The sequence below is a fragment of the Vibrio tubiashii ATCC 19109 genome (assembly GCF_000772105.1).
Lineage (GTDB): Bacteria > Pseudomonadota > Gammaproteobacteria > Enterobacterales > Vibrionaceae > Vibrio > Vibrio tubiashii.
Genome location: NZ_CP009354.1, coordinates 115,343 through 230,685, shown reverse-complemented (window position 1 = coordinate 230,685; position 115,343 = coordinate 115,343). Strand labels below are relative to the sequence as shown.

102 protein-coding genes and 2 pseudogenes (2 of these 104 running past the window's edge) are annotated in these 115,343 nt (G+C 43.0%); 44 read left to right on the top strand and 60 right to left on the bottom strand.

All coding sequences use genetic code 11. The annotated features are described in order from the left end of the window. The 4 genes from astD to IX91_RS01035 all read right to left on the bottom strand — a co-directional run. Positions 1-428, bottom strand: partial view of a succinylglutamate-semialdehyde dehydrogenase gene (gene astD, locus IX91_RS01050; RefSeq protein ID WP_004745850.1) — the start only. It extends 1,030 nt beyond the left edge of the window; the window shows 428 of its 1,458 coding nt (coding positions 1-428); it begins with the start codon at positions 426-428; the stop codon falls past the left edge of the window. Positions 429-463: 35 nt separating this feature from the next. Then, positions 464-1,483 carry an arginine N-succinyltransferase gene (astA, locus tag IX91_RS01045; protein ID WP_004745849.1) on the bottom strand — a complete coding sequence of 340 codons (1,020 nt, stop codon included), beginning with the start codon at positions 1,481-1,483 and terminating at the stop codon, positions 464-466. A 198-nt stretch (positions 1,484-1,681) separates the two neighbouring features. Then, positions 1,682-2,896 (bottom strand): aspartate aminotransferase family protein, encoded by a 1,215-nt coding sequence (locus IX91_RS01040; RefSeq protein WP_004745848.1) that lies wholly within the window; start codon positions 2,894-2,896, stop codon positions 1,682-1,684. A 402-nt stretch (positions 2,897-3,298) separates the two neighbouring features. Then, on the bottom strand, positions 3,299-3,886 hold the full coding sequence (locus IX91_RS01035) for an aminodeoxychorismate/anthranilate synthase component II (protein ID WP_004745847.1): 588 nt from the start codon (positions 3,884-3,886) through the stop codon (positions 3,299-3,301). A gap of 226 nt (positions 3,887-4,112) precedes the next feature. Here IX91_RS01035 and IX91_RS01030 point away from each other — a divergent pair, with 226 nt between their 5' ends. Then, positions 4,113-4,481 (top strand): hypothetical protein, encoded by a 369-nt coding sequence (locus IX91_RS01030; protein WP_004745846.1) that lies wholly within the window; start codon positions 4,113-4,115, stop codon positions 4,479-4,481. Between the two features lie 53 nt (positions 4,482-4,534). On the opposite strand, the pseudogene IX91_RS26930 reads toward IX91_RS01030, so the two are convergent. From IX91_RS26930 to IX91_RS01000, 7 genes and pseudogenes are all read right to left on the bottom strand, one after another. Next, positions 4,535-4,651: pseudogene (locus tag IX91_RS26930) on the bottom strand (GlyGly-CTERM sorting domain-containing protein); the annotation flags it as partial. A gap of 32 nt (positions 4,652-4,683) precedes the next feature. Then, positions 4,684-5,613 (bottom strand): immunity 49 family protein, encoded by a 930-nt coding sequence (locus tag IX91_RS01025; RefSeq protein ID WP_004745845.1) that lies wholly within the window; start codon positions 5,611-5,613, stop codon positions 4,684-4,686. An 85-nt stretch (positions 5,614-5,698) separates the two neighbouring features. Further along, entirely contained in the window at positions 5,699-6,682 is a 984-nt protein-coding gene (locus IX91_RS01020; protein ID WP_004745844.1) for an Imm49 family immunity protein, read from the bottom strand. A 165-nt stretch (positions 6,683-6,847) separates the two neighbouring features. After that, a complete protein-coding gene (locus tag IX91_RS01015) occupies positions 6,848-7,705 on the bottom strand; it encodes an Imm49 family immunity protein (RefSeq protein WP_236642830.1) in 858 nt (285 codons plus the stop codon). A 391-nt stretch (positions 7,706-8,096) separates the two neighbouring features. Then, the gene (locus tag IX91_RS01010) at positions 8,097-10,694 is read right to left on the bottom strand and encodes an ExeM/NucH family extracellular endonuclease (RefSeq protein ID WP_004745842.1); all 2,598 of its coding nucleotides are present in this window, start codon (positions 10,692-10,694) and stop codon (positions 8,097-8,099) included. A gap of 358 nt (positions 10,695-11,052) precedes the next feature. Beyond that, a complete protein-coding gene (locus IX91_RS01005) occupies positions 11,053-14,028 on the bottom strand; it encodes an ExeM/NucH family extracellular endonuclease (protein WP_038197112.1) in 2,976 nt (991 codons plus the stop codon). Between the two features lie 317 nt (positions 14,029-14,345). Next, positions 14,346-14,861: an FxsA family protein gene (locus IX91_RS01000; RefSeq protein ID WP_004749081.1), complete on the bottom strand. Its 516-nt coding sequence runs from the start codon at positions 14,859-14,861 to the stop codon at positions 14,346-14,348. A gap of 317 nt (positions 14,862-15,178) precedes the next feature. Between IX91_RS01000 and aspA the strand changes: the two genes are divergently transcribed. From aspA to IX91_RS00925, 15 genes are all read left to right on the top strand, one after another. After that, positions 15,179-16,630: an aspartate ammonia-lyase gene (gene aspA, locus IX91_RS00995; RefSeq protein ID WP_004742783.1), complete on the top strand. Its 1,452-nt coding sequence runs from the start codon at positions 15,179-15,181 to the stop codon at positions 16,628-16,630. 154 nt (positions 16,631-16,784) lie between these two features. Continuing rightward, positions 16,785-18,092 (top strand): anaerobic C4-dicarboxylate transporter, encoded by a 1,308-nt coding sequence (locus tag IX91_RS00990; RefSeq protein WP_004742782.1) that lies wholly within the window; start codon positions 16,785-16,787, stop codon positions 18,090-18,092. 480 nt (positions 18,093-18,572) lie between these two features. Beyond that, positions 18,573-20,021, top strand: coding sequence for a YfcC family protein (locus tag IX91_RS00985; protein ID WP_004742781.1), 1,449 nt, complete (start codon positions 18,573-18,575; stop codon positions 20,019-20,021). A 930-nt stretch (positions 20,022-20,951) separates the two neighbouring features. After that, the gene (gene arcA, locus IX91_RS00980; protein WP_004742780.1) at positions 20,952-22,175 is read left to right on the top strand and encodes an arginine deiminase; all 1,224 of its coding nucleotides are present in this window, start codon (positions 20,952-20,954) and stop codon (positions 22,173-22,175) included. A 58-nt stretch (positions 22,176-22,233) separates the two neighbouring features. Continuing rightward, positions 22,234-23,145, top strand: a complete 912-nt coding sequence (gene arcC / locus IX91_RS00975; RefSeq protein WP_004742779.1) for a carbamate kinase — start codon at positions 22,234-22,236, stop codon at positions 23,143-23,145. 182 nt (positions 23,146-23,327) lie between these two features. Then, the gene (locus IX91_RS00970) at positions 23,328-24,338 is read left to right on the top strand and encodes an ornithine carbamoyltransferase (protein WP_004742778.1); all 1,011 of its coding nucleotides are present in this window, start codon (positions 23,328-23,330) and stop codon (positions 24,336-24,338) included. A gap of 462 nt (positions 24,339-24,800) precedes the next feature. After that, positions 24,801-25,730, top strand: coding sequence for an aspartate carbamoyltransferase (gene pyrB / locus IX91_RS00965; RefSeq protein ID WP_004749078.1), 930 nt, complete (start codon positions 24,801-24,803; stop codon positions 25,728-25,730). A gap of 17 nt (positions 25,731-25,747) precedes the next feature. Beyond that, positions 25,748-26,212 carry an aspartate carbamoyltransferase regulatory subunit gene (gene pyrI, locus IX91_RS00960; RefSeq protein WP_004742968.1) on the top strand — a complete coding sequence of 155 codons (465 nt, stop codon included), beginning with the start codon at positions 25,748-25,750 and terminating at the stop codon, positions 26,210-26,212. Between the two features lie 304 nt (positions 26,213-26,516). Beyond that, positions 26,517-27,005 carry an arginine repressor gene (locus tag IX91_RS00955; protein WP_004742967.1) on the top strand — a complete coding sequence of 163 codons (489 nt, stop codon included), beginning with the start codon at positions 26,517-26,519 and terminating at the stop codon, positions 27,003-27,005. A gap of 146 nt (positions 27,006-27,151) precedes the next feature. Continuing rightward, the gene (locus IX91_RS00950) at positions 27,152-28,945 is read left to right on the top strand and encodes a protein-disulfide reductase DsbD (RefSeq protein WP_004742966.1); all 1,794 of its coding nucleotides are present in this window, start codon (positions 27,152-27,154) and stop codon (positions 28,943-28,945) included. Between the two features lie 333 nt (positions 28,946-29,278). Further along, the gene (locus tag IX91_RS00945) at positions 29,279-29,914 is read left to right on the top strand and encodes a response regulator transcription factor (RefSeq protein WP_004742965.1); all 636 of its coding nucleotides are present in this window, start codon (positions 29,279-29,281) and stop codon (positions 29,912-29,914) included. A gap of 105 nt (positions 29,915-30,019) precedes the next feature. Next, entirely contained in the window at positions 30,020-30,646 is a 627-nt protein-coding gene (locus IX91_RS00940) for a MarC family protein (RefSeq protein ID WP_004742964.1), read from the top strand. Between the two features lie 216 nt (positions 30,647-30,862). Then, positions 30,863-31,126 carry a DUF4212 domain-containing protein gene (locus IX91_RS00935; RefSeq protein ID WP_004742963.1) on the top strand — a complete coding sequence of 88 codons (264 nt, stop codon included), beginning with the start codon at positions 30,863-30,865 and terminating at the stop codon, positions 31,124-31,126. A gap of 12 nt (positions 31,127-31,138) precedes the next feature. After that, positions 31,139-32,866, top strand: coding sequence for a sodium:solute symporter family protein (locus IX91_RS00930; protein WP_004742962.1), 1,728 nt, complete (start codon positions 31,139-31,141; stop codon positions 32,864-32,866). A 93-nt stretch (positions 32,867-32,959) separates the two neighbouring features. Then, positions 32,960-33,442: a hypothetical protein gene (locus IX91_RS00925; protein ID WP_004742961.1), complete on the top strand. Its 483-nt coding sequence runs from the start codon at positions 32,960-32,962 to the stop codon at positions 33,440-33,442. A 308-nt stretch (positions 33,443-33,750) separates the two neighbouring features. On the opposite strand, the gene IX91_RS00920 is transcribed toward IX91_RS00925, so the two are convergent. Then, positions 33,751-37,179, bottom strand: coding sequence for a hybrid sensor histidine kinase/response regulator (locus tag IX91_RS00920; RefSeq protein WP_004742960.1), 3,429 nt, complete (start codon positions 37,177-37,179; stop codon positions 33,751-33,753). 92 nt (positions 37,180-37,271) lie between these two features. Next, on the bottom strand, positions 37,272-38,456 hold the full coding sequence (locus IX91_RS00915) for a 3-phenylpropionate MFS transporter (protein WP_004742959.1): 1,185 nt from the start codon (positions 38,454-38,456) through the stop codon (positions 37,272-37,274). Between the two features lie 235 nt (positions 38,457-38,691). Between IX91_RS00915 and IX91_RS00910 the strand changes: the two genes are divergently transcribed. From IX91_RS00910 to IX91_RS00865, 10 genes are all read left to right on the top strand, one after another. Then, positions 38,692-40,518 (top strand): DUF294 nucleotidyltransferase-like domain-containing protein, encoded by a 1,827-nt coding sequence (locus IX91_RS00910; protein WP_004742958.1) that lies wholly within the window; start codon positions 38,692-38,694, stop codon positions 40,516-40,518. Between the two features lie 10 nt (positions 40,519-40,528). Further along, positions 40,529-41,161 (top strand): 3'-5' exonuclease, encoded by a 633-nt coding sequence (locus tag IX91_RS00905; protein ID WP_004742957.1) that lies wholly within the window; start codon positions 40,529-40,531, stop codon positions 41,159-41,161. A gap of 211 nt (positions 41,162-41,372) precedes the next feature. Then, positions 41,373-43,322: an acetate--CoA ligase gene (gene acs, locus IX91_RS00900; RefSeq protein WP_004742956.1), complete on the top strand. Its 1,950-nt coding sequence runs from the start codon at positions 41,373-41,375 to the stop codon at positions 43,320-43,322. A gap of 301 nt (positions 43,323-43,623) precedes the next feature. Then, on the top strand, positions 43,624-44,073 hold the full coding sequence (gene aroQ, locus IX91_RS00895; RefSeq protein ID WP_004742955.1) for a type II 3-dehydroquinate dehydratase: 450 nt from the start codon (positions 43,624-43,626) through the stop codon (positions 44,071-44,073). A gap of 100 nt (positions 44,074-44,173) precedes the next feature. Further along, a complete protein-coding gene (gene accB / locus IX91_RS00890) occupies positions 44,174-44,638 on the top strand; it encodes an acetyl-CoA carboxylase biotin carboxyl carrier protein (RefSeq protein WP_004742954.1) in 465 nt (154 codons plus the stop codon). A 15-nt stretch (positions 44,639-44,653) separates the two neighbouring features. Beyond that, positions 44,654-45,997: an acetyl-CoA carboxylase biotin carboxylase subunit gene (gene accC / locus IX91_RS00885; RefSeq protein WP_004742953.1), complete on the top strand. Its 1,344-nt coding sequence runs from the start codon at positions 44,654-44,656 to the stop codon at positions 45,995-45,997. 128 nt (positions 45,998-46,125) lie between these two features. After that, the gene (prmA, locus tag IX91_RS00880) at positions 46,126-47,013 is read left to right on the top strand and encodes a 50S ribosomal protein L11 methyltransferase (RefSeq protein ID WP_004742952.1); all 888 of its coding nucleotides are present in this window, start codon (positions 46,126-46,128) and stop codon (positions 47,011-47,013) included. A 139-nt stretch (positions 47,014-47,152) separates the two neighbouring features. Continuing rightward, positions 47,153-48,115, top strand: a complete 963-nt coding sequence (gene dusB, locus IX91_RS00875) for a tRNA dihydrouridine synthase DusB (RefSeq protein WP_004742951.1) — start codon at positions 47,153-47,155, stop codon at positions 48,113-48,115. 71 nt (positions 48,116-48,186) lie between these two features. Then, positions 48,187-48,483, top strand: coding sequence for a DNA-binding transcriptional regulator Fis (fis, locus tag IX91_RS00870; protein WP_000462885.1), 297 nt, complete (start codon positions 48,187-48,189; stop codon positions 48,481-48,483). A gap of 177 nt (positions 48,484-48,660) precedes the next feature. Beyond that, positions 48,661-49,641 carry a sensor domain-containing diguanylate cyclase gene (locus IX91_RS00865; protein ID WP_004742950.1) on the top strand — a complete coding sequence of 327 codons (981 nt, stop codon included), beginning with the start codon at positions 48,661-48,663 and terminating at the stop codon, positions 49,639-49,641. On the opposite strand, the gene zntR is transcribed toward IX91_RS00865, so the two are convergent. Beyond that, the gene (gene zntR / locus IX91_RS00860) at positions 49,638-50,081 is read right to left on the bottom strand and encodes a Zn(2+)-responsive transcriptional regulator (RefSeq protein ID WP_004742949.1); all 444 of its coding nucleotides are present in this window, start codon (positions 50,079-50,081) and stop codon (positions 49,638-49,640) included. The two genes, IX91_RS00865 and zntR, sit on opposite strands and share 4 nt — an antisense overlap. Before the next feature lie 286 nt (positions 50,082-50,367). Between zntR and purH the strand changes: the two genes are divergently transcribed. After that, positions 50,368-51,960 (top strand): bifunctional phosphoribosylaminoimidazolecarboxamide formyltransferase/IMP cyclohydrolase, encoded by a 1,593-nt coding sequence (gene purH, locus IX91_RS00855; protein WP_004742948.1) that lies wholly within the window; start codon positions 50,368-50,370, stop codon positions 51,958-51,960. 204 nt (positions 51,961-52,164) lie between these two features. After that, positions 52,165-53,454, top strand: coding sequence for a phosphoribosylamine--glycine ligase (gene purD, locus IX91_RS00850; protein WP_004742947.1), 1,290 nt, complete (start codon positions 52,165-52,167; stop codon positions 53,452-53,454). Positions 53,455-53,528: 74 nt separating this feature from the next. Here the strand turns inward: purD and IX91_RS00845 are convergent, their stop codons facing one another. Further along, positions 53,529-54,230: a DUF1481 domain-containing protein gene (locus tag IX91_RS00845; RefSeq protein ID WP_004742946.1), complete on the bottom strand. Its 702-nt coding sequence runs from the start codon at positions 54,228-54,230 to the stop codon at positions 53,529-53,531. A gap of 81 nt (positions 54,231-54,311) precedes the next feature. Beyond that, positions 54,312-54,584, bottom strand: a complete 273-nt coding sequence (gene hupA, locus IX91_RS00840; protein ID WP_004742945.1) for a nucleoid-associated protein HU-alpha — start codon at positions 54,582-54,584, stop codon at positions 54,312-54,314. Positions 54,585-54,914: 330 nt separating this feature from the next. Between hupA and IX91_RS00835 the strand changes: the two genes are divergently transcribed. Then, a complete protein-coding gene (locus IX91_RS00835; protein WP_004742944.1) occupies positions 54,915-56,030 on the top strand; it encodes a CNNM domain-containing protein in 1,116 nt (371 codons plus the stop codon). Positions 56,031-56,195: 165 nt separating this feature from the next. On the opposite strand, the gene IX91_RS00830 is transcribed toward IX91_RS00835, so the two are convergent. Then, positions 56,196-56,783, bottom strand: a complete 588-nt coding sequence (locus IX91_RS00830; RefSeq protein ID WP_004742943.1) for a YjaG family protein — start codon at positions 56,781-56,783, stop codon at positions 56,196-56,198. Between the two features lie 84 nt (positions 56,784-56,867). Here IX91_RS00830 and IX91_RS00825 point away from each other — a divergent pair, with 84 nt between their 5' ends. Continuing rightward, on the top strand, positions 56,868-57,794 hold the full coding sequence (locus IX91_RS00825) for a D-2-hydroxyacid dehydrogenase (protein ID WP_004742942.1): 927 nt from the start codon (positions 56,868-56,870) through the stop codon (positions 57,792-57,794). Next, positions 57,794-58,369, top strand: a complete 576-nt coding sequence (locus IX91_RS00820) for a uracil-DNA glycosylase family protein (RefSeq protein ID WP_004742941.1) — start codon at positions 57,794-57,796, stop codon at positions 58,367-58,369. Before IX91_RS00825 ends, IX91_RS00820 begins: the two co-directional genes overlap by 1 nt. A gap of 57 nt (positions 58,370-58,426) precedes the next feature. Here IX91_RS00820 and groL read toward each other — a convergent pair whose 3' ends face one another. From groL to IX91_RS00790, 6 genes are all read right to left on the bottom strand, one after another. Further along, positions 58,427-60,073 (bottom strand): chaperonin GroEL, encoded by a 1,647-nt coding sequence (gene groL, locus IX91_RS00815; protein ID WP_004742940.1) that lies wholly within the window; start codon positions 60,071-60,073, stop codon positions 58,427-58,429. 75 nt (positions 60,074-60,148) lie between these two features. Continuing rightward, positions 60,149-60,439, bottom strand: a complete 291-nt coding sequence (locus IX91_RS00810; RefSeq protein WP_004410737.1) for a co-chaperone GroES — start codon at positions 60,437-60,439, stop codon at positions 60,149-60,151. Between the two features lie 232 nt (positions 60,440-60,671). After that, positions 60,672-61,805, bottom strand: coding sequence for an LPS O-antigen chain length determinant protein WzzB (locus IX91_RS00805; RefSeq protein ID WP_004742939.1), 1,134 nt, complete (start codon positions 61,803-61,805; stop codon positions 60,672-60,674). 137 nt (positions 61,806-61,942) lie between these two features. Further along, a complete protein-coding gene (locus IX91_RS00800; protein ID WP_004742938.1) occupies positions 61,943-62,278 on the bottom strand; it encodes a DUF3135 domain-containing protein in 336 nt (111 codons plus the stop codon). 106 nt (positions 62,279-62,384) lie between these two features. Further along, entirely contained in the window at positions 62,385-63,008 is a 624-nt protein-coding gene (locus IX91_RS00795; RefSeq protein WP_004742937.1) for a helix-turn-helix transcriptional regulator, read from the bottom strand. 57 nt (positions 63,009-63,065) lie between these two features. Next, positions 63,066-63,488, bottom strand: coding sequence for a GNAT family N-acetyltransferase (locus IX91_RS00790; protein ID WP_004742936.1), 423 nt, complete (start codon positions 63,486-63,488; stop codon positions 63,066-63,068). Between the two features lie 68 nt (positions 63,489-63,556). On the opposite strand from IX91_RS00790, the gene murB reads away from it, so the two are divergent. The 3 genes from murB to pssA all read left to right on the top strand — a co-directional run bounded on the left by murB (position 63,557) and on the right by pssA (position 67,012). Beyond that, on the top strand, positions 63,557-64,603 hold the full coding sequence (murB, locus tag IX91_RS00785) for a UDP-N-acetylmuramate dehydrogenase (RefSeq protein WP_174329843.1): 1,047 nt from the start codon (positions 63,557-63,559) through the stop codon (positions 64,601-64,603). Then, positions 64,600-65,562 (top strand): bifunctional biotin--[acetyl-CoA-carboxylase] ligase/biotin operon repressor BirA, encoded by a 963-nt coding sequence (gene birA / locus IX91_RS00780; protein WP_004742934.1) that lies wholly within the window; start codon positions 64,600-64,602, stop codon positions 65,560-65,562. The genes murB and birA overlap by 4 nt, the downstream gene beginning before the upstream one ends. A 109-nt stretch (positions 65,563-65,671) precedes the next feature. Further along, positions 65,672-67,012 carry a CDP-diacylglycerol--serine O-phosphatidyltransferase gene (gene pssA / locus IX91_RS00775; protein WP_004742933.1) on the top strand — a complete coding sequence of 447 codons (1,341 nt, stop codon included), beginning with the start codon at positions 65,672-65,674 and terminating at the stop codon, positions 67,010-67,012. A gap of 568 nt (positions 67,013-67,580) precedes the next feature. Here the strand turns inward: pssA and IX91_RS00770 are convergent. The 7 genes from IX91_RS00770 to IX91_RS00740 all read right to left on the bottom strand — a co-directional run bounded on the left by IX91_RS00770 (position 67,581) and on the right by IX91_RS00740 (position 76,124). Further along, positions 67,581-67,952, bottom strand: coding sequence for a GtrA family protein (locus tag IX91_RS00770; protein ID WP_004749496.1), 372 nt, complete (start codon positions 67,950-67,952; stop codon positions 67,581-67,583). Positions 67,953-67,968: 16 nt separating this feature from the next. Beyond that, complete coding sequence (locus IX91_RS00765; RefSeq protein WP_004742931.1) at positions 67,969-68,901, bottom strand: aldo/keto reductase; 933 nt, start codon at positions 68,899-68,901, stop codon at positions 67,969-67,971. Then, positions 68,902-69,645, bottom strand: a complete 744-nt coding sequence (locus IX91_RS00760) for a glycosyltransferase (protein ID WP_004742930.1) — start codon at positions 69,643-69,645, stop codon at positions 68,902-68,904. Between the two features lie 20 nt (positions 69,646-69,665). After that, positions 69,666-70,796 (bottom strand): FAD-dependent oxidoreductase, encoded by a 1,131-nt coding sequence (locus IX91_RS00755; RefSeq protein WP_004742929.1) that lies wholly within the window; start codon positions 70,794-70,796, stop codon positions 69,666-69,668. 101 nt (positions 70,797-70,897) lie between these two features. Next, positions 70,898-71,818: a glycosyltransferase gene (locus IX91_RS00750; RefSeq protein WP_004742928.1), complete on the bottom strand. Its 921-nt coding sequence runs from the start codon at positions 71,816-71,818 to the stop codon at positions 70,898-70,900. A gap of 145 nt (positions 71,819-71,963) precedes the next feature. Further along, positions 71,964-73,784 carry a hypothetical protein gene (locus IX91_RS00745; protein ID WP_004749495.1) on the bottom strand — a complete coding sequence of 607 codons (1,821 nt, stop codon included), beginning with the start codon at positions 73,782-73,784 and terminating at the stop codon, positions 71,964-71,966. Between the two features lie 402 nt (positions 73,785-74,186). Next, positions 74,187-76,124: a nucleoside-diphosphate sugar epimerase/dehydratase gene (locus IX91_RS00740; protein WP_004742926.1), complete on the bottom strand. Its 1,938-nt coding sequence runs from the start codon at positions 76,122-76,124 to the stop codon at positions 74,187-74,189. Positions 76,125-77,502: 1,378 nt separating this feature from the next. On the opposite strand from IX91_RS00740, the pseudogene tnpA reads away from it, so the two are divergent. Continuing rightward, positions 77,503-77,754: pseudogene (tnpA, locus tag IX91_RS00735) on the top strand (IS200/IS605 family transposase); the annotation flags it as partial. Between the two features lie 22 nt (positions 77,755-77,776). Here the strand turns inward: tnpA and IX91_RS00730 are convergent. The 22 genes from IX91_RS00730 to rfbB form a co-directional block, all read right to left on the bottom strand. After that, entirely contained in the window at positions 77,777-78,325 is a 549-nt protein-coding gene (locus IX91_RS00730; protein WP_004742923.1) for a sugar transferase, read from the bottom strand. Then, positions 78,322-79,257 (bottom strand): NAD-dependent epimerase/dehydratase family protein, encoded by a 936-nt coding sequence (locus IX91_RS00725; RefSeq protein WP_004742922.1) that lies wholly within the window; start codon positions 79,255-79,257, stop codon positions 78,322-78,324. The genes IX91_RS00730 and IX91_RS00725 overlap by 4 nt, the downstream gene beginning before the upstream one ends. Positions 79,258-79,303: 46 nt before the next feature. Next, complete coding sequence (locus IX91_RS00720) at positions 79,304-80,317, bottom strand: hypothetical protein (protein ID WP_004742921.1); 1,014 nt, start codon at positions 80,315-80,317, stop codon at positions 79,304-79,306. 23 nt (positions 80,318-80,340) lie between these two features. Beyond that, positions 80,341-81,477 (bottom strand): NAD-dependent epimerase/dehydratase family protein, encoded by a 1,137-nt coding sequence (locus tag IX91_RS00715; RefSeq protein WP_004742920.1) that lies wholly within the window; start codon positions 81,475-81,477, stop codon positions 80,341-80,343. A gap of 7 nt (positions 81,478-81,484) precedes the next feature. Then, positions 81,485-82,060 carry an acyltransferase gene (locus tag IX91_RS00710; RefSeq protein WP_236642828.1) on the bottom strand — a complete coding sequence of 192 codons (576 nt, stop codon included), beginning with the start codon at positions 82,058-82,060 and terminating at the stop codon, positions 81,485-81,487. Beyond that, positions 82,048-82,710, bottom strand: a complete 663-nt coding sequence (locus IX91_RS00705) for a glycosyltransferase (protein WP_004742918.1) — start codon at positions 82,708-82,710, stop codon at positions 82,048-82,050. Before IX91_RS00705 ends, IX91_RS00710 begins: the two co-directional genes overlap by 13 nt. A gap of 84 nt (positions 82,711-82,794) precedes the next feature. Then, entirely contained in the window at positions 82,795-84,180 is a 1,386-nt protein-coding gene (locus IX91_RS00700) for a hypothetical protein (protein WP_004742917.1), read from the bottom strand. 4 nt (positions 84,181-84,184) lie between these two features. Further along, positions 84,185-85,441 (bottom strand): lipopolysaccharide biosynthesis protein, encoded by a 1,257-nt coding sequence (locus IX91_RS00695; protein WP_004742916.1) that lies wholly within the window; start codon positions 85,439-85,441, stop codon positions 84,185-84,187. Next, on the bottom strand, positions 85,442-86,512 hold the full coding sequence (locus tag IX91_RS00690) for a DegT/DnrJ/EryC1/StrS family aminotransferase (RefSeq protein WP_004742915.1): 1,071 nt from the start codon (positions 86,510-86,512) through the stop codon (positions 85,442-85,444). Between the two features lie 44 nt (positions 86,513-86,556). Beyond that, a complete protein-coding gene (locus tag IX91_RS00685) occupies positions 86,557-87,399 on the bottom strand; it encodes an LbetaH domain-containing protein (RefSeq protein WP_004742914.1) in 843 nt (280 codons plus the stop codon). 18 nt (positions 87,400-87,417) lie between these two features. After that, entirely contained in the window at positions 87,418-88,140 is a 723-nt protein-coding gene (locus IX91_RS00680; protein WP_004742913.1) for an SDR family NAD(P)-dependent oxidoreductase, read from the bottom strand. Further along, complete coding sequence (locus tag IX91_RS00675; protein WP_004742912.1) at positions 88,137-89,498, bottom strand: AMP-binding protein; 1,362 nt, start codon at positions 89,496-89,498, stop codon at positions 88,137-88,139. Before IX91_RS00675 ends, IX91_RS00680 begins: the two co-directional genes overlap by 4 nt. Further along, a complete protein-coding gene (locus IX91_RS00670) occupies positions 89,479-89,778 on the bottom strand; it encodes a hypothetical protein (RefSeq protein ID WP_004742911.1) in 300 nt (99 codons plus the stop codon). Before IX91_RS00670 ends, IX91_RS00675 begins: the two co-directional genes overlap by 20 nt. A gap of 94 nt (positions 89,779-89,872) precedes the next feature. Further along, positions 89,873-90,820, bottom strand: a complete 948-nt coding sequence (locus IX91_RS00665; RefSeq protein WP_004742910.1) for a Gfo/Idh/MocA family protein — start codon at positions 90,818-90,820, stop codon at positions 89,873-89,875. 11 nt (positions 90,821-90,831) lie between these two features. Beyond that, the gene (tviB, locus tag IX91_RS00660) at positions 90,832-92,106 is read right to left on the bottom strand and encodes a Vi polysaccharide biosynthesis UDP-N-acetylglucosamine C-6 dehydrogenase TviB (RefSeq protein WP_004742909.1); all 1,275 of its coding nucleotides are present in this window, start codon (positions 92,104-92,106) and stop codon (positions 90,832-90,834) included. Positions 92,107-92,210: 104 nt separating this feature from the next. Continuing rightward, entirely contained in the window at positions 92,211-92,543 is a 333-nt protein-coding gene (locus IX91_RS26780; protein WP_004742908.1) for a WbqC family protein, read from the bottom strand. An 81-nt stretch (positions 92,544-92,624) separates the two neighbouring features. Then, positions 92,625-93,719, bottom strand: coding sequence for a glycosyltransferase (locus IX91_RS00650; protein ID WP_004742907.1), 1,095 nt, complete (start codon positions 93,717-93,719; stop codon positions 92,625-92,627). Between the two features lie 16 nt (positions 93,720-93,735). After that, positions 93,736-95,559, bottom strand: coding sequence for a glucosamine 6-phosphate synthetase (locus tag IX91_RS00645; RefSeq protein WP_004742906.1), 1,824 nt, complete (start codon positions 95,557-95,559; stop codon positions 93,736-93,738). A gap of 51 nt (positions 95,560-95,610) precedes the next feature. Beyond that, the gene (gene rfbC, locus IX91_RS00640) at positions 95,611-96,162 is read right to left on the bottom strand and encodes a dTDP-4-dehydrorhamnose 3,5-epimerase (protein WP_004742905.1); all 552 of its coding nucleotides are present in this window, start codon (positions 96,160-96,162) and stop codon (positions 95,611-95,613) included. A gap of 4 nt (positions 96,163-96,166) precedes the next feature. Continuing rightward, positions 96,167-97,048 (bottom strand): dTDP-4-dehydrorhamnose reductase, encoded by an 882-nt coding sequence (rfbD, locus tag IX91_RS00635; protein WP_004742904.1) that lies wholly within the window; start codon positions 97,046-97,048, stop codon positions 96,167-96,169. Beyond that, a complete protein-coding gene (gene rfbA / locus IX91_RS00630; protein WP_004742903.1) occupies positions 97,048-97,935 on the bottom strand; it encodes a glucose-1-phosphate thymidylyltransferase RfbA in 888 nt (295 codons plus the stop codon). The genes rfbD and rfbA overlap by 1 nt, the downstream gene beginning before the upstream one ends. After that, positions 97,935-99,023 (bottom strand): dTDP-glucose 4,6-dehydratase, encoded by a 1,089-nt coding sequence (gene rfbB, locus IX91_RS00625; RefSeq protein ID WP_004742902.1) that lies wholly within the window; start codon positions 99,021-99,023, stop codon positions 97,935-97,937. Before rfbB ends, rfbA begins: the two co-directional genes overlap by 1 nt. A 243-nt stretch (positions 99,024-99,266) precedes the next feature. On the opposite strand from rfbB, the gene rfaD reads away from it, so the two are divergent. The 6 genes from rfaD to waaA all read left to right on the top strand — a co-directional run bounded on the left by rfaD (position 99,267) and on the right by waaA (position 106,587). Beyond that, positions 99,267-100,208, top strand: coding sequence for an ADP-glyceromanno-heptose 6-epimerase (gene rfaD, locus IX91_RS00620; protein ID WP_004742901.1), 942 nt, complete (start codon positions 99,267-99,269; stop codon positions 100,206-100,208). 93 nt (positions 100,209-100,301) lie between these two features. Then, positions 100,302-102,071 carry a polysaccharide deacetylase family protein gene (locus IX91_RS00615; protein ID WP_004742900.1) on the top strand — a complete coding sequence of 590 codons (1,770 nt, stop codon included), beginning with the start codon at positions 100,302-100,304 and terminating at the stop codon, positions 102,069-102,071. A 5-nt stretch (positions 102,072-102,076) separates the two neighbouring features. Further along, positions 102,077-103,312 (top strand): O-antigen ligase family protein, encoded by a 1,236-nt coding sequence (locus IX91_RS00610; protein WP_004742899.1) that lies wholly within the window; start codon positions 102,077-102,079, stop codon positions 103,310-103,312. A gap of 3 nt (positions 103,313-103,315) precedes the next feature. After that, a complete protein-coding gene (waaF, locus tag IX91_RS00605; RefSeq protein ID WP_004742898.1) occupies positions 103,316-104,344 on the top strand; it encodes a lipopolysaccharide heptosyltransferase II in 1,029 nt (342 codons plus the stop codon). Between the two features lie 173 nt (positions 104,345-104,517). Next, positions 104,518-105,300, top strand: coding sequence for a glycosyltransferase family 32 protein (locus IX91_RS00600; protein WP_004742897.1), 783 nt, complete (start codon positions 104,518-104,520; stop codon positions 105,298-105,300). Between the two features lie 21 nt (positions 105,301-105,321). Then, entirely contained in the window at positions 105,322-106,587 is a 1,266-nt protein-coding gene (gene waaA / locus IX91_RS00595; protein WP_038550190.1) for a lipid IV(A) 3-deoxy-D-manno-octulosonic acid transferase, read from the top strand. A 36-nt stretch (positions 106,588-106,623) separates the two neighbouring features. On the opposite strand, the gene IX91_RS00590 is transcribed toward waaA, so the two are convergent. Genes IX91_RS00590 through IX91_RS00580 form a run of 3 tightly spaced genes read right to left on the bottom strand, consistent with a single transcriptional unit; the run spans position 106,624 to position 109,372 of the window. Continuing rightward, on the bottom strand, positions 106,624-107,601 hold the full coding sequence (locus tag IX91_RS00590) for a hypothetical protein (RefSeq protein WP_004742894.1): 978 nt from the start codon (positions 107,599-107,601) through the stop codon (positions 106,624-106,626). After that, a complete protein-coding gene (locus IX91_RS00585) occupies positions 107,601-108,668 on the bottom strand; it encodes a glycosyltransferase family 9 protein (protein ID WP_004742893.1) in 1,068 nt (355 codons plus the stop codon). Before IX91_RS00585 ends, IX91_RS00590 begins: the two co-directional genes overlap by 1 nt. Further along, the gene (locus IX91_RS00580) at positions 108,668-109,372 is read right to left on the bottom strand and encodes a 3-deoxy-D-manno-octulosonic acid kinase (protein ID WP_004742892.1); all 705 of its coding nucleotides are present in this window, start codon (positions 109,370-109,372) and stop codon (positions 108,668-108,670) included. The genes IX91_RS00585 and IX91_RS00580 overlap by 1 nt, the downstream gene beginning before the upstream one ends. Positions 109,373-109,465: 93 nt before the next feature. Here IX91_RS00580 and IX91_RS00575 point away from each other — a divergent pair, with 93 nt between their 5' ends. Both IX91_RS00575 and IX91_RS00570 read left to right on the top strand, forming a co-directional pair. Further along, the gene (locus tag IX91_RS00575) at positions 109,466-110,542 is read left to right on the top strand and encodes a glycosyltransferase family 9 protein (RefSeq protein WP_004742891.1); all 1,077 of its coding nucleotides are present in this window, start codon (positions 109,466-109,468) and stop codon (positions 110,540-110,542) included. Beyond that, positions 110,542-111,327, top strand: a complete 786-nt coding sequence (locus IX91_RS00570) for a glycosyltransferase family 2 protein (protein ID WP_004742890.1) — start codon at positions 110,542-110,544, stop codon at positions 111,325-111,327. The genes IX91_RS00575 and IX91_RS00570 overlap by 1 nt, the downstream gene beginning before the upstream one ends. A 38-nt stretch (positions 111,328-111,365) precedes the next feature. Here the strand turns inward: IX91_RS00570 and IX91_RS00565 are convergent, their stop codons facing one another. Beyond that, positions 111,366-112,400 carry a glycosyltransferase family 9 protein gene (locus tag IX91_RS00565; RefSeq protein WP_004742889.1) on the bottom strand — a complete coding sequence of 345 codons (1,035 nt, stop codon included), beginning with the start codon at positions 112,398-112,400 and terminating at the stop codon, positions 111,366-111,368. Positions 112,401-112,506: 106 nt separating this feature from the next. Here IX91_RS00565 and coaD point away from each other — a divergent pair, with 106 nt between their 5' ends. Continuing rightward, positions 112,507-113,001: a pantetheine-phosphate adenylyltransferase gene (gene coaD / locus IX91_RS00560; RefSeq protein WP_004742888.1), complete on the top strand. Its 495-nt coding sequence runs from the start codon at positions 112,507-112,509 to the stop codon at positions 112,999-113,001. A gap of 152 nt (positions 113,002-113,153) precedes the next feature. On the opposite strand, the gene mutM is transcribed toward coaD, so the two are convergent. The 4 genes from mutM to rpmB form a co-directional block, all read right to left on the bottom strand. Then, positions 113,154-113,960, bottom strand: coding sequence for a bifunctional DNA-formamidopyrimidine glycosylase/DNA-(apurinic or apyrimidinic site) lyase (gene mutM / locus IX91_RS00555; RefSeq protein ID WP_004742887.1), 807 nt, complete (start codon positions 113,958-113,960; stop codon positions 113,154-113,156). A gap of 36 nt (positions 113,961-113,996) precedes the next feature. Further along, positions 113,997-114,479, bottom strand: coding sequence for a hypothetical protein (locus IX91_RS00550; RefSeq protein ID WP_038197593.1), 483 nt, complete (start codon positions 114,477-114,479; stop codon positions 113,997-113,999). Between the two features lie 632 nt (positions 114,480-115,111). Continuing rightward, positions 115,112-115,282, bottom strand: a complete 171-nt coding sequence (gene rpmG, locus IX91_RS00545; protein ID WP_004410866.1) for a 50S ribosomal protein L33 — start codon at positions 115,280-115,282, stop codon at positions 115,112-115,114. Between the two features lie 13 nt (positions 115,283-115,295). Then, on the bottom strand, positions 115,296-115,343 hold the end of the coding sequence (rpmB, locus tag IX91_RS00540; RefSeq protein WP_004743834.1) for a 50S ribosomal protein L28. The gene runs 189 nt beyond the window's last position; only the last 48 of its 237 coding nucleotides appear in the window; its start codon lies beyond the right edge, outside the window; the stop codon is at positions 115,296-115,298.

The window sequence follows — 115,343 nt, the reverse complement described above, 5'->3', positions numbered from 1 at the left end:
GGGCCAAACACCGCCATGACACCTAATGGGCGATGACGAAGGACGATTTGGTTCCCTGCTGCTTCACGTTGAGCTTCACCGGTGCGGTCATGGTAAGCTCGAATTGAAATTGCAATCTTACCTGCCATTGCCGCAGCTTCAGTACGCGTTTCCCAAATTGGCTTACCGGTTTCTTTAGCGATAATTTCTGCGATTTGTTCGCTGTTCTCTTTTACCTTTTCAGCAAAAGCGAGAACGATCGCTTCACGCTCAGCAAAGCTTAGTTTTTTCCAGCCAACGAATGCACTGCGTGCCGCTGACACCGCTTGCTCAACTTGCTGCGGTGTTGCGCTGTCGCCCTGCCAGATAACTTCGTTGTTGTATGGGCTTTGTGAGTTCATCGACTCACCTTGACCTGCAACCCATTCGCCAGCAATCCAATGTGTCATAGCTTGTTCCTTCACATTTTCCTTAATACAAAGCTCTATTGAGCCAACATGCGAACGAATTCGCCTTCGTTAACTTTGAGGGCATTAGCCACTTCAGGAGACAAAATCACTGAATCTGAAGCCTGATCGTAAGCCGCTTTCGCCGCAGTTGCGCGAAAGTCTTCAAACGACGTGTTTGAGATCAAGTAGTTTTGAGAACTGGTGTGTTCCGCGATAGTGACTTTTGCTCTAAATGAGTGACGGACCGACTCGATATTGCGTACATCACACTCAACCGTTGGGCCGCCATCAAAGATGTCGACGTAGTTACGACACGTAAAGCCTTCTTTTTCTAGCAGGCGTAACGCTGGCTTAGTGTTTTCATGCACTTGACCAATCACCGCTTGAGCCTCTTTGCTCAGTAGGTTGATGTAAATTGGCAGCTTAGGCATAAGGTCAGCAATAAAGCCTTTCTTGCCGATACCAGTGAGGTAATCAGCCATAGTGAAATCAATCGAGAAGAAATGCTCTTGTAGCCATTGCCAAAATGGTGAGTTACCTTCTTCATCTGATACACCGCGCATCTCAGCAAAGACCGTTTTCGAGAATCTTTCCGGATGCTCTGCCATCATTAGAAAACGACACTTCGACATCAAGCGGCCATTCAAGCCCTGACGGAAAGAAGGTCTTAAGAACAGAGTACAAATTTCACTACAACCAGTGTAGTTGTTACCGAATGTCAGTAGCTTAACCACGTTATTCACACCCAGTTTTGGCGATGAGTGAACGACGGTACTGATATGGTAAGAGTAAAAAGGCACATCCCAACCAATGGAGGCTTCAATCCCGGTACAACCAGCGACTTCGCCAGTCTCATTATCAAAGCCAACCATGAGATAGCCTTCATCACCCGGCTCGTTTACGTCCGGCTTGGTAAAACTATATTCTGAATGGGTAATGCGATTGGTTAACAGTTCTTCGTTAACCGGTAGAGATGTGAATCCGTGACCCGATTCCACTGCGCATGTATGCAGCGCATCGTAATCCGACATTGCGATAGGGCGAACAACCAGCATCAAAACTCCCTCCTGATGTAGTGAGCGCTAGTACTCATTGGTTATCGTTTTTTACTTTCACTTTTGTCATTCCCTACAGTAAGGAACGATCGTGATAGGGAATCTCTCAACACGATGCAAGAGATCCCCAACTCGGTCGTGCTTCCCTCTTGAGGATGACACTGTTTATATCGATATGAGCACTAGACTAGGTATTTCTTATTTAACTAGCGTCGCTAGAGCTTTATCTAGTCGCGCAAGTCCTTCGTTAATTTCTTCCGTGCTGATCACTAGTGATGGTGTGAAACGAACTACGTTTGCACCTGCCACTAGAACCATCAGACCTTCTTTACCTGCAGCGACTAACACATCACGTGCGCGGCCTTGCCACTCATCGTTAAGCGCAGCACCTAAAAGAAGGCCTTTGCCGCGAACTTCCGCGAACATATTGTATTTATCATTCAGTTTAGCTAGGCCTTCGCGGAACAGGGCTTCACGCTCTGCAACGCCGGCCAATGTTTCTGGTGCACTGACAACATCAACCACGGCTTCAGCAACCGCACACGCTAGTGGGTTACCACCGTAAGTCGAACCATGAGTGCCGACTTTCAGGTGCTTAGATAGCTCAGTAGTAGTTAGCATTGCGCCAATAGGGAAACCGCCGCCTAAAGACTTAGCTGTGCTTAGAATATCTGGAGTCACACCCAGACCTTGGTATGCGTAGAATTGACCAGTACGACCGTTACCTGTCTGTACTTCATCAAAAATCAGTAGAGCATTATGCTTGTCACATAGCTCACGAACTGTCTGAACAAATTCGTCAGTTGGAGAAATGATGCCGCCTTCGCCCTGAAGTGGTTCCATCATGATGGCACAAGTGCGATCTGAGATATGCTCACGAAGTGCTTCAACATCATTGTATGGTAAGTGAGTGACATCACCTGGCTTAGGACCAAAACCATCAGAGTAAGCCGCTTGACCACCAACAGTTACAGTAAAGAAAGTACGGCCATGGAAACCTTGTTTAAATGCGATGATTTCTGATTTTTCTGGGCCAAACTTATCAGCTGCATAACGGCGCGCTAGTTTCAGAGCCGCTTCGTTTGCCTCTGCACCTGAGTTAGCAAAGAACACTTTCTCCGCAAAGCTGACTTCAGTAAGCTTTTTAGCGAGACGAAGCGCAGGCTCGTTAGTCATTACGTTACTTAAATGCCAAAGCTTTTGGCCTTGTTCAGTTAACGCATTCACCATTGCAGGATGACAATGACCTAAACAGCTCACGGCGATACCACCAGCAAAGTCGATGTATTCCTTACCTTGCTGATCCCAAACGCGAGCACCCTCGCCTTTTACTGGAATCATTTCCATTGGGTTATAACAAGGTACCATTACCTCATCAAACAAACCGCGTTCTACGTTATTTTCTACAGTCATTGCACATTCCCTCTTGATACCGCATGCATAGCGAATATGGTGTCCTTACTTCTATTCAATGAAATAAGATATTGTTTTGCTATTAAGCAATCACGGCATTGTATTTACATTTAATTAACCATTTCAATAGTGATTTATTCTTTTTAGTGCCCACTGCGGAGTCTGATAGTCACTACCTATGCGTATTTATGCATCACGCCTCTACTTTTATGAAGCAATATATTCTTATAGCTACGATAAGCTATGGTTAATCATAGTCCGGATAAGGGCTCTAGCGTAGACGCGACAAACTCTGCGCATACTTTTTCACAAAATATCCGCATGGTGAATTATGAAGGAAATGTTAAAAATAGTGATCTAAGTCAGGCTTTAACCAGACAAAAGACGGTCAAAGAGAGCGTTTTAAAGTGGCTGGCGAGCCAAAAAGTTAGCGAGGATCTGGTGGCCTTGCTCTGTTTTAATCGACTCAGGATGGAACTGTACCGCATCAATCGGCAAGGTTTTGTGTTGGTACCCCATGATCTCATCCATCGAGCCATCTTCAAGCTCTGTCCAGGCGGTAAGCTCAAAACAATCTGGTAAAGAGCCGTTCTTAACCACAAGTGAGTGATAACGCGTTACTGTCAGCGGATTATTGAGCGTGGAAAACACACTGCGATCATTGTGACGAATTGGGGACGTTTTTCCATGCATTACCTGCCTAGCACGTACCACTTCCCCGCCAAACACCTGCGCAATCGCCTGATGGCCTAAGCAAACACCAAGAATCGGCAACTTTCCCGCAAAATGCTCAATTGCACTTAACGAAATACCCGCTTCATTGGGCGTACAGGGCCCCGGAGAGATAACCAAATGGGTAGGATTCAACGCCTCTATCTCTTCAAGCGTGATTTCATCATTACGCACTACCTTAACCTCTGCGCCCAGCTCACAAAAATACTGGTACAGGTTGTAGGTAAAAGAGTCGTAATTATCGATGATTAACAGCATTACTCGGAGACTAGCGTTGATAAATTTCTTGGTTAGGGGCGGTATTGTGCAATACAGGGCAAGAAAGGCAAGCGTTATCAGAAAGATAATTTCATCTTCAACTGTCAAAAAACAATTGATAAAGAACACAAATGTTCAACGATTTTATATACATAAAACACATTTGTAATATCATCCTGATGCTCGATAAGGGCTAGGTCTATTCAAATACAATTAAGAGATTCAAATGAAACTAAAACCATTACTTGTTAGCGCTCTTGCAGTACTAACTCTTTCGGCTTGCCAAACTCTATCACCAGAGGTCCCTACACCGACTGCAAGCAAGGAAACTATTAACGAAGCCCAAAAAGCCCTAGCGGAATGGAAAGACTTCAAAGTATCCGATGACGGCATCATCTCAACAGAGGAATCTCTGCCGTCTGGGTATTACTGGCGCACGAGTACAGTAAAAAGCTGGGGGCGAAAAGTCTCCTGCGATAACCTACGTTATTTTGTAGAGAAAGGGATGGTCGTTAGTATCCACTTTAAGGGACCACGCGGTCGCTACGACGCCTACGACGAGCAGCGCTGTTTAGAAGAAGATCAGTACCTATAAAATAAAATCCGCCACATAAAGTGGCGGATTTCGTTTTGGCTAAAGGAAGCCTATTACTTACGACGACGCCATAGCGCTAGGCCGAAAAGAGACATCATTGCGCCGAAGCTGAATGAACCTGCCATGTTTAACTCTAGAACTGCTGGATCGTGGTCAGGCCTAATGAAATGGTTTCGCGGCATTGGTACTTAAAAAATAGCACCTACAAATTGTCCAAAACGTCTTCTGCTCTCAGTCTGTGATTTGGAATATCTCCTTTAACCCACCAAAGAGGTAAGTAGTAACTCTCTACTTGCGGCTCCAAACCATAACGTTGAAACGCGAGCGACGCTAAAGCGGTTATGGGAAAAGATACCCACTGCGATGAATTCCAACCAAAACTAGGGGAGTCGTCTGGAGCAGGTAAATCGAAGTAAGCTCGGTAAGTCCGGATAGCTTGCTCTAAAGCCTGGGGGTAAGCTTCGTTTCGATCTGAGGTATACATTGATGCCACAAGTGGTATTAAAGGCACATAAAGGTGATTCGCTTCATCACGCCACAAGGGGTCGATGTATTCAGGTGCAGACATTTCGGCAGCTGTTTTGATAAGCGCAGACATATCTGCATTAGGGTTAAACATCCCTTTCAGCATAGCCAGTAGTGATTTAATGAAACGATGTTCAGGGTCAAACGACCACCCACCGGGCTCTGTAACAATATTTGACTCTTCAAATAACCAGATTGTTTCAAGTAACTCTTTATCACGAGTTATAAGTGCGAGACAAAATGCATTTAGCCAAGAGAAAAAGTCTCTGGAAGTTTGGTTAGTTTGCCCCTCAGCCTCAAACAGAAAGCCAGCATACTGGCACATAACCTGCTTATCAGGGTTCAGAGCAATGCTAAAGCCAACTGTCATCAGTTCAGCTGCCTCTTGAAGAAGCCATTGAGCCGTCGGCTTATCCCAGTCGAAACGCTGCAACTCGCCAAGTATCCCTATTGCTTGTTCGCCTCCTATGCTTGCATTCTCCGGCTTCTTTCTTATACCAGACTGTTGATTGTTATAAAATTTAACCAAACTATCGGGAAGTCTAGAGTGCACTCGCTCTACATAGGTAGGATTAAGCTCAATATGATGTTGTACTTTACTATACATTATTAAATGCCTCGTTCACCTTCTTAATCGAGATTGGGTTCGTTGAATATCGTGGTATTCAAGAAAAGATTATCAAACCAAAGGATTATTCTGTCTTCGCCAAAGCAAATACTTCTTCTTTGCTCTTAAATTCTGGGCTTATGTCCCCTTTTACCATCCACTCAGGCATATATAGAGTATCGACGCATGGCTCAAGCCCCCAACGATGATAAGCCAAAGAAGCAAGAGCAGTGATTAGCATGGCCATCCATTGTTTAGAGACATAAGCATTATCATGCTGTGGTTCATTCCTCATCCAGTATGTTTTATGATCCTCTAGGGCTTCTTTTAGTTTCTCTGGGTACAAGGTTTCCCTGTCAGAACTGTACATCGCATGAATCAAAGAGATTAGCGGCAAGTAGCGATATTGCACCTCTTCCACTCTGTGATCGACTCCTTTTCTGGTGGAGCCAATCGCCTGAGGGTCAAAGACTTTTTGTGCCGCATCCTTCAGTAGCGCTTCTATATCAGATTCTGGATGCAAAACTCCTTTCAATAACCGTAACATGGCTTTATCAAATTGCTTGTCTGCAGAGCTTGCGGTAAAAATATCAGCATCAATGAAAGAATCATTCATTTCGCATAGTTCCAAGGCACCATTGTAATCTTGAAGAATTAATGCCGCTGAAAATGGGACAACCCAATCATCTAAGCCTAAGCTGCTATCGTAAACCTTACCAACCGCAGAATAACAATGCTGATTGACATTGATTGGGACCTCTGTGCCTGCATTAAATGTCATTCGAAAATATGCTTGCCCTAAGTGGTAGATAAGTTTTAGGTGCCACTCTAAATGCGATTTTGGGTCCCCATTAATAAGCCGCTTTCCCAATACTTCAAGGTGCCACTCTTGCTGAGTAATACAACTAAACTGATATTCTTTAGGCGCTAGCCCCTCAAGGTCATCCCTACACGGGGTCATATTTATCAACGGTTCTAACCACTGCTTCAACTTAAGTAAGGAGTAATCATCTCCCCAATTTCGTTGACAGTACTCAATCACATGGTGTTCTAAGGTACATTTTTTCATCTGGTTGAAATGCCTTCTCTTTGTACTGTTTCCGCTTGCCATTGCCTTTATTAAAGCCATCATCGATGAGCTTATGCGAACGATTGATAAATGAAGGTTTGTCATTGCTAGTACTCAATCCTTAGACTTTTAGCTGGCTTACTTAGCGCTCAAATATTGAAGTAGCTAACTCAGGTATATATAGCTAGGGAGATAGCCGCATTCAAAATCTAGCGTAAAGCCATACTTCTCATACGCATACTTGGCTGCAGCCAGTAATGGCATAGCAACATAACCTTGAGCGATTTGACTAAAGTCCTTGTCATGCGTCCACCACTCTTTGTGCATTTCCAAAGCACGATACATAGCCTTACGATAGGCGTCTTGATCTTGCTGGTGCACGGTTTTCATCACATCAAAAAAGCCAAGCGTGATGGTAATAGCATGGACAGGTGCCCATTTACCTTGACTTAAGCTCTCTTTACTAACAATAAGAGTGGTCAGTTGATTGATTGCAGCAGAAATATCTTCACTGTCTTTTAGCCCCAGCATATGCAAGACAATTTCACAGTGGAGCGCCTGCAATTCAGATGGAGAAAACACCTGACCACTGTTAAGTAAATCCATGAGTAAATTTAGATCTTGGTAACGCCCCGTAACGATCGTGAGATAGATCATTTCTAGCCATTCAAGAGAAGGGATTGATTGTATTTTCCCACTCGTAGGGATAGCGAAATCTACCCCTTGATAAGTGAAAGGAACAATCTCTCCTACTGGTTGTATTAGCGCATGTTGCCATAACATTAAGTATTGCTGAGCAGTAAATAAATGATCGCTGACTTCTTGCTTAGAAACTGAAGGTAAATGATTACCTATAGCGAATAACTTAATTTGATCCTCATAACCTGTTTCAAAACCAAACCGATCTCTCCCTGCATTGTTCATTGAGAATTCATTAGTACCAAGAAAACTATCCAAAGTGGCGTTGTATAACCTTAGATGCCCTTTCAAGTTTCCTACATGGGTCTTCAATATTTTTTTCATAGTGGTGACGTTATCTCAAATTTCACATTATGAGCACGTTTAGTACAGTATCTTTATTGGAAATACATTCAGTGCTTAAGTACTCTAACCAGCCCCTGCCTACAGCAACTCTAGCCGAGCAAAAATGTCACCTATCTGTTCGGATTATTAATCGTCACTTTCAAAACTATTGTTTTCCACCGACTGTGATACTTAATGGTGGAGCATTGGGCGCTTTATAAATTAAGAGCACAGTACATTCAATTTATATACATTCAAGTTATCATTACAATCGACATGATATAGATCGCGATATAAAAATAGCAGATAAATCATTAACTTGATCAGATTATCACAATGTAAAAGGGCAGGTGATTACTCACCTGCCCTTCGATTTTTTGTTGTAGAGTGATTACTTACGACGACGCCATAGCGCTAGGCCGAACAGAGACATCATTGCGCCGAAGCCGAATGAACCTGCCATGTTTAGCTCTAGAACTGCTGGATCGTGGTCAGAAGAACGGAAGTGATCTTGGTACTTAGGTAGGTCACCTTTGTACTCATCGTTGTAATCGAACAGCGTAGATTCACCACCATTGATGTGCCAGTCTGTTGCATCAACAAAGTGCTTCTCTAGACTTGGGCTGATCAATAGGTGGTCAAGTGCGCCCACTTCATCATTGAATGAGTAGCTCCAGCTGTTTGGATGCGCTTTCGCGACGGCATTGATGTAACCGTAGTTGTGAGTAATCACTGCACCGTCATCACCGTACTGAACTTCACCGCCGATGTATGTGTTACGAGCCGCTTTGATTGTCTTACCGTACTTATCTTGGCTGTAATCCGTCAGAACAAGCATTGGATCTTCCATGCCGTACGAGTTCATATCACCTAAGATAACTTTGTGGCCTTTAATCTCTTTCAGCGCATCACCCAGTGCCACTGCCGCTGCAACGCGGAAGTTTTCACATGAGCCTTGCTTATCTAGGTCTTGACCACCCTGACCGCCTTGCTCAACTGGTGCTGCATCTTCCCAACACTTAGAACCTTTTGATTTGAAGTGGTTAATCGCCACTGTGATCTTCTCTTTGGTCCCTTTAACCTTAAAGGTTGGCGCTAGAGAGTCACGTTGGTAGTTCTTACCGTCTTCAATCACTTTGCCGTTTTCATCAACCACTTCAGGTGCTTGCTGACTTGGCATTGCGATAACGCGAGACTCTTTTAGCTTAACCACTTTAGGACGGTAGATAACGCCTGTTGTGATAACGTCGGTGCCAATGTAATCATTTTCGTCTGTCACTTTATCGCCATTGCTGTCGATAGCGACGATATCGTAACGATCTTTCTTGTTTTCAATGCGTGCGTTTAGCTGGTCTACAAGCTGACGAATCGCACCGCTTTCACCAAAGCCGTTGTTCTCGATTTCCATCAGGCCGATGATGTCAGCGTCTAGACGTAGAATCGCATTGACGATCTTCGCTTGCTGTACTTCAAACTCTTCAAAGTTGTTCGCACCACGGTTGTTACCATGTGGGTTCGTGTCACCACCAAACGGCGAGTTGAAATAGTTCAAGACGTTGAAAGTCGCGATACGTAGGTCGCCTTCTTTCATATCGATATCTTGAGTACGTGGATCGTTACGTACGAAGCTTTCACTGGTTAACGTATTAGTCGGGATTAGACGGTAATCGCCGTAGCTGTAAGTGATTACACCTTCTAAACCAACAATCGTATCGTCAACACGGATGTAATCTTCTGTTGAACCATCTTGGTCTGCGTCGGTGCGGCCAAAATCTGGGTAGTAAGGGATAGAGCCGTTTGGCGCTTTGGCATCAGATTCTACGTATAGACGACGCTCCGCGTTTTCGATGCTCTGTTGTTTCGCTTGCTCTGAACCTGCGGCAAAGTTTTGGTTTGGCTGCATGCTGATACGACCTTGCGCAAGTACCATGTTGTTACGACGAGCAGCGTAATCGTAGCCGAAAGTACGCGTCACACGCATATCGAGCGCTTCAGTAGTTCTGACTAGCATGCCTTCGTAACGCTCTAGCGTGCGATCGAAGTTTTTATCTGTTGGCAGGATCTCGATATCCGTCGCCGTTGGCGCTGCTTGCTCACCTTGCTTAACCCAGTTGTTATTTTCTGTCTTTAGCTGAGTGTGGTTGTAGTATTCTTGAACTTTACCTTTCACACACACGACATCGCCTGGTTTTAGCTCTGAGCTAGACTGGTTAGTGTGAACGAACAAACCTTCTGATGTTTGTGGGTTGTAGTCATCAGTTAGTGCTTGTAGGTAGAAACCTTTGGTTAGGCCCGTCGTCACGGCGCTAACCACACCTTTAACAAAGAAGTCTTCGTCTGTGATGTATGGGTAGCCATTAATAAATGGAGAGGTATCACCTTCACCCTGGATTTCTTGAATAGAAGTAAAGGTTGGCGCTGCGCCATCTTGAGTACAAGCGAATGGCTCTGGAGCTGTGCCACCATCCAACGTACCTAACCCTTCAATGCTATCTTTCGGCAGTGAAGACCACTGTGCAGCATTGTGCGCTGTGGAAGGTGCCATCGCATCTGAGTTGCGAACTAAAGTGGTATCTTTTGCAAAGTCAGAGCCACCCATGTCACCTAGCAGATCATGCACACTGCCATTTTTCAGCAGTGCCATTGGGTCATTACCATTGAAACCCGTTACTGAGCCATTAAGGATGTCCGCAACCGCTTTAATGTCGTCGCTGGCGCTAGTATGAGCAACAACCAGTACGCTTTTCGCTGCCAGCACTTGGCCGTTGAGTGACAGCTTGCTGCCCCACTCACCATTGCCATTGGTTGATTTGGCTAGCTCATAGCCATCAAGAGAGACAGAAGCATCACCAGTGTTAGCAATCTCGATTGCTTTGTTGTTGCTGCCACCTTCTACATACTGAGAAATAATAATGTCTGCCATTGCTGGAGAAGACAGAGCACCTGCTACCACTGCTGCAAGTAGCGTTGGGGTTAGTTTTTGTTTCATGTTATCCACCATGCATCGCTTTCAATGTTGCTCCACAACGAGAAAGCGTGTTACAAATCACTTTTTTCGTGACTACTTTTTAATAAATCATGTCCAGTGTTGATGTTTTTTATGAAACTAAAAATTACATTCAGTGACAGTGAGATTTCGATCTCATAGACATGATGAATAATTGAAGCGTCGTCAAATTTTCAATACATGTCGATAACACGCATCTCACTCTTGAGACACAAGTCGTTAATAACAAGAGGGAGAGAGAAGAAGATAGCTGACTGTTGAGCTACATGATTACTTTTTCAAGTACAAGAGAGACAATTATAGAAAGACCAGTCAAACTGGCCTTTCTATATAGAGGGAGTTACTTACGGCGTCTCCACATTGTTAGCCCTGATAGGAACATCAAGAAGCCTAAACCAACACTACCACCGTCGGTATTTGTTGTAGATGAAGCCGATGATTCAGCAATAGTGACACTGCCAGTATATAGTATGGTATCGTTAAGCTTCTGCTCTACTTTATAACTACCCGCCGTTGGCGTTTTATCAAATTTCACAGCAATGCTGCGTTTATCCAAATCAGCCTGAGTTACCTTAGCCGAAGCTAAGTAAGTCGTATCTGCCTGAGTCAGTGCCGCTGACCTTGACGCCGCTGTTGAACTCTCTTGGGTCAATGTCACTGTTACTACGTCATCAATTTTTGCACTAAAGGGTAGAGTCACATTAACCGTTAATTTCTCACCATTCGTAGGCAATTCAATTTTCTTATCCGGTAGATCAATGGCAATGACAACTGGATCGTGATCAGACGCAGAGTAGGCATCGTTATACTTTGGCATGTCCGCTGTGTACTTACTGCTGTACTCAAACATATTGGTTTCTGCCGAGTTGATATGCCAATCTTCAATTGCGACAACTTTATTCGCAAGACTGGAGTTTGCCAATGCATGATCTAAATTACCCAATTCACCTCCATAAGTGTATGAATATGTGTGAGTGCCGTGCAGTGCAGTCGCTAGATTAATATACCCGTACCCTTGGGTAATTTTGGACCCCGTTTGCTCATAAGTAGCATTACTACCATCAGCATTTTTCCCTAGGGTAGTATAACCCGCAGTAAACACCTCTCGACCATATTTTTCTTGGCTGTAGTCAGTAAGAACTAACAGAGGATCTTCTAGGCCATAGGCATTCATATCTCCCATTACCAATACATCACCTTGAAGGGTTTTCAGTGCTTCACCTACGGCTTTGGCAGCTGAAACTCTGAATCTATTGCAGTTTCCTTGTAGATCCGTGGGCTCTCTATCTGCTCTATCAATCCACTCTTCAATACAGTTCGAGCCTTTTGATTTAAAGTGATTGACTACGATAGATAAATCGTCTCCAGTTTCTTTAAGCGTGAACGTTTGCAATAAGCTATGACGTTGGTACTTGTCGTAAGCAGGATTGTTAGTTTCAGTTCCTCCATTACCATCACTACGCGTGACGGTGCTTTCGGCGACATGCTGTTCAGGAGTAACAATGACCTGCGCTGCCTGTTTAGGCGTCACTTCTGATGCACGATATAAGATAGCAACCATGATGGCATCTGTACCAAAGTACGCATCTTGATGTTTGTCTGCCTTAGCAATTTCAACAAAGCTGTAATGGTCTTCGGTATTGGCAATCTTTGCGTTTAGTGCATCAGTAAGACTCTTAATCGCACTCCCGTCCCCAAAACCATTGTTCTCTACTTCCATCAAGCCAATAATGTCAGCATCCATCTTCGTCATCGCAGCCACAATTTTAGCTTGCTGAATTAGAAACTCTTCATTTTTGGTTGCACCTCTGTTCTGTCCCGTCGGGTTAGCATCTCCACTTGCCGCAACCGAAGTAAAGTAATTGAGCACATTAAAGCTAGCAACTCTCAAGTCAGATTTGGCAATGCTTGGGGCAGAAGTTCGAGAAACGTCGAATCCTTTTCCAGAAGTCACAAAGTTGCTATTGGTCACCTCGTTTGTGGCAATAAGACGATATTCATTAAAGCTGTAGTTTACGACTGCTTTTAATCCTTCCAGACGCGAACCCAAGCGTATATGATATTCAGAGGAACCATCTTGGTCTATATCTTTGGCAAAATCTGGGTAATAAGGAATCTTTCCACTTGGAGCTTTGGCATCTGACTCAAGGAACACTCGACTATTCTTATTTTGATCCGCCAGCGCTACCGCTTGAGCACTTTCTGCCGCATATAACTGAGTTGGCTTAAATAGTGGTGCTTTATATGAAAGAAGCATGTTATTGCGTTTGCTGTCATAGTCGTATGAGAAGTTACGAGTAACAAACAGTTTGCTGTCAGCATCTAGCTCTAGCAGCATACCTTCATAGCGCTCCAGAGCCTGACGCAAAGTTTCACCTTCATTCACAACAAATTTCGCACCGTGTGGGACTTCTGTGGTTCCGGTTTTAATATAACTGTCGCCATTCGAAGCCAATTGAGTATTGTTGTAATCTTCCTGAACTTTACCTTTCACACATACGACATCGCCAGCTTTTAGCTCTGAGGTTCCTTCTCCCGTTGAGATGAATAAACCATCTGAAGTCGCAGGATCGTTATCTGGAGTTTGGGCGTGCAGATAAAAACCTTTTGTTAGACCAGTAGTGACCGCAGAAACAATACCCTGTACATAAACATCATCTGTACCTATGTATGTGCCATCAGCTAGAAGAGGTGAGCGTTCACCACTCCCCTGAATCGCCTCAATATTAGTAAAGGTTGGTGAATTGCCATTGACTTGACAATTAAATGGTTCTGGTGCGGCGGGAACATCAAGCTGGCCTAAGCCTGTAATGTCATCTTTTGCCAAGCTGTTCCAGTGCTTGTTATTGTATGTTGAACTCGCCGCCTGACCATTAGAGTTGCGAACAAGAGTGATATCTTTCCCCCAATCAACATCACCCATAACACCGATCATATCCACCACTTGATCACTAGCATCTAGAATTGCTAATGGATCATCACCGTTGTGATTTACAACTGAAGAATCTTGCTTTACTGCTAACGCTTTAATGGCATCACTTGCTCTCGTATTGGCAATGACAATCACTTGATTTGCGGCAATTGAAAGACCGTCAAGAGAGAGTTTGTTGTCCCAGTTGCCACTACCATTGTATGAGTTGGCCAACTTATAACCTGTTAAATCGACCTGAGAGGAACCCGTGTTCGCAATCTCTACAGCTTTGTTGTAGCTTCCGCCTTCAACGTACTGAGAAATAAAAATATCAGCATTCACGCCACTGGAAATCGCGCTCGCTACACATAAGGCAAGAAGTTTGGGATAAAATTTACTATTCATTGTTTCACCACATATCATTATTCTGTCTACATTCACTTGTTGACGTTTTGTGGCAAATATCACGTTGTATTGTCGAGATGTAAATTTACATTCATTTCTATTGCGATTTAGATCTCATACATTAACACGATAAATAGAAGTCAATTTATGTTTCAACACCTTCCTTACCTATTGATATTTTTAGCAAAAAAATATAGAGTAATTACTCAGCGATCACAGAATTGAATATCAGAACCCTGTATATGCTAATTCGTAAGTTTGGTGTTTAAAAAGAAAAAGGCGCTGTGATAGCGCCTTTAGAAAGGGAGTTATACGGATTAGTTTAGTCGGTTTTGGTCATCATCATCTTTACGCTCAAACTCCCCTTCGAAAGTAGAGCCTTGCTTAGAGTCCCCTTTGTGGAAAGGACCTTGTTCAAATGGGTTCTGACCAAACTGCTCACCATGAAAACCACCTTGGAATCCACCACCCACTGATTTCACCACCATTTTGCTCATCAAGTACTTAGCGATAACCGCCCTAGGAGCAGGAAGTAAAACCAGCATACCAAATGCATCGGTCATAAAGCCTGGGGTAAGAAGCAGCACGCCGGCAACCGCCAACATCACGCCCTCAAAGATCTGCTGAGCAGGTAACTCTCCCTGCTGAAGGCGGTTTTGCACTGACATCAGTGTTTGCAGCCCTTGGCTACGAACTAACGAGGCACCAACAAATGCCGTGATCAGTACCAAGCCGATGGTAGGCCACAAACCCAGAAAACCACCGACTTGAATAAATAGGCCTATTTCAATAATAGGAACGAAGATAAACAGCAATAATAAGATAGGAAACACACGCCCTCCTTTGTTGGGTTCAGTGTACGTGTTCCACGGTTTTAGCTCAAATTGAAGCTGTAAAAAATCGTGATAAAACACTCAATAAACCCCTACCACTAAAGGGTTATTAATAACCTATTCATATCTTACAAAACTTTAACTCAACAAAAGCAAAAAAGGTGATCCACTTACTATTTTTATACCGCAGGTACAGTATCATGTGCCACATAAGTCAGGACGGATTATACAGCCAAAAATTCTGTCGAATGGATTCTTAGACTACAGATTGGCTATAAAGCAACTTTATTATCAGAATAAATATCTAAGGATCCTGTATGGCTACCCTAACTGAAACCTCTCAAGTGGCTAACCAAGCAACCCGTATCGAAGAAGACTTACTCGGCGAGCGCCACGTACCAGCTGACGCTTACTACGGCATTCATACTCTTCGCGCGATTGAAAACTTCAATATTTCTAACATGACCATCTCTGACGTACCTGAATTTGTACGCGGTATGGTGATGACAAAGAAAGCCGCTGCACTAGCAAACAAAGAGCTAGGTGTTATCCCTAAAGATGTTGCTAACTACATCATCGAAGCGTGTGATTTGATCCTTGAAACAGGTAAGTGCATGGATCAGTTCCCATCAGACGTATTCCAAGGTGGTGCAGGTACTTCAGTCAACATGAACACCAACGAAGTGATTGCTAACGTTGCTCTTGAACTAATGGGCAAAGAGAAAGGTCAGTACGACATCGTTAACCCGAACGATCACGTAAACAAGAGCCAATCAACGAACTGTGCATACCCTACTGGCTTCCGTATTGCGGTATACAACAGCGTAGCGAAGCTGATTGAAGCGATTGAATACCTAAAAGGTGCCTTTGAGCTTAAGAGCCAAGAGTTTAAAGATGTATTGAAGATGGGTCGTACTCAGCTTCAAGACGCAGTGCCAATGACAGTCGGTCAAGAGTTCCATGCTTGGGCAGTTACTCTAAACGAAGAAATTCGTGCGCTTGAGTACACATCAAAACTACTACTAGAAATCAACCTAGGTGCAACAGCAATTGGCACAGGCCTAAACGCTGCACAAGGTTACCAAGCATCAGCTGTGAAACACCTAGCAGAAGTAACAGGTCTAGAAGTGGTTCCTGCAGAAGACTTAATCGAAGCAACGTCTGACTGTGGCGCATACGTAATGACGCACGGCGCACTAAAACGTCTAGCGGTTAAACTGTCTAAGATCTGTAATGACCTGCGTCTGCTTTCATCTGGTCCTCGTTCAGGTCTAAACGAACTGAACCTGCCAGAACTTCAAGCAGGCTCGTCAATCATGCCTGCGAAAGTAAACCCAGTAGTTCCTGAAGTAGTTAACCAAGTTTGTTTCAAAGTGCTAGGTAACGACAACACTATCTCGTTTGCAGCAGAAGGTGGTCAGCTTCAGCTTAACGTGATGGAACCTGTGATTGCACAAAGCATGTTTGAGTCTATCTCAATCCTATCCAACGCATGTGTCAACCTGCGTGACAAGTGTATCGATGGCATCACAGTCAACAAAGAGACGTGTGAAAGCTATGTCTACAACTCTATCGGTATCGTGACTTACCTAAACCCTTACATCGGCCACCACGAAGGTGACATCGTTGGTAAGATCTGTGCAGAAACAGGTAAAAGTGTTCGTGAAGTCGTGCTTGAGCGCGGTCTGCTAACCGAAGAAGAGCTTGATGAAATTCTTTGTGTTGAAAACTTTATGCACCCAACGTATAAAGCGAAACGCTACGAATAATCGCAGTAAGAAAGGGCTCTTCGGAGCCCTTTTTTGGCACTCAATACGGTTAACCACAAATTTATCAAGGTCTCTCTTCATTCCTATTATCTAACCATTTAGACGCTGAGTCGTTAGATAATCAGAATCAAAATAAACTTTATGAGGTATCAATATGGTGGCAGTCGAACTCTTTGTCGTTCTGCTCTTTATCTATTTAGGAGCAAGAATTGGTGGTATTGGCATTGGTTTAGCAGGTGGTGCAGGTGTTATCGCACTTTCTTTGGTACTTGGTGTACCCACTAGCCAAGCTTTTATTCCAGTAGACGTTATTCTTATCATTATGTCGGTCATTACCGCGATCGCAGCCATGCAGGTTGCTGGCGGCATGGACTGGTTAGTACAAGTGGCTGAAAACTTTTTGCGTAAACACCCTGAGCGCATCACCTTCTATGCGCCGATTGTGACTTTCTTAATGACGCTAATGGCAGGAACAGGACACACTGCATTCTCAACTCTGCCTGTTATCGCTGAAGTAGCAAAAGGCCAAGGGGTTCGCCCATCTCGCCCACTGTCTATTGCAGTTGTTGCTTCACAAATTGCTATTACCGCTTCACCAATTTCAGCGGCTGTTGTTGCGTTTGCAGCAATGCTAGCACCTATGGGGGTTGATTACCTAACCCTGTTAGCGGTATGTATTCCAACCACTTTCATCGCATGTATGATTGGTGCATTCGTTGCTAACTTTATGGGCAGCGAGCTTAAAGATGACCCTATCTATCAAGAGCGTCTGGAAAAAGGCTTAATCAAGCTAGCAACTGAAAAGCAGCGTGAAATTCTACCGACAGCAAAAACTGCAACTTACATCTTCCTTGCCGCGATCGGTTTTGTTGTTTGCTACGCAGCAGCAATTTCCGGCTCGATTGGCCTTATCAAGGATCCGGCGCTAGGCCGAAATGAAGCGATCATGACAGTGATGCTGGCAGCAGCGGCAGCTATCGTTCTCGTGACTAAGATTGATGCGTCTAAGATCCCTTCAGCGGCAACCTTCCGCTCAGGTATGACAGCATGTGTTTGTGTACTTGGTGTTGCTTGGCTTGGTTCAACCTTTGTTAACGCACACGTAGACGGCATTAAAGAAGTGGCGGGTGCACTGCTTTCAGATTACCCGTGGATGCTAGCTATGGTGCTGTTCTTTGCTTCAATGCTGCTTTACTCACAAGGGGCAACTACGGTCGCACTGATGCCAGCTGCACTGGCTATTGGTGTCGCGCCTCTCACAGCTGTTGCATCTTTCGCCGCAGTAAGTGCGCTATTCGTACTACCTACCTACCCTACACTGCTTGCAGCAGTTGAAATGGACGACACTGGCTCAACACGTATCGGCAAATACGTTTTCAACCATCCGTTCTTTATTCCTGGTGTGGTGACTATCTCATCTGCGGTAGCACTAGGCTTTACATTCGGTGGTTTATTCATCTAAAAACCCTATTAAAACTAAGGGAGCTTCGGCTCCCTTTTTTATTTTATCTCGTGTAAAAAATCTAGCTCACATTTTATTTTTGACTTTAGTCAATAAAGTGTTCAAAAACTCTTTGTGCATTTAAATCCCAACGTTTGAATAAAATTCCGGTCAAATTTTTACTTTCCAACCACAGCCTACTTACCCACCTTCTATAACTGTTTTTCTAGAATATTAATCCGCCTATTTCAAACAATTAGTCGCTCCAATTTATCACTAGATTTATAGCGATTTTTTTGTCGATTTATTTTGTGAAGATCACCAAAGTTAGCATCAAGAACTGCTTTTAAAATAGCATCAAAGGGCGGATTTGACAGTGAAGCCCAATCTATAAATCGAATACCAATAACTTACCCTACATAAGTTATTTAATTCCTAATAACTATGAGTCGCTGATTCACTTTTATTTATTGTCATATAAATAAAAGTAAGGAGATAGCCATGACAACCCAAACTGTACCGACTGAAGAAAAAAAAGGCGGCTTCTTTGCCAACTTTAAGTTCCCTTCTGCATATACGATTCTTTTTGTCTTAATTGCACTTGTAGCAATGCTGACCTGGATAGTTCCTGCTGGCCAATACGACCGAGCAATGAACGAAGATCTTGGTCGTGAAGTTCCTGTAACAGGAACTTATCAGGCAGTTGAAGGCAACCCACAAGGCGTTATTGATGTTCTTCTTGCACCTATTGATGGCTTCTATGATCACAACAGCTACGAAGCTGCAGCGATCGACGTTTCTCTTTTCATCCTCATCATTGGTGGTTTCCTAGGGCTAGTAACGAAAACAGGGGCAATTGACGCGGGTATCGAGCGTGTAACCCATCGCCTTGAAGGGCGTGAAGAGATGATGATACCTATCCTGATGGCACTATTTGCTGCAGGTGGTACTGTCTACGGTATGGCGGAAGAGTCACTACCTTTCTACACCTTGCTTGTTCCTGTGATGATGGCAGCGCGCTTTGACCCATTAGTTGCAGCCGCTACGGTACTACTAGGCGCAGGTATCGGTGTACTCGGTTCAACCATTAACCCATTCGCAACGGTTATCGCAGCTAACGCTTCAGGCATTCCATTTACTGACGGCATCATGCTTCGCATTATCATGCTAGTGATTGGCTACGCTATCTGTGTTGCTTACGTAATGCGCTATGCACGCATGGTTCGCGCCGACCAATCTAAATCTATCGTTTACGATAAGTACGAAGAAAACAAAGCCCACTTCCTTGGCAACCAATCTGAGGAAGGAATGGAATTCACGACTACTCGTAAGATTATCCTAACTATCTTCGGTGGCTCGTTTGGTGTCATGATCTACGGCGTATCGGTTGCAGGTTGGTGGATGGCAGAGATCTCTGCCATGTTCCTAGCGGCAACTATAATTGTTGGCTTGGTATCACGCATGAGTGAAGAAGAGTTTACAAGCAGCTTTATTGATGGCGCTCGTGACCTACTTGGTGTTGCACTGATTATCGGTATCGCACGTGGTATCGTCGTGGTGATGGACCGCGGTATGATCACAGATACTATCTTGTTCTCAGCAGAACAAATGGTGACGGGTCTATCGTCTGTGGTGTTCATCAACGTGATGTTCTTCCTAGAAATTCTACTGTCATTCCTTGTACCTTCTACGTCAGGCCTAGCGGTACTTACTATGCCAATCATGGCGCCACTAGCAGACTTTGCAGGTGTTGGTCGTGAACTCGTTATCACTGCATACCAATCAGCGTCAGGTTTGGTTAACTTAATTACACCAACTTCAGCTGTGGTTATGGGTGGTTTGGCTATCGCACGTGTCCCATACGTGCGCTGGGTGAAATGGGTCGCACCGCTACTCGCGATTCTAACTCTGTTCTGCATCGTGGTTCTAAGTATTGGTGCACTAATCTAATCCACAGACTTCTTTTCCTTACCCTGGCTCACAGGAAGTGAGCCGCCCTCAAAGCCGCCTTAGTGCGGCTTTTCTTGTGTTTGGAGAGCTGGAGAGCTGGAGAGCTGGAGAGCTGGAGAGCTGGAGAGCTGGAGAGCTGGAGAGCTGGAGAGCTGGAGAGCTGGAGAAATTATTAAGGGTCGGCACTTAAGGTCAACCCTTTTTGTTCTGAACGCCTAGCTACAGAAATGGGATGCGGGAACGGACTTTGTCTTACGATAACTGGAAAACTGGAAAACGAAAGTTGCTCCGCTGTGGTCGAGACATCGACTCTAGCTTTCCAGAAGGGCGAAGCCCGATCCCGTTATCCAGCAGCGTAGCGATCCAGCTCTCCTAGGACGTAGTCCGTTCCCATTTCAATTTTTTGAATTAGAAAAAGTACCCCAACCAATAAACTTTATTAATTAAATAAACCCCTCTAATTAAAGCAGTGCAAATTATTAGTATGTGATCAGCACAACAATTATTACCAAATATTTTGTTATAAAACGATTAATTCACACCTCAAAAGCAATTATCTAGAAAGATTCATTGCATATTTCCGCTTTATTCAACTTATTGTCACTAAATTTTTAGTGCATATTCTTTCTTCTAATTATTGTTTATCTAGCATCTTGGATATTTACCTGCATAAAGTTCCACACTGAGTGGCTAATTAGGGGTGTTACAGCTCAATAACAACTGCATAGATATTGTTAAAACCCTTGTAAATCAAGGCCTGGGGCATAAAAATCGAACTGTGATTGACCTCTAAGATTCCCCCGCCAACAGGCGTAATATGAGTTCCAGAAACAAAATAAGTGAATAAATAAATTCACGCTTCTATTCCCTACAAATTAAATATTAGTTTTTAAATATTAAGACTAATTAAAATATAAGAGAGATACGATCATGAGTAAGTTATACGTAGGTTCTGAAATCGGTCAATTACGTCGCGTTCTTGTTCACCGCCCTAGACGAGCTCTGACTCACCTGACACCTTCTAACTGTCACGATCTGCTATTTGATGACGTATTGGCAGTTGAGCGTGCAGGTAAAGAGCACGACGTATTCACTCAAACATTGCGTGATCAAGGTGTGGAAGTGCTACTTCTTACAGACCTACTAGCAGACACGCTTGCTGTTCCAGAAGCCAAAGACTGGCTACTTAGCCGCCAAGTATCAGATTACCGCTTAGGCAAAACCTTCGCTAACGATGTACGCTGCTACTTAGGTGACCTACCTAATCTAGAGCTCGCGAAAATTCTGACAGGTGGCCTTTCTTACGCTGAAATGCCAATGAAATCTTCTTCAATGATGCAAGGTCTGCATGCTCCAACTGACTTCATCATTGAGCCTCTACCAAACCACCTATTTACTCGTGACACTTCTTGCTGGGTATACGGTGGCGTATCAATCAACCCAATGGCAAAACCTGCTCGTCAACGTGAAACAAACCATGTTCGTGCGATTTACCGCTGGCACCCAACCTTCGCAGGCCAAGACTTCATTAAGTACTTCGGCGACGAAGAGACAATCAACTACGACAACTCAACTATCGAAGGCGGCGACGTATTGGTTCTTGGTCGTGGCACGGTACTTATCGGTATGTCTGAGCGTACAACCGCACAAGGTGTTGAGCACCTAGCTTCTGGTCTATTCAAGCACGGCCAAGCGAAACAAATCATTGCGATGGAGCTACCTAAACACCGCTCTTGCATGCACCTAGACACCGTTATGACTCACATGAACGAAGATACTTTCTCTGTTTACCCAGAAGTGGTTCGTAAAGACGTGAAATGCTGGAGCCTAACTGGCGATGAGTCTGGTTCGGTGAATGTGAAAGAAGAGGGCTACTTTGTAACGGCTATCGAGAAAGCACTTGGTGTCGACAAGCTAAACCTTATCACAACGGGTGGTGACAACTTCCACGCAGAACGTGAGCAGTGGAACGACGCAAACAACGTACTGACTGTGAAACCAGGCGTGGTTGTTGGCTACGAAGGCAACACTTACACCAACGAGAAATACGACAAAGCGGGCATCACTGTTCTACCTATCCCAGGTGACGAGCTAGGCCGTGGTCGTGGTGGCGCTCGCTGCATGAGCTGCCCAATCGAGCGTGACGGTATTTAAGTAAGTGATTAGTTGGCGGGAGCCCTTTGCTCCTGCCCCCTGCAGAGAGATTAAAGCAATGACTAAACAAACAGTAGTTGTAGCACTTGGTGGTAACGCCCTACTTCGCCGCGGCGAGCCATTAGAAGCTGAAGTTCAGCGCCAAAACATTGAGATTGCGGTTAAGACAATTTCTGAAATCGCGCAAGAATACAACGTAGTGCTTGTGCACGGTAACGGCCCACAAGTTGGCCTACTTGCTCTACAAGGTCTGGAATACAAGAAAGTCGCTCCGTACCCACTCGATGTACTGGGCAGTGAAACTCAAGGCATGATCGGCTACATGCTGATGCAAGAGTTTAAAAACCAAATGCCTAACGTCAACGCGACTTGCATGTTGACTCAAATGACGGTTGACCCAAGCGATCCTGCATTCGCGGATCCAACCAAGCCTATAGGCCCAATTTACGAAGAAGCAGAAGCGCGTGAACTAGCAGAGAAGTACCGTTGGACAATCAAGCCAGACGGCCAACACTTCCGCCGCGTAGTCCCAAGCCCACAGCCTACAGGCATCATTGAACATGAAGCGATTACCGCACTTATCGAGCAAGGCCACTTGGTTATCTGTACTGGCGGTGGCGGTATTCCAGTCAAACGCGAAAACGGCAAATTAGTTGGTGTTGAAGCGGTTATCGACAAAGACATGTCTGCTGCATTCCTAGCAAAACAACTGGACGCAGATGCGCTACTTATCCTGACTGACGCTGATGCAGTTTACCTAGATTGGGGCAAACCAACTCAACATGCTCTACGCAGCACTAACCCATCTGAACTGGCTCAGTACCAATTTGATGCTGGCTCAATGGGACCGAAGATCGAAGCGTCATGCGAGTTCATTAAACAAGGTGGCAAAGTGGTCGGCATTGGTTCTCTAGAAGATGGTTTACGCATTCTTCAAGGCACTGCGGGTACCAATATCACCAAAGGCTAACCGACTCGTTACTCCACAACTGGAGCGAGATTGAATAACCAGACCCTCGTTGAACTTAAGGTATTCATATCTCGCTCCCCACTGTGGAAGCAAAAGTTATACAAACATTACTTATTTATGCGCTTTCTTACCTCTTTCCCTGCAACCAAGAGAGCGCAATCAAAACAAAGAAGGAAAACATCATGGCTTTTAACCTACGCAACCGTAACTTCCTAAAACTATTAGACTTTACTCCACGTGAAATTCAACACATGTTGGATCTATCTGCGGAACTTAAAAAAGCGAAATACAACGGCTATGAACAACCTCGTCTAAAAGGCAAAAACATTGCGCTAATTTTCGAGAAAACATCTACTCGTACTCGTTGTGCATTTGAAGTTGCAGCATTTGACCAAGGCGCTCAAGTGTCTTACTTAGGCCCATCGGGTTCTCAAATCGGTCACAAAGAGTCAATGAAAGATACTGCTCGCGTTCTTGGTCGCATGTACGACGGCATCGAGTACCGCGGCTTTGGTCAAGAAATCGTTGAAGAGCTAGGTGCGTACGCTGGTGTTCCTGTATGGAATGGCCTAACAGACGAGTTCCACCCAACGCAAATCCTCGCTGACTTCCTAACTATGATGGAACACGGCCGTGGTAAACAGCTACATGAAATGAAGTTCGCTTACCTAGGCGACGCTCGCAACAACATGGGTAACTCTCTAATGGTTGGTGCGGCGAAGATGGGTATGGACATCCGCCTAGTGGCTCCTAAAGCGTTCTGGCCAGAAGAAGAGCTAGTAGCGACTTGTCGCGAAATCGCTGAAGAAACCGGTGCGAAAATCACTCTGACTGAAGACGTACAAGAAGGCGTTCAAGGCTGTGATTACCTATACACAGACGTATGGGTATCTATGGGTGAAGCGAAAGAAGCATGGGCTGAGCGTATCAACCTAATGATGCCTTACCAAGTGAACATGGAAATGCTAAAAGCGACAGGTAACCCACATGTGAAATTCATGCACTGTCTACCTGCATTCCATGGCGAAGATACTACCGTTGGTAAACAGCTAGCGGCTGAGTACCCACAACTTAAAGATGGCGTAGAAGTAACAGATGAAGTTGTTGAATCTAAACACTCTATCGTCTTCGATGAAGCAGAGAACCGTATGCACACTATCAAAGCAGTGATGGTAGCAACACTAGGCGACTAATATCACTCAAAGATATTAATCGCGAACACTCTATATCACGGAATTAATCCATAGATATCACGAGTGGTTTGCAGGGAAATGCGGGTGGCATTCAGAGGCTCTGAATAAAGCCCGCATTTTTTTTCATCGCGCTTACTATAAAAAAACTCTCAATCACCCTCCAAGCAAGTTCCGACAACGGCTGCGAAAAGCACATCAAAAACAGTCAACTTCGCATAAAAATCCAATTTCTGGATACTTTGCGCAAACGCTTGCGTCGCGTAATTTTGTCCGTATAATCCTCCGCAATTTGTCTAGGAGAGCATTATGAACCAGCAAAATACAACATCTCGTTGTTACAAAACGCGCCCTGAATCAGGGACGTCAGCTGTTTTATTTTTAGTCTCCATCGATCCTTTATCAGCCTCCTATTGTTAGGGGGCTTTTTTTTGTCTGTCATCTATGAGGCGAGGAAATACAGCTATGGCGCATTCGTTATTTAACAAGCACATCATCTCCATCCCTGAGCTCAGCCGCAGCGAGCTTGAACTTATCGTCGATACTGCAGCACGCTTAAAAGCAGAGCCAAACCCTGAGCTACTAAAAAACAAAGTCGTGGCGAGTTGCTTCTTCGAACCATCGACTCGTACCCGTCTGTCGTTTGAAACCGCCGTTGAACGTTTAGGCGGCAGCGTGATTGGCTTCGATAACGGGGGTAACACATCTCTGGCTAAGAAAGGGGAAACCTTGGCTGACTCGGTCCAAGTCATCGCTTCCTATGTTGATGCCTTTGTGATGCGCCACCCTCAAGAAGGGGCTGCACGTTTAGCGTCTGAGTTCTCTAACGGTGTACCAATCATTAACGGTGGCGACGGCGCAAACCAACACCCAACCCAAACTCTGCTCGACCTATTCTCTATCCACGAAACGCAAGGCACGCTTGATAACCTCAACGTTGCTTTCGTTGGGGACCTAAAATATGGCCGCACTGTGCACTCACTGACTCAAGCACTGGCAAAATTCAACAACGTGCGCTTCTTCTTTATCGCTCCAGATGCGCTGGCTATGCCTGACTATATCTGCGAAGAGTTAGAGGAAGCGGGTATCAAGTTCAGTATGCACAACAACATTGAAGAAGTGGTACCTGAGCTCGATGTGCTTTACATGACGCGAGTGCAAAAAGAACGCTTTGATGAGTCAGAGTACGCGCACATGAAATCGGCCTTCATCCTTACAGCAGCAACCCTAGAAGGCGCGCGCGACAACTTAAAAGTGCTTCACCCACTACCACGTGTTGACGAGATCACCACAGATGTCGATAAGACCAAACACGCTTACTACTTCGAGCAAGCTGAAAATGGCGTTTATGCGCGCGAAGCTCTGCTAGCCCTAGTCTTGAACGAAACTCTTTAATCTGCAGGAGAACTATCATGGTAAAAGAAACTCAACTACAAGTAGAAGCGATTCGCAACGGCTCTGTCATTGACCATATTCCTGCAAACATCGGCATCAAGGTGCTGAAACTGTTCAAGATGCACAAGTCAAATGAACGTATTACGATAGGTTTAAACCTGCCTTCTTCAGCGCTAGGCGCTAAAGACCTGATCAAGATTGAAAACATCTACCTGACTAAAGAACAAGCGAACCAACTGGCGCTTTACGCACCTAAAGCAACGGTGAATCAGATTGAAGAATATAAGGTAGTCAACAAGCTTAATCTTGTGCTTCCAGAAAGCATTGAAAGTGTGTTTGAGTGCCCAAACAGCAACTGTATTTCACACGGAGAACCGGTAGAAAGTCGCTTTAATGTGCAGCAAAAGAAAGAGAATGTGCAGCTAAAATGCCATTACTGTGAAAAAGTATTCTCTCGCGAAATCATGACGGAAGCGCGCTAAGCAATCAGCGCTTAATCTCGCTACACTCCCTCTAAAATTAAGCTGGATATTTATTCCCAATCAGGAATAAATATCCACTTCCCATCAGAACATTTCTCCAAAAACCATCCATGGAAGTAGTTATTTATTTGGCGATCACACTCACAAAGCCACATATACTTTGGTGGTATTATGATCGCATTAAATATAAGTCACCAAAAAAAGAAGTGACCGCTCAATCAAATGGTACGGCACCTAGATGGAGTTAAGTGCTGATAGTTACATGGACGAATCATCCCTACGTCATGTTTTTTAAGGAGTTCCCATGAGTGAAACTCTAAACGCAACCACTATTGACTACAGTGAAGACAAAACGCTAACCGCGGCATGCAAACGTCTGCTGCAACAGCAAAGTTTTAGCACTCAAAATGAGCTCCGTGAAGCCTTGGTAGATATTGGTTTCGAAGGTATCAGTCAATCTACCGTCTCTAGATTGCTGTCTCAGTTAGGTGTAGTGAAAGTCCAGAATGCGTGTGGTAAGAAGGTTTACTGCATTACCGTTGAAACGGCTCCGGTACGTGTCGAGTCCTCTATCTCTTCCCAGATAGAATTCATTACTCATAACCAAGCCATGGTGGTGGTCAAAACCCACCCAGGTAGCGCGCAACTTGTTGCTCGATTAGTCGATATTGACCCACATACCGAGATCTTAGGTACTGTTGGTGGTAACGACACGGTACTTGTCATCCCTAAAGACACTGACAACATTGATGCGTGTGAGCGTGTGGTTCGCGCGCGGTTAGGTGTCGCTTAGTACTTTATTGCCTCCTCTAAGAGCCCCATTCTTTGGGGAGGCATCACACAATAAATGTTCTAATTGATAGCAAGTTGAAACTTATTCCCCCTTTCCTCTGTCTGATTGAGTTAAAATGATGAAAATTTAACTTAAGTGACTCTTCTATGCGCTTCGCTTTATCTCTAATTCTGCTGTGTTTTTCTATTGTTTCTGCACCTGCTTTGGCCGTTTTTGAGCAATCAAACTCCGCACCAAGCTTTGGCGTTAGCAACAACACTTTTGTTCCGGTAGACCAAGCTTTCCCATTCAATTCTTTCCAACAAGGGAATCGCGTTTTCCTCGATTGGCAAGTCAAAGAAGATTACTACCTCTATCAACATCGTATTTCTGTCAGTGGCGAAAATGTCACTCTAGGTGATATTGAAATGCGAGATGGAGAACCTTACAAAGATGAGTTCTTTGGTGAGGTAAATATTTACACGACACCGCTATTTGTCGAAGTTCCGCTCGCAAATTACCAAGATGGGGCGCGCCTGATCGTTCAATACCAAGGCTGTGCCAAAGCCGGTTTTTGCTACCCACCAGAAACCCGAGTTATCGATGTCACTAGCTTCGACTTCCAAGAAGCGAATGCTGTCATTCCAACTCAAAAAAAACCAACCGCATCAACAGCAGCAACAAAGCAAACACCCGCTTCAAGCGAGTCAAACCTTGCTTCTAAGCTCAGTGACAACTGGTGGACGCCTCTACTATTTTTGGCCTTAGGGGTTGGTCTCGCCTTTACACCATGCGTACTGCCAATGTACCCAATTCTAACCAGTATTGTTTTGGGTAGCGGTAAGCTTAGCCATGGACGTGCCCTAGGGTTGGCCTTTATCTACGTGCAAGGCATGGCACTGACTTATACCTTACTCGGACTAGTTGTTGCGTCAGCAGGTATGCAATTTCAAGCGGCTATGCAGCACCCTTATGTCTTAATTGGCTTAAGTGTTTTATTTGTCGCTCTGGCACTCTCCATGTTTGGTCTCTATAGCTTACAACTGCCTAGCAGCGTTCAGACGTGGTTGAACAATTTAAGCAATAAACAGCAAGGTGGAAGCTCACTGGGCGTGTTCGCCATGGGAGCGATTTCTGGCTTAGTTTGTTCACCTTGTACTACAGCACCACTGTCTGGAGCTCTACTGTATGTAGCTCAAAGTGGCGATCTACTCACTGGTGGTATCGCTCTATACGCATTAGCTATAGGTATGGGCATCCCATTGATGCTAGTCGCTGTCTTTGGCAACAAGTTGCTACCAAAAGCGGGCAATTGGATGGATCGGGTCAAGACTCTGTTTGGCTTCATTCTACTGGCTGCGCCAATATTCTTACTTGAGCGCATCTTGCCTGAGGTGTGGGCGACTGGACTATGGTCAGTGCTCGGCATCGCAGCGTTTGGTTGGCTATATCATGTTAAGAACTCACTGCCATTTGGTGGCTGGAAACAGAGTGTGGTAGGAATCATTGCTGTGCTTGGTCTATTTGCCTCAGCTCAACCTGCATTGAACCACTACTTTGGTAAGAGCGCGATCAGCACAGAGCAAAAACAAAATCAGATAGAGTTTATCCGGATTGCTAATGTTGAACAGCTCAACACGCAACTTGCTAAAGCAAAAGCGGACGGCAAAGCGGTAATGCTCGATTTCTACGCCGACTGGTGTGTGGCCTGTAAAGAATTCGAGAAATACACCTTCCATCAGCCTGATGTTGAGTCGCGCCTAAAAGATTTTGTGTTGCTGCAAGCAGACGTGACACGAAACCAACCACAAGACATTGCCTTATTGAAAGAGATGAGCGTGCTAGGGCTTCCTACTATCGAGTTCTGGGATACTAATGGAGAGTCCGTTTCAAACGCTCGCATTACTGGCTTTATGAACGCAGAGACATTCCTACAGCATTTGGACACCCATAACCTCTAAGCTTTCAAACAGCGCCAGTTACTCACTAGTACTTTTGTAATCAGCAACCAAATACCAGCTAAAGTGAGCAAATGTCTATAAACTGCGTAGGAAAAATTGCTTAGAACTAGGCGTGGCTTGTAGCGAGCTAGCGGGTCTAACTTCAAAAGCCATAACGACGTTATAAGCAATTTTAACCAGCAGAAATGGGCATTTGTTTGCTTTGGCTGGTATCTATATGCAATTTCGCTAATAAAACCCGATACAGTTCAGACTTTTAGCGGATAAACATTGTCCACAATCGCAAAGATGACAATAATTCTATTAACTAAACCGTCATAAGTAGTTAACGTCATGGATTCGACCTACACCATTATCATTGCGGATGATCATCCGCTGTTTCGCAATGCTCTGTTCCAATCGGTGCATATGGCGGTGAGTGGCGCAAATCTGCTAGAAGCCGACTCATTAGATGCCCTTCTTACCCTGCTCGCTAAAGAAGACGAACCTGACCTACTTCTGCTCGACTTAAAGATGCCTGGTGCAAACGGCATGTCAGGCTTGATTCAACTGCGTGCTGAATATCCTGATTTACCCATTGTGGTCGTCTCAGCTAGTGAAGAACCGTCAGTAGTGACTCAGGTTAAGAGTCATGGCGCATTCGGTTTTATTCCCAAGTCCAGTGATATGCGTGAGCTCGTCAGTGCTCTTAATCAGGTGCTCAATGGCGAACCTTTCTTCCCTGAAGGTTCCATTACCAACAACGCAGCGTGTAATGATTTAGCAGAAAAAATTGCCACTTTAACTCCACAGCAATACAAAGTCTTAGGAATGCTATCTGATGGCTTACTTAATAAGCAGATTGCTTATGAATTAAATGTATCAGAAGCGACAATAAAAGCTCATATGACGGCGATATTCCGTAAGTTAGGTGTGAAAAATCGCACTCAGGCGGTTATTTTACTTCAACAACTCGAATCAGAAACTTAACTCACCAGTTTCTGACACAAATACTCCTAGAAATTTGCTACACTTGAGGCATCAGGCAACAATCTGATTTACCCCTCTGTTCAACAAACTCTGGGAGTACTTCTCTTGCTAAGCGTTCTAATTACTCAATTCGTCGTCCTGTGGGCTGTCATCGATCCTATTGGCTCAGTCCCGGTTTACTTATCTCAAACTCAGCATCTCACTGCTAAACAGCGCCGTTTGGTTGCGTTAAAAGCTGTGGCTATTGCAACGGGTGTACTGCTGTTTTTCCTCGTCGCAGGTCAGTTGCTCCTTGAAGCGATGCAGATACCTTTGCCAGCATTTCAGGCGGCAGGTGGCTTAGTGCTACTACTGTTTGCCCTAACCATGATCTTTGGTGAATCTAAGCCGGAACAAGAAACTAAGCTTTCAGAAGAGGTGAGCCATTCCGACCTCGCTGATTTGGCGGTGTACCCTTTAGCTATTCCCTCTATCGCTTCACCGGGAGCAATGATGGCGATTGTCATGCTGACGGACAATCATAGATACGCACTTGTCGATCAGGGAATTACTGCCGCTGTCATGGTGACGGTTTTACTTATCACCCTATTGTTACTTCTTGGTGCGACACATATTCAGAAGTGGATTGGCAATGTCGGTGCCGCCATTATCAGTCGTGTGATGGGGCTTATTCTTGCAGCCGTAGCAGTAAGCAACCTGCTGATGGGGATCAAAGATTTTTACGCCGGATAGCGAAAATCGATAAGACTAACAATAAAACGTTAGACTTTAGGCTAATTTAACACACCATTAACATCACAAAAATCTATCATTAATCCTTAAGCGCCTTATTTTTAGGCGCTTTTTGTTTTTCTCACCGCGACTAAAGTTGAAAAGAGTTCTTGTCCCACCCTTGCTAATGTAGATGTTGAAACATTTTCTTAACAACAAACACGTAAGGAGACGGCAATGGCGTTTGAAAGTCAGGATAAAGCCAAAGCCTACTGGGATAAGAACGTAAAACTGATGATTAGCCTTATGGTTATCTGGTTTGTCGTTTCTTTCGGCTGCGGCATTTTATTTGTAGATGAACTCAATCAATTTCAACTAGGCGGGTACAAGCTTGGTTTCTGGTTTGCTCAACAAGGCTCAATCTATGCCTTCCTGGGTATTATTTTCTACTACGCGTGGAAAATGCGCCAAATCGACCGTGAATTCGGCGTAGATGAGTAAGGAGTAACTCAGATGGATTTGAAAACTATCACTTACCTCGTTGTTGGTGCGACCTTTATCCTTTACATCGGTATTGCGATTTGGGCACGTGCTGGGTCAACTAAAGAGTTTTATGTTGCAGGCGGCGGTGTAAACCCAATCGCCAACGGTATGGCAACCGCAGCAGACTGGATGTCAGCCGCATCATTTATCTCTATGGCAGGTCTAATTGCCTTTATGGGTTACGGCGGTTCCGTATTCCTAATGGGTTGGACTGGCGGTTACGTACTTCTCGCACTACTACTTGCACCTTACCTACGTAAGTTCGGCAAGTTTACTGTACCAGAGTTCGTAGGTGAGCGTTTCTACTCAAACGCAGCACGTATCGTCGCAGTTGTGTGTCTTATCATCGCGTCGGTCACTTATGTAATCGGTCAAATGAAAGGCGTTGGTGTTGCGTTCGGTCGTTTCCTAGAAGTTGATTACTCAACTGGTCTTCTGATCGGTATGTGTATCGTATTCATGTACGCTGTAATGGGTGGCATGAAAGGGATTACTTACACGCAGATTGCTCAATATTGCGTACTCATTTTAGCTTACACTATTCCTGCAATCTTTATCTCTCTGCAACTGACTGGTCACCCTCTTCCTCAGATTGGTCTCGGTAGTACCATACAAGGCACCGACGTCTATCTACTCGATCGGCTCGACCAAGTGGTCACCGAACTCGGCTTTAGTGAATACACCACTCAAGTCCGTGGCGATACACTCAACATGTTTGTTTACACTATGTCGCTAATGATCGGTACTGCGGGTCTACCACACGTAATCATCCGTTTCTTCACGGTACCTAAAGTACGTGACGCACGTACTTCAGCAGGTTGGGCACTAGTCTTCATCGCTATCCTATACACAACTGCACCAGCAGTATCGGCAATGGCTCGCCTAAACCTAATGGATACCGTAAACCCAGCTCCAGGTCAGCACCTAGCTTATGATGAGCGTCCTGACTGGTTCAAAAACTGGGAGAAAACAGGTCTACTAGGCTTTGATGATAAGAACGGCGATGGTCTGATTGAATACACGTCAAACCCAGCGACTAACGAGCTGAAAGTTGACCGTGACATCATGGTACTGGCTAACCCTGAGATTGCTAAGCTTCCAAACTGGGTGATTGCCTTGGTGGCAGCCGGTGGTCTGGCAGCAGCACTATCAACGGCGGCAGGTCTATTGCTCGCGATATCCTCTGCGATATCCCATGATTTAATCAAAGGCGTCATCAATCCGAATATATCCGAGAAGAAAGAGCTGCTCGCCAGTCGGATTTCCATGGCGGTGGCGATTGCGGTGGCAGGCTACCTCGGCCTCAACCCGCCAGGCTTTGCAGCAGGTACGGTAGCACTGGCATTTGGTCTTGCGGCGTCCTCAATCTTCCCGGCACTGATGATGGGTATCTTCAGTAAAGGTATCAACAAGGAAGGCGCAATCGCAGGTATGATTGCAGGTATCAGTATCACTCTATTCTACGTATTCCAGCACAAAGGCATCCTGTTTGTTGCTGACTGGACTTACCTAGAAAGCTGGGGCAGCAACTGGTTCCTAGGCATTGAGCCAAACGCATTCGGTGCAATTGGTGCAGTCTTTAACTTCGCAGTCGCGTTCGCTGTATCGAAAGTAACAGCTGAAACACCACAAGAAGTGAAAGACTTGGTTGAACACGTACGTGTACCAGCAGGTGCTGGCGGTGCAGTAGACCACTAAAATAATACCTAAGCCACAAAAGCCCCCTCGGGGGCTTTTTTATTCGCTAAATTGAGTTAACTTAGCCTTTTAACGTTGAAGCCAGGACGCAAGATGTTCAAAAATAAGCACTTTCTAATAGCCTTACTTATTGCCCCAATTCTTTCTCTGATTGCCTACTTTGGTACAGATATGGCGTTGAGTGAAAAGCCTCATGCCGCGAAAGAAGGCGAAACCTATAAGCTAGCCGCCAAATCTAACTGCCGCTACACCAGCGGACTGTGTGATATGACCAACGGCGACTTTAAAGTGCAGTTTCGTTCTGAGAAGTTAACCGCGAACGGTTTGGACTTATCTTTAAAAGCCGCTTTCCCTTTAGAAGGTGTAAAGCTATCCATTGTCGATAGCCAAGAACAAAGTGCTCAACCTTTGGATATGCAGCCAACAGACAGCACCGGCCAACACTGGGCAATCTCTGTAGCGAAACCAACATCAGCTGAAAGCTGGCTACGCGTCGCGATTCAGTCTGAAGGCACATTGTATTACGGCGAAACTCAAACTGCGTTTGTTAAATACGAAACTTTGTTTACGGAGTAGCTGGAGAGCTGGAGAGCTGGAGAGCTGGAGAGCTGGAGAGCTGGAGAATTTTTCAGGGTTGGCGTTTTCGCGTCAACCCTTTGTTTTTATTTAATAACGGTCATCCCCGAGAAAGAGGAACGAGTGAGTTGGGGATCTCTTCAAGCAAGTCGATGATTTATGGAGATTCCCTACTCCTTCCTTCGTGAGTCTAGGGAATGACGGGATATGTATCGAACCTTCGAAAAGGACGAAGCCCGATCCCATTATCCAGCAGCGTAGCGATCCAACCTTCCATAGGGCGCAGCCCGTTCCCGACTCTCACTCCTCTAAACCCTATTCAAAACCGCCCTGAGTTTTAGCGGTTTAACAGGCTTGGGAATAAAGCTAAATCCATTCGACTTGATACCATCTAGCATATCGTCAGTGCGGTCTGCACTAATAATAACACCGATAAAGCTATCGCCTAAACGCAGGCGACATTGCTGAAGCACCTCTAATCCGGTGCGTCCATTATCGAGTCGATAATCAGACAAAATCACATCCGGCACCCAGGTTTCTTCTATTGCCTGCAAGCAGTTAACCAAGTCCACAGCGGTTCGTACGTCGCACCCCCAGCGGCCGAGCAAGGTTTCCATGCCAACCAAGATATCGGTTTCGTTATCCACACATAGAACTTTCAAATGACTCAAGTCTGAAGTAGAGCTTGCCGGTACAGCTTTTACTGGTTCTAGGGCTTTTTCGCTGCGCGCGAGTGTAATCGAGAACACGCTGCCTTTACCTGGCCATGAACGCATAGTGATTTGGTGACCAAGAACATGAGCTATCCCTTTAGAAATCGCTAGTCCAAGCCCTAAGCCCTGATCGGAACGAACTTGAGTTCCACGATTAAACTCTTCAAATATTTCTTGCTGCTTGTCCTCATCAATGCCCATACCATTGTCCCACACATCGATACGTGCTTGGCTTCCCAATCGTCTTACGCCGAGGACCACTTTACCTTTTGGACTGTAGCGAAACGCATTAGTTAAAAAGTTCTGTACCACACGACGTAAGAGTTTCGGGTCAGATTGAACCAATAGCTGACTCGGTATCATGGTGAACTCAATACCCTGCTGCTTCGCAAGCGCACTAAACTCCGCATTGAGGTTGGATAAAACATCGTTAATCGCAAAACCATGTACGTTGATATCTAGCTTGCCAGATTCTAGACGCGAGATATCCAGTAAATCGCCAATCAAATCTTCAGCGGCTCCTAAGGCACTCTCAATATGATGGGAAAGCTGCTTGGTCTCAGGCTCTTTTGCGACTTCCGATAAAGATGAGGCGAACAGACGAGCAGCATTGAGTGGCTGCATTAAGTCATGGCTTACTGCGGCTAAAAAGCGCGATTTGGATTGTGATTCATGTTCAGAGCGTTGAGTGGCTGAGACCAGTTTTTTGTTCAGTTGCTCTAGCTCTTGAGTACGCTCTTGGACGCGTTCTTCAAGGGTTTCGTTAGCATCTTTTAGGGCTTGCTCAGCATCGCGGAAGACGGTGATATCGGTAAAGCTCATCACAAACCCACCACCTGGCATTGGGTTGCCCTGCACTTCTATCACTCGACCATCAGGTCGTACGCGCGACGAGGTATGACGCGTTCCTTGCTCAAGGTGATAAACCCGTCGACGCACATGCTCCTCAGGGTCACCCGGGCCACACAACCCGCACTCAGCATTGTGTCGTATCACATCGGCAATCGGCCTACCCACCTGAATCAAGCCAGCCGGAAACGTAAACAGCTCTAAGTAACGCTGGTTCCATGCCACAAGACGAAGCTGCTTATCGACCACAGCAATACCTTGCCCGATATGTTCAATCGCCCCTTGCAGTAGTCCTCGGCTAAAGTCATACAGCTCTGAAGCTTCATCAACAATGGTAGCGACTTCTTCCAGCTGCATGTTTCTGCCTTGTAGCGCAGAAGTAAGGACTAACTTAGCCGATGAGGCACCAAAAACCCCAGCCAGCACCCTTTCGGTATGGCGAATTAAAGTAGAAGGCGCTTGTTGATTGGGCAGTAAGGTTTCTCTTTGCTGTTGCCAATATTGCCTGAATGCACTTCGCACCCGTTGCCTGCCAACAAAACGCGACGCCAGCATCTCTAACTCACCCACTGTGACACGGCTTTGATACAAGCTCATGTTTTCACTTTCAGGTAGAGGCGTACCCACAAACGAAGCAGACTGTAAGCGCTCACTTAGACTGGCGCGAGTAAGCAGCGAGACAACGACGTAACAAAGGGTGTTGAGCGCAACACTGAGTACAATGCCCCAGTCTGAATTTTTGACATTGAGATTCTGCAGCCATTCAGGCGGAGTGATCATCCACAATAGGAAGTTGTCTTGCGCGCTGCCCGCTAGCATATCGGTTTGGCTCATTAAGGTAATCAGCCATAAGGTAAAACCTACCGCCAAGCCAACGTATACCCCTTTGCGGTTTCCCTGACGCCAATACATACCACCAATCAAAGCGGGGGCAAACTGAGTGATCGCCGCAAAGGAGAGGAAACCAATCGCAGAAAGGGAGTGGATATTACCTAGTGCTTGATAAAATCCCCAAGCTCCAAGCAATAGCAGAAGAATTAGCCCACGGCGAATAATCAACAGCAGACCAGAGAAGTGCCTGTGATTGCGCTGTGAGAGTCGCATTCGGCGCAGCAGCAATGGCATGACTAAATCATTGGAGACCATGATTGCCAAAGCGATGGTTGAAACAATCACCATGCCACTGGCCGCAGATGTGCCGCCGAGGAAAGCAAGTAAAGCAATATCCTGCGCACCTACCGCCATCGGCAAGCTAATCACATAGGTATCGGGACTGGCGTCGGTCAGAAGAGATTGCCCGACCCAAGCAATCGGCAAGACAAAAATGCCCATCAAAATCAAATAAAGAGGAAATAACCAACGCGCGGTATGCAGGTCTTGCGCGCGCTCGTTTTCTACCACCATAGTATGGAACTGGCGTGGCAGACAGACAATCGCCAACATGGTTAGCACGGTATGAATAACTAGGGTCGGTATGTTCGGTGATTGGTAGGTCTGACGCGCAATCTGTGCTAGCTCAACGTCATTGCGATTAAGCGCTAAGAACAGAATAAACAGACCAACGGCTAGAAATGCCACCAGCTTGATAATAGATTCAAACGCAATCGCCATCATCATACCGCGGTGATGCTCAGTATTATCAATATGGCGAGTACCAAACAGCATGGTAAAAATGGCCAATGCACCAACCACGAACCAAGACACATCAAGGCTTGAGCCTTCGAAACTTCGCGGCAGTTCAGGCGAAATGATCTCTAACCCCATGGTAATACCGCGCAATTGCAGTGCGATGTAAGGCAAAATACCAGCCACTGCAATCAAGGTAACGACCACAGCTAGACCTTGTGATTTGCCATAGCGCGCAGCGATAAAGTCAGCAATAGAGGTAATGTGTTCTCGTTTGGCGGTAATAATCAACCGAGCCAGAATTCGCCAACCGAGAGTAAAGACAAGTATTGGGGCGATATAGATAGGCAGGAAAGCCCAAGGATTGTTACTAGCCTGCCCGACGGTGCCGTAAAATGTCCACGATGTGCAGTACACTGCGATAGATAGGCTGTAAATCCAAGGTCGCCATTTGGCCAACCAGTTGTGCTGTTTATCACCATACCAAGCAATGAGGAACAGTAGTCCGAGATACATCAGTGATACAGTGATCACTAGCCAGCCTTGCATCAGATATCCTTATCATGCGCCAAACAAAAACCTCCCCATATTGGAGAGGTTTCATTTAACTAAGGATATGCTATCAACTCAATCAGCTAGGCTTAATTCTGTGCATTAGGCTCCGCTTTCGACATATCGCTAACTTGATGTTTTTGGGGATCAACTTTGATAAATAGAGCCAAGACACCCATAACGGCCATCGCCCAGAAGACGTTTGCCCCCCAGTTTTCATAGCCCCAACCACTTAAGGTGGTCATCAACGCGATGAATGCCCCTAAAGGAATCGCATTGTATAGCGCTTGCAGCGCCACCATTTTTCTTTGCTCAGAGTGCTGGATATATTGAATCGCGGCGATATGTGCGATTGCAAAGGTCACACCATGTAGAAGCTGGATCATCACCAATGCCACTAATGCGGTTGTAGAAGCAGTCAAACCCCAACGTACCACCACACCAAGTGCAGCGACCATAAACAACGCTCGAAGCGTCCAACCCGAGAACAGACGTTTACTCAAAGCAAAAATCGCCACCTCAGCCACAACACCTAAGCTCCAGAGATAACCGATAATGTCTTCTGAGTAGCCCGCCTCTTTCCAATAAATCGAACTGAAGCTGTAATACGCAGCGTGACTGCCTTGAATAAGAGAAACCAAAATCAGGAACTTAACCACAGGAAGTTCACACAGCAGCTCTGTCAACTTAGGGCGCTCAGCATCTTCATCTTCCGTCGTAACGGGCATTGGATTGATGTTGCGCATTGAGAACAACAAAGCTACAACCACACCAGCCAGCGCAGTGAAGATAATCATGTCACTGCCATACTGCGCAACTAAGAAGCCAACCACCGTTGAACCGGCAATAAAGGCAATCGAACCCCACAAGCGAGTGCGGCCATAATCAAGCATTTGCAAACGTGAATAGTAGTTCGCCATGGCATCAGACAAGGGAACAATAGGGCCACAGCACAAGTTGAACAACACAGTCGCCAATGCCATTAACCAAAAGCTACCACCTGTAAAGAAGTGGAAACTAACAAAAAGAATAGAGGCAAAGCTGAGCCATCGCAGTGCTGGCATCAAGTGTTCGACTTTATGGATACGTGGTGTTAGCACCATATTAGCGACACATCGGGTCGCAAAACCAATACCAACTAACAACCCGATATCTGTTGCCGATACCCCCTGCTCTTCAAACCACAACGCCCAAAATGGTAGATAAACACCATAAGCGAAAAAGAAACCGACAAAATACTGGGAAATCCAGCCATATGGAGATGGGGTGAGCATCATTACCTCTGAATGCGTGAATAAATTGGAACAAAGCGGCGATATTATCGTTTGCTTTGCTGAGAATAAAAAGGGAATAATCGTCACAACTGCGTTTCCCTATTCTCACTATTTTCATCATTAGCAACGAAATGAGCGGACTTGTTTCATTAATAGATTCGACCAAAGTCGTCTGGAACAATTATGCCAATCCTGCACACTTAACCTATAGAGTGGCAATGAAGTAGGGTTCGTAATGCCAGATAAATTTAATATGCACTCCCCACCGTTTGATCGATTGGACAGCCAGCAGCAGAACCGGCTGCGTAGCTCATTGGATGTCGCTTATTACCGTGCCAAAGAAACCTTACTTCAGCCCGGTACACAGAGCCAACACCTGCACATCCTGATCAAAGGAGCAGTCGAAGAGCGTTCGGAAGACGACAAAGAAGTTTTTGCTCACTACGCTAATGATGATTTGTTTGATGTACGTGCTCTATTTGAAGAGACGGTAAAGCATCGCTACATCGCATTAGAAGATACCCTTTGCTATCTATTGCCCAAGTCAGTTTTCATTGAGCTGTATAACGAGAATGGTCAGTTCGCCGCCTACTTCGACAACAACCTTGCCAAGCGCCAAGAGCTGATCGATGCGGCCCAGCAACAGCAAAACCTGGCCGAGTTTATCCTGACTAAGGTCGATAAAGAGATCTATCATCCACCAATGATACTCTCTCCCGAGCAACCGCTGAATGAAGTGACGCAAACACTCAAGAAAAATGGTATCGACTCTGCGTTGGTGCGATTAAACGACTCTGACGTCCGCCTCGTTGAAGATGAGCACTCAATGCCGTATGGGATCATTACTCGAACCAATATGCTGCATGCCGTTATGCTTGAAGGTCATCCACTCGACACTCCTGTAGGCAAAATTGCCACTTTCCCTGTGGTGCATGTAGAGGACGGTGAGTTTCTTTTTAATGCGATGATTAAAATGACACGTCACCGAATGAAACGCGTGATGGTCGCCGATGGTAAAGAAGCGGTCGGCATGCTCGATATGACCCAGATCCTCAGTGCTTTCTCTACCCACTCGCACGTATTAACGTTAAGTATTGCTCGCTCGACCAGTATTGAAGAGTTGGCTCTCGCCTCGAACAGGCAACGAAACTTAGTCGAAAGTCTGCTTAATAACGGCATTCGCACCCGCTTTATCATGGAACTGATCTCAGCGGTCAACGAGCAGATCATAGAGAAAGCCTTTGAACTGATTGTTCCTCCTGCCCTTCACGATCACTGTTGTTTGGTCGTTCTAGGCTCAGAAGGGCGTGGGGAACAAATACTGAAAACTGACCAAGACAACGCATTGATCATCAAAGATGGTCTTCACTGGCACCAATGTGAAACCGTGATGGGTCAGCTAACTCATACGCTACAACAACTTGGCTACCCACTTTGCCCTGGTAATGTCATGGTTAATAACCCTAAGTGGGTCAAGACCCAGTCAGAATGGAAAAGCACTATCAGCCAATGGTCTAAACCTAGCAGTGCAGAAAACGTCATGGACCTAGCGATTTTCACCGATGCTCATGCCGTCGCAGGCAACAAAACGTTACTCGAACCCATCACGCAACATCTTAAGCAAACCATGCTGAACAACATGCTCGCACTGCAAGACTTCTCGCGTCCTGCGTTACAGTTTTCTCTACCATTGACTCTGTTTGGCAATGTTAAGAAAGACAAACAAGGTGTCGACGTAAAAAGTGGCGGCATCTTCCCTATCGTTCATGGGATCCGTACCTTGTCGCTAGAGTATGGCATTGAAGAGAAAAACACCTTTGAACGCATAGAAGCTTTAAGAGTGAAACGGATACTTGAACCAGAGACCGCCGACAACCTCAGTGAAGCACTTAAGTTGCTATTCAAGCTGCGCCTCAATCAACAACTGACAAATCAACACAGCCATAATCGCATCGACCTGAAACAGATAGAACGTACCGAGCGAGATTTACTACGTCATAGTTTGCATGTGGTGAAAAAGTTTAAGCAGTTCTTGGGCTATCATTATCAGATAAGAGATTAGAGGCTGGTGTATGAATTGGTTGCAACGCCGTTATTGGTTTTACAAACTCAAGGGCTCTCCTTACCAGCCTCTTTTTGCCTCGGTGCAAAAAGGCGAGTACGTCTCGTTAGATTGTGAGACCACTAGCCTAGACCCTAATCGTGCCGAACTCGTCACCATTGCGGCAACCAAAATCATCGACAATCGCATTATTACCAGCAAACCGTTTGAAGTCAGGCTAAGAGCCCCGCAATCACTGGATTCTGGCTCGATTAAAATCCACCGCATCCGCCATCAGGATCTCGTTGATGGTATCGATGAAAAACAAGCCTTGATGCAACTGCTGGAGTTTATTGGCAATCGCCCATTAGTCGGCTATCACATTCGCTATGACAAAAAAATTCTCGATCTCGCTTGTCGCAAACAGTTAGGTTTCCCTCTACCCAATCCTTTAATCGAAGTCAGCCAGATCTATCACGACAAGCTAGAAAAGCACCTGCCTAACGCCTACTTTGATCTCAGCTTGGACGCCATTTGTAAGCATCTCGACTTGCCTTTGCAAGACAAACACGATGCCCTACAAGATGCGATTTCTGCCGCCTTAGTGTTTGTTCGATTAACAAAAGGTGACCTCCCTAGCTTAAATCTGCCCTACACCCGCTAACCTAACTTACGACCAAGTTCTCAATTTGCGTTTTAATTCCTTCATTTCAAAGCAGATCTATCTCTCTCATCCTAAAGTCTAATTGTCGAATTCTCGCCTGTGCTTGAAAGTTATGGGTATAGGGATTTTACAACGTCAGGGTCAGGTGACCTTATCGTTTTAAACGGACACTTGCTCAATTCACAAGGAATTAAGCACAAGGAGATAAGCAATGAGTGAAGCCCATATTTATCCGGTAAAAGAAAACATCAAAAAAAATACCCACGCGGATAACGATACCTACCAAGCTATGTACCAACAATCTGTGACAGATCCTGTTGGTTTCTGGAGTGAGCACGGAAAAATCGTCGATTGGATGAAGCCTTTCACTCAAGTAAAGAACACGTCATTTGATACTGGCCACGTTGATATCCGTTGGTTCGAAGACGGTACGCTAAACGTATCTGCAAACTGTATTGACCGTCACCTTGCTGAACGTGGTGATGACGTCGCCATCATCTGGGAAGGTGATGATCCAAACGACGATAAAACACTGACGTTTAACCAACTGCATAAAGAAGTGTGTGAGTTTTCGAACGCACTGAAAGAGCAAGGCGTGCGTAAAGGCGATGTGGTTTGTCTTTACATGCCAATGGTGACTGAAGCTGCCGTTGCCATGCTAGCCTGTACCCGTATTGGTGCGGTACATACTGTTGTATTCGGTGGCTTCTCTCCAGAAGCGCTATCTGGCCGCATTATTGATTCAGACGCTAAAGTGGTGATTACCGCTGACGAAGGCGTGCGTGGTGGTCGTGCCGTTCCTCTGAAAAAGAATGTTGATGAAGCACTGACTAACCCAGAAGTAAAAACCATCGAAAAAGTCATCGTCATGAAACGTACTGGCGGCGACATTGACTGGCATGAGCATCGTGATGTTTGGTGGCATGAAGCAACCGCAAATGTTTCTGCTGACTGCCCACCAGAAGAGATGAAAGCAGAAGACCCTCTTTTCATCCTCTACACTTCTGGCTCGACAGGTAAACCAAAAGGTGTTCTGCACACCACAGGCGGTTACCTTGTCTACGCTACCATGACATTCAAGTACGTATTTGATTATCAGCCAGGCGAAACCTTCTGGTGTACCGCTGACGTGGGTTGGATTACCGGCCACACTTATCTGATTTACGGCCCACTGGCCAACGGTGCAAAAACAATCCTATTCGAAGGTGTGCCTAACTACCCAAGCACAAACCGCATGAGCCAAGTGGTGGATAAACACCAAGTCAATATCCTCTACACGGCACCAACAGCGATTCGTGCACTTATGGCGAAAGGCAATGAAGCGGTAGAAGGCACTTCACGTAGCAGCTTACGTATTATGGGTTCGGTGGGTGAACCTATTAACCCTGAAGCGTGGGAGTGGTACTACAAAACCATCGGTAATGAAGATTCACCTATTGTGGATACTTGGTGGCAAACCGAAACGGGTGGCATCTTGATTGCCCCACTACCAGGCGCAACAGACCTTAAACCAGGCTCTGCGACTCGCCCATTCTTCGGTGTTCAGCCTGCTCTGGTTGATAACATGGGTAACATTATCGAAGGTGCGACTGACGGTAACCTAGTTATCCTTGATTCTTGGCCAGGTCAGATGCGCACAGTATATGGCGACCATGAGCGCTTCGAGCAAACTTACTTCTCTACATTTAAAGGCATGTACTTCACCAGTGACGGCGCACGTCGCGACGAAGATGGTTACTACTGGATTACAGGTCGTGTGGATGACGTATTAAACGTCTCTGGTCACCGTATGGGTACCGCAGAAATCGAATCGGCACTCGTCGCTCACGATAAGATTGCTGAAGCAGCGATTGTTGGTATCCCTCACGATATTAAAGGCCAAGCAATCTACGCTTACATCACGCTCAATGATGGTGAGTTCCCAAGTGCAGAACTGCATAAAGAAGTGAAGGACTGGGTGCGTAAAGAAATTGGCCCTATCGCAACGCCAGATGTACTGCACTGGACAGACTCATTACCTAAAACTCGTTCAGGTAAGATTATGCGCCGTATTTTACGTAAGATTGCTACAGGCGATACTAGCAACTTAGGCGATACTTCAACCCTAGCGGATCCAAGTGTGGTTGATAAGCTGATTGCAGAAAAAGCAGAATTGGCGTAATTACCAACACCACTATGTAGAACTTCAAACCGTCACGTTATGTGGCGGTTTTTTGTTTTTACCGTCTAAAATACTCCTCTCTCGCCCTTTCTCATTGAGCAAAAAATGTTACCTCGGTTACAAAAATCCGGCTTCAAGCTGGGAGATTAGACCAGTAAATTGCTGCTAAATGCGCTGAATTAGCTATAATCTGGGTCTATTTCAAAGATTCACTGCTATTTTTAGTAAAAACTGCATGATGAATCCGAGATAATATGGGAATATTCCAGTTCATATCATGAAGTAGGAAGATGGCAGCACAATGACAGCAAAATCACGCATTCTTGTCTTAAATGGTCCAAATTTAAACCTGTTAGGTCTACGCGAACCCGCACATTACGGTTCGTCAACACTACCGCAGATTATCGACACATTAACTAAGCAAGCGAATGAAGCCAATGTTGAACTCCAACATCTTCAATCCAATCGTGAGTATGAGCTGATCGAAGCTATCCATGCGGCATACGACAAGGTGGATTTTATTATCATCAACCCTGCCGCCTTTACCCACACTAGCGTTGCACTTAGAGATGCACTGTTAGGTGTGGCTATCCCATTTATCGAAGTACATTTATCCAATGTGCATGCTCGTGAACCATTCCGTCATCACTCTTATCTCTCAGATAAGGCTGAGGGCGTGATTTGTGGTTTAGGTGCACAAGGATACGAATTCGCTCTGTCTGCCGCGCTGAATAAACTGCAGGCAAAGTAACCCAACTGACGTTGAAGTCGTTCGCAGATGCTCAACGTAAATAAACACTCTGCAGCTCGTTTTGAGCTGTCTTATTCACAAGATAAAAGAGAAAGAAAAGATGGATATTCGTAAAATCAAGAAGCTTATCGAGTTAGTAGAAGAGTCTGGCATTGCTGAGCTAGAAATCTCTGAAGGTGAAGAGTCGGTACGCATCAGCCGTAACGGTACTGCTGCACCTGTAGCACCAGTTCAATACGCAGCAGCTCCAGCTCCTGTAGCGGCTGCACCAGCAGCGGCACCTGCTCCTGCAGCAGCACCAGAAGCGGCAGCGGCTCCTGCAACTCCAGCAGGGCACCAAGTTCTTTCTCCAATGGTAGGTACTTTCTACCGTTCTCCAAGCCCAGACGCGAAGTCATTCGTTGAAGTTGGTCAAACAGTAAACGCAGGCGACACGCTATGTATCGTTGAAGCGATGAAAATGATGAACCAAATCGAAGCAGACAAATCTGGCGTTGTAACCGCTATCCTAGTTGAAGACGGCCAACCAGTTGAATTCGACCAACCACTTGTTGTTATCGAATAATAGAGGCTCTCTCTTATGCTAGATAAATTAGTCATCGCGAACCGAGGTGAAATTGCACTTCGTATTCTTCGCGCATGTAAAGAATTGGGCATCAAAACAGTAGCTGTTCACTCAACTGCTGACCGTGACCTAAAACACGTACTACTTGCAGACGAAGCGATTTGTATCGGTCCTGCCCGTGGTATCGATAGCTACCTAAATATTCCACGCATCATTTCAGCAGCGGAAGTGACTGGCGCGGTGGCAATTCACCCTGGTTACGGTTTCCTATCTGAAAACGCAGATTTTGCTGAGCAAGTTGAGCGCAGCGGCTTTATCTTTGTTGGTCCTAAAGCGGAAACAATCCGCATCATGGGTGACAAGGTTTCAGCTATCACAGCGATGAAGAAAGCTGGCGTACCTTGTGTACCGGGTTCTGATGGCCCACTAGATGACGACGAGCAGGCAAACAAAGCACACGCTAAGCGTATTGGTTACCCAGTCATCATCAAAGCGTCTGGCGGCGGCGGCGGTCGTGGTATGCGTGTTGTTCGTTCTGAAGGCGAGCTCATTGAAGCCATCGCTATGACACGTGCCGAAGCAAAAGCAGCGTTCAACAACGATATGGTTTACATGGAGAAATTCCTAGAGAACCCTCGTCACGTTGAAGTTCAGGTTATTGCTGATGGTCAAGGCGGTGCTATCCACCTAGGTGAACGTGACTGTTCTATGCAGCGTCGTCACCAGAAGGTGGTTGAAGAAGCGCCAGCACCAGGTATCACTGAAGAGATGCGTAAGTACATCGGTGAACGTTGTACACGTGCATGTCTAGAAATCGGTTACCGCGGCGCAGGTACGTTTGAGTTCCTATACGAAAACGGCGAATTCTACTTCATCGAAATGAATACTCGTATTCAGGTTGAGCACCCAGTAACTGAAATGGTAACGGGCGTAGACCTAATTAAAGAGCAACTGCGTGTAGCAGCAGGTCAACCTTTGTCATTCACTCAGGATGACATCAAGATCCGCGGCCATGCTATCGAATGTCGTATCAACGCAGAAGACCCAGAGCGCTTCCTACCTTCACCAGGTAAGATTGAACGCTTCCACGCCCCTGGTGGCATGGGTGTTCGCTGGGAATCGCACATCTACACGGGCTACACAGTACCACCTCACTACGATTCAATGATCGGTAAGCTGATCACATTCGGTGAGAACCGTGACGTAGCGATTGCTCGTATGAAGAATGCTCTAGGTGAAATGATTGTTGAAGGCATCAAGGTGAACGTATCTCTTCAAGAGTCGATCATGAATGATGAAAACTTCCAGCACGGTGGAGCAAATATCCACTACCTAGAGAAGAAACTAGGACTGCAATAAGCCGATTTCCGCTTAAGTCATAATGAAAATGCTCACTTCGGTGAGCATTTTTGTTTTCGCGCACTTGTTAGCCTTTTCTGCTACACTCTGCGCCAAATCACATCAATCAATGTAAAGAGCTCATACTCATGCCTTGGATTCAAATCAAACTCAATGCGACCAATGAAAACGCTGAACAGATCGGCGACATGCTAATGGAAGAGACTGGTGCGCTGTCTGTGACCTTCTTAGACGCGCAGGATACACCTGTATTCGAACCTCTACCTGGTGAAACTCGTCTTTGGGGTGATACGGATATCCTAGCGCTGTATGACGCGGAAGCGGATACTAACTTTATCATTGAGCAAACCAAACTCAGCGGTCTACTGGCGGATGATTTCGCTTATAAAGTCGAGCAGTTGGAAGATAAGGACTGGGAACGCGAGTGGATGGATAACTTCCACCCAATGAAGTTTGGCGAGCGTTTGTGGATTTGCCCTAGCTGGCGTGAAATCCCTGAGCCTGATGCAGTGAACGTAATGCTTGATCCGGGCCTTGCCTTTGGTACTGGTACCCACCCAACTACCGCTTTATGTCTTGAATGGCTAGAAGGCTTAGATTTATCGGGCAAAACCGTGATCGACTTTGGTTGCGGCTCTGGCATTCTTGCGATCGCCGCGATCAAACTGGGCGCTGAAAAGGTAATCGGGATCGATATTGATCCTCAAGCACTGCTTGCCTCTAAAGACAACGCTGAGCGTAACGGTGTTGCCGACCAACTAGAAGTGTTCCTTCCTCAAGATCAGCCAGAAGGTCTGATTGCTGACGTGGTTGTTGCTAACATCTTAGCAGGTCCGCTACGCGAACTTTCACCAATCATTAAGTCTTTAGTTAAGCCAAACGGCGAGCTTGCGATGTCAGGCGTGCTTGATACTCAAGCTGAAGATGTGGCTAACTATTACCGTGATGAGCTTCACATTGATCCTATCAAAGAGCAAAGTGAATGGTGTCGCATCTCTGGTCGAAAGCAAGGCTAGACAAGACTTTGCGAGCTAATTGACTGATTTTTGGGCATTTTGTGAAAACAATTTGTAAATGCTCAAATATTAGTCTTTTCACAGCGCTAAAAAATGCGTAAAATGCGCGCCCTTGCTGGTACTAAGCTGTGAAGACGTTTTGAAAATCGGAAACTACCAACTTAAGAATAATCTCATCGTTGCCCCTATGGCAGGTGTGACTGATAGACCGTTTCGTGAGTTGTGTCTCCGCTATGGTGCTGGAATGGCCGTCAGTGAAATGATGTCATCCAATCCAAAGCTATGGAAAACGTCCAAATCAAAGCAACGCATGGTACATGAAGGCGAATCGGGCATTCGCTCTGTACAAATTGCGGGCGCTGATCCACAGCTTATGGCCGACGCTGCTCAGTTCAGTGTTGAAAACGGTGCGCAAATCATCGACATCAACATGGGCTGTCCAGCCAAAAAAGTGAATAAGAAGCTAGCCGGCTCTGCCCTGCTTCAGTATCCAGATATCATTGAAGATATTCTGAAGGCTGTGGTTAATGCAGTCGATGTCCCGGTGACATTGAAAACCCGTACTGGCTGGGATACAGATAACAAAAACTGTGTCCAAATCGCTAAATTAGCCGAAGACTGCGGCATTCAGGCTCTTGCTCTGCATGGCAGAACAAAAGCGTGTATGTACAAAGGTGAGGCCGAATACGACAGCATTAAAGCGGTCAAGCAAGCTATCTCAATTCCGGTTATCGCTAACGGTGATATCGATAGCCCAGAGAAAGCCAAGCATGTACTGGAATATACCGGTGCTGACGCTTTAATGATTGGACGCCCTGCCCAAGGTCGTCCGTGGATTTTTCAGGAAATCCAACACTTTTTGGAAAACGGCACCACGATGCCTGAGCTTCCTTATTCGGAAGTGAAAGACATCCTGCTTGGCCATGTGAATGCACTGCATGATTTCTATGGAGAGTATTTAGGTCCACGAATCGCGCGTAAGCACGTAGGTTGGTACCTAAAAGAGCATGAGCAAGCAAGTGAGTTTCGCCGTACCTTCAACGCCATTGAGGCAGCTGAGCTGCAACTTGAAGCGCTTGAAGAGTATTTTGATAAAGCCTAACTAGTTGTGCTTTCGCCCCAACTACGACAGGTAAACGTTGCATCATAATTAAGAGAAGAGCTAGACCGAATATGTTCGAACAAAATCTGACTTCAGAAGCATTAACAGTAACTACAGTAACGTCACAGGACCAGATTACTCAGAAGCCACTACGTGACTCTGTTAAAGCGTCTCTTAAAAACTACTTGGCTCAACTAAATGGCCAAGAAGTAACAGAACTATATGAATTAGTTCTAGCTGAAGTTGAACAGCCACTACTAGATACCATCATGCAGTACACTCGCGGTAACCAGACTCGCGCGGCAACTATGATGGGTATCAACCGCGGTACTCTTCGCAAGAAACTTAAAAAATACGGCATGAACTAATCGTTCATTCGATATTTTGATTTTAAGAAGCCGGGCTTACGTCAGTAATCCCGGTTTTTTTATCATTAGAGCCAGTGTTAGTTGCACGAATATTCAACGATCTGTGATCTATTGCGATTGCTAACCTCAAAGTGGTCGATATAATAATCAATTACGTTTACGTTCGGACTAATCTACATGGTTGATATGCAAAGGGAAGAATGGCTGAGTCTTATGCTCTCCGAGCTACCTGATCGTCTGCTGATCATTGATGAGCACGGACGTATCGTAGATAGCTTTGGTGAAGCAACTCAATCTGATCCTGAGTTAACCAATAAGTACCTCAACCGTACGTTTAGCGAGATCCTTCCAGAAAACCTTGCCGAGAACTTGGAGCACCACTTCAAACAGGTGTTAACCTCAGGTCAACGTAAAACTCTGCAATACTCAATGACGCCTTGCCAACAGCTGCTGCTTTCTATTGAAGAGCTTGAAGCTTGGAATGGCGTCGACGAAAGATGGTTTGAAGCCTCTCTCAAGCCCATCACATTGGCAAGCGGTGCCAAATATGTTCTGTGGCAAGAGAAAGAGATCACCAAAGCTCACCTTCACCAAGTTGAATTAAAGAAACTGGCTGAAACCGATGAGTTGACAGGCATATTAAACCGCCGTGCCTTTATGCTAAGACTGGAGCGAGAATTCGATAGCCCAACTCAGCAGCACCTTTCTTGTTTGATGATTGATATCGACCACTTTAAAGAAATTAATGACCAAGTAGGCCACTTATCCGGTGATGAAGTCATCGTCCAAGTTGCGCATATTTGCCAAGGGTTAATTCGCTCCAGTGATTATATTGGCCGTTTGGGTGGTGAAGAGTTTGGTGTGGTGCTTTCTCGCACTAACGCAATTCAAGCGTACGATATTGCTGAGCGCATCCGTCACTCGATTGAGACAACACCTTGTCAGGTTGATGACCACATCATCTTGCCGACCGTGAGCATTGGCATTGCCGAGTTGAATGACCATGTGTCATCCGTTAGAGAACTGATGGTACAAGCAGACAAAGCGATGTATTACTCTAAACAAACTGGTCGTAACCAAGTCACTCTCTACTACGAGAATCTTCCGGATATTAAGTCAACCACTGAGCTGAAAGCCAATATCCGCCGCGCTTCTTAAACGCCTTTTTCTATCTCACAGCAAGAGTCTTGATGTGCTTCGCTCGCAAGTGCACCTAAAATCGAGCAATGGCTGGCATCGTCATCAACATGTCCACAGCAAGCATCATTAATTTTCTTCAGTGCTGTGCGAATTCGAGTTAATTCAATAATCTTCTCATCAATCACAGAAAGCTTAGCTGTGGTGATGGCCTTAACTTCGGCGCAGCTATGTTCTGTTGCCTCAAGTTTTATCTCTAAAAGTTCGCGAATCTCATCCAAACTCAAACCTAAATCTTTCGCTTTTAGGATAAAGCTGACTTGGTGTTGGTTTTCTTCATTATAGAGCCGGTAACCTGAATCACTGCGACCTGCAGGTTTAATTAGCTGATTCTTTTCGTAAAAGCGCAATGTATCTGCTGTGACATTACAGCGCTTAGCCAATTCTCCGATCTGGAACATAACTTTTCCTATTAACTGTTTCGTTACGTTTTAAGCCTAAACTTGAGCTTTTCATAATTATTTTTGAGATGCCAAACGATTGCGCGAGCTTTTTTGTAATAAATTAGTTAGAATGTGCGCCATCAAACTCAGAGACTAGTTTACCACCAACAAATGTTGGAAAGGTCTTTACCAAAACTGGCCAATATCTTACTGCCTGATTGTAATCAAAGCATAAGAACAAGTTCACTTTTGGCAAATATCTTTATCTTACGTATTAACTCTGTGACTTTGAGGAAATGGAAGCATGACTAACGCTCGTCCTATTCGCCGCGCACTAATCAGCGTATCAGACAAAACTGGTATTGTTGAGTTTGCCCAAGCTCTTGCTAACCGAGGTGTTGATATTCTATCAACAGGTGGCACTGCTCGCCTACTGGCAGAAAAAGGCATCTCAGTAACTGAGGTATCAGATTACACTGGTTTCCCAGAAATGATGGACGGTCGTGTTAAGACGCTTCACCCTAAAGTACATGGTGGTGTGCTAGGTCGTCGTGGTCAAGATGACGACGTAATGGAAAAGCACGGCATCAACCCAATCGACATGGTTGTGGTTAACCTTTACCCATTCGCTGAAACAGTGGCGAAAGAAGGTTGTACTCTTGCCGACGCAGTTGAGAACATCGATATCGGTGGTCCAACTATGGTTCGCTCAGCAGCGAAAAACCACAAAGATGTGACTATCGTCGTTAACGCGCACGATTACGACCGTGTTATCACTGAGATGGATGCGAACGAAACGTCTCTGACTCTAGAAACGCGTTTTGACCTAGCTATCGCAGCCTTCGAGCACACAGCCTCTTACGACGGCATGATCGCTAACTACTTCGGCACTATGGTTCCATCTAACGGAGAGAACAAAGAAGGTGACGAAGAGAGCAAGTTCCCTCGCACATTCAACCAGCAGTTCATCAAGAAACAAGACATGCGTTACGGTGAGAATAGCCACCAAGACGCGGCTTTCTATGTTGAAGCCAATCCAGAAGAAGCCTCTGTTTCTACTGCTCGCCAAATCCAAGGTAAAGCCCTTTCTTACAACAACATCGCCGATACTGACGCAGCACTTGAGTGTGTTAAAGAGTTCGATGAGCCAGCATGTGTGATTGTTAAGCACGCTAACCCATGTGGTGTTGCGCTAGGTGGTAACATCCTTGAAGCGTATGACCGCGCATACAAAACTGATCCAACGTCTGCATTCGGCGGCATTATCGCCTTCAACCAAGAGCTAGATGCAGCAACAGCAACCGCTATCGTTGAGCGCCAATTTGTTGAAGTGATCATCGCGCCATCAGTATCTGCTGAAGCAATTGAAGTGGTAGCAGCGAAAAAGAACGTTCGCCTTTTAGAGTGTGGAGAATGGACAACTAAGACTACGGGCTTTGACGTGAAACGCGTTAATGGCGGCCTACTGGTTCAAGACCGTGACCAAGGTATGGTAAGCCTAGATGACCTAAAAGTGGTTTCTAAGCGCCAACCAACAGAAGAAGAGCTAAAAGACGCCCTATTCTGCTGGAAAGTGGCTAAGTACGTTAAATCAAATGCGATTGTTTACTCGAAAGGTGACATGACAATTGGTGTTGGCGCTGGCCAAATGAGCCGCGTTTACTCAGCGAAAATCGCAGGCATCAAAGCGGCTGACGAAGGTCTACAAGTTGAAGGTTGTGTAATGGCATCGGATGCGTTCTTCCCATTCCGCGACGGTATCGATGCGGCTGCAGAAGCAGGCATCAAGTGCGTGATTCAACCGGGTGGCTCTATGCGTGATGACGAAGTTATCGCAGCAGCAGACGAACATGGCATGGCGATGATCTTTACGGGTATGCGTCACTTCCGCCACTAGAAAGAAGCGAGAGCGCTGCGCTTCTGGAAACGGGAACGCTGCGCTCCGAGTAGAGCAAAACTAACTTAGATTTCTCAAAACCGTCATTCCGTATAGCGAGGAACGAACGTAGTACGGAATCTCTAGGTTTAACATGTTAAACAGATTCCCGACAGTTTCGTTCCTCAACTTCGGGAATGACGACTTTTGATTGAAGGATTTAAAATGAACGTACTTATCATTGGTGCTGGCGGTCGTGAACATGCACTAGGCTGGAAAGCGGCGCAAAACCCAAACGTAGAAACCGTATTTGTTGCACCTGGTAACGCAGGTACTGCTCTTGAACCTAAGCTTGAGAACGTAAACATTGGTGTTGAAGCGATTTCTGAACTGGTTGCTTTCGCCCAAGAGAAAAAAATCGAGTTAACGATTGTTGGCCCTGAAGCGCCACTTGTTATCGGTGTGGTTGATGCGTTCCGTGAAGCGGGTTTGCCAATCTTTGGCCCAACCGAAGCAGCAGCACAGTTAGAAGGCTCAAAAGCGTTTACTAAAGACTTCCTAGCTCGTCACAACATCCCAACCGGTGCTTACGCAAACTTTACTGAAATCGAGCCTGCATTGGCTTACGTTCGTCAGCAAGGCGCACCTATCGTGGTCAAAGCAGATGGTCTTGCGGCAGGTAAAGGCGTTATTGTTGCGATGACTCTAGAAGAAGCCGAAGACGCAATCAAAGATATGCTCGCAGGCAACGCATTTGGTGAAGCGGGTAGCCGTGTGGTTATCGAAGAGTTCCTAGACGGTGAAGAAGCAAGCTTCATTGTAATGGTGGATGGTAAGAGCGTTCTGCCTATGGCCACCAGCCAAGACCACAAACGTGTCGGTGACAAAGATACGGGCCCCAACACAGGTGGTATGGGTGCTTACTCTCCTGCTCCTGTTGTGACTCCTGAAATCCACGAGCGTATCCTTGAAGAGGTTATCTACCCAACAGTTCGCGGCATGGATGCAGAAGGCCACCCATACACAGGCTTCCTCTACGCAGGTCTAATGATCGATAAAAACGGTACGCCAAAGGTTATCGAATACAACTGCCGCTTCGGCGATCCAGAAACGCAACCTATCATGATGCGTATGGAATCTGATCTTGTTGAACTGTGTCTAATGGCTATTGACGAGAAGCTTGATGAAGCAGAGTCTAAATGGGATCCACGTGCGTCTATCGGTGTAGTACTGGCTGCGGGTGGTTACCCAGCAGATTACGCTAAAGGCGATGTTATTTCTCTACCAGCAGCAGAAGTTGAAGGTCAGAAAATCTTCCACGCAGGTACTGCTAACAACGCATCAGGTGAGATCGTAACTAACGGCGGCCGCGTTCTTTGTGCAACAGCACTTGGTAATAGTGTTTCTGAGGCTCAGGAGCAAGCATACGCTCTAGCTAAGCAAGTAAGCTGGAATGGTATGTTCCACCGCAATGACATCGGCTACAGAGCGATTGCGCGCGAGCAAGAACAGTAAATAACAACATCAGTTGGCTTATCGTAAAAAGGCGCTCATTGAGCGCCTTTGTTTTATCTATCTTTTGCCGGTTATTACTCTTCGATCAGACCTGGTCGTTCGATGCAGTCATGACTGTCTTCCGCCAGCATGAGTAATTGGTTTACGATAACCTTTTTGCTTTGCGTAGTGCCTAAAAACGCCGCATAGCTGTCTACACTCGACAAGCGGTTGATCACAAAGCTGGGTAATGTCTCGTTAAACTCTACATGTTCGTAGCTTTGTCCTGAACAAGTATCAAAGCTTGAGCCATCCCAATAGCCCTGAATCAAACGAACACCGGTGCTACTCTGCTCTTTGGTGCGAGTTGGAATAGTCAACGCTTCTTGCTTAAGCCAAGCAATTTTATCAGCTTTCAGCGGCAGGACCTTCCCGTCGAGTCGATACTGCTGATAGATCGCCTCACCGTCTTTGCTAAAGCGAACATGAATACGGTACGGGACTAAGCCTTGATTGTCTTTTAGCTGTTGCCCTTCACGAATCAGTTCTCGAATCTCGCCATCTTCCCATCGATAGTCAGATTTATACCAACCATAGTCTCCGGCGCTCACATAGTCCGCAGCAGTGTAAGGAAAAGATAAACGTTCGGTGTACCAATATAAGCTGGTCGCATCCCCCATACTCTGACCACCAGTATACTCAGTAAACTGGTCTAGGTTGGGAGTAGGAATACTCGAGGAGCATCCAACCAGTAAAGAAGCGATTAGTGAAGGTGCTAGAAGTTTTTTCATCGTCATAAACAAATATACGCCAAGATAGCAGCTACCTTGGCGTATTATATACAATTCCGAGTTTGAAACTCTGAAATCAGCAATAAATTATTTTACTGAATCTTTCAGTGCTTTACCTGCTACGAATGCAGGAACGTTAGCCGCAGCGATTTGAATCTCTGCACCAGTCTTAGGGTTACGACCAGTACGTGCTGCGCGGTGGTTAACTTTGAATGTACCAAAACCAATTAGTTGAACTTGGTCACCCTCTTTAAGTGCATCTGTCACACCTTCAAGAGTTGCTTCAAGAGCAGCTTTAGCTTGCGCTTTAGATAGGTCTGCTTTCTCTGCGATAAAGTCGATTAATTGGGTCTTGTTCATTAGGTTTCCCTTCTCATATGTTATCGAATTCAACTCACTCTAAAACATAAATGCCCCATCTGGCAAAGGTTTGTAAGCGATCTTTAGCTCTCATGACGCACTTTTAACCATATTCTGAGCATTAACTCACAATTTGTTACTCTGTCAGCAAGACTTAATACTTGTTTTTAACCTATTTTGGCCTTATTTATAGACATGCGAGAGCCCGTAAAGCCTGATATTTCGGGACCTAAAGCGAATACAAAATGCTCATATCAATAATGCACAGGTACGAAAAGTCGCACTTTTCCGGCAAGAATTGATAGGGGTATAAATCTACATAGGACACTTATGTTGTTGCTAACCATATACGTCACTGTTGCGATTGGCGTATCGTTTATCTGCTCCGTATTAGAAGCGGTTCTTCTGAGTATCTCACCAAGTTATATCGCCCAATTGCGCCAGCAAGGGCACCCTGCGGCTGAGCAACTGGCTAAGCTAAAAGCGGACATTGACCGCCCACTGGCGTCGATCCTGACCTTGAACACGATTGCCCACACTATTGGTGCGGCGAGTGCAGGTGCACAAGCTGCGGTTGTATTTGGTAGCGAGTGGCTAGGCGTTTTCTCTGGTGTGCTCACTTTAGGTATCTTAGTGCTATCAGAAATCGTGCCTAAGACCATTGGTGCCACATACTGGCGTCAGCTAGCCCCTGTTTCAGCTGTGGTTCTACGTTGGATGGTATGGGCGCTAACTCCATTTGTGTGGTTCTCAGAGCAGATCACTAAGCGCTTAGCTCGTGGGCATGAAGCGCCAAAGATGCGTGATGAACTATCCGCTATGGCAATTTTAGCCAAAGAGAGCGGTGAATTTGCAGAAGGTGAGTCTAAGATTTTGACTAACTTGCTCGGTATCCAAGATGTGCCCGTCACTCAGGTGATGACGCCGCGCCCTGTCGTTTTCCGTGTAGATGCCGAAATGACGATTAATGAGTTTCTCGATAAACATAAAGAGACGCCGTTCTCGCGTCCTCTGGTTTATAGCCAGTCGACTGATAACATCATTGGTTTTGTTCACCGTCTTGAGTTATTTAAGCTGCAACAAGCAGGCTGTGGTGAAAAGCAACTCGGTGCGATAATGCGCCCTGTGCATGTACTCTTCAACACGATGGCACTGCCAAAAGCTTTTGAGCAGATGATGGCGAAGCGCCTGCAATTGGCGATGATCGTCGATGAATACGGCACCATTCAAGGTATTTTGACTCTGGAAGATGTGTTTGAACACTTAGTTGGTGAAGAAATTGTCGATGAAGCAGACCGCACCACTGACATGCAAGAGCTTGCTTTTGACCGCTGGGAGAAGTGGAAAGAAAAGCACGGCGTAATCGAAAATCGTGATGACGATGAAGACGAAGAAGTTGTTGAAGAACCAGTAGATAAGCCGAAAGAGAATAAAGACGAGAGCTAGTTAGCTAGAAAGCTGGAAAGCTGGAAAGCTGGAAAGCTGGAAAGCTGGAAAGCTGGAAAGCTGGAAAGCTGGAAAGCTGGAAAAATAGAGGGTTGACGTGAAAGCGTCAACCCTCTTCTGCTTTAATAAATTTAAGTAGGGAATACCTAACTATGGAGGATTTCTCTATAGCTCGATGCCAATATTGCTGACACCTTCATCGCGAAGCTCAGCACGTAAATCTTTGATCAATTCAATATCACGTTGTTCAGCTTCTCTCAATGGACGGAAGATCGCCCATTGCACATCCCATTCACCGCAAACTGCTTCATTCTGTTTTTGGTTATCGTTAGTAATCTCTTCACCTGTTTGTGCTTCTTCAAGTTGAGCCACTGTCATCACCGACTGCTGACTCACTTTGTGCATGTTTTCAAACAGATAATCTCTATCTAGCAAGCCATGTAAAAGGTTAGACAAGGCAACACAAGCGTCAATCGCTGGGTAAACGCCATAAAAATCAAAATCTTCTGAGCTTGGAATGATCTCTTCTAGCTTTTCTAGCTGACGCTCAAAGTTCACTTTTGCCGTTTTGACAGTGAGCTGTTCCCAGATGCTGTCTAAAATATCACGGTAAACTCGCGCTTCGGCAAACTCGGTGCTATCACAAAACATTGCATAGTTTGGGTACATACGTTCACACAGACTCGCCATAAAGGTAATCTGTTGCCATGGTTCTAACTTCTCAAGACGAAGCTGAAGAGGGTTCTGTAGCATAGAGACTCTTTGGGTCAGTTGACCTAGTTGCTGAATTAGACAACGAAAGTGTACTTGATAACCAACAGGGAAAAAAGCAAGGCGATGAACAATTTCACTCATAAAGTTTATCTTCTTACCGAAGATGATGGCCGCTACCAACAGTTACTCGAACAAGCGGCACTTCCTGAACTCGAATTCACTACATCGCGCAGTGAGGCAACCATCCTACTTGCTTCGCCCCCACTCGCCGCTAAACATATTGATGATTTCCCCAACGTCGAATGGATTCAATCTATTTATGCTGGCGTCGATGCCCTAGTGAGCCAACTAGACGACTTCTCAGGCGAGCTCACCAATGTAAAAGGTATTTTCGGTCAGCAAATCGCCGAATACGTCTTGGGTTATACCATTGAGCACTATCGTCACTTTAATCACTACCGACTGCTGCAAACACAAAATCAGTGGCAGCCCAAGCCTTACCTATCTCTGGTGAAAAAGAACATGGTTATCCTTGGTACCGGTTCGATAGGCGCTTATCTTGCGAGCGTCGCGAAGGGTTTTGCCATCGTGCCGATTGGCGTTAATAGAAGTGGCATTCCTGGCAAACAGTCCCCTTTTGATGCGACTTATCATATTCAAGAACTGGCCACAGCCTTAAAACAGGCGGACATTGTTGTTAACACCTTGCCAAACACTCCTGAAACAGAAAATATCCTCAATAGTGAGAGTTTGGGTCACTGTTCAGGTGCTTTGCTGTTTAATGTCGGTCGCGGTAGTGCAGTCGATGAAGATGGGTTACTCGCAGCGATTGATAGCGGCAGCATCAGTCATGCTTATCTGGATGTGTTCACACAAGAACCACTAAATGAAGATCACCCATTCTGGCAACATGAGAGGATAACTATTACTCCCCATATCGCAGCTTTAAGTTTCCCTGAACAAGTGATCGACATTTTTGCCGAAAACTATCAGCGTTGGCGTGATGGTTTTGGGCTGATGAACGTGGTCGACCTAAATAAAGGTTACTGATGTTAGAACCGCTATTGAAAGAGATCCGAGCTTGCAAAGCTTGCGAGCCTTCTCTGCCACTGGGAGCCAATCCTGTCATCCAAGCCTCTAGTTCTGCGAAACTGTTAATCATAGGCCAAGCGCCAGGGACGAGAGTCCATGAAACCTCAATACCTTGGAATGATCCAAGCGGTAATCGGCTGCGTGAGTGGCTAGCGCTCGACAAAGAAACCTTCTACGACCCTAATAAGATTGCCATTATGCCAATGGGCTTATGTTATCCGGGCAAAGGCAAAAGTGGCGACTTACCGCCGCGTGAAGAATGCGCGCCACTCTGGCACCAGCGCGTTCTTGAGCAACTGCCTAACATAGGTATGACGCTGCTCATCGGTCAATATGCACAGAATTACTATTTGTCCGATAAACCGAAAACACTAACCGAGACGGTTCAGCAATGGCAACGCTGGGCACCCAGCTACCTCCCCCTACCTCATCCATCACCACGTAATACTTTGTGGTTAAAGAAAAACCCTTGGTTTGAAGCTGAGGTTGTGCCGTTTATTCGCGGCTATGTGCACCAACAGTTAGACCTATAAAAACAAAAACGGAGACCGAAGTCTCCGTTTTTAAATCGCTGTAGGTAGCTCAGGGGATTACATCATACCACCCATGCCACCCATACCACCCATGCCGCCCATATCAGGCATTGCAGGAGCATCTTTTTGTGGTAGGTCTGTTACCATAGCTTCTGTGGTGATCATTAGACCTGCTACTGATGCAGCGAACTGAAGTGCGCTACGAGTAACCTTAGTTGGATCTAAGATACCCATTGCGATCATGTCGCCGTACTCACCCGTTGCAGCATTGTAGCCGTAAGAACCTTCACCGCCTTTCACGTTGTTGGCCACTACAGACTCTTCGTCACCAGCGTTCTTAGTGATTTGACGGATAGGCGCTTCCATTGCACGTAGAGCTACGCGGATACCCACGTTTTGCTCTTCGTTGTCGCCTTGAAGTTCAGTGATCTTAGAAGCTGCGCGGATTAATGCCACACCGCCACCAGCCACAACACCTTCCTCAACCGCTGCGCGAGTTGCATGTAGTGCATCTTCTACACGGTCTTTCTTCTCTTTCATTTCAACTTCAGTCGCTGCGCCAACTTTGATCACTGCAACACCGCCTGCCAGTTTAGCAACACGCTCTTGTAGCTTCTCTTTGTCGTAGTCTGAAGTCGCTTCTTCGATTTGCTGACGGATTTGAGCAACACGACCAGAGATCATTGCTTCTTCACCAATGCCATCGATGATAGTTGTGTTTTCTTTAGTGATAGCAACGCGCTTCGCTTGACCTAGGTCTTCTAGAACCACTTTCTCTAGCTCTAGACCGACTTCTTCAGAAATCACTGTACCGCCAGTTAGGATAGCAATGTCTTGTAGCATAGCTTTACGACGGTCACCGAAACCAGGCGCTTTAACCGCCGCAACTTTCACGATGCCACGCATATTGTTCACAACTAGTGTTGCAAGTGCTTCACCTTCAACATCTTCTGCGATAATAAGTAGAGGGCGAGAAGCTTTTGCTACTGCTTCTAGAGTCGGAAGAAGTTCACGGATGTTTGAAACTTTCTTGTCGATTAGAAGAATGAATGGATTCTCTAGATCAACAGAACCTGCTTCTTGGTTGTTGATGAAGTAAGGCGATAGGTAACCACGATCGAATTGCATACCTTCAACCACGTCTAGCTCATCTTGTAGAGCCTGACCTTCTTCAACAGTGATAACGCCATCACGACCGACTTTTTCCATCGCTTCAGCAATGATGTTACCAACGCTTGAATCAGAGTTCGCAGAGATAGTACCTACCTGAGCTATCGCTTTAGTGTCTTCACATGGAACGGACAGCGCTTTTAGCTCTTCAACAGCAGCAACAACCGCTTTGTCGATACCACGCTTAAGATCCATTGGGTTCATACCCGCAGCAACCGCTTTTAAGCCTTCGTTAACGATAGCTTGAGCAAGTACTGTTGCCGTTGTTGTACCGTCACCCGCAGCGTCATTTGCTTGAGACGCGACTTCTTTAACCATTTGCGCGCCCATGTTTTGGAACTTGTCTTCAAGTTCGATTTCGCGCGCTACAGATACACCATCTTTAGTAATGGTTGGTGCACCGAAAGATTTGTCTAGAACAACGTTACGACCTTTAGGGCCTAGTGTTACTTTTACTGCGTCAGCCAGAACGTTTACACCTTCTAGCATTTTTACGCGTGCGTCGTTACCAAATTTAACGTCTTTAGCAGCCATCTTTAGTTTCCTTTTCTAAATTCTTTGTTTTGATTTTCAGCTGAATCTGAGCAAAAAATTACTCAATGATTGCTATTATTCAACGATCGCCATGATGTCGTTTTCAGACATAACTAGCACTTCTTTACCGTCAATTTTTTCAGTTTTAGTACCGTAACCTTCAGCGAAAATAACAGTGTCGCCAACTTTAACGTCCAACGGTAGCACAGTACCGTTTTCTAGGATGCGGCCTTTACCCACAGCTAGTACAACACCGCGAGTCGATTTCTCTGCAGCAGAACCAGTCAGAACGATGCCACCTGCTGACTTAGATTCAACTTCTTGGCGTTCTACGATAACTCGGTCGTGTAATGGACGAATGTTCATCGGTCGTCTCTCCTGAAAATTTCCATGTTGTTTGATAATTGCATTGCGCGAAAGCACAAGGCTTCAAAGTCTTGTGCTTTCTATATGTGGGATAAATTCAGGAAATCCAAGGGGGAAGCAGTGGATTTTTGTGATCTGGTTCAGAGATAAGGTTAATCATAGAGAGGTAAACAAAAACGCCTCACAAGTTTGTAGCTTGTGAGGCGTTTGAAAGCAAGAAAGTTAAGCCTACTTAATCTTCTTCTCTGCGAAATGCAAAGCGAATAAGAACAATCGCTACGCCTAGCATACTGCCAAGTAAGGTACCCAAAACAGCAATCAAAGCTCGTTTAGGCTTATCTCGTGTAATGGGTTGCTCGACATTTTCTAAGAAACGAAATGATTGGAATTGAATCGTTCGATCTATCTTAATATTTTCAAGCATATCTAACTTAGCATTAATTTGCTGGAGGCGCGGCTCCACAACACTTAAGTTTTTTACTGACTCTAACGCTTTAACTTTCGCTTCCAGTGCTTTAGTACCTAAATCAATACCAAATAATTCATTGCTACTGTTAGTTTGAATCGGTTGCGTCACACCGGCTGCTTTGGCTATATCCATTGCATACTTAGCTCTTTCTGCTTCAACAAGTAACTTGTTGGCTGCTTGGCTCTCTAAAATTCGTTTTTGTTGGACCAATTCATTACGCTTACTGTCCACAATAGCTTGTAAGTTGTTTAAAGCATCGTAGTGAGCTTTACGTTCAATAATAGCGATATATTCATTTAGCAATGAATAGCTGCTTTCTTTGGTAGTTGATTGGAGCGAGATGTCATATGGAGCCAGCTCATCCCTGCCATCTTGCTTAGCTGTGATTTTTTGGAACCATTCAGCATACAAACGACGTTCTACATCACCTGTATCTGTATCTGTATCTGTATCTAACTTATCTTTAAAGCGTTGGAACTCTTCACTCGCATCTAAAAAACCTCTTTTATTATTGCTTGAGTTAAAAGCATCGACAAAGCGCTTAAATAAAACCTTCGTATCAATCAAGCTCTCCAGTTCGTAATTAACAAGTACCGTGCCGTCATCTTGATAAATATCGAATACGGGTTGGAATTGTTTAACCTGTTGTTGGTAAGCAGCAATATCTTGTGTCTGTGGTTGAGTGATTTTTGCTTTTGAAGACCACCATTCTTGAGAGTTAAGCGCAAAAGCCACTGCCCCTACTGCAAAGACTAACGTGGTAATAATGACAATTAACTTGCCATCCCAAAGAGCTTTGAATAACTCTCGAAGGTCAATTTCATCATTAGATTGAAAAGCTGAAGGTATTTGAGGTGAGTAATGTTGATTTGTTAGTGGTTGGTTTTGCTCGCTCACACGTAGTCCTTTTACAAGCAACTTGCTTATGTTAACTAAAGATATTCATTTTAATCCGTGAATACTAGCATAGCCTGTAACCATCGGACAGTGTTAGCAGTCTGGAAAAGGAGAGCGCGATCATCAATTAGCTGATACTAACGCCAATCATCCAAAGGAATAACCTGCGCACTGTGCTGAGAGTCTATCTCGCTCACATCACCATCAAGCACATCCTGGAATTTTACCATTTGGGAAACCAGCTCACGCATGAGGAGCACATTGGCATGATTGGGGTTTTTGCAGGTTCCGACTACACGATCAATATGGCTTTGCTGCGCCCATAATCGGTCTTGCATTTCTTCTGAAGCCGAAAGAATCATCTCTTTACACATATCTTGCTTTAGCTGGGTAAAGCCTTCCGGATTATGTTCTGCCAGTGCCATTAGCTCATCGAAAGAAGGTAAGGTTTGATTAATTAATGGTGAACTCATACTGCCTCCCTTGGTGATGACTAAATTATCAACACCGCAATGTAAGGATAGGCGATTCAGACAAAATTGAGGAGCCTGAAAATTCTTTTCTTACATTTGAGACACTTTAAACTGGCATGCCTTTAATTTGATAGACACACCTTCTCTGCCCAGCAACGATATGTTCTGTGCGTTCGACAGATAACTTGTCACCAAGTAAAGTCTGAAAAATAGCTAATTCTGAGCGACACAAACTCGGACAACGTGTCGCAGCCTTACAAATAGGACAGTGGTTTTCAATCAACAAGTAACCACAGTCTGTCTTTTCAAGCTCCGCCATGTAGCCTTCTTGTTGCCGCAATTCAACCAGCCTTTTCAGCTTAGAAAAGGAGTCGGCAAAAAGGCTGAGTTCTTCTTGGTAGTGATCTAACGTTTTCGCTTCCCGCTCATTGGCCACTTTTTGCAAACCCTCTTGACCAAACAGGTTTTCGACCGCTTCTATGACTTGAATAGTCAGCTCACTATGACGATCAGCAAATTGCGCATGACCTTTCTTTGTCAGCGACCAGTGCCGCGTAGGTCTTCCTACTTTAACTTTTAGGTCTTCGAAAGTCAGTAAATCGTCATTCTCAAGAGTTTGTAGGTGTTGACGCGCCCCCATGGTAGTCATATCGAGTGCGTCAGCAAGCTGCTTAGCAGTAACAGCCCCCTCTCTTTTTATGGTCTGTAATATTTTGTCGGCGCTTTTCATGCTTGCTCCCTCAATCACTGAAATATTATGGAGCATCAGCTTTATAAAGCAAACGCTTTACCGAGATGGTTTGACGTACTTCATCGCTACAAGTTTCTTCTTCAGGCTATAACGTTCAAACAGCCCTTTTAGCGAGTTAGGTAACTGACTCGCATCAATCGTCTTGAAGTTATGTTGAGCATAAAATGTTTCTAGATGTGCGTAGGCAAAGCAGAAGTCATGATCCGATAAAACATACTGAGCGCAGTAGCCCATTAACTGATGACCTAAGCCGCTTCCCCTATGTTCTGGTAAAACTAGCATTCCTGTTAGCAAACGATACTGATCAATATTTCTAAAACGAACCAGTGAGACGATTTGTTGATCAATGGAACCAACAATTGTCAGCTCATCCTTTTTCGCCTTGCCTGAAGGATAGTGAGCTTTGTACAAACGCGAGATAAGGGGGAGTTTGATTGGGTCTAAGGTTTCAATCTGCATTGGGCTCATTATCACCAAACTTCAATTTAGGGTAGAATGCAGGCAGTTTAGATTACTCGATGAATCCGATGCAAATATTAGCTAACGCAGATCTTAGTCGCTGTCATACCTTTTCTATCTCGCAAACCTGCTCTTATCTGGTTGAAGTCACAACCGTTGAAGAAATCAAACATGTCTATCAAAAGCAAGAGTGGTTAAGCCTTCCTAAACTGATTTTAGGTAAAGGCAGCAATGTTTTGTTTACCCAGCCCTACCAAGGTGTGGTGGTACTCAATAAGTTGCTCGGAAAGTCGGTCAGTGAAACCGAAACGCATTGGCATCTGCATATCGCTGGTGGTGAAGATTGGCCAAGCTTGGTGAAGTGGAGTGTTGAACAAGGTTACTTTGGGTTAGAGAACCTCGCTCTCATCCCCGGCTGTGCGGGCAGCGCTCCGATTCAAAACATCGGCGCTTATGGTGTTGAGCTTAAAGATACCTGCGAATATGTCGACGTACTTTGTTTAGAAACCTTCAATACCAAGCGCTTGAGTGCTGAAGAGTGTCAATTTGGCTATCGAGACTCCATTTTTAAACATGAACTGTTTGAAAAAGTCATGGTTGTAGCGATTGGCTTGAAACTCCCAAAACAGTGGTCAGCGAATATCGAATATGGCCCGCTTCAATCTCTTCAGAGCGAAACGCTCACCGCGCAGCAGGTGTTTGAGCGAGTTTGCCAAATCCGAATGGAAAAGCTGCCTGACCCTGCCAAGCTAGGCAATGCAGGCAGCTTCTTTAAGAACCCGGTTATCTCGAACCAGCAGTTCGAAAATTTGAGTAAACAATTCCCCAATATTGCCGCGTACCCAACACAAAATGGCGCAAAAATCGCCGCTGGCTGGCTAATAGATCAATGCCAATTGAAAGGGCATCAAATCGGTGGCGCTCAAGTCCACCCTAAGCAAGCATTGGTGCTAGTTAATACAAACAATGCATCGGCAAATGATGTGCTCAAACTAGCAGAAACAGTACGTCAAACTGTATTGGAAAAATATCAGATAGAATTAGAGCATGAAGTGAGATTTATTGGTTCTCATGCAGAAACGAATCTAGAAACAATATTAGAGAGCCAACAATGAAAGAGCATTCCGTAAAACTTTCTATCTTGAAGGCTTTATCTCAAGGCGGCTTTCACTCTGGAGAAGAGCTAGGAGATAAGCTTGGCGTATCCAGAGCCGCGATCAGTAAGCATATTAAAGGTATCCAAGCTTGGGGCGTCGACGTGTTTCGCGTGCAGGGCAAGGGCTATCAGCTCGCCAAGCCTATGCAATTGCTCGACAAAGAGATCCTTCAAAATAGTTTAGCTAATCGAGTAGAACTAATACCTATTATTGACTCAACCAACCAATATCTACTTGATCGAGTTGATAGCTTAGAATCTGGATCAGTGTGTATTGCTGAGTATCAGGCCAAAGGAAGAGGTCGCCGCGGACGCGAGTGGGTATCCCCTTTTGGCTCGAACCTATACCTCTCGATGTTTTGGCGTTTAGATGCTGGTATGGCGGCCGCAATGGGACTAAGTCTAGTAGTTGGCGTGGCAATCGTTGAAGCTCTCGAAAAGATGGGATTAGCAGGTGTAAAATTAAAATGGCCGAATGACCTCTATTATCAAGACAAGAAGCTCGCTGGCATTCTAGTCGAAATGTCAGGCCAAGCTGGTGCAGCGGCCAACCTTGTCATTGGTATGGGCCTCAACTTGATGATGTCTGAGGCAACAGAAGGCATTACCCAGCCCTGGGCTAGCCTAGATGAGGTGGCAGATAATCAACTGATTGATAGAAACCAACTGGCGATTACCATGATAACCACCCTACACAAAGCTTTAGATGATTATGAACTGTATGGGATGGCAGGCTTTGTCGAGAGATGGAATCGCTTGGATAACTTTATCAACCGTTCAGTAAAACTGCTTATGGGACCTAGGGAGATTAGCGGAATCGCCAGAGGTATCAACGAACAAGGCGCAGTTCTTTTAGAAACCGAAAATGGGTTAGAAACCTTCATCGGTGGTGAAATCAGCCTTCGTCCTAATCAGTAAATCACAGGTTTTACAACTCGCATTGTCGAACTAGGATCTGGTAGCTAGGAACTGCTAGCACATTTTGCTAATATCCTTGTCCACTTTAAGTAAAGGTAACCCATCCAACATGATGACTAATAGGAACTTATTCGAACAACTTCCTACTTTGGCGCAAGATCCAGCTCAGTTTGAGACACTTTATGCAGCTAAAGATTTTCGAACTCGCTTAATAGAAGCGATTCGTCAGGCAAGTAAACGAATCTACCTGGTTGCTCTTTATTTGGAGGATGATGAAGCAGGAAGAGAGATCTTAACTGAACTCTATGAAGCCAAACAGCGCAACCCTGGTCTAGAAATCAATGTATGTGTTGATTGGCATCGTGCTCAGCGCGGCTTAATCGGTGCTGAACCTGGCGAAACCAACGCCTCTATGTATAAGAGCTTTGCGGATAATTACGAGCACAGAATTCCTATCTATGGTGTTCCAGTTCGTGGACGTGAAGTCTTCGGCGTTTTGCACTTAAAAGGCTTCATTATTGATGACCAGGTTATCTACAGTGGCGCAAGTCTTAACAACATCTATCTCAACTACAAAGAACGTTATCGTTTCGACCGCTATCATGTGCTAAATAACAAAGCACTAGCCGATAGTATGGTCAACTTCGTTCATAAAGAGATGATAGACCACCCTGCGGTTAACAATTTAGCATGTTCAAATAAGCCAGAAACTAAAGAGATAAAACCTCAGATTCGTCAATTGAGAGCTTCTCTTGCTAAATCCTCTTATCAATTTGAGTCACAGACTGCATCTCAAGAACAGGTTGCTGTAACACCTATCGTAGGCGTGGGTAAAAAACGCAACAAGCTTAATCAAGGTATCAACCAGTTACTAGCACAGGCCAAAGACGAGATTTTCATCTGTACACCTTATTTTAACTTCCCGCGCAGCGTGGCTAAGGAAGTTAAAAAAGCACTTAAGCGTGGTGTGAAAGTGACTATCGTCGTAGGTGATAAAACGGCGAATGACTTTTATATCTCTCCTGAGGAAGAGTTCAAAACTATCGGTGGGCTGCCCTACCTTTATGAGCGAAACTTACGCCAGTTTGCCAAGTCAAATGAGGCCAATATCGCAAGCCGTAAATTGTCTATCCATTTATGGAAGCATGAAGAAAACAGCTTCCATCTAAAAGGTATCTGGGTAGACAAGCGCTACATGCTGATTACGGGTAATAACCTCAACCCAAGGGCTTGGAGCTTAGACTTAGAAAACGCTCTATTTATCCAAGATAACTTCCACCACCTAACACCTCAATTTGAGAAAGAGGTGGAGAATATTCTCCAGCACACCCAACTCATTTGTACTTACAGACAGTTAGAGAAAGCAGAAGATTACCCTGATGCCGTTCAGAAGCTGATGCGTAAGATTACTAGGGTTAGCGCAGATCGGGTTTTGAGGCAGATTTTGTGATGTTATAGAGACATCCTATCTACGCCATTCTTAATAGCGAAACATGAATGTGGTTCAACACAATCAATACCACTTAGGTCATTCGAGATAACAACGTTTGTAAACCTTAAGCATATCTGTCCGATAGCTTGTAGTTATGGGCTCTAGGAACTATCCAAGCGATTTATCGCTATCAAGAATTAACATTGGTTTTGCTGGGAATATCGGTAATAACAATGACTAAAGCATAAATCTCCTCTGGTCGCAGAAAGCTGGAAGCTTCAAGTCTGTTGTACCATGTGCCCTGTTTGTTGCAACAAAACATCGTATCGAGCGATGCCAGAGAGCTAATCTTTAAGTGTTGAAACGTCGACTTCCCGTTAGGCATCGAATAATATGGGAGGTGAGCTCTTAGTCCTATCGAGAGATGAAGCGAACAAAAGTATCTCGGTTGCTACTTACTGTTATGACGCATTCATTGACACCGCTAGGCCGCTCCCATATCCGAGATATCTATGTCTCTCGCAAAGGTTTTTTACTTCCTGTCTGAAACTAACTTCATAACTTACCATTTTTACGTTCAGAGTCGTCATACTTTGTGCTTAAAAACAAAAAATTTGTTCAACAAAAAAAATGCTATCGTGTAGGTCAGCATTGCTGGGATTTGAGATAATTCAGGCGGAAGCTGCAAATAGTGGCAAAAAAAATGTAAAACGCTCTGATTAATCAAAAATGAAATCAAAAAAGAAAAAATAAACCTTGAAATACTAGATGTAGAATGACTCCCCCCCCCAAAAACAAAATTTTTATTCAAAAAAAATGCTACTGTCAGCGCAAACAAATATCCGATAGCATTTGCGACTTCTGGATCAATTGCGAGAAACCTTAAAAAGACGAGGAACGTACCATAACCAATAACTGTATTGATAACTCCAACTGATAAGAATTTAATAAACTGCATTGTCCACCGAACGTTACTAATTACCTTTCTTAGCTTGTTGAAATAGATAAGACCATATAGCTCTGTTATCTGACTTTTCTAATTCATTCCAAAACCTGAACGTGTCTTCTAACTGACTCATGTTTCTCGGCCCTATGATAACTCCCGAAAGCGCCTCATTGCTATGGGTAAAAGCCAGTGACAACTGATTTAAATTTTTTGGACTGGGTTTGATATCATCACTAGAATTAAGGATTCTTCTCAACTTATCTACAATTGATTGATCAACTTTTATTCCTCTGAGGCGGATAGAGCTGTTGCAGCTATAATCTTCTAACTTTAGACCACCCATATTTATTCCATAAGCAAAATATCGTGCATGTGGAAAATACTTTTCATACGCTAGACGAGCTTGATTAGTTAGAATATTCTCTTTAACCTGTATGACCCACTCGTTCGCTAAGTCTGGGCTTGCCAGGTAATACAATTTGGGGTCACTTATACCAGACAAGCCAATATTAAGCCCTGTTTCTTTAAGCCTTGACATTGCCTCTACGGTTTCCCTTACCATACCCTCTTCTTTATCTCTAGTAACTCTATTATCCCAGTGAATAGAAATACAAGAAAGCGAGCTTCCGAACGAATCTTTTAATCTCTCTGTTGTTTCATAAATATTTTTTTTACCTAGATCTACCTCAGGACCACCTAAATTATTTTTAGAACCAAGTTTGACCATTAATGAGTATTTTGTATCCGGGTTCAAGCGTGTCCATTCTTCTAACCACCGAATAGCGAGACCGAAGTCCTTTTGGCACTTATTAATAGGGTAATTGGTTGCGGTATCAACGATAGTCCCACCATTATCGAAATGCCCTTCCAAGAGTTTGAATGCTTCGGTGCGCGTTATACCCCAACCCCATAATGCAGTCCCTAATATGATATCTTTATTTGATGATGCAGGTTTAATCATTTAATTTTCTACAAAAGTGTTGCTTTTATTCAGCAGCTTTTTTAAGGCAATAATTTGCCTAACATACTCAATTGACAACTTCACTATCTTTACTTTAGAGTTCGGATCGTCGGTCCAAGTTACAGGTAAATCGTAAACTCGATACTTTAAAAATTCACTTACAATCAGTATCTCCGTCGCAAAAAACCACCCATTACTTTTTGCTCCTTTGAGCACTAGGCTTTCAAGTAAACTTCTATTTAAAAACTTAAATCCACACATGCCATCACTAAATGATGTTCGAAATACCAACTTTACAAGTGTATTAAATGATACACTTGTGAAGTTTCTCAATCGAGATCTACCAATTACTTTAGCTCCATTCTTTAATCTAGAACCAGTGACGATATCAGCATCAATAGATAGTAACTTGGCTAGTGCTGGTCGAATATGTTTCAGATCAGTTGCAAGATCCAGGTCCATATAACCAACGATATCTGCATTTGACTTAGTCCAAGATGATTTCAGCGCAAGACCCACACCTTTCTCTTCCAGGCGCATATATTCAACGCGTAATAGCTTATCCGCGAGTAATTCAGCCTTTACTCTTGTTTCGTCAGTGGATCCATTATCCGCAATTATAATTTTAATTTCACCGAGGTCTTGAAGATTTTCTTCAATATAAGTATTCAACTCATTGATCTTTTCATCGATAGAAGCTTCTTCATTTAAAACCGGTATAGTTATTTCAATTTTCCTTGCCATCTCTAGCTGCAAACCTTTAATTATGAGAAAGACTCTGTATCAAGTTTTTCTAAAACATCGAAAATATTGTCTATCTTACCGCCCAGAATCGAGTAGCAACCAGGAAGATCTGAGTGCTTTTCGAATAAAATAGGGCGACCATCATCCCCTTCATTTTTTACTAAGACAGTTTTTACCTCAAACAGCGAATCAACATACTTAGCATCATATATAGATGGTAAATAACGTCCGACATCCCTAATCATACGGTCGACACGAGTCGCACAATCATATTTATCTAGCTGTGTATATGGATCAACTCCGTGTATATCTTCCCAGCTCAAGTGGGGAGTATAGCGAACGTGCGATAGTGTATGCAGTCCACGCGCAGGAAAAGGCATCATCGAGAAAAAAGGGCCATCCATAACTGTGATTCCAACTTCTTCAAGTTCTGGAGGTACTTTTAGCAATGCCATCTCAGTAATTTCTTGCTTGAGATCAGTCTGGGTTCCGGAAAAATCTCCTGAAAACTGATTCAGACCACTATAGGTACAGTTAAAAACGTAATCACAGGAAATTGATGAAATACTACCTGATTTCGACTGAGTGGTTACAGTCATCCCTTTATTGGAAGACGAGCGAGAAATCGAAAGTGCATGGGTGGAATATTGGATTTCAACACCAATCTCTTTAAGTTCTGCGAGAGCCCATCCAGCAAGCTTTTTTGCGTCAAAGGCATATTCCTCTACGAGAAATACATCTTCAATTAATCCAGGTTCGAATAGCTTTTTATGACTTGCATTAGCTGGCTTAATATCCGCTCCAATTTCATTACAGAATCGTTCAAACTGTTTGGCTGTTACTTTAGAGTTGTTTCTAGCAATGGCGTATAACTTTACAAAATCGCTCTTAATAGCTTGCCGCCATTCGCGTACGAAGCGTGGAAAATTTACTCTACTGCGAAAAGCAGTAGTAAAGCTTCTGGGGTAATGGTAGCCATTATGTACTCGTGCCTGATTATTATATGAAGCACGTATTAATAGTTCAGATTCCCTTTCAACTATAATCACACGACTCAAACCTCGCGTCTTAGCAAGATAAGCAGCGATAGCAGAACCATAAAATCCCCCACCGACTACAACTGCGTCTGCTGTATTGGAGTGTATTTTCATAAAATAATCCGTTCTGAATCGTGAGTGTCTCCGATTGCGGGCGACTGAACATCCTCGATATTTAACTTCTCTCGGCGAGTCATGCGTGCGCTTGTGAACTCTTAACCAACATGGTAAAGAGGTCCCTCATTACTTACACTAGCCATATGTAAGATATACTCCCCAAGAACCAATAGCACGAGAGATATTAAGAAAAACATTCCTGATTGTTGCAATGACATACTAACCCAGCCTGGAGCCACATCCGTTTTGAAGACCCAAATCCCCAAAACATAGAAGGAATAAAACAAGTTAGCCGCGGCTCCAAATAACGACAGAAATGTTACAAGTCGCATAGGTGCCTGGGTTGTAGAAACGAGAAGGCGCATGCCTCGGTCAACGCTATCCCCTAGTTTTTTGGTGTTAATTGCTAGCGGTTTTGCACTATATTCTAAGTTAACACGTGCGAAGCCTCCCGTTGCAGGAAGGTGTCGATAAGTAATGGAAGGTTGGGGATGCTGTAGAATGAAGTTGACAACACGCTTACTCAGCAGCCTATAAGGTGGTGCTTCTTTGGCTAAATGAATACCATTAAAAAACTTGTAAAGGAAATTGAAGGTTGCATAGGCCGCGCGATAAGGGAAACTATGTCTAGGCTTTTGCTTATTGCTTGCCAAAACAACGTCTGCACCTAGAACTGCTTTATCAAGCATTTCCGGTAAAAAATCTATATCGTCAATAAGAGGGTCTATAACTGCAACAAAATCGCCAAGAGCATTTTCCAACCCTACCCATGACGCTGTGTCATGATTAAGTTCTTTGGTTAAAGCATAGACTTGTAAATTGGGGTAACCCGTTTGCGCACTAAAGTTTTTAAGTGCAGCCACGCTATCGTCATCAGATGCGTTATCTACAATAATCAATTCGTAATCGGCAACAAGTGATGATAACTTCTTAGTCGCTGTTTGAATAAAGCTTTCCAGTTGCTCACTTTGATTGCGAACAACATAGACAACAGATAAGAATACCGGAAAATATTCCATTATTTGCTCCTATTAAGCACATACATGGAAATATGCGCTAATTCTATTTAAAATTCTAGTTATTGAAGCTGAAGGGACATTTCATTCCGCTTTCTAAGTCGATAGTTTATAGTTTGCTCTAAACCCCTCAGCCACCATATATGATCTATTCAACTTGACGAAGCATTTGACAATTTTTCATTATTTCTTTTGGATCAATAGGTTTGTAGAGTTCTTGCAATGGACGGGTTTGATAGCCTCCAGCTCCATCAGCTACTTTCCATGAACCAACCTTTTTATAATCTTCAGCAAATTCAGAGCCAAAGCTTTGCATTACATTTGCAGAGATACTGCGAGGACCCTGTGGCTCATGTAAGATCCATGCTTTTGAAATTTTCTCACATGTTGTGATTGAAAATGCCGCTTCGGTGAAGTTTACACTTCCAGAGTAGCCGCCAATAAGCCAAGCCTGACCAATACTTTCACCACCTACCGCGAAGACAATACCCGGGGACTGGCCAGTGAGGTCAATGATAGGCATATTGGATTCAAACCCTGCTTTATCGAATACCGACATGACACTAGACATATAGTTTGCATAGCCATTTGACAATACAAACTCCGATTTTAGAGGGCCTAATTCTAAACTAGATGAATTCAGCCTTAAAGGTTGAGGTTGACGATAAGGACTCTCTATCCCCGAGTGAAGGAGAGCCGCAGTGACCGACTGAACACAAAGAGAAATTGCAATAAGAACTACCCATAAGTTGCGCTCACGAATAATTGGAATCAGTATGACCAGCCCCGCGAGTACCCAAAATATCGCAGCCCAACTTCCCAGCTCCCAGTAATTCCCATTTGTACCAAATGCATATATATGTGGAGAAATTAAGAAAAAAGCAGCAATAGCCCACTGCTGCCTAGAAATCATTTTAAGTCGACTTCCTCCAGTCACGGCAACAAAAACTAACATAGCCCCAGTAACCGCAAGCATCAATAAACCTTGAGAACCACCAAACTCAGCAGATTGATGAATAAACCCAAGGGTTAACAGTCCTGTAATCACAAAAAACAACAGGGATATAAATGAGCCAAATAAAAGTTTTCCACCCCATAAACTATAGAGTGTAAAAAACAATATCAAAGAGAGCGTTACTATAATAGCCTGTAATTTTACATTTAAGTTAAAACTGTCAATGCGCAGCATTTCAAAAGTACTATATCCACCTTCCTGAAGAAGAGAAAATTCCGTTGCTAACTGAAGTCGCTCTATGAAGCCAGAAATCGAGCCATCAAAAAGTAGCGCGCTCATAATGAGTAGACTTATTGCACATATTAACGAAAACAAAAGGAACTTAATCGAAAATCTACGAGCAGCAACGAGATAGATCAAAACACCAAACGCCAAAGCTAAAGCAGTAGTTGGTTTGGCCATAAAAGCTAGCCAACCACCAACACTAACTAAAAACCATCCAAATACACTCGAGCATCGCATAGTATTATTAGCCAAGACCAAACCAATAGAAACTACAAGTAATGCTTTGAGGTTTAGACTGTTATAGTTTGGAGTGCTCAACCAAGCATCAAATAAAATCAAAGCACTACATGCTAGACCAGCTGAAATCGTCAAGCTATATATTCTATTTTCTTTTAATCGTGGTTCTAAAGATGTAAGTAAAATGGCGCATAGTATCCAGGCTAGAGCGAAAATGGATATTATGTTGAAACGCCTAAGGGCAGCTACATCACCGCCCAACCAATTGTAGACAGGGTGATAAATGAATCCAAATTGCGATGCTGGCCATGAATATCTGTTTGGGGCATCTATCCACAACAAGTAGAAACTTTCATCGGTAAAATCGATACCATATGCTCCAAATCTAACAAGCCAACACACAAGAAGTACGCTACCTATAGCACATAAGGCGACCAAGATATGCTGCGTAATTAACTTTACAGCAATGTAATCTTTTTTTTCGTTTATCATTTTACGCTATTGTCTCATAAAGATATCGCCAAAAGGGGCTTCAGAAAACATACCGCTAGTGCTGTTAAGCATATTGCGATTTGTATATAAATCATGTTTATAATAAAGCCTAATCACGAGAAAATGCTATATCATGGGTTTTGTGATGCTCGAAGTGGTGTGCATCGTGGGCTTCGTTAAGCACTTAGACAAATTTACCTCTATTAGTCACAATCTAAACGTTTGGATAAGCCAGTCACATTTGCCTAATTAATTACCCTAATATCACATCATTGAACAATAGCTCTACCTGTCCAATCACTTCATTAGTGACTAAGCTCTAAACTACGATATTCATAACGACTTCTAAACTGGCAATAAAAGTAATATTAATCTGCGCCAAGTTGTAGCAAAATCCATACTCTATTCTGAACCTTGTTCCTTCAAGCTCAATTTTTCATTAAGCCTCAACCATACTAAATCACCTATCCCATCAGTTGGATTAAAGTCTGCTGGAGCTTCACACAATAGCTCTCTGATTTTATCGTGTTCAAAATTGTGGCAAGCATTATCTAAACGTTCAATGAGCTCTAAGTACTCCTCTAACGGTAAGAAGCGTTCGTTTGCAGTCATAATTCTTGGATGGGCTGTTTCACCGACACTATCACCAATCAATAGCTCTTCGAACAGTTTCTCTCCTGGGCGTAGCCCAGAAAACTCGATAGCAATATCACCGTAAGGGTTTTCATCATTTCTAACTTCAAGACCTGATAGCTGTATTAAGTTCTCAGCCAAATCTGTGATTTTTACAGGATCCCCCATGTCAAGAACAAAAACATCCCCTCCTTTACCCATTGCTCCAGCCTGAATAACAAGTTGTGCAGCTTCAGGAATAGTCATAAAGTAACGAATAATATCTGGATGAGTCACAGTAACTGGCCCACCGCCAGCAATTTGCTTCTTGAACAGTGGAATAACAGAACCAGAAGAACCTAGCACATTACCAAAGCGAACCATACAAAAACGTGTGCCTTTCGTTTTTGCATTTTCTCGCTCAGCTAAAGCTTGTAGGCCTAACTCAGCAACGCGTTTGGTCGTGCCCATCACGTTTGTAGGGCGAACCGCTTTATCTGTTGAAATCAAAACAAATGATTCAACGCCGGCTTCTATAGCTGCTTTGGCAGTATAATAAGTACCAAACACGTTGTTTCGTACACCTTCTACGACATTATATTCAACTAAAGGAACATGTTTATACGCCGCTGCGTGATAAACCGTGTCGACACTAAAACTCTTCATAGTTGTCGCCAATCGGTTGATTCGCTGAACAGATCCTAATAGAGGAATCACTTCAATCTCTAAGAGTTCTTCTTTAGCTATATTGGAAAGCTCCCTATCTATTTGGTACAAGCCAAATTCGGACAACTCAAAAAGCACAAGTGCCTTTGGCTTCTGACGAACTATTTGCCGGCAAAGCTCTGAACCTATAGATCCACCAGCACCAGTGACCATCACGACTTTGTCTCGGATGTTGGCTTCCATTAGCGCTGGTTGAGGAATAACGGGATCGCGACCAAGTAGGTCATCAATGTCGACCTCTTTAATGTCGTCGATTTTGGCATTACCGCTGACGATGTCACTGAGCTCAGGGACCGTTCTGACTTCGACAGGTAAAGGAGCCAACGCTTCAAGGATTTGTTTGCGGCGTTGATGAGAAGCCGCCGGCACAGCAAGAAGAACCCGGGAGATGTGTTTGCGTTGTATCAGTTCGACCACACTCGTCATTGAATATACGCGCAGCCCCATCAAAGAAGAGCCAACCAAGGTGAGGTCTTCATCGATAAACGCCACCGCTTGATATTGACTTGAAGAACGCAACGCCTGGGCAAGTTGCCGACCCGCGCTGCCGGCTCCATAGATAAGCACACTGTCAATGCGCTTAAACTGCGCCTGCGCAACTAGACCACGAAAAACAAGGCGCGTACCTGCGACACTCAATGCCAGCAATAACGCATAAATGATCGGCACCGAGCGTGGAATGACGATATGAAAATAGTACGCGCTGAGCGCGGTAAAAACCGCAGAGCTTGCCGCCCCCAGGGCAACAATGATCAGCACTTGAAAACCGAGGTAGCGCAAAACAGCGCGATACAACCCTAACTTAATGAATACGGCCACAGTAGCGATCGCAACCAACCCGACTACGACAAATTCCTGCAACGTATCCAGACTCCCCCACTCATCCAAGCGCAGCCAAAAGGCCGCATGAAGACAAAAAACGATCATCACAACATCAACAGCCACACTGATAATGCGTTTTTTAAGGCGAGTTAGATTAAAAAGATACTCAATGATATTCATAAACAACCAAGATAGTGAATAGGCCTCTGGAACGCGTGAATGTCAAGCGCGTACTTCGATGCGCGCAGCATATCGCACCAGAGCGTAAAATCCTAGTCGCGCTGCGTTGTTGTGCGAGTTGGGTTGTCACGACCTAACAGATAGGGCAACTATTCTAGCCAATGGTTGGGGCTATTCGTCTCCATTTTTTGGCCATGTCCTAAACCCCAATCTACACGCCAAAGAACGTTTGCTTTTTTAGCTGAGACACCGTGATTTGAGCTATCGATATGACCATGGTGAACAGCACCGGGCTCCATACCTAATCCATTGCACCATAGCCACTTAATGGACTTGAGATGAGTGCACCGAGCGTTATAAGCAAAGAGTGGCGGCGTGTTTATCCAAGCAGTGTGACCGCTGCGCGTCTCAAACGGCAACCACTTGCTTGAAAAACAGCGAGTCGGTATGGCGACAAGAAAGTAACTCTTCACCCGCGAGGCCTTAACAGCGAGGTAATGTGACGAGGCGAACTTGAACCCATATTCGACTTGAGTGATCTTTCTGAGGTGGAAATCTGGTGGTATGAAAAAGAAAACACTACCTCCACCACCAGATTTCGATTCGCCTGAAGAGGCGAAAGATATAACCATTTAGTATGGAATAAGCTGGCTGAACTTGAAGACTGGCTAAACAAAAATAGCCGTAACTCTTCGTTCCGTCATCCCTACAGCCTCTGCATAACAAAACCAAGAACACTTCGCGGAATCGGAAAAAATCAGGAAAAAATCAGGAAAAAAGCAAGGAGATCAATCAGGTCATAAAGGCCATCGCCGACTGCTTCACCCCATTGAAGGCAGCACCTCGGTTGAGTAATACTTACCAAATAAAAGATGCCATTGCGGTGGTTGTTTTATTCCAAATAGAAAACCTAATAAACGACACCAAGTCTTTGATTTGCCCGATACATCTTACACACTTGTAGAGCATCAGGTCTTCAAAGGTGAGTGCTCATAGTGTGGTGAAATACATCAAGCAGAGCTTCAGAAGATCTCAGCCTATAAATGGATACATGAAGTCGTCGAACATCATATGCTCAAAGTGAATTATCAGCATTCCTAGCGTAAACCGCCGTCAATAGCTCGGGGGAGGGGGGGGAATAGTTACATTTAAGAACATCAATCTCGACTACTTAAACTTCTTGGGACGCTATATGAGTCAGTTTATCCCCAAATTGACTGCGGAATCTCGGGCTCACTTCTAAAATAACTGTATTTTATTTACATCCTTATACCACAGCCTATGGCAGTGGTGATTGTTCCTCAGGGCTATAGCCCGTAATAGTCCCCATGGTAGAAGTTTCATTCTCATTCACCACAAGTCAGAGGAAGCAACTAACATGAGCGATTACAAAAGTTCATCATATGTCTATTTGCGATGTAAATACCATATAGTCTGGACACCTAAATTTAGGTTCAATATCTTAAAAGGTGCCGTAGGAAAAGAGCTGAATCAAACAATCTATATTCTTAGCAATATTAAGGACTATGAAATACTCGAACTCAATGTTCAGGTAAATCATGTTCATTTAGCAGTGATAGAGCCTCCGAAGCCGTCAATTTCAACGTTGATGGGGCACCTGAAGAGACGCTTTTAAGAGGGGAGATGATTGGTTACTTCACCGCATCCCCCGAACCACTCCCCGTTGCGGTCATCAAGATGTATTTGAAATAATCCTTTAAGGTTAACGAGTCAATCATCTGTTTGTCGGTTTTAGCAAGCAGCTGCGGCGTGGACATGTCGATGTTTTGCACCTGAGCCAAACCAGTGATACCCGGGAGCACGTCATACACCCCTCTAGAATCGCGCTCTTGCATCAGCTCACCTTGGCTAAAAAGGTTCGGTCTTGGTCCTACGAGGCTCATCTCGCCTTTCAACACATTAATTAACTGTGGCAGCTCGTCTATTTTAGTTTTGCGCAGAAATCCACCCAGCTTAGTAATGGAAGCATTGCTTGCCAAGTGACTCGCAACCGATTTCGTCTCAACTGACATGGTGCGAAATTTAATTAACTTAAATGGTTTTTTATTACGGCCAACACGCTCTTGAACAAAGATAGGAGAGCCAGTGTCAAACAGGCCAATAATGCTCACAATCAACAAAATCGGCCATAAAAAAAGCAAACCGAAAAAGGCGGCTAAAAAGTCTAGCAAACGTATCATAATCTATTCTCAGTAAGTGAAGCCATTGCTTGCTTCATTGTTAAAGGAGGAGTCCATCCCAATACCTTCTTGATGTTAGAAGAGTCAACCTCTAAGTTGCCGTAGAGTTGCTCAATCATGGTCGACTGTCCTATGAGTCTACCCGCAAAGCGCATTACACTCACAGGCAACGGGAGTTGAATAACGTTTTTCCCTAACCCATCTGCAATGGCACAAGTAAACTCTTTAATCGAAACAGTTTCACCGTCACTCGCTAAAAACGTTTGTCCTGCGGCATCTGGATGGATTGCACAGGTAATTAGCAAATCCGCTAAGTTTTGAACAGCGATGAAATCTCTACAATTGTCCGCCATACCAAACGGCAATAATGGTGACTTGGCAACTAGTTTAGTTAACATACCAAAATTCCCAGGAGCATTCGGACCATAAACCAAAGTAGGCCGAACTATAACAACTTCGAGGCCTATTGCCTTAGCTAGTTTTTTAAGTCCAAGCTCTGCATTGTATTTCGAGTTAGCGTGTGGAGTATGAGGAAAAGCTATTGAGCTCTCTGTATAAGGTAATTTCCGACTAGATACACCATTGACAGTAATTGAACTAACAAATACAAAGCGCTTTACGCCACCTTTTGCTGCAGCTTTGGCTAAATCCAACGTAAGTTTAGTGTTAACAGCATTATGCTCTTGGGCCGAAAACTCTTTAGAGTGTGCTAGGCCAGCAAGGTGAATAATACTATCGATCCCATTGAAATTGGATAGATCACCTTGGGGGTTGACTAACTCACTCAATAAGAAAGCTCTATTGTTTAACCTACATTTAACTGGGTCGCGCACAGCTACTGCACACTTAAAGTCTAAATATTGATTTACACAGCTACCAATAAAACCATTTGCACCGGTTAATAGCACTCTTTCTGGGAATAAACATGTCATATTAACAGCCTAACAATTCATAAATCCATTGAAATCATCATAGATACTACGACTCAGCCTCATATTCCACACCTAGTACAATTGACAACCAACTAGCTAAAGAATATTGATAGTGTATTTCCTTTTTAGGTTTAGCATAAGGTAAGTCGATAAAAGATTGAGGTATGGTAGGAGCAACTCTGTCTATTACTAATATATTATTTTTGTTGAAGAAATTATAATCAATAACATCTGCGTTAGTTGTAACTAATTTTCGGCCTACTCCCAGCATTTCAATTGTTCTCATGGTTAGACCAGACTGCTTAGGGTGCTGAATATCAATGATTATCGATGAGTCCAAGACTTTTGATTTTAATGCCTTTTTCGGCATTGAAACAAATGAAACTTCCTTAAACTTCAAAAAGTCAAATTCTTTGGTAAATATTTTTTTTAGAACAAAGAGCAACTTGCTGGGACAATAAAAAAAGCTGTACGTTTTGTATCCCTTAATTTCAAGATCATTCAAAATTTTCTTTGCCAATTTAGCTCGGTCACTATGAATAGTGCCTATAAACGTAGCTGTGTACCTAGCGTTAGCTACCTCTTGACCATGTTGACTTGAAAACAAATCGTTATAAAAGAGAGGAAGGAAACATATACGCTTATCTTCAATACCATCAGATTTGTCAAACGAAAAAACTTTGTCAAAAACAGGAATTAAGTCTGCTGCATTTTTATTCTTAAAAGAGTCCCACATATACAGGATTGTTTTTACGTTCGGGTTATACTCTTTGATTTTTTTTACTGTTTTACACTCAAGTGTTTCAGGAGAGATAACCAAAAGGTAATCGTAACCTTTCTCTCGACTACAATTCGCTACATTTTTATAGTAAGTGTCAATACGACGTTTTATAAAAAATTTAACATCTAGCCTATTCATTATTTTGGCAAATGAAGAGTCGAATGGTCTTTCATCAAAATAATCGACATGGCCACCCAACTCTTCTATTTTTTGGGCAATATCATATTCGTAACCAAAAAAAGATGGAGCAATAAGTAGGATCTTCTTACCTTTTAACATTGACTACCTTTAGTATAATTTTATTACTTATATAACCCTTTGGATTTCATTTCTTCGATAGAATCCTCATATAAGTCAACTTTCACGCTTTGCTTGTTTACCCAGTCAGTGAATAATCTCATTCCAGTTTGAAAATCGACTTTTGGCTCAAAGCCAATTTTGCTCTTAATTTTTCCGAGATCGGCATAATTATGTCGTATATCACCTAATCGATAATTGCCAGTGACTTCAATTTTTGATTCCGATTGGTAAATATTCTTTAAAGTATTTGCGACCGTGAGTACATCAGTGCATACACCGGAACCGACATTAAAAATTTGACCGTTTGCATTATCATCAAAAATAGACAAGCAGATAGACTCAACAACATCGTCAATATATACAAAGTCTCGACTTTCAAGCCCATCTTCAAAAATATTAATATCGTTGCCATTCTTAATTCGAGTTGAGAAGATAGATAATATACCGGTATAAGGATTTGAAAGTGATTGACCAACCCCGTAAACATTTTGAAATCTTAAAGAAACAGTCGCAATCGATAAGCTTTCCCCTGAAAGCATAACCATTTGCTCTTGAACTTGTTTAGTTATTCCATAAATAGAAGAAGGGTGGATCTTACTGTCTTCATCTGTTGGGCACAATAAAACCTTACTACTACAAACTGGACACTTAACTTCAAAATCACCACTTGTCATATCATGATCATTTCGGCTCATTGGATAAACTTCGCCATGTGTTTCACACAAATATTTGCCTTCTCCATAAATTGAACGAGAAGAAGCAATCACTATTTTTTGGATTCCATGGTCTTGGTTAGCTAGTATATCTAGTAATATTGCAGTCCCGTTAATGTTGCATGTTGAGTACTTTTCAATCTCATACATTGATTGACCTGTACCTGTTTCTGCGGCTAAGTGTACAACCGTGTCTACACCATCTAGGGCCTTATTCCAATCATTCCTAGAAGTCACGGAACCATGGATAAACTCAACTTTTTCATCTAACGAACAGTAAAGAGGAGAGGTGTTTGGGTTTTCTCCATGAATTTGAGGAGATAAGCTATCGAGAACCTTGACAGAATGCCCATCCGAAACAAGTTTCGAAGCTAAGTTTGAGCCAATAAACCCAGCACCACCAGTAATTAAAATATTTCTTTTCATCTTAAACCTATAATTTTTTGCTACTCGCTTGAACCCAACATTGTTCATTGGAATCATAATATTTAATTATTCGGGCTGGGGAGCCAGCAATAACGCAATAATCGGGAAAAATACCTTTAACAACAGAGTTAGCACCAACAATACAATGCTTACCAAGTATAGTGCCCGGCATTATAACTGACCCATAACCAATAAAGCAATTGTCACCAATATGAGTACTTTTGACATCTAAGGGCTGCTCCATGATATGAATATCCAAAGCTTCGTATTGATGATCCACATCAGAAACAAATACATTAGAAGAAATGGTTGTATCCTTCCCAATTCTAACATCATTGACGCTTATAATATGGAGGTTCTGTCCAATAGAGACGTTGTTACCAATCTGAATACTACCCCCCAAAGACTCAACCCTTGCGTTTGGGTATATTCTAACTCTATCCCCAAAAGAGAAGTGTTTAACACCGCTTAGATAACATGTAGGGCCTATATAACTAAACCAACCGAAACGATTCATAAACGGCTTATAGAATATGGCTCTCAACATCCAAATTAATTTTAATACTCTACTCAACGTATCCACCTTAAAAGCAAACAGATCCCCGTATACACTCGAGTCGACACCTTGTGAGACAGGCTAAACTTGCTGACTTCACCGCCACTTGAAGCGTTGTGAGCATGTCTTCGATATAACATCAATGGTTCATCTAAAGTGGCGACATTGAATTTCATTTCAGCGACTAGTGAAATCCAATAATCATGAGCGCAGTATTTTTGTTTTTTGGGAAATGGCAATGAACAATCTAAGACTCTTCGATTGAATGCCATACAGGCACCAATATAACGAGGTTTAATAAAATTCTTCAGAAAACCGCTACTTGTCCGATGTATTGAAAAGTGTGAGTTATAGATCGTCTCTAATTTGTCGTTCACCACCTTGCAATCACTTACTACTAAGTCATTTTTAGATAATAGATATGACATTCTTTGAACTTTATTAGGTTCCCAGACATCATCTTGATCACATAGGAAAATAATATCTCCAGTGCATTGACTTAATGCATTTTCAAAGTTTCTTGTATATCCTTTGCCCAAACTATTTAAATATATTTTGACCCTAGGATCATTTAACTCTTTAACAATTTCAAGTGTATTATCTGTAGAATAATCATCTGAAATTATAATTTCGTCTTCAGTGCCCAGTTGAGGGAAGATAGAATTTAATTGTTCCACTAGATATTCTCCACCATTATAGGTCGCTATGCAAACTGAAACTTTCAAATTTAACCTCTCGATATATAATTAACAAATAACGAACTAACAACAAGAATTTTTCTTTCTAAATAACAAATTCTGAAAAAAGTAACTAAGTAAGAAAATAAAAGCTATATAGAAAATAGGAACAAGAAATGAAATAATGTTAATAAACACTGCCATACCTCCATTCAGTGATATGATAGAACCAATCTGAGCATACAAGGCAATGAAAAGTGCGTTTTTAGGTAATTTAAAAATAAAGTTAGATATAGACGCAACAAAAAATCCAACCCAAAGTGGAGAGAATATAACCCCTCCGATTCCCCAAAGAGCCCAAGCTTCTGAAATGAAGTTACCAACGATTAATCCCGCCTCACCATTAAGGACTGAGGAGTAATCATATATTTCAAACAGTACCCTACCATACCGAAAGTATTCAACATCAAAGACCTTGGCTAATACTCCTGATACTGATAAGCCACCAAGAAATTCATGATTGTCGGGAAAGTAATCGAAAGACAAGAAAATAGCAGATGTTTGAGCTATAAACAAACGACCTCCAAGCTTCCCTAGTGCTTGATACAAATCAGAATGACCAATAAGGAATATGAAAAGAAAAAGCATTAGTAAAAATGATAAACCGCCAAAGATCAATAATGTCTTCAATTTTATTCCGTTATTCATAACGACATTAATGAGAAAAAATCCAAGCATATATAAAACAACTGGTGCTTTTTCAAAATTATATGTTAACGCAAAAAAGGAAGTGACAAATGAAATAGTGAATAATATGGTGGGTAATCTACTTTTATCAGTCTTAATTACTACATAAAGTACATATGAGACTAGGATCGGTAGCTTCAAAGCTATCATATCTTTAATAAATGGAGAACCGGAAAAGTAAAGCTTGGCATTAGTTCTTGATACCTGAATCTCGGAAAAACTTGCTCCCTTTAACAATTCAATTATTGGTACAGACTCCATACTAATGTAAACATACAAAAGAGAAGCAATTGATACCAATAAACAAACTAACAATGACAGCAGCAACGATTTGTTACTGAGTTGATATGAATTAATAACTTCTTTAGTTAGATAACGCTCAAACAGATTCGACCTAATTGAATAATTAAATAGAAGATTCGATGCCATCATTCCAACTGGGTATGCAATTAAGAAATAAAGTATAGCATACCAACCAAGATTTCGACTTTCATTACTAACGTCACCTGTTATTGCCCAAAACCTAATCCCAAATATTAAATCAAATTGGGTAACGACTAAAACCACACCGATGAAAGTCATTAAAATTATATCTTTATAGAAAAGATAGGAGTTAATATTTAGCTTGGTCAGACTAAATGACCCCATAGCAAAATAAAACAATATCAGTGATAAGAAAAAGACCAATGTAGTAACAGTTAATATTTCATATAAGTTATTCATAGGTCTAAACACTTACCATTTTTTGATCTTTTTTAAGGAGAAACATAATAATACACATATACGCTGTATAAAATATAAATCCAGATATTGCGTGACCAATAATCATCAAATCCTTCATGTACAACAAAGGAATAACTACACTCACAATTCTAAATAAGGAACCAAGAAATTGGAAAACCATTCCTATTTTTTGTTTGGATAAAACATCCATTGAATAAGACACAGGAGAGGACATCAATTGCATACAAAACCAAGGCGTTAAATATAGTGTATACACACCTGCCATCTTCCACTCGGGACCAAAAATAATAGGAAATATATAAGGAGCACTAACACCAATAGTGACTAATGGTAAAACGCCTAACTTAACCAATTTCTTTATGATGTCAACCGTATAATTATACAGATTGTTTTTCTTTCGTTCTTCATGCGCCTTTGATATGTATATCTGAGATACAGAATTGGACAGAAGCGACAGCGGTGCTTGTATAATTCGAATAGCCAACATCAAATAACCTGCATCAGGAGTTACACCGTAAATTGCAATGATTATAATTGGAACTTGGATAGATGAAACATTAAATAGCGATTGGAATGTTGAATAAAGTGGATAGTTCCTATAGCTAATTGCTGTTTTTTTTAATTGACTAAAATCTAATGAGAAGAGCTTTTTAGATAGAAAACTTAGATATCTTCTATAACTAAAAATACCCCAAACAACATATAATATGTAGCCTATTAGCAAACCACCAAAAAACTTTGTAAAACCCAAAAAACCTTGCGAGGAATTTTGTATCAATGACTGGAGTATTTTTGTTTTTGAAGATAACTTAAAATTTTTATCTCTAACAACTAGAAAGTCGAGTAAGTTAAAAAGACCTAACAAGAAGACAGTAACAATTGCAAGGATAATAAATTCAAGGGTAATCCTTGCTTCATCAATATAATTGTAAATAAAATAGGCTGATATAGCTAAAGTGACAGAGAATCCGGTAAGTGAAACAAAGGCCAATATAGACAAATCGTCCTTTTCACTTTCACTTTTAGACAAGGGAATAGCAATTTCAAATCTCAAGCAAGCGATAGTAGAGCATATACTAACTATAGAAAGAAATAGCGATAACTGAGCAAAACTCTCGGGAGTATAAAGTCTAGTTAGAAAAGGAAGAGCTACTATGCTTACTACTTGTCCAATAGCAGTACCACTAACTAATAGCCCAACATTTCTAAAAAAGTCTTCTTTAAGAATCTTTTTTAACATCTACTTGCTCAAGTATCCATGCATTGGAAGGCTTAATATTTTTCTTGATATACTCTCAGCCACAGGGAAATCTCCTTCACTATAACCGAGATACCTAAATGCCTCTTGTAGGTGTAAGCATTTTTCATAGTAAATCATAGTTGGTATCTTCTGCATCGTGAACTCTTTAATGACTTCTTCTCTACGCTCAACAAGAATAGAATATTGAGCCCAAGAACTTGTATAACCATCAGGAACTAATGGTAAGATGTACTCCGAATTCAAAGTCGAGTTATAATTTTCAGCTGCTATATTGCGGTTAGCCAATTCGGTTGGGAATTCTGCTAATTTTTCAAGTAAGATAGCAGCTTGAATAGTGTCTAAACGACTATTCATACCGATGCGAACATTATCATACTTATTAGAACCTTTACCGTGAACTCTATAAGATTTAATTAACTCCGCATATTCATCATCATCAGTAAAGATGGCTCCGCCATCACCATAACACCCTAAAGGTTTCGCTGGGAAAAAGCTAGTAGTAGCCAAATCACCAAAGCTTCCCGCTCGCTCACCGTTTATTGTACCACCGAAACCTTGTGCAGCATCTTCAATTACTTTGAGGCCATACTTTTTCGCGATAAGAGCAATCTCTGGATAGTTAGCAGGCAAACCAAATAAATCAACCGAAATAATCGCTTTCGGTTTGAGGAGCCCTTCCTTAATTACTTTCTTAATTTTATCTTCAAGATCTCTAGTACAAATATTGTATGTTGCACGGTCTGAATCCACAAACACGGGTGTAGCGCCTTCATATGCTATGGTTTCTGCCGTAGCAAAAAAGGTAAATGTCGGGCAAAATACCGCATCACCTTCGGACACACCTATTGCCATCATTGCTAATGTCAATGCATCTGTTCCGTTGGCACAAGTTATTGCATGCTTGACTCCTACATATTGTGCAAGCTTATCCTCTAACTCATTGACTTCAGGTCCCATGATATATCGCCCATGGTCAAGCACTCTATGGATGCGCTCATCAATTCTGTCTTTAAGGTGGTTATACTGGGCTTGTAAATCAATAAAGTGCATTAAATTCCCCTCTACCATTAGAGCTTATCTACCAAGCATATAAATTATTGTTTTTTAGGCAGTTTTCTTGCTGGATTTCCAAAATAGTTACTATCGTCGGAAACATCTGTTACTACAACAGCACCTAAGCCAATAACAACATTATTACCCACAACCTTTCTTTGGAGAATAGAGGCGTTAGGAGCAATCCTAGTATTACAGCCAATTTTTACATATCCACACAAAGCAACCGAAGCAGTAATAGTACAATTATCTCCTATTACACAATCGTGAGCTATGTGATTGAGGGCATCCATTTTAGTACCCTTCCCAATAATAGTATTATCGAAGTTTCCCCTAGAGACATTGCAACCAGGCCCAATTTCAACATCATTATTTATTAAGACTCCGCCTAAAGAAGGAACCGAGTGATATTCATCATCATAGTAGAAAGAATAACTTTCACTACCTATTATTGCATTGGCCCTGATAGTACAGTTAGAACCAATAATCGTCCCACCTCGGATAATTACACCATCCTCAACAACCGTATTATCCCCGATCACCACATCATCATCAATACAACAATTCTCACCTATTTTAGCCGTGTCAGAAATATTTGATTCTATTTTTTTAAAACTAATTTTACTAATAATTTCAACTAAACATTTCTTACTATTTTTTACTACAATACAATTATAACCATCAATATTCTCTTGAGTTAGTAATACAAATTTATCACTAACTTCAGGCAGATCACCTTTGGTATACTCACAAAGACTATTTTCTAAAGGTGAAGAAATATCTGATATTGAATTGACTTCAAATTCTTTCCCAAAATATTCAAACTCTTCCAGTAATTCACATATTTCGCTTACGCTCAATGAGTGAGAAAATATATTATTCATAATTAAGTCCTAACAGAATTAAGCAGTGCTTCCTGCATCAACAGTAAAAGTCGACCCAGTAATCCCTGATGCACTATCTGATATTAAAAATACGGCCATACTGGATGCGTCTGAAACATTCGCTAGCCTGCCAAGGCAACTGCGTCTCTTAATTTTCTCAAGCTTTGCCCCTCTCAGATCACCTGTCATGTTAGTCTCCATATAGCCAGGAGCAAGTGTGTTTACTGTAATTTGCGCTTTACCAAGTTCTCGAGCGAGAGATTTAGTAAACCCAGATAATGCTGATTTAGTTGCACCGTATACACTCAGACCATTGAAACCTGTTGAACCAATAATCGAACCAACATTCACAATCCTACCATCTTTATTCAATAACATAGATCGCGATACGTACTTTGTCAGTAGAATTGGGGCTTCTATGTTAACCTTGAGCAATACTGTGATATCGGATTCATGCATTGTTGCAAGAACACCGTCGTGACCTAGTGCTGCATTATTAACCAAGCCGTAGATACGCCCATGTTTTTTTGTTACTCGCTTCACTAGTGAAGCTATTTGTTCAGTTTTTTCGAAATCAAACTTGTAAAAATGCACCGTTTCTGGGTATTCAGCTTTAAGACTTTCGTATTCTTTTGTCACCGTTCTGCTAATGCCAATAACATTATACCCTTCAGCAGCCAACTGACTTGATATTTCTAAACCTAAGCCTTTCGCTGAGCCTGTTACAATCACATTTTTCATATTTTCTTCCTAACTTTCTTTCCAGTAGCGTTAGTTGCAATAACTCCAACCTGCTTAAATACTGCTGGTATTTCAAACGCTTCAAGCTTGCCTCGACAAAATGTAATTAGCTCTGTTTTAAGCTCTTTACTAGAAATAACCTGACCTTGCTCAGATACAACAATATCAGCGGAAACCAAAGATCCTAACACTGGATTATTTTTAGCAAACACATTTGCCATTGATACTAAAGGGCTATCTTCAAGTACTGCTTCAACTTTTTCTGGCATTACTTTATTGCCGCCAACATTAATCGAGCCACTTTCACGTCCAAGAAAAAGGATTCTATCATTTTTAACTTCAACCATATCTCCGGTGTTAAAATAATTATCAGCATCCAAACCCAGCTCACCTTTAACAAAGTTAGAGCAGCCATGCTGACTTCGAATCCATAGCAAACCATTTTTAACTTTCAAATCGCATGCCAAAGCACCTTCAACGGTGAGGAAATTGGCAGGAAACCCTTCTTTTTTATCTTTAACAGCGAACCCAACACCAGCTTCTGTTGATGCATAAATATGGATTATATTCGCATCAGGAAAACTATTAGATAAGGCATTTAGAATACCTTGATTACTAATCTCGCCACCTAATGTAATTCGTTTAAGAGGAATACTCTTATGCGAAGAAACCATTAATAGTTTACGCCAGAAAGAAGGAGTAGCCGAAAGGCAGTTTACATGGTTATTCTCATACAGTTTGACTAATAGATCGATAGATTCGATCTTAGATGGAATAACTAATGTTGAGCCAGCAACAAGAGCTTGTAAATAAACCTGAAGGCCGGCAAATCGATTGATATCATATGATAGCCCCCAAATGAACTCCCCGCCACGATCAATATTTTTCTGAGCCGTAGCGGTCAAAGAGTTTAACTTATATGACACCAATTTAGGTGTACCTGTTGTTCCAGACGTCGCTAATATATAGTCAGCCACATTTTCATTTTTCTTTTCAGAATATTGAAAACCTGTCACCGGCTCAACTGATGTAACAGAGAAATTGCCCAATCTAATGACATAGGAAATGCCAGCAGATAGATAAAATTCCATACCATCACTAATATTTTCAGTTGGCTGTAAAAAAACACTATTACAAATGCTATCAATTGCTGGTAAATATACAGCTAACGACTCTCTATCATCAGAAATAATTGCACAATTTTCGCCGACCAATTCAGAAAATTCCTCACAGAACTCCGAACATAATTGTAAGATATCACCAAACGTATAGTTCTTATTTTCAAATTTAAGAAAGCACCTCTCGCTTGGCACTTTTTGTAGGTGGTGTACAATTTTATTATTCTGTTCGATTTTCATAAATTTCTAAAAACTCACCAAACGTAGTAGGGTAGACTGCATTTTCCATTTCTTGGAATGGGTCAAAATCTAACTCTTCTTCAAGTAAAGCAACTAAAATTGCAAAACCTAAAGAATCTAAGCCACTTTCTAACAATACTTGTGCATCATCAATATCTGTATATTGAAGATCAACATTTGTTTGTTCTAATGCTTCATTTAATTTTTCTATTATAATTTTTCTCACGATTAAATATCTCTCAGTCATTAATTTAATAATGGATACAGAAGGAAGGCTCATGGCATTATTCTAAGTTCTCACCTAGAGGCAATCAACCAAACCATATCCGCTGGAATAAAGGTACGTATACATGAATTTGAAACTATTTCCATAATTACTTTATCAAGTTTCTCAATATTGGATGATGTAGGCTCGGATTGCTAACAACCTCTTGGTCACGTATTTTTTCAACAGTTTCAATTGCCGCTCGGTTTTCGTTTAAACCATAGCCATTACCATTTAGTATGTTTTGGTAGCTTTGGGTATGAAGATCAGTAAAACCGCCTGAGAACTCAAGCTCTTCATCACCAATAATAATACTGCGGTAAGTTTTCTTTTCTCCTTGAACAGCATTTTCAGGCAAGTGATTTGCGTCAATTGATAAGAACCACTTAACACGTGCGCGATCGTATTCTAGATACCCAGCAACTGTTTGTTCATCTTTGTAGTGAACTTCATTTTCTTTAATATCTCCAAAAATAAAATGTAACATATCAAAGAAATGCACTCCTACGTTAGTTGCAACGCCACCAGATTTCTCATTAACACCTTTCCATGATTTTAAATACCATTTACCGCGAGATGTCATATAAGTTAGTTCGACATCAAATATTTTATCTATCGGTGCATTTTTAACTTTATCACGAAGAGCAATTATTGATGGATGTAAACGCAATTGCAAAATGCTGTTAACTTTCGCGTTGTATTTATCTTCATATTTTTTTAACACGTCAATATCGGACGAATTCAAAACTAATGGTTTCTCACAAATTACATCTATGCCGTTTTTCAGAGCAAACTTCATTTGTGATACATGAAGATAGTTCGGTGAGCAAATAGATACATAATCTAACTTATTTCCGGCAATAGCCTCATCTTCTACAAATGCCGAGAAATCTTCGAACTCAGTAAAAAACTCAGACTCAGGAAAGTGCATATCCATAATTCCAACAGAATCATTGACATCCATTGCGACAACGAGCTGGTTTCCTGTATCTTTAATCGCATTCAAATGACGAGGGGCGATATAACCAGCAGTGCCAATAAGGGCAAATTTTTTCATACTAAAGTTCCTTATAATCGAATATCTGATTCATCAGCTGCAAGCACATGCTTCACATCGTATAATATATGTGCTTCTTTACCAAAAGATCTTAGTTTTTCCTCACCCATAACTTTAAATTCACTGTGATCTACAGCTAAAACTACAGCATCATATTTGCCTTGCTCTAAACTATCAATCAACTCTATTCCATATTCATCACGTACTTCTTTTGAAGATGCCCAACTGTCATAAACGTCAACAGACACGTTAAAGTCTTTGAGCTCTCTAACAATGTCAATGATTTTTGTATTGCGTACATCTGGACAATCGCCCTTAAAAGTGAAACCCAGAACCAATATTTTGGCTTCGTCAATATGTATGCGCTTACTAGCTAATTTTTTCACAAGTTGTGTCGCGATATACTCACCCATTCCATCATTAATACGACGTCCAGCCAGTATCACTTCAGGCCTATATCCAACCTCTTGTGCTTTATGAGTCAAATAATAAGGATCAACACTGATACAGTGCCCACCTACTAGACCAGGCTTAAAAGGAAGAAAGTTCCATTTTGTGCCAGCAGCCTTAAGTACATCACCCGTATCAATGTGCAACTTATTGAATATTTTAGCGAACTCGTTAATGATCGCTATATTCAAATCTCTCTGGGTATTTTCAATCACTTTAGCGGCTTCTGCGACTTTGATCGACGGTGCTTTATGCGTACCTGCTGAAACTATCGATGAATATAACCCATCTACGAAATCAGCAACTTCAGGTGTTGACCCCGAAGTTATCTTAACAATTGTAGTTAGCCTATTTTCCTTGTCCCCTGGGTTAATACGCTCTGGGCTATAACCTGCATAAAAATCTTGGTTATACTTCAAACCCGATTTCTTTTCTATAATAGGTAAACAAACCTCTTCAGTTGCCCCTGGGTATACCGTGGATTCAAAGATAACAATGTCCCCTTTGCTTATAATGGTCCCTAGAGCTGAAGAAGCTTTTTGAAGTGGTGTCAAATCAGGCACCTTGTCTTCAGTAATCGGGGTCGGAACAGTCACTATATAGATGTTACAGTCAACAAGATCTGACAATTGGCTTGTGTAAGATAAAAGTGTGGCTTCAGCTAATTCTTCCGACGAACATTCTAACGTAGAGTCAAGGCCCGACGAAAGTTCTTCGATGCGTCCCTGGTTAATGTCAAATCCGATTGTTTGATATACTTTACCAAATTCAACAGCTAAAGGAAGGCCAACATAACCTTGACCTATAATTGCAATTTTATTATTTTTAAATTTCATCGAAATACCTTAATTTTCACTCTAAATACTTGGGATAGATTGTGTAACTTACACACAAACTCAAACTTTATAATCTAGCTTTGAAATAACGGCGACAGAAATAATCACCAAATTCTAAAAGCACTGCCATTCAAAAATATTCCACACAAAAAACAGAGCAACATAATACCGACATAAAATCTATTTAAATTATATTCCTTCGTCCTAACTATGGTTCTAAAACAAGTTAAATATACACTTAATTTCGAATACGAAAATAAGATTAGAACGAAGTACTCATAACAGCTTCGCATCAGTGACATTTTGTTTCTATTTCGCCAATCTCTTTTAGTATATTGCATACCATCGTAAAGGATAAACTCATCCTCAGAAGCAATTAAATCAAAGTAACCTTCCCAAGGAATATAGTTAGATTGTATTATTGCGACTTTTTTCATTTAGTATCCATTATAGATCAATAATAGTATGCAATACATGGTCAGTACCTGTAGAATTGGTCAGGGCGCTGCAAGCAGTCTTTAAAAGTCAAAAATCTTAGATTTAATAGGTTTCATTATCCCGGTCCAATCTAAATTTTCTTGAGCAAAATCTCTAATCATACTCTTATTAAAATTAGAAGAGTTATACCATTTAATTATATCTTGAATATCTATCTCACTATCATCATTTGGTACATGGTAGACAAACTGGCAATTTTCTTCAAAATCTCGGTCTTCACATCCTAAAATGAAAGGAATACCTCTGGCAGCATACTCCCTTGTCTTTAACGAACTGGACACGAATAAGTTTGCTCTATACATAGCTAATGAGTCGACTCCAATATGACATAAGTCAAATAGACTATCTAATTCTCGCCCTAACTTATTACCATGGAAAAATACTGATTTCTCTACTCCCAACTCTTTAGCTGATTTTTTTAATGTCGCCAATGCCGGCCCTTCGCCAACGATATGTAATTCAACGTTTTCAGAACAGCTAGCCATTGCAACAAAGAAACGCTCATATCCATGCCATTCAGCTAAGTTAGCTACAGCGATAAAACGTATTGTTTTATTATCAATAGTATCCTGCTTAACTTTCACAGAACTTACGTCTATTCCATTGTAAAACCTAATGCTAGGAATATTGAACACATCAAGGTCTTCAATACCAATATATGTAACTAGATCTACACAAGCCTTTAGCATTCCAAGGTGACAATACTCCCATGTATAAAGAATCTTATTTGCAAAATTCAGCTCATTTCGGTAAGGGTAAGTAGGTACTTCTAATACGACTTTAGTACCTCGCCCTTTTATTACCTTCAATGCATTTATGAATGAGCCATTTATAAAGCTTTTCCTAATATATACAACGTCGTAATGATTGTTTGGGTCGGTCAGATAATTGCGTAAAACTTTGGGATAAACGAAACGATTCTTCAGCCTAACTAAATGTGATTGTTTCTCTTTCCCCAATGAATCATCATTGACCTTAAATTGTTCGCCATCTAGGTAAGTTAGGTCAACTTTGCAACCCAACTTTCTCAAAGCTTTAGTTTGAGCCGTAACTTTCTTGTATATACCTGGTTCATTATTTTTATCAACCACTGTTAAGTATAATATCTTATTCATAAACGCCACTTAAACTTTAGATTTTATACATTTTTGGTATCTTATTTACAACATCAATAGCTTCTTTAAAATCTATTCCCAAGGTATCTAGATACCAACGAATATTCGGATATCTAGGTCGATTTTCTTTTTCAACCAAAGCAAGAGCTTCTTCCCTAGTAATATCACCTTCTCGAATTTGATTGCTTCGGAACGTATCATGCTCAGTAAAGCCAGCAACGGTATAGTAGACATAATTGTAAAAAGCCGCAGTGCCGTCACCAATACGCCAAGTAGTATCAGTGTCAATAGCCTTTTCCCAGTCATATTCATTTAAAAGCGTATTGTCAATAATATTCTCATCCCAGTGCCAGTAATCATATACTTGATAATAATCTTGCTTCTCTACACAACTACGATGATATTCTCCAGATAAGGTATCCCACAAAGAGGAGTTAAAATAACTAGGGCTGTCCATCATTGCGCCAAAACGCTTGCGCTGGTAATGAATCTGTTTCATTAAGCCATTTGAATATACTTGTTGTTGCGCGAAATCAGGTGCAATGCCTAAAAAACCAGTTTTAAAATGAGTGACCTCTAAAGGGTTTGCACCCCACATATTTAAATTGATACCTGTTTGTTTCTTAATTCTCTCTAGATATCTAAAGAAGTGCTTATCACCAGCAGTGAGTATACTCATCATTCCTAAGTGTGGTGACTTTAACCATGCTTTTAAGTTCATGGAAATATTTTTTCTCTTTTTAGTAATATCAGCCGCCACAATTATATTTTCAACACCCAATTTAGAACACATTCTGCTTATATTTCTTCGCCCTAAATCGGTAACCATCCCCCAATCATATGTATAAGTTACGGGTTTCATTTTTAGCTCATTGACTATCAAATGGAGGCTATAACAGCTATCACGTCCACCTGAAAATGGAACCAAGCAATCAAGTTGATTACCAGGCCTTCTATAAGGCTTTACTAATTCAAAAAGGTTTTCCTTAGGTTTTGGAACATTACGCAACTTATAGTTATTACAATAATTACATACCCCATCACTATCAAATTCAATATACGGCATTGTTTCTGGCAATATACATTTAGTACATCTTTTTAGGTCATGCTTATGATATTCTAACAATGCTTCTTCTGGCCTAAACTTCAGCTCTGGAACTAAATCTACTTTTCGACCTTTAAAGTCTTTTATTTTAATGTTCTGTTTAGTTTCTGGTATATCTAAAACAACACAGTCACTAATTATTTGTTCAATATCATTGCACCCAAGCAAATTAAGTGCATATGATTCTGACGCAAAATATTTTGCCCCACTCTTTTCTCCAATATAAAGGCTTCCATTATTGGAAAAAAGAACGACCTTACCAACTTCCGGGATAAACAATGCGCAGGAGATGACACCTTGACAAAGTGTTAGTACTTTCGCTGATAAATCATCAATTGATGTACCATTTTTTAGTTCATCTTCAACGATTCCTAGTATAACTTCTGAATCAATTTTACGCTCACGCTTACTAGACAGTTCACTCCAAATAGAATCATCATTAACAATAATACCATTATGAATGGCCATTATGTTTTTCTTGACTACAGGTTGATTATCTTCTAAACCATTTGTAATTAAACGACTATGTCCAAAAATAACATTTGTTTCATCCAAGGCAGCCTTTCTTTTTAACTTATCAATATTATAATCAGCTCTATATACATTATACTGATTGTCAGAAAAGGTTATCAATCCACTGGAATCTTGTCCTCTTTGCTTTGAATGCTTGACAAGTATGTTTAGATCTTTTATATTTATTTTTGAATTAGAAACAATTCCAAAAATACCACACATTAGCTTATACCTTAGAAATAATTTGTAAGATTCGGTCTATATTAATAATTATCATATTCTGTCGATAATATGCATTAGATCATTCGCATTTCTATCTTTTCCAGATAACATCGGCGCTTCTTCCATAAGAGGCCATTGAATATTTATTTTGGGGTCTTCCCAAGAAATAGATAATTCTGCTTGCGGATTATAATAATCAGTACATTTGTAAACGAATTCAGCCTCATCGCTCGTCACATAAAAACCATGAGCAAAACCTTCCGGCACCCAAAGTTGGCGCTTGTTCTCCGCAGACAAGTACTCCCCAATCCATTGGCCAAAAGTCGGAGAATCCTTCCTTATATCCACAGCCACATCAAAAACCTCACCTGACACTACACGAACGAGCTTGCCCTGTGTATTCTCGGTTTGGTAATGCAAACCACGCAAAATCCCTTTCTTAGACTTGGAATGGTTATCTTGAACGAATTGCGTCGACTTTCCCGTCACAAGTTCTTCAAATTGCTTTTGATTCCAGGTTTCCATAAAGAAACCACGCTCATCACCAAACACTGTTGGTTCGATAATTTTTACATCTGGAATTTTTGTATCAATAACTTTCATAGCTTTATTCCGCATACGCTTTAATATTCTTAAGTGCCTTTACCCAATCGCTAGCTTGTATGGCAAACGCCTCGTTGATTTTTCGAGTACTTAGCTTTGAGTTACTAGGACGCTTGGCCGGTGTTGGATATTGTTCTGTTGTAATGCTTGATAGAATTGGCTTATTTTCTAAGACGCAATGCCCAACTGCGGTATCAAAAATTGTATCCGCAAATTCATACCAGCTCACATGTGGCAAACCCGAATAATGGTATACTCCATAATCTACCGATTTATTATTCGATATGGTTTTGGCTATTTCAACTAGTGCTTCAGCAATGTCGCCAGCGTAGGTGGGGCCTCCAAACTGATCTCCAACAATATCTAGTTCATTATGAGTGGCGGCAAGACGAAGCATAGTTTTTACAAAATTGTTGCCATGCTCAGCAAATACCCATGCGGTGCGTAAGATAATATGCTTATCACAACCCTCAGCTACTGCAATCTCTCCTGCTAACTTGCTAGCGCCGTAAACCCCCTGAGGATTGGTTGCATTACTCTCGACATACTCTCCGACTTTGTTTCCTTCGAACACATAGTCTGTCGAGATATGTAAAATAGCTGCACCAATACCTTGAGCCGCCTCAGCTAGAAATTTAGGGCCATCACGGTTGATTGCGTATGAAAGTTCAACCTCTTGCTCGGCTCTATCAACGGCTGTATGCGCTGCTGCGTTGATGATGATGGTAGGGTTAAAAGCTTTTACCGCGTCATTTACTGCTTCTTGATTGGTGATATCCAGCTCTTCTCTATCGACAGCCAACAAGACCACGCTTTCAGTGTTGGAAAGAATTTTTGTCAGGCAATAGCCTACCTGCCCGTTACAACCTGTGACTAATATTCGCATTATCCTTTCGCCTTATTTTTGCTTTCATTCATTAGGTTCGCAAGATATTGCCCATATTCGTTTTTCATCATCGGCTCTGCAAGTGTTGATACTTGTTTATCGCTCAACCAATCATTACGCCACGCAATTTCCTCCAAACAAGCGATTTTTAATCCTTGTACATGCTCGATGGTTTGAACAAATGATGATGCTTCATGAAGGCTTTCGTGCGTGCCAGTATCTAGCCAAGCAAAACCGCGGCCGAGCAGTTCAACATTAAGAGAACCGTCATTGAGGTACATCTCATTAATGGATGTGATTTCAAGCTCGCCTCTATCAGACGGTTTCACTTGCTTGGCAAACTCTACCACTCTATTGTCGTAGAAGTATAAGCCTGTAACCGCATAGTTTGACTTTGGTTGCACCGGCTTTTCCTCAATTGACACCGCTTTCATGCTCTCATCAAACTCTACAACACCAAAACGCTCAGGGTCTTTCACTTGATAGCCAAACACCGTTGCACCACTTTCTCGCGATGCAGTATTTCGAAGGGTCTTACTGAAGGACTGGCCATAGAAGATGTTGTCTCCGAGCACTAAACACACACTTTCATCGCCGATAAAGTCTTCACCAATAATAAACGCTTGCGCTAGCCCATCAGGGCTTGGTTGAATGGCGTATTCTAAGTTGATGCCGAAATCACTGCCATCACCTAGTAAACGCCTAAAGCTTTCATTATCTTCTGGAGTTGTGATGATCAGAATGTCTTTTATACCCGCCAACATTAACGTTGAAATCGGGTAAAACACCATCGGTTTATCGTAGATAGGTAACAGTTGCTTAGATACACCACGTGTAAGTGGATAAAGGCGAGTTCCTGACCCCCCTGCCAGTACAATACCTTTCATTACTTGCTCTCCCCCGACACTACACCCAAACGCTCGCGTTGGTAGCTACCATCTTGAACATTTTGGCACCATTGCTGATTGTCTAAATACCATTGAACCGTCTTCTTCAGGCCAGTTTCGAACGTTTCCACAGGAGTCCAGCCAAGCTCTTTTTGCATTTTGCTTGAGTCAATCGCGTAGCGGCGATCATGTCCTGGCCTATCTTGAACGTAGGTAATTTGTTCAGCGTAAGCGGTCTCTTTCGGGACTAGCGTGTCCAAAATGGAACAAATGGTTTGTACTACTTCTAAGTTTTGCTTTTCGTTGTGACCGCCAATGTTGTATGTTTGACCAACGATACCCTCTGTAATCACTTTGTAAAGCGCATGAGCATGATCTTCTACATACAGCCAATCTCGAATTTGGTCGCCTTTTCCGTAAATAGGTAAATCTTTACCCTCCAGAGCATTCAGGATAACTAGCGGAATCAGTTTTTCCGGGAAATGGTACGGACCGTAGTTATTTGAACAGTTAGTTACCATGGTTGGTAGACCGTAAGTGCGCAGCCATGCTCGAACCAAGTGATCGCTAGAAGCTTTTGACGCAGAGTATGGACTAGATGGGGCATAAGGCGTAGTCTCCAAGAACATTGGAAGTTCATTACCTGCCTCTACCTCATCTGGATGCGGTAGGTCACCGTAAACTTCATCAGTTGAGATATGGTGGAAACGAAATGCTTGCTTAGAACCTTCATCTAAAGTGTTCCAGTAGGCTCGCGTTGCTTCTAGTAATGTGTAGGTACCTACTACGTTTGTTTCAATAAATGCTGCAGGTCCAGTAATGGATCGGTCGACATGAGATTCCGCGGCTAAATGCATGACCGCATCAGGTTGATGCTCGCTGAACACCCGGTCAAGCTCTGAACGATTACAAATATTCACCTGCTCAAAGGCATAACGCTCATCTAGTGCCACACCGACCAGTGACTCCAAATTCCCTGCATATGTCAAGCAATCGACATTCACAACGCTATCGTTAGTGTTCTCGATGATATGGCGAACGACCGCTGAGCCGATAAAACCAGCGCCTCCAGTAACTAATATCTTCATTAAAGAAATCCTAAATACCTAAAACCAGAAATCAAAACAAATCAAAACAAATCAAAAGGTTAAACCAAAGTGCCGAAATGTGGGTTATTTGAAAAAAAATTCGCGCCAATGATACAACAAACGAATACAATGGTCGACCATAGATCAATTACCATCTCGAGCACACAATTCAATATAACTACTTGCACTGTCATGTGACGTGTTATAATAACGCGATTTGAGATTTAAGAGAGCGTGACTTATATGATCATCGTAACTGGCGGCGCTGGCATGATTGGCAGCAACATCGTTAAAGCATTAAATGGAAAAGGCATTAACGACATTTTGGTAGTTGACAACCTTAAGAACGGTAAAAAGTTCCAGAATTTGGTTGATTTAGACATCACTGACTACATGGATCGTGATGATTTCCTTACTCAAATCATGGCTGGCGATGACTTCGGCCCGATTGAAGCAATCTTCCACGAAGGTGCGTGCTCAGCGACTACAGAGTGGGATGGCAAGTATGTCATGCTCAACAACTATGAGTATTCGAAAGAGCTACTGCACTATTGTCTAGAACGTGAGATTCCTTTTCTTTACGCCTCGTCTGCGGCTACATATGGTGAAACAGATACGTTTATCGAAGAAAAAGAGTACGAGGGTGCATTGAATGTATATGGTTACTCAAAACAGCAGTTTGATAATTATGTACGTCGAATTTGGCAAGATGCTGAAGAGCATGAAGAAAAACTGTCTCAAGTAACCGGATTCCGATACTTCAATGTTTATGGTCCCCGCGAGCAGCATAAAGGCTCTATGGCTTCCGTAGCATTCCACCTCAACAACCAGATGAATGCAGGTGAAAATCCAAAACTGTTTGAAGGTAGTGAAACTTTCCAACGTGACTTCGTCTATGTGGGTGACGTAGCAGCTGTTAACCTATGGTTTATGCAAAGCGGTGTTTCAGGTATCTTCAACCTAGGTACAGGTAACGCAGAGTCATTCGAAGAAGTAGCCAAAGCGGTAATTAAATTTCATGGCAAAGGTGAAATTGAAACTATCCCATTCCCTGAACACTTAAAAGGTGCTTACCAAGAATTTACGCAAGCAGATCTTACCAAACTGCGCGCAGCAGGTTGCGAGCATGAGTTTAGATCTGTAGCGGAAGGCGTTGCTGAATACATGCAAACCATCAACTCTTAGCTCACTTAGGGGTGACATAGGCATCAATAAAACGCTATGCTCACCCGCTCATCCATAATCTGCTTAGCGTTTTCAATTTATTAGAGTTAAATAATGAATATTTTAATGGCACTCTCGCAGTTAGAAGTAACGGGTGCAGAAGTTTATGCCACTACGGTGGGCAATGAACTAACTGCCAGAGGGCATAACGTTCATTATGTGTCTGACACGTTAACAAAACCTTTCGAAGGCGAATGTTTCAAGCTACGTTTCAACAAACGCAGCATCCCTCGTCGTTTTTGGCATGTCGCTTATCTAGTCTATTTAATTAAAAAGCAAAAGATTCAGCTTGTCCATGCTCACTCGCGTGCTTCCAGTTGGAGTTGTCATGTAGCATGTAAGATCACTGGCACGCCGATGGTTACGACAGTTCATGGTAGGCAACCAGTTCATGCATCACGAAAGAAATTCCATGCAATGGGAGATAAAGCTCTTCCCGTATGTGAGGCGATTAAAGATCAATTAATTCTCGATTTAGGTGTTTCAGAAAAGCAACTCGAGATAAGTAGAAACGGTATAGAAACAGACGAGTTCACGTGGCTAAAAGCTCCTGAAAATGAAAAGCCGATTGTGACAATTATTGGTCGCTTAACAGGCCCTAAGGGGGACCTTTGCTACCGGCTACTCGATGAGTGTTTAGATACTAACTCTTGCAATGTAAAAGTAGTTTCGGGCTCTCAAGTAGAGGCCCGTTTTGATAAATTTAGACAATGCGTAGATTTTTGTGGCTACTCCAATAACGTAGCCTCTGTTTTATCTACGTCAGATCTTGTGATCGGTGCTGGTCGCGTAGCAATGGAATCTTTGCTGTGTGGAAGACCCACTTTAGCGATAGGTGAAGCAAAAGCGATTGGTTTGGTGGATGGAAGTAATATCAAAGAAGCAATGGCGAGCAACTTTGGCGATATTGGCCCTAAAGATCTCGACATAGACTTCTCATCAATCAAGCAGCAAGTTGAAATTGGTCTACAAAGCAAACATTGTTACAAAGAAATCGTTGAAACGATTAGAGAAAACTATAGCCTAACAAACATCGTCGACCAAGTAGAAAACATCTACCAAACGGTTTACGTTGAAAAAATACGTAAAGAGATGCCAATCATCATGTACCACCGCTTCATTAAAAATGATAGTGAAAAAGGGGTACATGGCACATATTTGCATGTGGATATGCTGGAAAAGCATTTCAAACTAATCAAAAAGATGGGGTTTGAAACAATCACCTTTGAGGATTTAGCAGAAAAGGGCTTAATCAGTCGATTAGAATATGGCAAGCGCTACATTATAATTACAGTTGATGATGGTTATAGAGATAACTATGATCTACTTCTCCCTTTACTACAAAAGTACAACTTCAAAGCTGTTGTCTATGCGGTTACAGGTGAAACTTTTAACCGTTGGGATGTTGAAGTCAAAGATAATCCAGAAAAAGCCGTTTCATTAATGAATGCAAATGAGCTAAAAGCCTTGTCTGAATCTGGACATATTGAGATTGGGGGACATACAATCAGCCACCCTCATTTAAATACTTTATCCCCAGAGAAACAAGAAGCTGAGATCAAGAAGAATAAGGAAGAGCTTGAAAACCTGTTAGGTAAGCCTCTAACTTCTTTTGCATATCCTTACGGCTCGTTAGATTCAGACTCTAAACGTATCACGGAAAAACTTGGCTATCAGTTTGCTGTAGCAACTAATAGTGGCCCTCTAGCTACTCATCAGGATTTATATCAAATTCGTAGAATTGCGATTTTCCCGAGAACTGATGTACTCGGCCTCTGGAGGAAAGTACGTGGCCATTACCTATTTAGAAAGAAAAAGTTGTAATATAGATGTTCAATCACACTAATTTATCGTCTAAGAACGTAATCTGTTGGTGCCTTTTTTTAGTTCCAGCTCTCTTGCTATCAACACCAAACTTTAGCGTTGGTGTGATTGCTTTTTCTGTCATTATTTCAACATTCTATTTATTAAGTAACAAGAATGAAATTAAACTAGATAAATTCGATTACTTGGTGATGTTTAGTTTATCGTTTTATTTTTTTGGGGCTATTCCTATAGCAATTTATGACGGTACAACAGCAAGATACTTTCAAGGAGGGGCGCGGCTTTTACTATGCATCCCTATCTATGTCTCTCTAAGCCACTACTTAAAAATAAAAAAGGTTAACCTGAGAGAACATCTTGAACTTGGTGTAATATTCGGTTCCGCATCAGCATTCATACTGGCAATATATCAGTTTTATTATCTTGAAATGGGAAGAGTTGATGGCTTTCTTTTTAGTATCAATTTTGGATACCTAGCATGTAGCTTGGCTTTTTTAGCTTTCACTCTTACATTCAGTTCAAATAAGAAAGCCTTACTTCTAACAGCTTTTATACTTGGCGTGTTTTCTGTAACACTTACATTAACTCGTGGAGCAATCTTTGCTATCCCCATACTTCTCATTCTAGTCACCGCCCTTAAATTTAAGAGCTTAAGTTTCAAACACATTCTTACTTGTGCAAGTATATTTGTAATAGCTAGCATAGCAACATACCATTACTCGTCAGATTTCAGACAACGTATAGATTTTACAATATCTGAGTTTTCACATATTTCTTCAGGAGATATTAATAATGCTTTATCTTCTGGTGACCGCATACAATTTTGGTTTGCGGCAACTCAAGCCTTTAAAGTGAGCCCATTAATTGGTTTACCGTATAAAGAAAGAGAACACTTAAATCAAAAGCTGCACTCAGAGGGAAAGATGGGAGAGCGAGCCTCCAGAATTAACCGAGGGCATGCACACAGTCAATACTTTGAAATGCTAGCAAGTAACGGCTTACTCGGTATAATTAGCATATTGGCAATTTTTGTTTTCCCTTTTGTTTTGTTGGCCTCACACTATATAAAATCATCCTCTGAATGGGCATTTTCCGGTACTGTTTTTGTTGCTGGGTTTATGATTTTCGGTCTTACCGAAGTACCACTCACTGCCAATCTGATAGGCTCGTTTTATGGCTTTATGTTAGCAGTCTTCTTTGCAATTATAGCATCAGAAAAGCACAACAAGTCGGTTCACTAAGCAATGAAGATTCTAATCATAGGTCCATCTTGGGTTGGCGATATGGTCATGTCGCAAAGCCTTTACACAACGTTAAAGCATAAGTATCCAAACGCAGAGATAGATGTTCTTGCTCCTGCTTGGTGTAAACCTATCTTGGAGCGCATGCCTGAAGTCAACCAAGCTATTGAGATGCCAATGGGGCATGGTGAATTCAACTTAAAGGGCCGCTGGAAATTAGCTCGCATACTGGCTAAAAAAGGGTATAGTCACGCTTATATTTTACCTAACTCCGCCAAATCTGCTTTGATTCCATTCTTCGCAGGTATCAGTTCAAGAACAGGTTGGAAAGGAGAAATGCGCTATGGTCTACTCAATGACTTACGGCCAGATAAGCGTGTGTTCCAGTATATGGTCGAAAGGTACGTTGCTTTAGCGCATTCAAAAAGCGATATGCTTAACGAAGTCGAGCTAGCAAATTGCCCTAGACCAAGTCTGACCATCGACTTCGTCAACCAAAACAACGCAAGATCTCGATTACATATAAAGAACACTCGACCTATTATCGGACTATGCCCTGGAGCCGAATTTGGTCCAGCAAAGCGTTGGCCAGACGCATACTATGCCGAAGTTGCAAAGTTCGCTATAGAGCAAGGCTATCAAATATGGTTGTTTGGCTCAGCCAAAGACAGGGAAGTGTGTGAGCTAATCCGCTCCAAGCTGTCAAGCGAGCAAGGTCAACTTTGTTTTAATTTGGCAGGGGAAACTTCTTTAATTGAAGCGGTCGATCTTTTAGCTGCCTGCCATACTGTCGTCAGTAATGACTCAGGACTGATGCATGTTTCTGCCGCTGTCGGCTGCAACATCGTCGCTATTTACGGCTCAAGTTCACCAAAATACACCCCGCCTCTCACCAATAAGTTAAAAATGGTTCACACTGATGTTGAGTGTCGACCATGCTTTAAGAGAGAATGTCCGTTAGGACATCTAGACTGTCTAAACAAGTTAACACCAAACACTGTTATCAATGCTCTAGAAGAGTTTTTAACCTAGTAGAATAATTAGCAATAATCTGGTTCCAACGTTTAGGGTATTGTCCAGACTGGCAAACAATGGCAAGAGAAGTAAGCACTTTCTCGTTTGGGCGCTTCACTCAAAATCTAGAACTACTAACTCTGTAAGTCTCTCAAAGAGTACCGAAAAAGTTTCGTTTCAAAAGGCAAAGCATGAACACATTTCCAATAATGGTCGCTAACCGTACCATAAAACTAATCGGTAATATTTTTAAGGTTCTGGCCTATCCCTTTCATTTTGTTCTTCCAAAAACACGCTTCTCGATTCCTGAACATTCTCCAGCAAGGGTTCGCACAGCAAATACAAGTAACGTAACAAAGATAATTTGGCAGACTAATTACTCCAATAGATCAACGTTGCCTGTTTACCTGAATTACCTTTTTAACCGCTTGATGTCGCTAGATTACGAATACCGTTATGTGAGTACTGAAGGTCGTGAAGAGTATCTTAGAGAACACGCCCCAAAAGAAGTCTATGAAGCCTATTTAAAACTGACAGATGGTGCCGCTCAAGCAGACTTGTGGCGCGTAACCACCCTCTACCTACAGGGGGGGATCTACATGGATATTGACGCGACTTTGGTCTGGCCACTAAAGCGGATTCTCAAAGGTGTCAGCAAATCGCTTTATATCAAAATTAAAGATGACACTGAGATAACAAATTACTTCCTAGCCACATGCCCAAACAATCCAGAGTATAAAGCGGTAATGGAGGCCATTGTCCATAATGTAGAGAATTACGATCCAACTAAAGGTGTCTATGGTACAACTGGCCCTCAAGTGTTTAATGATGTGCTCAATACACAAGAAGTAAACTCTCGCCGCCGCCGCTATGTTTGTATTCAAGGAACGTTCACCAATGAATACTTCCAATACTTAGACAAGCCTCGTGGTAAATGGACTCACCAAGATCCAAACGACCTTATAAAAAAGTAATCTAAATAGGGATTGTAAAAAGTGCTTATTCGTTGGTTGTATACACTGCTACTTACCTTCTTCGCACCATTCTTACTGTTTGGCTTGTACAAAAAAAAAGAAGGTAAACCCAGTATTGGTTCACGTTGGAAAGAGCACTTTGGTTTTACCCCAAAATTAGAGTCAGATAAACAGCCTATATGGGTTCATGCAGTCTCAGTGGGAGAAACTATCGCAGTTGCCCCACTGATCAAGCAACTAAAGTTCGATCATCCGGATACTGAGATTGTCCTAACAACTACAACTCCCACGGGGGCAGAGCAAGCAGCTAAGCTTGGTAAGCTAGTAAAGCATCGTTATATGCCGTTAGATTTCCCATTCGCTGTTAAAGGTTTTATCAAAGCGATAAAACCTTGCAAGATGGTGATTATGGAAACCGAACTATGGCCCAACACTCTTTACACTGTCGCAAAAAACGACATTCCAATCAGTGTTATTAATGCACGCCTATCTGAACGCTCATATCGACGCTACTCAAAAGTGCAGCCCATTTTTAATCTGCTGAGCAAAAATATTGAACAGCTATTATGTCAGTATAAAGATGATGCGGAGCGGTTTGTTAAGTTAGGGGTCGACTCCAACAAAGTGACTGTAACAGGTTCAATTAAATTCGATATACGTATTGAGCCCAATCACATTGAGCACGGTAACCGTCTTAGAGATCAACTAGGAAAAGATCGCCCAGTTTGGATAGCTGCCAGCACGCATGTAGGTGAAGATGAGCAGGTTCTAGCCGCACATCGAGAGATACTCAAGAACACCCCTAACGCGTTGCTAATTCTTGTTCCACGTCACCCTGAAAGGTTCAGTTCAGTATTTGAACTATGTCAAAAAGAAGATTTTGCAGTTCAACGTCGAACCGACTCCAATGAGAAAGAGCTGCAAAATGCAGAAGTCTATTTGGCCGATACCATGGGAGAAATGTTAGCGTTGATACAAGCCGCTGACATCTGTTTTATGGGCGGTAGTTTAATTGGCGCCAAGGTAGGTGGACATAATGTTCTCGAACCAGCGGCATTAGCCAAACCTGTTCTTTCTGGCCCTAGCTATTATAATTTCACAGAAATAGTACATAAGCTGTTAGCCCATAAAGCGATTATTATCACTAACTCGCCAATGGAAATCAGTAAGATAATATTGGAACTTCTGAGTGATAGAAAGAAACTATCGCATCAAGGTGAGCTAAGCGAGCAGTGCGTCAAAGACAATAAAGGGGCTTTAGCTAAAACTATAAAATTCATTAAATAACCCTAACATATATCAAATGTACTTTGGGCTGATTTCCTACATTGCCTTACTTAACACATTTCTAACCCACGAAGAAAGCATGTATTTGTCTACAATCTGTGGTTCAGGCTCAAAATAAGGGGTTGAGAAAAAGGACTCCGGCACTTGATAACTACTGTCCAACACCACCATATTTTCTGCACAAAAAATATCATAATGCTTTAAGTTCTGGTTCGTCGTTATAAGTTTCCTTTGATAGCCTAGACACTCATATACGCGAAAAGAAAGCCCTGCTTGGTGTCCTTGCAAGAAGTCTAAGATTGCCTTTGAACTCTCAATATTACTTTTAAGTTCATCTCCTAGCATTAATTTATCAGTTACTTTAATCCGCTTATCAGTAATTGATTTTCTCTTTCTGGGATGGTCGATGTAAAAATGGATATTAGGTGAGATACTTGGATTAGCATCTAGGAATTTCACAACCTGCTGATATCTTTCTTTGGTATAGCTCATGATGGAAAAAACATCATACTTAGCGCTTTCCAACGACACTGATGTGGTCCATGAAGGGTCTAGGTAGTTATTGATCTTAATAAGATCATAGGCGTTGCAATCTTCGTGATCATAGCTAAATACAACGTCAAATAGATCCAAGTGTTGTTTATTCTCGGGGGATTTCGTCAAACTATCCCAAAGAGTTGCGACTAACTTGTTGCAATGCTGCTTAAGCAGTTCCAAGTGTTCACGCTTAAACAGACTCGGCTCTGTCATAATGATGACATCAAACTTTGGTCTCGCAATAAAAAATGAATTAATTGTCCGTGTAATTTCAGCATCGGTTATACGATGTTTATAACTGTTTTTCGTTACAAGCTGATAGATTTTAGCAAGTACTCGATGACAAGCATCGAAATAGCTAAACTTTGAAAAGTCCGAGTGATCTAGATGTACCACTTCGTGGTCTTGCTTCACCATTTCTCTCACGATGGGGTCAGCCAACCCCGCCCAGTTGGGGCATATAAACAGAACTTTCATCAACTAGCCACTTCCTCAAGTAACGATTGTATTTTTGGAATGACCAAGGTGTGATCAAAATTATTAACTTCCCCTGAAGCAACAATGACTTCAGCAATATCAGAGTTTGGATGCCAGTTTGAAAAGTTGGCAGCATCATCGCTGTAGATAGCAATTTGAGGTTTGAGAAGCCCAGAAGCGATGTGCACAATGGAGGTATCAACAGAAATAACTAGCTTGGCTTTAACAACTGTGGCAATCGCATCATAAATCGACTGACTATCCGCAAAATGAACAACTCTATCACTCGTTAGGTTCATTGACTGAAATTGCTCTATGGTATCAGGAGCAGTTAATACAACAACTTTAAGAGATTCATCGAGACTTAGCACCGCGGTCGAAATAGCTTCTATCGATTCACGACTGAGTTTACGCTCATTGCCGCTTCCAAACGGGTTCAAGAGTACATAATCATTGATGCCACTTGCCGCAATGAAGCTTTCAATTTTGGCTACCGACTCGGTGAGCACGGGTACTTGATATCTCTCGGCAGGCTCTAAGATACCCAAAAGCTTGGATACGTAATCAAATTTTTCCGCATAATGGAGACTCTGAATATCAGCAGAAATATTAATATCAACCAACTTTAGTAAGCTATCCACACCAACGATGACCTTCGAATCTAGCTTGTTGAGCAGATAGATATCCTTCATCTTCATATCAAGGTTAAGTGATGCGACAACATCAATGCTCCCTAACTCCTGACAAACTGCCCGTATCTCACCATAGGAAGGACGTTTACTAAGATGAACAACTTGATCCACGGAAAAATGTTGTTTGAATAGATGCTCCATCGATGGCGTGGTCAACACCATAATTTTAATATCAGGCCTGTGTTTGCGGATTTTATTGATAACTCCAGAAGAGACAATTGCATCACCGAGTTTGGCATCATTACGAATAAATAAGATGCTTTTCGCCTGTTTAGGATCAAAAGTAGACTCTCTTTTACGATCAAACAGCAGTACACCAAGGTGTCTTCTAACCACATCCCGAAAACGTTGCAGTCGGCTAATTATAAATCTCATTAAATACCTTTGTAAGCAGACAGAATTACAGAAAAATCACTGTGCACCCATTTGACATGTCTCTTCCCCACCTCTTTCTCAAAAGAGCGCTTTAGTCTTGCTAAATTGCTCTGCTTCCACTCTTCGCCAGATTGTTGGTAGCACTTATCGAAGTCGATAATCCAAACTTCTTCGTCTTCATCAAGCAAGATATTGTGGATATTGAGGTCAGTGTGGTTCACTTGCGCGTTATGCATCTTACGGATTTCTTGGCCAATTTTCTGATATATCTGTGCAGAAAGTGGCTTTTCTACCAGAATCGATACCAAATCTCTGGCATTAGGTACCTTTTCACTCAACAAATCCGCGGTATAACTCAAGCTGCTTTTGATTGCACGAGCTGCAATCGGCTTAGGGACATTAACGCCCGCTTGGATTAGCGTCTTCAACAGCTGAAACTCTTGATAACTGCGCGTTTGCTCCCAACCTGAAAAGCGGTAACTGTCTTTAACCAATTTGCCAAATAGACCACCACGACGATAGTGTCGCAGCGCTGCAGGTATTGACTCTGTTTGCACAAACCACGTTGTACCACGCCCTTGAGCGCTGCCAATAACTTTGTCGTTTTGCTGCCAATAACTTGGTTCGAAAACTTGTTTAGGGTCTTCTTTGAGTAGCTCTTCGTCATACCATATGGTCTGATTATCAAACTGCAAAGTCTTCATGCGTGGTGATCTCTCAATTTATTTGCGCCGCCATTTTACATTTATTGAGCCTCTCTGCATAATCTTGGCTAATACACGCTAATTGAAATCACTATGCCACTTTTTTCCTCTGCTCCTAAATCTCTCTGCATACTGCGCTTGTCTGCGATTGGTGACGTCTGTAATACCGTTGCGGCTGTACAAGCGATACAGCGCCAATGGCCTGAGACTGAAGTCGTCTGGGTAACAGGCAAACTGGAAGCAAAGCTAATTGAAGATTTAGACAACATCACAGTAGTGGTGTTTGATAAAAAAGATGGCTGGTCAGGCTATAAATCACTGTGGCGCGAGCTAAAAGATTATCGGTTCGACGCTCTCCTGCATATGCAATACGCGTTTAGAGCCAGCATTGCAACTTTAGGAATAAAGGCGAAGTACAAACTCGGATTTGATGCCACGCGTAGCCAAGACTTTCAAAACTTGTTTACCAATGTCAAAGTCCCTTCCCCGCAAACCATGCATGTTCTCGATGGGCTACTTGCCTTTGGTGAAACGCTCGGTGTGCAAGATATGTCACCGAAATGGCGGATTGACTACTCTGCGAATGATTTAGCTTGGGCAACCGCTCAACTTGACGCGACCAAGCCGAACCTTGTGATTGTTCCGGCAGCGAGTAAAGCCTATAAAAACTGGACAGCAGAAGGTTATGCCAAACTGATTCAACATGCTCACCAAGCAGGCTGGAGTATTATTTTAGCTGGGAGTCCTGCTCAGGTAGAGCTAGATCTTGCCGCGAAAATCGAGAATTTAATTGATGTTGTAGTGAACAACTTGGTTGGCAAAAGTTCTCTCAAAGAGATGTTAGCGCTATTAGATAAAGCCAATCTCGTTGTTGCACCGGATACAGGCCCAGCCCATATGGCAAATGCTGTCAACACTCCTATTATTGGCCTATATGCTCATCATAACCCAGAGCGAACGGGGCCTTATCAGTATCGCCACTATGTTGTGTCGGCCTATGAAGAAGCGATTCAAGCGGAGACAGGCAAAACATCAAAAGAGCTGAGTTGGCGCGCACGAGTGAAAGACAAAAACGCGATGCAACGCATTAAGGCTCAGCAAGTTATCACCATGTTTGATAAAGTGGTCTCTGATTTAAACCTACCATCATCCACTCCAGAGGTATCCTAGTGAGTAAACCAACCATTGCCGTTGCCTTAATCGTTAAAAACGAAGCGCAGCATCTTAAAGCTTGCTTGGAAACCGTCCATGACTGGGTTGATGAAATTGTCGTCCTCGACTCTGGAAGTACAGACAACACCGAACAAGTGGCACGAACCTTTACCGACAAGTTTTTCGTCAATCAAGAGTGGCCAGGGTTTGGGCCCCAACGTCGTATCGCGCAGTCTTATGTTGAGTCAGATTATATTCTGTGGCTCGATGCTGATGAGCGTGTCACGCCTGAACTGAAAGAGAGCATTTTAGCGGCGGTTGCTAATAATGAGCCTTCAACCATCTATCAAACCGCGCGCTTAAGTTGGGTGTTTGGTCGTTATATTCGTCATTGTGGCTGGTACCCAGACCGCGTTCTGCGCTTATATCCAACGAAACTGACTCAGTACAATGACGCCTTGGTGCACGAGAAAGTCGAAGTAACTGGGGAGATGAAGGTTGAAAACCTTACTGGTGACCTGATTCACTTTACTTACAATGATATGAACCATTACTTAGTTAAATCAGCAAGCTATGCGAAAGCGTGGGCAGAGCAGCGAGAGAAAAAGGGTAAAAAGAGCAGTATCTCACAAGGTATCCTTCATGCATTAGGCTGCTTTTTGAAAATGTATGTCGTTAAGGCCGGCTTTTTAGATGGTAAACAGGGCTTCCTGCTGTCACTACTCTCTGCGCATTCTACCTTTGTCAAATATGCGGATTTATGGATTCGAACAGAAACCGACAAGATGCCTGAAAAATTTTGAACGCTTGAATTGTAAGGCGACCGATAAGGTCGCCTTTTCTATGCTAATTTAGCATTAGCCCAAGGCTGTAACTCTTCCAACACCTTTTCGACATCAATACGCGCCATATCTTCCTGGCTTGCTTTATCTTCAGCTTGTGGTGGGCAAAAAGCGATATGATTCCCTTCTGAGTTAATCGGTCGCCAACGTAGTGGCGTGGCAGAACGTTTACTTGGGAAGAAACCAACGGTTGGCACATCGATCGCCGCCGCAATATGTAACGGCCCAGTTGAGCCTGCGATAAACATATCGGCACAAGCAATCGAGCAAGAGAAGTCAACTAAGCCATCATTCTTATCGTAAAGCACAGCACTTCGGCCACGCTCTGCCATCAGTTTTTGTAACTCAGCCGCTTTTTGTTCTTCACCTGGCCCAGCGGTTAAAACCACTTCAAATTCACCCGCTAAATCGCTGACAAGCTGTGTGTATTGCTCTAAAGAAAGATTATTTGCAGAGCCACCACTACCCGCATGGACATAGACCCAAGGCTGGTTTATATCTAATTCGAGTTGTTGCGCTAGCTTGTTTTTTTGCTGCTCTAACTGCTGCGAGCTAAATGATAAGTAAGGGGCTGAAGGTTCAACGATAGGCTTACCAATATCACTTAAAAAGGCGCGAATAAGATCTAGGTTGTATTCAAACTCTGGCTTAGCCGATTGTGAACGTTTTTGCTTAATGCGCTTATTATAAAAGATCTGCGCGAGCTTAGTTGCGGGAGCTAAGCGATAAGGAATCTTGCCCTTCCAAACTAACTTGGCGTTATAAGTAGTAGAGAACAAGTTAATCGAAGCATCAAACTGCTCGTGACGAATCTGCTCAATCAGATCTTTCTGAGCTTGTTTTGAAGCATTCTTTGTCGGGTCGACAAGCACATGGTCAATCCACGGGCATAGCTTAGCAAGCGCAACCGTATATTTAGGCACCAGAGCTGTAACCTGACAATCTGGTAGCGAGGCTTTAAGCATGGCAAAGCTCGGCCATGCCAACATAAAGTCGCCGATTTTGTCGTTTCTCACTACCAGTATTTTTTTCATCACTCAATCCACATCTATCTTTTGTTCCAATGATAACGGCTTCAGTGGGTAATTGTGAGCCTTTTTGTTAACATTGAAGGAGATGGAAAAATTAGAGACGCGCAAAGTGAGCCAAAAACGCCTATCCCGAGTCATCTATCCGGGAACATTTGATCCTATTACTAACGGACATCTAGACTTGATTGAGCGTGCCGCAGATATGTTTGATGAAGTCATCATCGCCGTTGCAGCCAGCCCGAGTAAAAATACTATGTTTACCTTGGATGAGCGTGTTCAATTCGCTCAACAAGTCACAAAGCACCTAGACAACGTCAGCTCTAAGGGATTTTCAGGCCTTATGGTCGATTTTGCCAAGCAAGAGCAAGCTAATGTCTTGATTCGCGGTCTGCGTACCACTGTCGACTTCGAATACGAATTTGGTCTAACAAATATGTATCGCCGCCTTATGCCAGGACTAGAGAGTGTATTCTTAACCCCAGCCGAAGAGCATGCTTTCATCTCTTCAACCATAGTTCGCGAGGTGGCCATTCACGGTGGTGACGTGACCAACTTCGTACCAAAAGTGGTGGCAGAAGCGCTAAAAACCAAAGCGCATGTTTAATGGATAACTGGATAACTGGATAACTGGATAACTGGATAACTGGATAACTGGATAACTGGATAACTGAAGTTGCTCCGCTGTAGTTGAAGAGTCAACTCTAGTTTTCCAGAAGGGCGAAGCCCGTTCCCGAAGGACGTAGTCCGCTCCGCTCTCTATTTCTGACAACTATTACAAAAAAACGTATTGCGCTGACCGATCTTCTGCTCTTCGATAAGTTCGCCACAGGTTGGGCAGGGCTCGCCTGATTTGCCATAAACTTGCAGTTCTTGTGCAAAGTAACCTGGCTTTCCATCAGCTTGAGCGAAATCTTTTAGCGTCGTTCCACCTTGTTTGATTGCAGTATTCAGTACTCGTTTAATCTCTTTGACTAATAATTCCCACTCTTTCGCCGTTAGCTTTCCGGCAGGTCGTGTGGGATGGATACCGGAACTAAATAGCGACTCATTAGCGTAGATGTTGCCTACGCCAACCACGACTTTGTTATCCATAATAAATTGCTTCACCGCAACGCGCTTATTCGCGGCCTTTTCAGCAATATAATCGGCATTGAATTCAGGGGTTAGCGGCTCAGGCCCCATACTACCTAGTGCTGCATGAGTACCATCTTCTGTCCATAGCCAAGCGCCAAATCGTCTTGGATCGTTATAGCGCAGCACCTTCCCGTTAGCTAACTTCAGATCAACATGATCATGTTTAGCCGGTGAGATCTCAGCGTCTAGCACTCTTAGTGAGCCAGACATCCCAAGATGGACAATCGCGCTACCTGCATCGGTTTCGATCAATAAATACTTGGCTCTGCGAGTAATCCCTCGAATGACCTGCCCTTCCATTTTTTTCAGCTCTGCTGGTATGTCCCAACGCAGCTTAGGGGTACGAAATGTCAGTTTAGCCACCGTTTGACCAATTAGGTGAGGCGAGATCCCCATTCGGCTTACTTCAACTTCAGGTAATTCAGGCATCAATTATTCCTATCGCATACTACACAAAGTGTGGATTTACTCAGGCATAAGATAGCGAGGTTCAACCGAAATGGCTATCCACTTGTCTTGCCAGTTTTTCAGTAACCAAAATTGTGGGGTTTGGTAATAAGTGATCCTTTGTGGCTCTTCCTGATCTAAATACCATGCTTCAATTGAGCTGGGGCGACTAAGCTGAGGCTTTAAGCTATCGAAGTTATCTTGAGATACTTCAGTGCCCACCAAATCAATCCAACGCTGGGCAAGCTCCTGTTCAGGAATGGCGGTATGGACGGTACTACGCCAACGTCCTTGGTTTTTCTCCAATGACCAATCAGAAAAATGTAATGCCTGTAACTCAGCCTGAGGGTTTAACAAATACGGATAAGGGCTTTCAACCACCGTCGGCTCAAGTAGATAGGTTTTGATCAAAGTAGGAAGGTTAAGCAAAGCGATAAACGCAATGATGCCTAACATAAGGATGTTGTTCCAACGTCTACGACGTGAAGGGGAAACTCGCATAGTGTCTGACTTCTCTGCTTTTAACTGACTCAAAAGTAGCAGAAAAGAGGTAGTTAGGCGAGAGCTGGAGAACTGGAGAACTGGAGAGCTGGAGAGCTGGAGAGCTGGAGAGCTGGAGAGCTGGAGAGCTGGAGAGCTGGAGAGCTGGAGAGCTGGAGAGCTGGAGAGCTGGAGAGCTGGAGAGCTGGAGAGCTGGAGAGCTGGAGAGCTGGAGAGCTGGAGAGCTGGAGAGCTGGAGAGCTGGAGAGCTGGAGAGCTGGAGAGCTGGAGAGCTGGAGAGCTGGAGAGCTGGAGAGCTGGAGAGCTGGGAGAGCTGGAGAGCTGGAGAGCTGGAGAGCTGGAGAGCTGGAGAGCTGGAGAGCTGGAGAGCTGGAGAGCTGGAGAGCTGGAGAGCTGGAGAGCTGGAGAGCTGGAGAGCTGGAGAGCTGGAGAGCTGGAGAGCTGGAGAGCTGGAGAGCTAACGTTGCTTGAGCATGGTTAAGGTGTCAAGTCTAGATTTCTCGCAGGGCGAAGCCCGATCCCGTTTTCCATAAGCGCAGCGTTCCCGTTCTCTACGCAATAAAAAACCCAACCATATTACTATGATTGGGTTTCAATTCACGCTTCCCGAAGGAAGTTCAAAGAAGAATCAATTACTTGATTTTAGCTTCTTTGTACATAACGTGCTGGCGAACTACTGGATCAAACTTTTTGATCTCAAATTTGCCTGGCATGTTACGCTTGTTCTTATCAGTCGTGTAGAAGTGACCAGTACCTGCAGAAGATACTAGACGGATTTTCTCACGTACGCCTTTCTTTGCCATTGTCTATTTCCTCTTAAACGTTTACGCCGTTTGCACGGATATCAACAAGAACAGCATCAAT

Excerpts from the sequence above, each read along its gene's own strand:
- IX91_RS00810 (WP_004410737.1), bottom strand. The coding sequence starts at position 60,439 with ATGAACATTCGTCCATTACACGACCGAGTTATCGTAGAACGCCAAGAA.
- IX91_RS00970 (WP_004742778.1), top strand. The coding sequence starts at position 23,328 with ATGGCTTTTAACCTACGCAACCGTAACTTCCTAAAACTATTAGACTTT.
- IX91_RS00950 (WP_004742966.1), top strand. The coding sequence starts at position 27,152 with ATGCGCTTCGCTTTATCTCTAATTCTGCTGTGTTTTTCTATTGTTTCT.
- IX91_RS00835 (WP_004742944.1), top strand. The coding sequence starts at position 54,915 with ATGTTGTTGCTAACCATATACGTCACTGTTGCGATTGGCGTATCGTTT.
- IX91_RS00865 (WP_004742950.1), top strand. The coding sequence starts at position 48,661 with ATGGTTGATATGCAAAGGGAAGAATGGCTGAGTCTTATGCTCTCCGAG.
- IX91_RS00565 (WP_004742889.1), bottom strand. The coding sequence starts at position 112,400 with ATGAAAAAAATACTGGTAGTGAGAAACGACAAAATCGGCGACTTTATG.
- IX91_RS00670 (WP_004742911.1), bottom strand. The coding sequence starts at position 89,778 with ATGAGCCTTCCTTCTGTATCCATTATTAAATTAATGACTGAGAGATAT.
- IX91_RS00580 (WP_004742892.1), bottom strand. The coding sequence starts at position 109,372 with ATGAAGACTTTGCAGTTTGATAATCAGACCATATGGTATGACGAAGAG.
- IX91_RS01020 (WP_004745844.1), bottom strand. The coding sequence starts at position 6,682 with ATGAAAAAATGTACCTTAGAACACCATGTGATTGAGTACTGTCAACGA.
- IX91_RS00800 (WP_004742938.1), bottom strand. The coding sequence starts at position 62,278 with ATGAGTTCACCATTAATTAATCAAACCTTACCTTCTTTCGATGAGCTA.
- IX91_RS01010 (WP_004745842.1), bottom strand. The coding sequence starts at position 10,694 with ATGAAACAAAAACTAACCCCAACGCTACTTGCAGCAGTGGTAGCAGGT.
- IX91_RS00930 (WP_004742962.1), top strand. The coding sequence starts at position 31,139 with ATGGATTTGAAAACTATCACTTACCTCGTTGTTGGTGCGACCTTTATC.
- IX91_RS01005 (WP_038197112.1), bottom strand. The coding sequence starts at position 14,028 with ATGAATAGTAAATTTTATCCCAAACTTCTTGCCTTATGTGTAGCGAGC.
- acs (WP_004742956.1), top strand. The coding sequence starts at position 41,373 with ATGAGTGAAGCCCATATTTATCCGGTAAAAGAAAACATCAAAAAAAAT.
- IX91_RS00790 (WP_004742936.1), bottom strand. The coding sequence starts at position 63,488 with ATGCAGATTGAAACCTTAGACCCAATCAAACTCCCCCTTATCTCGCGT.
- IX91_RS00590 (WP_004742894.1), bottom strand. The coding sequence starts at position 107,601 with ATGAAAGTTCTGTTTATATGCCCCAACTGGGCGGGGTTGGCTGACCCC.
- rfbB (WP_004742902.1), bottom strand. The coding sequence starts at position 99,023 with ATGAAGATATTAGTTACTGGAGGCGCTGGTTTTATCGGCTCAGCGGTC.
- waaF (WP_004742898.1), top strand. The coding sequence starts at position 103,316 with ATGAAGATTCTAATCATAGGTCCATCTTGGGTTGGCGATATGGTCATG.
- IX91_RS00680 (WP_004742913.1), bottom strand. The coding sequence starts at position 88,140 with ATGAAAAATGTGATTGTAACAGGCTCAGCGAAAGGCTTAGGTTTAGAA.
- IX91_RS00730 (WP_004742923.1), bottom strand. The coding sequence starts at position 78,325 with ATGATACGTTTGCTAGACTTTTTAGCCGCCTTTTTCGGTTTGCTTTTT.
- IX91_RS00720 (WP_004742921.1), bottom strand. The coding sequence starts at position 80,317 with ATGTTAAAAGGTAAGAAGATCCTACTTATTGCTCCATCTTTTTTTGGT.
- arcA (WP_004742780.1), top strand. The coding sequence starts at position 20,952 with ATGAGTAAGTTATACGTAGGTTCTGAAATCGGTCAATTACGTCGCGTT.
- groL (WP_004742940.1), bottom strand. The coding sequence starts at position 60,073 with ATGGCTGCTAAAGACGTTAAATTTGGTAACGACGCACGCGTAAAAATG.
- fis (WP_000462885.1), top strand. The coding sequence starts at position 48,187 with ATGTTCGAACAAAATCTGACTTCAGAAGCATTAACAGTAACTACAGTA.
- IX91_RS00675 (WP_004742912.1), bottom strand. The coding sequence starts at position 89,498 with ATGAAAATCGAACAGAATAATAAAATTGTACACCACCTACAAAAAGTG.
- IX91_RS00905 (WP_004742957.1), top strand. The coding sequence starts at position 40,529 with ATGAATTGGTTGCAACGCCGTTATTGGTTTTACAAACTCAAGGGCTCT.
- rfbD (WP_004742904.1), bottom strand. The coding sequence starts at position 97,048 with ATGCGAATATTAGTCACAGGTTGTAACGGGCAGGTAGGCTATTGCCTG.
- IX91_RS00795 (WP_004742937.1), bottom strand. The coding sequence starts at position 63,008 with ATGAAAAGCGCCGACAAAATATTACAGACCATAAAAAGAGAGGGGGCT.
- IX91_RS01025 (WP_004745845.1), bottom strand. The coding sequence starts at position 5,613 with ATGTATAGTAAAGTACAACATCATATTGAGCTTAATCCTACCTATGTA.
- IX91_RS00760 (WP_004742930.1), bottom strand. The coding sequence starts at position 69,645 with ATGGCAAGGAAAATTGAAATAACTATACCGGTTTTAAATGAAGAAGCT.
- accB (WP_004742954.1), top strand. The coding sequence starts at position 44,174 with ATGGATATTCGTAAAATCAAGAAGCTTATCGAGTTAGTAGAAGAGTCT.
- IX91_RS00715 (WP_004742920.1), bottom strand. The coding sequence starts at position 81,477 with ATGAAAAGAAATATTTTAATTACTGGTGGTGCTGGGTTTATTGGCTCA.
- IX91_RS00550 (WP_038197593.1), bottom strand. The coding sequence starts at position 114,479 with ATGCGAGTTTCCCCTTCACGTCGTAGACGTTGGAACAACATCCTTATG.
- pssA (WP_004742933.1), top strand. The coding sequence starts at position 65,672 with ATGATGACTAATAGGAACTTATTCGAACAACTTCCTACTTTGGCGCAA.
- purD (WP_004742947.1), top strand. The coding sequence starts at position 52,165 with ATGAACGTACTTATCATTGGTGCTGGCGGTCGTGAACATGCACTAGGC.
- IX91_RS00825 (WP_004742942.1), top strand. The coding sequence starts at position 56,868 with ATGAACAATTTCACTCATAAAGTTTATCTTCTTACCGAAGATGATGGC.
- birA (WP_004742934.1), top strand. The coding sequence starts at position 64,600 with ATGAAAGAGCATTCCGTAAAACTTTCTATCTTGAAGGCTTTATCTCAA.
- IX91_RS00685 (WP_004742914.1), bottom strand. The coding sequence starts at position 87,399 with ATGAATAATATATTTTCTCACTCATTGAGCGTAAGCGAAATATGTGAA.
- purH (WP_004742948.1), top strand. The coding sequence starts at position 50,368 with ATGACTAACGCTCGTCCTATTCGCCGCGCACTAATCAGCGTATCAGAC.
- rfbC (WP_004742905.1), bottom strand. The coding sequence starts at position 96,162 with ATGAAAGTTATTGATACAAAAATTCCAGATGTAAAAATTATCGAACCA.
- IX91_RS00920 (WP_004742960.1), bottom strand. The coding sequence starts at position 37,179 with ATGCAAGGCTGGCTAGTGATCACTGTATCACTGATGTATCTCGGACTA.
- IX91_RS00845 (WP_004742946.1), bottom strand. The coding sequence starts at position 54,230 with ATGACGATGAAAAAACTTCTAGCACCTTCACTAATCGCTTCTTTACTG.
- rfaD (WP_004742901.1), top strand. The coding sequence starts at position 99,267 with ATGATCATCGTAACTGGCGGCGCTGGCATGATTGGCAGCAACATCGTT.
- IX91_RS00770 (WP_004749496.1), bottom strand. The coding sequence starts at position 67,952 with ATGCAGTTTATTAAATTCTTATCAGTTGGAGTTATCAATACAGTTATT.
- prmA (WP_004742952.1), top strand. The coding sequence starts at position 46,126 with ATGCCTTGGATTCAAATCAAACTCAATGCGACCAATGAAAACGCTGAA.
- IX91_RS00910 (WP_004742958.1), top strand. The coding sequence starts at position 38,692 with ATGCCAGATAAATTTAATATGCACTCCCCACCGTTTGATCGATTGGAC.
- IX91_RS00725 (WP_004742922.1), bottom strand. The coding sequence starts at position 79,257 with ATGACATGTTTATTCCCAGAAAGAGTGCTATTAACCGGTGCAAATGGT.
- pyrB (WP_004749078.1), top strand. The coding sequence starts at position 24,801 with ATGGCGCATTCGTTATTTAACAAGCACATCATCTCCATCCCTGAGCTC.
- IX91_RS00955 (WP_004742967.1), top strand. The coding sequence starts at position 26,517 with ATGAGTGAAACTCTAAACGCAACCACTATTGACTACAGTGAAGACAAA.
- accC (WP_004742953.1), top strand. The coding sequence starts at position 44,654 with ATGCTAGATAAATTAGTCATCGCGAACCGAGGTGAAATTGCACTTCGT.
- IX91_RS00925 (WP_004742961.1), top strand. The coding sequence starts at position 32,960 with ATGTTCAAAAATAAGCACTTTCTAATAGCCTTACTTATTGCCCCAATT.
- IX91_RS00615 (WP_004742900.1), top strand. The coding sequence starts at position 100,302 with ATGAATATTTTAATGGCACTCTCGCAGTTAGAAGTAACGGGTGCAGAA.
- murB (WP_174329843.1), top strand. The coding sequence starts at position 63,557 with ATGCAAATATTAGCTAACGCAGATCTTAGTCGCTGTCATACCTTTTCT.
- IX91_RS00695 (WP_004742916.1), bottom strand. The coding sequence starts at position 85,441 with ATGTTAAAAAAGATTCTTAAAGAAGACTTTTTTAGAAATGTTGGGCTA.
- IX91_RS00985 (WP_004742781.1), top strand. The coding sequence starts at position 18,573 with ATGACAACCCAAACTGTACCGACTGAAGAAAAAAAAGGCGGCTTCTTT.
- hupA (WP_004742945.1), bottom strand. The coding sequence starts at position 54,584 with ATGAACAAGACCCAATTAATCGACTTTATCGCAGAGAAAGCAGACCTA.
- rpmG (WP_004410866.1), bottom strand. The coding sequence starts at position 115,282 with ATGGCAAAGAAAGGCGTACGTGAGAAAATCCGTCTAGTATCTTCTGCA.
- IX91_RS00945 (WP_004742965.1), top strand. The coding sequence starts at position 29,279 with ATGGATTCGACCTACACCATTATCATTGCGGATGATCATCCGCTGTTT.
- IX91_RS26780 (WP_004742908.1), bottom strand. The coding sequence starts at position 92,543 with ATGAAAAAAGTCGCAATAATACAATCTAACTATATTCCTTGGGAAGGT.
- IX91_RS00610 (WP_004742899.1), top strand. The coding sequence starts at position 102,077 with ATGTTCAATCACACTAATTTATCGTCTAAGAACGTAATCTGTTGGTGC.
- IX91_RS00755 (WP_004742929.1), bottom strand. The coding sequence starts at position 70,796 with ATGAAAATACACTCCAATACAGCAGACGCAGTTGTAGTCGGTGGGGGA.
- rfbA (WP_004742903.1), bottom strand. The coding sequence starts at position 97,935 with ATGAAAGGTATTGTACTGGCAGGGGGGTCAGGAACTCGCCTTTATCCA.
- pyrI (WP_004742968.1), top strand. The coding sequence starts at position 25,748 with ATGGTAAAAGAAACTCAACTACAAGTAGAAGCGATTCGCAACGGCTCT.
- IX91_RS00830 (WP_004742943.1), bottom strand. The coding sequence starts at position 56,783 with ATGCTACAGAACCCTCTTCAGCTTCGTCTTGAGAAGTTAGAACCATGG.
- IX91_RS00745 (WP_004749495.1), bottom strand. The coding sequence starts at position 73,784 with ATGATAAACGAAAAAAAAGATTACATTGCTGTAAAGTTAATTACGCAG.
- IX91_RS00915 (WP_004742959.1), bottom strand. The coding sequence starts at position 38,456 with ATGCTCACCCCATCTCCATATGGCTGGATTTCCCAGTATTTTGTCGGT.
- IX91_RS00700 (WP_004742917.1), bottom strand. The coding sequence starts at position 84,180 with ATGAATAACTTATATGAAATATTAACTGTTACTACATTGGTCTTTTTC.
- IX91_RS01030 (WP_004745846.1), top strand. The coding sequence starts at position 4,113 with ATGAAACTAAAACCATTACTTGTTAGCGCTCTTGCAGTACTAACTCTT.
- aspA (WP_004742783.1), top strand. The coding sequence starts at position 15,179 with ATGGCTACCCTAACTGAAACCTCTCAAGTGGCTAACCAAGCAACCCGT.
- IX91_RS01035 (WP_004745847.1), bottom strand. The coding sequence starts at position 3,886 with ATGCTGTTAATCATCGATAATTACGACTCTTTTACCTACAACCTGTAC.
- IX91_RS00665 (WP_004742910.1), bottom strand. The coding sequence starts at position 90,820 with ATGAAAAAATTTGCCCTTATTGGCACTGCTGGTTATATCGCCCCTCGT.
- IX91_RS00600 (WP_004742897.1), top strand. The coding sequence starts at position 104,518 with ATGAACACATTTCCAATAATGGTCGCTAACCGTACCATAAAACTAATC.
- IX91_RS00650 (WP_004742907.1), bottom strand. The coding sequence starts at position 93,719 with ATGAATAAGATATTATACTTAACAGTGGTTGATAAAAATAATGAACCA.
- mutM (WP_004742887.1), bottom strand. The coding sequence starts at position 113,960 with ATGCCTGAATTACCTGAAGTTGAAGTAAGCCGAATGGGGATCTCGCCT.
- IX91_RS01015 (WP_236642830.1), bottom strand. The coding sequence starts at position 7,705 with ATGAAAAAAATATTGAAGACCCATGTAGGAAACTTGAAAGGGCATCTA.
- IX91_RS00585 (WP_004742893.1), bottom strand. The coding sequence starts at position 108,668 with ATGAGATTTATAATTAGCCGACTGCAACGTTTTCGGGATGTGGTTAGA.
- IX91_RS00690 (WP_004742915.1), bottom strand. The coding sequence starts at position 86,512 with ATGCACTTTATTGATTTACAAGCCCAGTATAACCACCTTAAAGACAGA.
- aroQ (WP_004742955.1), top strand. The coding sequence starts at position 43,624 with ATGACAGCAAAATCACGCATTCTTGTCTTAAATGGTCCAAATTTAAAC.
- IX91_RS01040 (WP_004745848.1), bottom strand. The coding sequence starts at position 2,896 with ATGACTGTAGAAAATAACGTAGAACGCGGTTTGTTTGATGAGGTAATG.
- IX91_RS00575 (WP_004742891.1), top strand. The coding sequence starts at position 109,466 with ATGCCACTTTTTTCCTCTGCTCCTAAATCTCTCTGCATACTGCGCTTG.
- IX91_RS00645 (WP_004742906.1), bottom strand. The coding sequence starts at position 95,559 with ATGTGTGGTATTTTTGGAATTGTTTCTAATTCAAAAATAAATATAAAA.
- tviB (WP_004742909.1), bottom strand. The coding sequence starts at position 92,106 with ATGAAATTTAAAAATAATAAAATTGCAATTATAGGTCAAGGTTATGTT.
- IX91_RS00740 (WP_004742926.1), bottom strand. The coding sequence starts at position 76,124 with ATGAATATCATTGAGTATCTTTTTAATCTAACTCGCCTTAAAAAACGC.
- IX91_RS00990 (WP_004742782.1), top strand. The coding sequence starts at position 16,785 with ATGGTGGCAGTCGAACTCTTTGTCGTTCTGCTCTTTATCTATTTAGGA.
- IX91_RS00820 (WP_004742941.1), top strand. The coding sequence starts at position 57,794 with ATGTTAGAACCGCTATTGAAAGAGATCCGAGCTTGCAAAGCTTGCGAG.
- astA (WP_004745849.1), bottom strand. The coding sequence starts at position 1,483 with ATGCTGGTTGTTCGCCCTATCGCAATGTCGGATTACGATGCGCTGCAT.
- IX91_RS00765 (WP_004742931.1), bottom strand. The coding sequence starts at position 68,901 with ATGATTAAACCTGCATCATCAAATAAAGATATCATATTAGGGACTGCA.
- arcC (WP_004742779.1), top strand. The coding sequence starts at position 22,234 with ATGACTAAACAAACAGTAGTTGTAGCACTTGGTGGTAACGCCCTACTT.
- IX91_RS00935 (WP_004742963.1), top strand. The coding sequence starts at position 30,863 with ATGGCGTTTGAAAGTCAGGATAAAGCCAAAGCCTACTGGGATAAGAAC.
- zntR (WP_004742949.1), bottom strand. The coding sequence starts at position 50,081 with ATGTTCCAGATCGGAGAATTGGCTAAGCGCTGTAATGTCACAGCAGAT.
- IX91_RS00750 (WP_004742928.1), bottom strand. The coding sequence starts at position 71,818 with ATGGAATATTTTCCGGTATTCTTATCTGTTGTCTATGTTGTTCGCAAT.